This is a genomic window from Paenibacillus sp. MABNR03 (genome assembly GCF_050455445.1).
GTDB lineage: Bacteria > Bacillota > Bacilli > Paenibacillales > Paenibacillaceae > Paenibacillus > Paenibacillus xylanilyticus.
The window spans coordinates 980,412-1,095,754 of the sequence record NZ_JBCIYR010000001.1 but is presented as its reverse complement, the minus strand read 5'-3'; the positions used below and the strand labels follow the sequence as shown (position 1 = coordinate 1,095,754).

Annotated in this window: 100 protein-coding genes, 1 pseudogene and 2 riboswitches (2 of these 103 cut by a window edge); of the genes and pseudogenes, 24 read left to right on the top strand and 77 right to left on the bottom strand. The window is 45.7% G+C overall.

Going from position 1 to position 115,343, the window contains the following annotated elements:
* From AAIH57_RS04710 to AAIH57_RS04645, 14 genes are all read right to left on the bottom strand, one after another.
* Window positions 1-953: the 5' portion of an XdhC family protein gene (locus AAIH57_RS04710; protein WP_175398492.1), read on the bottom strand. The gene continues 289 nt to the left of window position 1, outside the view; only the first 953 of its 1,242 coding nucleotides appear in the window; it begins with the start codon at window positions 951-953; the stop codon falls past the left edge of the window.
* Between the two features lie 71 nt (window positions 954-1,024).
* A complete protein-coding gene (locus AAIH57_RS04705) occupies window positions 1,025-2,347 on the bottom strand; it encodes a 5'-deoxyadenosine deaminase (protein WP_430020723.1) in 1,323 nt (440 codons plus the stop codon).
* An 83-nt stretch (window positions 2,348-2,430) separates the two neighbouring features.
* A complete protein-coding gene (ggt, locus tag AAIH57_RS04700; protein WP_175398490.1) occupies window positions 2,431-4,026 on the bottom strand; it encodes a gamma-glutamyltransferase in 1,596 nt (531 codons plus the stop codon).
* The gene (locus AAIH57_RS04695; protein ID WP_430020722.1) at window positions 4,020-5,261 is read right to left on the bottom strand and encodes a pyridoxal-phosphate-dependent aminotransferase family protein; all 1,242 of its coding nucleotides are present in this window, start codon (window positions 5,259-5,261) and stop codon (window positions 4,020-4,022) included. Before AAIH57_RS04695 ends, ggt begins: the two co-directional genes overlap by 7 nt.
* Window positions 5,262-5,267: 6 nt before the next feature.
* A complete protein-coding gene (locus AAIH57_RS04690) occupies window positions 5,268-6,569 on the bottom strand; it encodes a Zn-dependent hydrolase (RefSeq protein ID WP_430020721.1) in 1,302 nt (433 codons plus the stop codon).
* Window positions 6,566-7,972, bottom strand: coding sequence for an allantoinase AllB (allB, locus tag AAIH57_RS04685; protein ID WP_430020720.1), 1,407 nt, complete (start codon window positions 7,970-7,972; stop codon window positions 6,566-6,568). Before allB ends, AAIH57_RS04690 begins: the two co-directional genes overlap by 4 nt.
* A gap of 42 nt (window positions 7,973-8,014) precedes the next feature.
* Entirely contained in the window at window positions 8,015-8,392 is a 378-nt protein-coding gene (uraH, locus tag AAIH57_RS04680) for a hydroxyisourate hydrolase (protein WP_175398486.1), read from the bottom strand.
* The gene (gene pucL / locus AAIH57_RS04675) at window positions 8,392-9,897 is read right to left on the bottom strand and encodes a factor-independent urate hydroxylase (RefSeq protein ID WP_430020719.1); all 1,506 of its coding nucleotides are present in this window, start codon (window positions 9,895-9,897) and stop codon (window positions 8,392-8,394) included. The genes uraH and pucL overlap by 1 nt, the downstream gene beginning before the upstream one ends.
* Before the next feature lie 313 nt (window positions 9,898-10,210).
* Window positions 10,211-11,818: a PucR family transcriptional regulator gene (locus AAIH57_RS04670; RefSeq protein ID WP_175398484.1), complete on the bottom strand. Its 1,608-nt coding sequence runs from the start codon at window positions 11,816-11,818 to the stop codon at window positions 10,211-10,213.
* A gap of 257 nt (window positions 11,819-12,075) precedes the next feature.
* Entirely contained in the window at window positions 12,076-14,820 is a 2,745-nt protein-coding gene (locus tag AAIH57_RS04665) for a CHASE3 domain-containing protein (RefSeq protein ID WP_430020718.1), read from the bottom strand.
* A gap of 334 nt (window positions 14,821-15,154) precedes the next feature.
* Window positions 15,155-16,543 carry a class II fumarate hydratase gene (gene fumC, locus AAIH57_RS04660; protein ID WP_413033311.1) on the bottom strand — a complete coding sequence of 463 codons (1,389 nt, stop codon included), beginning with the start codon at window positions 16,541-16,543 and terminating at the stop codon, window positions 15,155-15,157.
* Window positions 16,544-16,684: 141 nt separating this feature from the next.
* Window positions 16,685-17,689, bottom strand: coding sequence for an aldose 1-epimerase (locus AAIH57_RS04655; protein WP_430020717.1), 1,005 nt, complete (start codon window positions 17,687-17,689; stop codon window positions 16,685-16,687).
* A 162-nt stretch (window positions 17,690-17,851) separates the two neighbouring features.
* A complete protein-coding gene (locus AAIH57_RS04650) occupies window positions 17,852-18,661 on the bottom strand; it encodes an MBL fold metallo-hydrolase (RefSeq protein ID WP_430020716.1) in 810 nt (269 codons plus the stop codon).
* Window positions 18,662-18,836: 175 nt separating this feature from the next.
* Window positions 18,837-19,106 carry a hypothetical protein gene (locus AAIH57_RS04645; RefSeq protein ID WP_175399126.1) on the bottom strand — a complete coding sequence of 90 codons (270 nt, stop codon included), beginning with the start codon at window positions 19,104-19,106 and terminating at the stop codon, window positions 18,837-18,839.
* Between the two features lie 217 nt (window positions 19,107-19,323).
* Between AAIH57_RS04645 and AAIH57_RS04640 the strand changes: the two genes are divergently transcribed.
* The 4 genes from AAIH57_RS04640 to AAIH57_RS04625 all read left to right on the top strand — a co-directional run bounded on the left by AAIH57_RS04640 (window position 19,324) and on the right by AAIH57_RS04625 (window position 23,609).
* Window positions 19,324-20,556 (top strand): aminopeptidase, encoded by a 1,233-nt coding sequence (locus AAIH57_RS04640; protein ID WP_430020715.1) that lies wholly within the window; start codon window positions 19,324-19,326, stop codon window positions 20,554-20,556.
* 84 nt (window positions 20,557-20,640) lie between these two features.
* Window positions 20,641-21,873: an aminopeptidase gene (locus AAIH57_RS04635; protein WP_430020714.1), complete on the top strand. Its 1,233-nt coding sequence runs from the start codon at window positions 20,641-20,643 to the stop codon at window positions 21,871-21,873.
* Window positions 21,874-22,084: 211 nt separating this feature from the next.
* Window positions 22,085-22,675: an RNA polymerase sigma factor gene (locus AAIH57_RS04630; RefSeq protein ID WP_430020713.1), complete on the top strand. Its 591-nt coding sequence runs from the start codon at window positions 22,085-22,087 to the stop codon at window positions 22,673-22,675.
* Window positions 22,653-23,609 carry a hypothetical protein gene (locus AAIH57_RS04625; protein ID WP_430020712.1) on the top strand — a complete coding sequence of 319 codons (957 nt, stop codon included), beginning with the start codon at window positions 22,653-22,655 and terminating at the stop codon, window positions 23,607-23,609. Before AAIH57_RS04630 ends, AAIH57_RS04625 begins: the two co-directional genes overlap by 23 nt.
* A 4-nt stretch (window positions 23,610-23,613) precedes the next feature.
* On the opposite strand, the gene AAIH57_RS04620 is transcribed toward AAIH57_RS04625, so the two are convergent.
* From AAIH57_RS04620 to AAIH57_RS04555, 14 genes are all read right to left on the bottom strand, one after another.
* Entirely contained in the window at window positions 23,614-24,105 is a 492-nt protein-coding gene (locus tag AAIH57_RS04620) for a hypothetical protein (RefSeq protein WP_430020711.1), read from the bottom strand.
* A gap of 218 nt (window positions 24,106-24,323) precedes the next feature.
* Window positions 24,324-25,802, bottom strand: a complete 1,479-nt coding sequence (locus AAIH57_RS04615) for an Lsa family ABC-F type ribosomal protection protein (RefSeq protein WP_430020710.1) — start codon at window positions 25,800-25,802, stop codon at window positions 24,324-24,326.
* Window positions 25,803-25,910: 108 nt separating this feature from the next.
* The gene (locus tag AAIH57_RS04610; RefSeq protein ID WP_430020709.1) at window positions 25,911-26,039 is read right to left on the bottom strand and encodes a hypothetical protein; all 129 of its coding nucleotides are present in this window, start codon (window positions 26,037-26,039) and stop codon (window positions 25,911-25,913) included.
* A 230-nt stretch (window positions 26,040-26,269) separates the two neighbouring features.
* Window positions 26,270-27,469, bottom strand: coding sequence for an MFS transporter (locus tag AAIH57_RS04605; protein WP_430020708.1), 1,200 nt, complete (start codon window positions 27,467-27,469; stop codon window positions 26,270-26,272).
* 229 nt (window positions 27,470-27,698) lie between these two features.
* Entirely contained in the window at window positions 27,699-29,015 is a 1,317-nt protein-coding gene (locus AAIH57_RS04600; protein ID WP_430020707.1) for a hemolysin family protein, read from the bottom strand.
* Window positions 29,016-29,360: 345 nt separating this feature from the next.
* Window positions 29,361-30,938, bottom strand: coding sequence for a sigma-70 family RNA polymerase sigma factor (locus AAIH57_RS04595; RefSeq protein ID WP_430020706.1), 1,578 nt, complete (start codon window positions 30,936-30,938; stop codon window positions 29,361-29,363).
* A gap of 184 nt (window positions 30,939-31,122) precedes the next feature.
* Window positions 31,123-31,617: a spore coat protein GerQ gene (gene gerQ, locus AAIH57_RS04590; RefSeq protein WP_175398465.1), complete on the bottom strand. Its 495-nt coding sequence runs from the start codon at window positions 31,615-31,617 to the stop codon at window positions 31,123-31,125.
* Between the two features lie 18 nt (window positions 31,618-31,635).
* Window positions 31,636-32,058, bottom strand: coding sequence for a cell wall hydrolase (locus tag AAIH57_RS04585; protein WP_430020705.1), 423 nt, complete (start codon window positions 32,056-32,058; stop codon window positions 31,636-31,638).
* Between the two features lie 158 nt (window positions 32,059-32,216).
* Complete coding sequence (locus tag AAIH57_RS04580) at window positions 32,217-33,965, bottom strand: hypothetical protein (protein ID WP_430020704.1); 1,749 nt, start codon at window positions 33,963-33,965, stop codon at window positions 32,217-32,219.
* A 144-nt stretch (window positions 33,966-34,109) separates the two neighbouring features.
* A complete protein-coding gene (locus AAIH57_RS04575; RefSeq protein ID WP_430021331.1) occupies window positions 34,110-34,859 on the bottom strand; it encodes an SDR family NAD(P)-dependent oxidoreductase in 750 nt (249 codons plus the stop codon).
* A gap of 179 nt (window positions 34,860-35,038) precedes the next feature.
* A complete protein-coding gene (locus AAIH57_RS04570) occupies window positions 35,039-35,431 on the bottom strand; it encodes a DUF2500 domain-containing protein (RefSeq protein WP_175398462.1) in 393 nt (130 codons plus the stop codon).
* Window positions 35,432-36,004: 573 nt separating this feature from the next.
* A complete protein-coding gene (locus tag AAIH57_RS04565) occupies window positions 36,005-37,312 on the bottom strand; it encodes a collagen-like protein (protein WP_430020703.1) in 1,308 nt (435 codons plus the stop codon).
* Between the two features lie 319 nt (window positions 37,313-37,631).
* A complete protein-coding gene (locus tag AAIH57_RS04560; protein ID WP_430020702.1) occupies window positions 37,632-37,844 on the bottom strand; it encodes a hypothetical protein in 213 nt (70 codons plus the stop codon).
* A gap of 135 nt (window positions 37,845-37,979) precedes the next feature.
* Window positions 37,980-39,257, bottom strand: coding sequence for a WD40/YVTN/BNR-like repeat-containing protein (locus tag AAIH57_RS04555; protein ID WP_430020701.1), 1,278 nt, complete (start codon window positions 39,255-39,257; stop codon window positions 37,980-37,982).
* Window positions 39,258-39,571: 314 nt separating this feature from the next.
* Between AAIH57_RS04555 and AAIH57_RS04550 the strand changes: the two genes are divergently transcribed.
* Window positions 39,572-40,501, top strand: a complete 930-nt coding sequence (locus AAIH57_RS04550) for an L-lactate dehydrogenase (RefSeq protein ID WP_175398459.1) — start codon at window positions 39,572-39,574, stop codon at window positions 40,499-40,501.
* 258 nt (window positions 40,502-40,759) lie between these two features.
* Here the strand turns inward: AAIH57_RS04550 and AAIH57_RS04545 are convergent, their stop codons facing one another.
* From AAIH57_RS04545 to AAIH57_RS04535, 3 genes are all read right to left on the bottom strand, one after another.
* On the bottom strand, window positions 40,760-41,692 hold the full coding sequence (locus AAIH57_RS04545) for a tyrosine-type recombinase/integrase (RefSeq protein ID WP_175398458.1): 933 nt from the start codon (window positions 41,690-41,692) through the stop codon (window positions 40,760-40,762).
* A gap of 92 nt (window positions 41,693-41,784) precedes the next feature.
* Complete coding sequence (locus tag AAIH57_RS04540) at window positions 41,785-42,858, bottom strand: hypothetical protein (RefSeq protein WP_430020700.1); 1,074 nt, start codon at window positions 42,856-42,858, stop codon at window positions 41,785-41,787.
* A 607-nt stretch (window positions 42,859-43,465) separates the two neighbouring features.
* Window positions 43,466-44,035, bottom strand: a complete 570-nt coding sequence (locus AAIH57_RS04535) for a CGNR zinc finger domain-containing protein (RefSeq protein WP_430020699.1) — start codon at window positions 44,033-44,035, stop codon at window positions 43,466-43,468.
* Window positions 44,036-44,166: 131 nt separating this feature from the next.
* Here AAIH57_RS04535 and AAIH57_RS04530 point away from each other — a divergent pair, with 131 nt between their 5' ends.
* The 3 genes from AAIH57_RS04530 to AAIH57_RS04520 all read left to right on the top strand — a co-directional run bounded on the left by AAIH57_RS04530 (window position 44,167) and on the right by AAIH57_RS04520 (window position 47,660).
* Window positions 44,167-44,664, top strand: a complete 498-nt coding sequence (locus AAIH57_RS04530; RefSeq protein WP_430020698.1) for a DinB family protein — start codon at window positions 44,167-44,169, stop codon at window positions 44,662-44,664.
* Between the two features lie 81 nt (window positions 44,665-44,745).
* A riboswitch (FMN riboswitch) is annotated at window positions 44,746-44,894 on the top strand.
* A 145-nt stretch (window positions 44,895-45,039) separates the two neighbouring features.
* On the top strand, window positions 45,040-46,020 hold the full coding sequence (locus AAIH57_RS04525; RefSeq protein ID WP_430020697.1) for a DMT family transporter: 981 nt from the start codon (window positions 45,040-45,042) through the stop codon (window positions 46,018-46,020).
* A gap of 143 nt (window positions 46,021-46,163) precedes the next feature.
* Window positions 46,164-47,660 (top strand): amidase, encoded by a 1,497-nt coding sequence (locus AAIH57_RS04520; protein WP_430020696.1) that lies wholly within the window; start codon window positions 46,164-46,166, stop codon window positions 47,658-47,660.
* A 255-nt stretch (window positions 47,661-47,915) separates the two neighbouring features.
* On the opposite strand, the gene AAIH57_RS04515 is transcribed toward AAIH57_RS04520, so the two are convergent.
* The 10 genes from AAIH57_RS04515 to AAIH57_RS04470 form a co-directional block, all read right to left on the bottom strand.
* The gene (locus tag AAIH57_RS04515; protein ID WP_430020695.1) at window positions 47,916-48,509 is read right to left on the bottom strand and encodes a GNAT family N-acetyltransferase; all 594 of its coding nucleotides are present in this window, start codon (window positions 48,507-48,509) and stop codon (window positions 47,916-47,918) included.
* Between the two features lie 7 nt (window positions 48,510-48,516).
* Window positions 48,517-49,131, bottom strand: coding sequence for a TetR/AcrR family transcriptional regulator (locus tag AAIH57_RS04510; RefSeq protein WP_430020694.1), 615 nt, complete (start codon window positions 49,129-49,131; stop codon window positions 48,517-48,519).
* A gap of 475 nt (window positions 49,132-49,606) precedes the next feature.
* Window positions 49,607-50,899, bottom strand: coding sequence for a DUF4179 domain-containing protein (locus AAIH57_RS04505; RefSeq protein ID WP_430020693.1), 1,293 nt, complete (start codon window positions 50,897-50,899; stop codon window positions 49,607-49,609).
* Window positions 50,875-51,411, bottom strand: a complete 537-nt coding sequence (locus AAIH57_RS04500; protein WP_430020692.1) for a sigma-70 family RNA polymerase sigma factor — start codon at window positions 51,409-51,411, stop codon at window positions 50,875-50,877. Before AAIH57_RS04500 ends, AAIH57_RS04505 begins: the two co-directional genes overlap by 25 nt.
* 362 nt (window positions 51,412-51,773) lie before the next feature.
* On the bottom strand, window positions 51,774-53,306 hold the full coding sequence (locus AAIH57_RS04495; RefSeq protein WP_430020691.1) for a methyl-accepting chemotaxis protein: 1,533 nt from the start codon (window positions 53,304-53,306) through the stop codon (window positions 51,774-51,776).
* Window positions 53,300-53,806 (bottom strand): PDC sensor domain-containing protein, encoded by a 507-nt coding sequence (locus AAIH57_RS04490; RefSeq protein WP_430020690.1) that lies wholly within the window; start codon window positions 53,804-53,806, stop codon window positions 53,300-53,302. The genes AAIH57_RS04495 and AAIH57_RS04490 overlap by 7 nt, the downstream gene beginning before the upstream one ends.
* Before the next feature lie 340 nt (window positions 53,807-54,146).
* A complete protein-coding gene (locus AAIH57_RS04485; RefSeq protein ID WP_430020689.1) occupies window positions 54,147-55,280 on the bottom strand; it encodes a serine hydrolase domain-containing protein in 1,134 nt (377 codons plus the stop codon).
* Between the two features lie 235 nt (window positions 55,281-55,515).
* Window positions 55,516-58,122: a phosphoenolpyruvate synthase gene (gene ppsA / locus AAIH57_RS04480; RefSeq protein WP_430020688.1), complete on the bottom strand. Its 2,607-nt coding sequence runs from the start codon at window positions 58,120-58,122 to the stop codon at window positions 55,516-55,518.
* Between the two features lie 261 nt (window positions 58,123-58,383).
* Window positions 58,384-59,115, bottom strand: a complete 732-nt coding sequence (locus AAIH57_RS04475) for a CPBP family intramembrane glutamic endopeptidase (protein ID WP_430020687.1) — start codon at window positions 59,113-59,115, stop codon at window positions 58,384-58,386.
* Between the two features lie 250 nt (window positions 59,116-59,365).
* The gene (locus AAIH57_RS04470) at window positions 59,366-60,304 is read right to left on the bottom strand and encodes an alpha/beta fold hydrolase (RefSeq protein ID WP_430020686.1); all 939 of its coding nucleotides are present in this window, start codon (window positions 60,302-60,304) and stop codon (window positions 59,366-59,368) included.
* Window positions 60,305-60,550: 246 nt separating this feature from the next.
* On the opposite strand from AAIH57_RS04470, the gene AAIH57_RS04465 reads away from it, so the two are divergent.
* Complete coding sequence (locus AAIH57_RS04465; protein WP_430020685.1) at window positions 60,551-61,861, top strand: erythromycin esterase family protein; 1,311 nt, start codon at window positions 60,551-60,553, stop codon at window positions 61,859-61,861.
* Between the two features lie 170 nt (window positions 61,862-62,031).
* Here AAIH57_RS04465 and AAIH57_RS04460 read toward each other — a convergent pair whose 3' ends face one another.
* On the bottom strand, window positions 62,032-63,075 hold the full coding sequence (locus AAIH57_RS04460; RefSeq protein ID WP_430020684.1) for an NAD(P)-dependent alcohol dehydrogenase: 1,044 nt from the start codon (window positions 63,073-63,075) through the stop codon (window positions 62,032-62,034).
* A gap of 305 nt (window positions 63,076-63,380) precedes the next feature.
* Here AAIH57_RS04460 and AAIH57_RS04455 point away from each other — a divergent pair, with 305 nt between their 5' ends.
* Complete coding sequence (locus tag AAIH57_RS04455; protein ID WP_430020683.1) at window positions 63,381-63,908, top strand: GNAT family N-acetyltransferase; 528 nt, start codon at window positions 63,381-63,383, stop codon at window positions 63,906-63,908.
* Between the two features lie 27 nt (window positions 63,909-63,935).
* Window positions 63,936-64,754: a MerR family transcriptional regulator gene (locus AAIH57_RS04450; RefSeq protein ID WP_430020682.1), complete on the top strand. Its 819-nt coding sequence runs from the start codon at window positions 63,936-63,938 to the stop codon at window positions 64,752-64,754.
* Between the two features lie 135 nt (window positions 64,755-64,889).
* Here AAIH57_RS04450 and AAIH57_RS04445 read toward each other — a convergent pair whose 3' ends face one another.
* The 3 genes from AAIH57_RS04445 to AAIH57_RS04435 all read right to left on the bottom strand — a co-directional run bounded on the left by AAIH57_RS04445 (window position 64,890) and on the right by AAIH57_RS04435 (window position 66,269).
* Window positions 64,890-65,078, bottom strand: a complete 189-nt coding sequence (locus AAIH57_RS04445) for a hypothetical protein (RefSeq protein WP_347380904.1) — start codon at window positions 65,076-65,078, stop codon at window positions 64,890-64,892.
* A 39-nt stretch (window positions 65,079-65,117) separates the two neighbouring features.
* The gene (gene tlp / locus AAIH57_RS04440; protein WP_175394855.1) at window positions 65,118-65,345 is read right to left on the bottom strand and encodes a small acid-soluble spore protein Tlp; all 228 of its coding nucleotides are present in this window, start codon (window positions 65,343-65,345) and stop codon (window positions 65,118-65,120) included.
* A gap of 87 nt (window positions 65,346-65,432) precedes the next feature.
* Entirely contained in the window at window positions 65,433-66,269 is an 837-nt protein-coding gene (locus tag AAIH57_RS04435; RefSeq protein WP_430020681.1) for a helix-turn-helix domain-containing protein, read from the bottom strand.
* Window positions 66,270-66,406: 137 nt separating this feature from the next.
* Between AAIH57_RS04435 and AAIH57_RS04430 the strand changes: the two genes are divergently transcribed.
* Window positions 66,407-67,504: a glycoside hydrolase family 88/105 protein gene (locus AAIH57_RS04430; protein WP_430020680.1), complete on the top strand. Its 1,098-nt coding sequence runs from the start codon at window positions 66,407-66,409 to the stop codon at window positions 67,502-67,504.
* 87 nt (window positions 67,505-67,591) lie between these two features.
* On the opposite strand, the gene AAIH57_RS04425 is transcribed toward AAIH57_RS04430, so the two are convergent.
* A complete protein-coding gene (locus AAIH57_RS04425; RefSeq protein WP_430020679.1) occupies window positions 67,592-68,512 on the bottom strand; it encodes a DMT family transporter in 921 nt (306 codons plus the stop codon).
* A 172-nt stretch (window positions 68,513-68,684) separates the two neighbouring features.
* On the opposite strand from AAIH57_RS04425, the gene AAIH57_RS04420 reads away from it, so the two are divergent.
* Window positions 68,685-69,584: a LysR family transcriptional regulator gene (locus AAIH57_RS04420; protein ID WP_430020678.1), complete on the top strand. Its 900-nt coding sequence runs from the start codon at window positions 68,685-68,687 to the stop codon at window positions 69,582-69,584.
* A 72-nt stretch (window positions 69,585-69,656) separates the two neighbouring features.
* Here the strand turns inward: AAIH57_RS04420 and AAIH57_RS04415 are convergent, their stop codons facing one another.
* The 7 genes and pseudogenes from AAIH57_RS04415 to AAIH57_RS04385 all read right to left on the bottom strand — a co-directional run bounded on the left by AAIH57_RS04415 (window position 69,657) and on the right by AAIH57_RS04385 (window position 74,499).
* Window positions 69,657-70,529 carry a YitT family protein gene (locus AAIH57_RS04415; protein ID WP_175394851.1) on the bottom strand — a complete coding sequence of 291 codons (873 nt, stop codon included), beginning with the start codon at window positions 70,527-70,529 and terminating at the stop codon, window positions 69,657-69,659.
* A gap of 262 nt (window positions 70,530-70,791) precedes the next feature.
* Window positions 70,792-71,211 (bottom strand): arsenate reductase (thioredoxin), encoded by a 420-nt coding sequence (gene arsC / locus AAIH57_RS04410; protein ID WP_175394850.1) that lies wholly within the window; start codon window positions 71,209-71,211, stop codon window positions 70,792-70,794.
* Window positions 71,212-71,236: 25 nt separating this feature from the next.
* Entirely contained in the window at window positions 71,237-72,532 is a 1,296-nt protein-coding gene (locus AAIH57_RS04405) for an arsenic transporter (protein ID WP_281366013.1), read from the bottom strand.
* Between the two features lie 75 nt (window positions 72,533-72,607).
* Window positions 72,608-72,934, bottom strand: coding sequence for an ArsR/SmtB family transcription factor (locus tag AAIH57_RS04400; protein WP_175394848.1), 327 nt, complete (start codon window positions 72,932-72,934; stop codon window positions 72,608-72,610).
* A 135-nt stretch (window positions 72,935-73,069) separates the two neighbouring features.
* On the bottom strand, window positions 73,070-73,663 hold the full coding sequence (locus AAIH57_RS04395; RefSeq protein ID WP_175394847.1) for a YdeI/OmpD-associated family protein: 594 nt from the start codon (window positions 73,661-73,663) through the stop codon (window positions 73,070-73,072).
* Between the two features lie 93 nt (window positions 73,664-73,756).
* Window positions 73,757-74,173 (bottom strand): annotated as a pseudogene (locus AAIH57_RS04390) (SRPBCC family protein).
* Window positions 74,170-74,499: an ArsR/SmtB family transcription factor gene (locus AAIH57_RS04385; RefSeq protein ID WP_430020677.1), complete on the bottom strand. Its 330-nt coding sequence runs from the start codon at window positions 74,497-74,499 to the stop codon at window positions 74,170-74,172. The pseudogene AAIH57_RS04390 and the gene AAIH57_RS04385 overlap by 4 nt, the downstream one beginning before the upstream one ends.
* A 440-nt stretch (window positions 74,500-74,939) precedes the next feature.
* Here AAIH57_RS04385 and AAIH57_RS04380 point away from each other — a divergent pair, with 440 nt between their 5' ends.
* Window positions 74,940-75,350 carry a collagen-like protein gene (locus AAIH57_RS04380; protein WP_430020676.1) on the top strand — a complete coding sequence of 137 codons (411 nt, stop codon included), beginning with the start codon at window positions 74,940-74,942 and terminating at the stop codon, window positions 75,348-75,350.
* A gap of 53 nt (window positions 75,351-75,403) precedes the next feature.
* Here the strand turns inward: AAIH57_RS04380 and AAIH57_RS04375 are convergent, their stop codons facing one another.
* The 10 genes from AAIH57_RS04375 to AAIH57_RS04330 all read right to left on the bottom strand — a co-directional run bounded on the left by AAIH57_RS04375 (window position 75,404) and on the right by AAIH57_RS04330 (window position 89,268).
* Window positions 75,404-76,498 (bottom strand): GerAB/ArcD/ProY family transporter, encoded by a 1,095-nt coding sequence (locus AAIH57_RS04375; RefSeq protein WP_430020675.1) that lies wholly within the window; start codon window positions 76,496-76,498, stop codon window positions 75,404-75,406.
* 11 nt (window positions 76,499-76,509) lie between these two features.
* Window positions 76,510-76,737, bottom strand: coding sequence for a hypothetical protein (locus AAIH57_RS04370; RefSeq protein ID WP_175394843.1), 228 nt, complete (start codon window positions 76,735-76,737; stop codon window positions 76,510-76,512).
* A gap of 12 nt (window positions 76,738-76,749) precedes the next feature.
* Complete coding sequence (locus tag AAIH57_RS04365) at window positions 76,750-77,952, bottom strand: Ger(x)C family spore germination protein (protein WP_430020674.1); 1,203 nt, start codon at window positions 77,950-77,952, stop codon at window positions 76,750-76,752.
* Window positions 77,953-77,957: 5 nt separating this feature from the next.
* Window positions 77,958-79,391, bottom strand: coding sequence for a spore germination protein (locus tag AAIH57_RS04360; RefSeq protein ID WP_430020673.1), 1,434 nt, complete (start codon window positions 79,389-79,391; stop codon window positions 77,958-77,960).
* A 161-nt stretch (window positions 79,392-79,552) separates the two neighbouring features.
* Window positions 79,553-80,410, bottom strand: a complete 858-nt coding sequence (locus AAIH57_RS04355; protein ID WP_430020672.1) for an aldo/keto reductase — start codon at window positions 80,408-80,410, stop codon at window positions 79,553-79,555.
* A 347-nt stretch (window positions 80,411-80,757) separates the two neighbouring features.
* Window positions 80,758-82,227 (bottom strand): S8 family serine peptidase, encoded by a 1,470-nt coding sequence (locus AAIH57_RS04350; RefSeq protein WP_430020671.1) that lies wholly within the window; start codon window positions 82,225-82,227, stop codon window positions 80,758-80,760.
* Window positions 82,228-82,502: 275 nt separating this feature from the next.
* Window positions 82,503-84,266: an allophanate hydrolase gene (locus tag AAIH57_RS04345; protein WP_430020670.1), complete on the bottom strand. Its 1,764-nt coding sequence runs from the start codon at window positions 84,264-84,266 to the stop codon at window positions 82,503-82,505.
* Complete coding sequence (gene uca, locus AAIH57_RS04340; RefSeq protein WP_430020669.1) at window positions 84,263-87,883, bottom strand: urea carboxylase; 3,621 nt, start codon at window positions 87,881-87,883, stop codon at window positions 84,263-84,265. The genes AAIH57_RS04345 and uca overlap by 4 nt, the downstream gene beginning before the upstream one ends.
* Window positions 87,876-88,544, bottom strand: coding sequence for an urea amidolyase associated protein UAAP2 (locus tag AAIH57_RS04335; protein WP_430020668.1), 669 nt, complete (start codon window positions 88,542-88,544; stop codon window positions 87,876-87,878). The genes uca and AAIH57_RS04335 overlap by 8 nt, the downstream gene beginning before the upstream one ends.
* Window position 88,545: 1 nt before the next feature.
* Complete coding sequence (locus tag AAIH57_RS04330; protein ID WP_430020667.1) at window positions 88,546-89,268, bottom strand: urea amidolyase associated protein UAAP1; 723 nt, start codon at window positions 89,266-89,268, stop codon at window positions 88,546-88,548.
* A gap of 70 nt (window positions 89,269-89,338) precedes the next feature.
* Window positions 89,339-89,443, bottom strand: a riboswitch (guanidine-I (ykkC/yxkD leader).
* Between the two features lie 260 nt (window positions 89,444-89,703).
* Here AAIH57_RS04330 and AAIH57_RS04325 point away from each other — a divergent pair.
* Window positions 89,704-91,035, top strand: a complete 1,332-nt coding sequence (locus tag AAIH57_RS04325; protein ID WP_430020666.1) for an APC family permease — start codon at window positions 89,704-89,706, stop codon at window positions 91,033-91,035.
* 138 nt (window positions 91,036-91,173) lie between these two features.
* On the opposite strand, the gene AAIH57_RS04320 is transcribed toward AAIH57_RS04325, so the two are convergent.
* Entirely contained in the window at window positions 91,174-91,698 is a 525-nt protein-coding gene (locus tag AAIH57_RS04320) for a GNAT family N-acetyltransferase (protein ID WP_430020665.1), read from the bottom strand.
* Between the two features lie 167 nt (window positions 91,699-91,865).
* Between AAIH57_RS04320 and AAIH57_RS04315 the strand changes: the two genes are divergently transcribed.
* The 4 genes from AAIH57_RS04315 (at window position 91,866) to AAIH57_RS04300 (ending at window position 95,641) form a co-directional block, all read left to right on the top strand.
* Window positions 91,866-92,510 (top strand): YczE/YyaS/YitT family protein, encoded by a 645-nt coding sequence (locus tag AAIH57_RS04315; protein WP_430020664.1) that lies wholly within the window; start codon window positions 91,866-91,868, stop codon window positions 92,508-92,510.
* 99 nt (window positions 92,511-92,609) lie between these two features.
* Window positions 92,610-93,491: a helix-turn-helix domain-containing protein gene (locus tag AAIH57_RS04310; RefSeq protein WP_430020663.1), complete on the top strand. Its 882-nt coding sequence runs from the start codon at window positions 92,610-92,612 to the stop codon at window positions 93,489-93,491.
* Window positions 93,492-93,599: 108 nt separating this feature from the next.
* Window positions 93,600-94,880, top strand: coding sequence for a glycoside hydrolase family 27 protein (locus tag AAIH57_RS04305; RefSeq protein WP_430020662.1), 1,281 nt, complete (start codon window positions 93,600-93,602; stop codon window positions 94,878-94,880).
* A gap of 305 nt (window positions 94,881-95,185) precedes the next feature.
* Window positions 95,186-95,641, top strand: a complete 456-nt coding sequence (locus AAIH57_RS04300) for a CBO0543 family protein (RefSeq protein ID WP_430020661.1) — start codon at window positions 95,186-95,188, stop codon at window positions 95,639-95,641.
* Window positions 95,642-95,940: 299 nt separating this feature from the next.
* Here AAIH57_RS04300 and AAIH57_RS04295 read toward each other — a convergent pair whose 3' ends face one another.
* The 3 genes from AAIH57_RS04295 to AAIH57_RS04285 all read right to left on the bottom strand — a co-directional run bounded on the left by AAIH57_RS04295 (window position 95,941) and on the right by AAIH57_RS04285 (window position 99,135).
* Window positions 95,941-96,411 carry a GNAT family N-acetyltransferase gene (locus AAIH57_RS04295; RefSeq protein WP_430020660.1) on the bottom strand — a complete coding sequence of 157 codons (471 nt, stop codon included), beginning with the start codon at window positions 96,409-96,411 and terminating at the stop codon, window positions 95,941-95,943.
* 47 nt (window positions 96,412-96,458) lie between these two features.
* Window positions 96,459-98,726 carry an ATP-binding cassette domain-containing protein gene (locus tag AAIH57_RS04290; RefSeq protein ID WP_430020659.1) on the bottom strand — a complete coding sequence of 756 codons (2,268 nt, stop codon included), beginning with the start codon at window positions 98,724-98,726 and terminating at the stop codon, window positions 96,459-96,461.
* A gap of 67 nt (window positions 98,727-98,793) precedes the next feature.
* Window positions 98,794-99,135 (bottom strand): ArsR/SmtB family transcription factor, encoded by a 342-nt coding sequence (locus AAIH57_RS04285; protein WP_413033383.1) that lies wholly within the window; start codon window positions 99,133-99,135, stop codon window positions 98,794-98,796.
* A 254-nt stretch (window positions 99,136-99,389) separates the two neighbouring features.
* On the opposite strand from AAIH57_RS04285, the gene AAIH57_RS04280 reads away from it, so the two are divergent.
* On the top strand, window positions 99,390-100,760 hold the full coding sequence (locus AAIH57_RS04280; protein WP_430020658.1) for an amino acid permease: 1,371 nt from the start codon (window positions 99,390-99,392) through the stop codon (window positions 100,758-100,760).
* 51 nt (window positions 100,761-100,811) lie between these two features.
* Here AAIH57_RS04280 and asnA read toward each other — a convergent pair whose 3' ends face one another.
* From asnA to csaA, 3 genes are all read right to left on the bottom strand, one after another.
* A complete protein-coding gene (asnA, locus tag AAIH57_RS04275; protein WP_413033385.1) occupies window positions 100,812-101,825 on the bottom strand; it encodes an aspartate--ammonia ligase in 1,014 nt (337 codons plus the stop codon).
* A 134-nt stretch (window positions 101,826-101,959) separates the two neighbouring features.
* Entirely contained in the window at window positions 101,960-102,595 is a 636-nt protein-coding gene (locus AAIH57_RS04270; protein ID WP_413033386.1) for a LysE family transporter, read from the bottom strand.
* Window positions 102,596-102,823: 228 nt separating this feature from the next.
* Entirely contained in the window at window positions 102,824-103,156 is a 333-nt protein-coding gene (csaA, locus tag AAIH57_RS04265) for a chaperone CsaA (RefSeq protein WP_413033387.1), read from the bottom strand.
* A 287-nt stretch (window positions 103,157-103,443) separates the two neighbouring features.
* Between csaA and AAIH57_RS04260 the strand changes: the two genes are divergently transcribed.
* Window positions 103,444-104,322 carry an aminoglycoside phosphotransferase family protein gene (locus AAIH57_RS04260; RefSeq protein WP_430020657.1) on the top strand — a complete coding sequence of 293 codons (879 nt, stop codon included), beginning with the start codon at window positions 103,444-103,446 and terminating at the stop codon, window positions 104,320-104,322.
* 90 nt (window positions 104,323-104,412) lie between these two features.
* Here AAIH57_RS04260 and nspC read toward each other — a convergent pair whose 3' ends face one another.
* From nspC to AAIH57_RS04240, 4 genes are all read right to left on the bottom strand, one after another.
* Window positions 104,413-105,540: a carboxynorspermidine decarboxylase gene (gene nspC, locus AAIH57_RS04255; RefSeq protein WP_430020656.1), complete on the bottom strand. Its 1,128-nt coding sequence runs from the start codon at window positions 105,538-105,540 to the stop codon at window positions 104,413-104,415.
* 1 nt (window position 105,541) lies between these two features.
* Window positions 105,542-106,780: a saccharopine dehydrogenase family protein gene (locus AAIH57_RS04250; protein WP_430020655.1), complete on the bottom strand. Its 1,239-nt coding sequence runs from the start codon at window positions 106,778-106,780 to the stop codon at window positions 105,542-105,544.
* Window positions 106,781-107,713: 933 nt separating this feature from the next.
* The gene (locus AAIH57_RS04245; protein ID WP_430020654.1) at window positions 107,714-108,064 is read right to left on the bottom strand and encodes a DUF3221 domain-containing protein; all 351 of its coding nucleotides are present in this window, start codon (window positions 108,062-108,064) and stop codon (window positions 107,714-107,716) included.
* 283 nt (window positions 108,065-108,347) lie between these two features.
* Complete coding sequence (locus AAIH57_RS04240) at window positions 108,348-108,926, bottom strand: TetR/AcrR family transcriptional regulator (RefSeq protein WP_413033392.1); 579 nt, start codon at window positions 108,924-108,926, stop codon at window positions 108,348-108,350.
* 371 nt (window positions 108,927-109,297) lie between these two features.
* Between AAIH57_RS04240 and AAIH57_RS04235 the strand changes: the two genes are divergently transcribed.
* Together AAIH57_RS04235 and AAIH57_RS04230 are read left to right on the top strand one after the other, a co-directional pair.
* Window positions 109,298-110,158, top strand: coding sequence for an alpha/beta fold hydrolase (locus AAIH57_RS04235; protein ID WP_413033393.1), 861 nt, complete (start codon window positions 109,298-109,300; stop codon window positions 110,156-110,158).
* Window positions 110,159-110,689: 531 nt separating this feature from the next.
* On the top strand, window positions 110,690-111,283 hold the full coding sequence (locus AAIH57_RS04230) for a hypothetical protein (RefSeq protein WP_430020653.1): 594 nt from the start codon (window positions 110,690-110,692) through the stop codon (window positions 111,281-111,283).
* 131 nt (window positions 111,284-111,414) lie between these two features.
* Here AAIH57_RS04230 and AAIH57_RS04225 read toward each other — a convergent pair whose 3' ends face one another.
* The 3 genes from AAIH57_RS04225 to AAIH57_RS04215 form a co-directional block, all read right to left on the bottom strand.
* Complete coding sequence (locus AAIH57_RS04225) at window positions 111,415-112,029, bottom strand: hypothetical protein (protein ID WP_430020652.1); 615 nt, start codon at window positions 112,027-112,029, stop codon at window positions 111,415-111,417.
* Window positions 112,030-112,567: 538 nt separating this feature from the next.
* Window positions 112,568-113,317, bottom strand: coding sequence for a gamma-glutamyl-gamma-aminobutyrate hydrolase family protein (locus AAIH57_RS04220; protein WP_430020651.1), 750 nt, complete (start codon window positions 113,315-113,317; stop codon window positions 112,568-112,570).
* 228 nt (window positions 113,318-113,545) lie between these two features.
* Window positions 113,546-114,745, bottom strand: a complete 1,200-nt coding sequence (locus tag AAIH57_RS04215) for an MFS transporter (protein WP_430020650.1) — start codon at window positions 114,743-114,745, stop codon at window positions 113,546-113,548.
* A gap of 233 nt (window positions 114,746-114,978) precedes the next feature.
* On the opposite strand from AAIH57_RS04215, the gene AAIH57_RS04210 reads away from it, so the two are divergent.
* A protein-coding gene (locus AAIH57_RS04210; protein ID WP_430020649.1) for an AraC family transcriptional regulator crosses the window boundary here: on the top strand, window positions 114,979-115,343 show its 5' portion. Its footprint extends 505 nt past the window's final position; 365 of the gene's 870 nt are visible here — the first part of the coding sequence; it begins with the start codon at window positions 114,979-114,981; its stop codon lies off the right edge, out of view.

Below are 115,343 nucleotides of genomic sequence, written 5' to 3'. Positions count from 1 at the left end.
TGATGGCTCATCAGAATAACATAATCCCCGCTTTTTATATCCAGCACAGGTATGATCTCACGGGGAAAACCAAGAACGAACTCAACATTCGGGAATCGTTCAGCAGTACACAAGCCCTCTCTCCAATCGGCTACAATCACGCGAAATCCTGCTGCTCTGGCAAGCCTGGCTACAGGAATCGCGTCATTGCCCGCTCCGATCATAATCAGACGAGGTTTGGGCGTGTATAGCGTAGTCATCTGCGACGGCAGGTTCCAATCATCAGCTTCCGTTGATCCCCCGGTTTTCTCACGTTCTGCCGGTGCTGAACTGGAAGACACATTGGTTGCATCGATCAAGGGGACTGGGACAAGGGCAAGATGTGGGATATCAACTCGATCCGGATTCGAATCCATCGTGCTATCTATATCATCTGGAAAGGCATCCTGTTCATTGGTCAGCGGCCGGCCGGACTTTTCTGTACCGCCCCCGTTGGTCACCAGCAATGGACGTAAGGTTAAATCATGTTTTCCACCTGTTGATATAACCCGTTTCCACCTATACTGAATGCAGGAATACTGATTCAGAAAGGTTCGGGTCAATTCCACAGCAGAGCCAGATTGGAAACACGCGTTCATTTCTGTTATTACGGTCCTTAGCTCCCTGCAGACAGGTTCAAGCATAATGATGATCAAGCCTCCGCAGCCAATCGTTTCGCCCCAGGAGAGATCATCCTCAGGTCGCATGTCGTATTCGGCAAATTCCATCTGTTCAGTATCCAGCACACGCTCCACACGTGCCTGAAGATCACTCTCCAGACACCCGGGACTGATACTGCCATACATTCTGCCATCTTCGGTCAAGAGCATAGAGACTCCCTGCTTACGGTAAGCATGACCTTCCACCTTGACCGCCGTCGCAAGTACACAGCGTGCTTCACGGGTCGCAATTGCACACAGATCATGCATATCCATATTCGTCTCCACCTTTCCGAATAGTCTTTATATCCACTCAAACTCACAGATTTTCTGAAACGCTGCATAGGTCAGATTCTTTTCATCAAACGTGCAATGCTCTTATCCGATTCACGAAGTACGATGCCACGGTCGATTGTCTGGATTTTGCGGTTTTTAAGCACAATGCTTCCATCAATGATGACTGTGTCCACACAGCTTCGAGTTGCGGAGTAAACTACACGGGAATAGACATCCGTCTCATAGGAAGGGTACGTATGGAAATCATCCAGATCCAATAGCACCATATCTGCCTTTTTGCCAACTTCCAAACTGCCAATTTCCTTCGACAAGCCAAGCACTTCGGCACCCCCCATGGTTGCCATGCGCAGCACTGTACGTGCATCCATAATTGTTGGTCCATGGGGAACCTTTTGAATCAGTGCAGTCAGGCGCATCTCCTGAAACATATCCAGATTATTGTTGCATGGTGCACCGTCTGCACCGATACCTACAGCGATCTGGCGGTTGAGCAGGTCAGGAATTTCAGCTATGCCAGAGGATAATTTCATATTCGACCCGGGACAGTGGGTGACTTTTACACCACGCTTGCGAATAATTTCCTTCTCCTCTTCACTCAGCCACACACAGTGCGCAAGCACCAGACGCGGAGTTGCCAGACCGATATGATCAAGGTAGACAATATTACGCATGCCGCGTTCGTGTTCGACCAATTCAATCTCGCCGCGATTTTCCGAAGCATGCGTATGCACCTTCACATGGTACTTGCTCGACAGATCACGTACTTCTACCAACAATTCTTCTGTACAAGAAACGACGAAACGTGGACAAAAGGCATATTGAATACGTCCGCCTCCAAAGCCGTTCCATTTTTCCAGCAAGTCGACACTTTGCTGCAGCGAAGTGGCTGTATTTTCACGCAGTGGCTCAGGGACTTCATCGCCATGGTCCATCATGACCTTGCCTGAAATAACCCGAATACCGCTCTGTGCCATCGCCTGAAAAGCCGAATCCGTATGATGCACGGTTTCCATGTCCAATATGGTCGTTGTTCCACTCGAAATCAATTCGCCGAGTCCAAGCATCGCCGAATAATAGACGGATTCCTCATCATGTGCTGCCTCAAGCGGCCAGATCCGCTGCCTCAGCCAATCCATTAGTTCGAGATCATCCGCACGGCCGCGGAAGAGCGTCTGGCACAAATGAATATGCGTTTGAATAAAGCCTGGAAGCAGCACCTTGCCACGAGCGTCAATGACCTGATCTGCCTGAAAGTCGATATGCTCGGCGATTTCTTTGATTTTGTTATCCTCAATCAGCAGATCGCCTGTAAATACGTCTTCTTCTGCATTCATCGTGACGAGCTGCGCGCCTTTCAGCAGGATTGTTCCCATGATAATCTCCCCTATCCGTATCTGTCTCTGTTCTGTTACTCTGCACCAATGCGAGGTCGGAACAACCTACCATCTAACCGCTGTTACCACCCAATAGCCATGCCGTCTCCTCGGGGATCAGCAGCCCCGCTGATCATGCCATCTTCACGGATAACGATGCCCTGCGATTGCCCCATAATATCATCCCAAGGCGCTCTGACTTCCACGTTATGCCCCCACTGGGCGAGCATCTCGCATACGTCATCATGATAACGGTTTTCCACTCGCATGGTGTCACCTTCTTCGCCCCATGTGCGTCCGTACACCCAGCGCGGCAGACCGATGGCTTCCTGAATGTTAAGACCATAGTCGAGTACACCCGTGAGCACGGATAACTGCGTTTGAGGCTGTCCTTCTCCGCCTTGTGTGCCTACGAGCATATAAGGTTTTCCGTTACGGGTGACAAGACCCGGCATAAGGGTGTGGAAAGAGCGTTTATTCGGTTCAAGCACATTGGCATCCATCGGATCAAGGGAGAAAAAGGACCCCCGATTCTGCATGATCACACCGCTGTCTCCGGGAACGTAGGCTGCACCAAAATCAAAATACAGACTTTGAATAAACGAAACGGCGTTGCCATCCTGATCAACAACAGCCGCGTAGGCTGTATCCTGCCCAATCGTCTTAGACAAAAAAGGCTGTGCTACCGGAGGAGCAGATTGGATCTCATTCCATAACTCATCCCCGTAAGTCTTGGATAACAGATGATTCAGCGGGATTTCCCGAAAGTCCGGGTCGGTCAGATATCGATCACGATCACGAAATGCCTTTTTCACCACTTCGGCCATCAGATGATAGAACTCCGGTGAAGTGCGTGCTACGGATGACAGATCGATATGTTCGAGCATGTTTAACATCATCAGCATGGAGAAGCCCTGCGAGTTGGGCGGCATCTGGTGCACCTCATACCCACGGTACCCGGTGCTGACAGGCTTCACCCACTCCCCTTTGTGAGCTGCAAAATCCTGTGGTGCAAGCATGCCGCCATCCTCGCGAATGGCCGAAGTTAAGCGGTCTGCCAGTTCTCCTGTATAAAAAGTATCCCGTCCCCCCACCTGAATCAGGCGAATGGAGGCGGCGAGTTCAGTCTGGACGAGCAGCTCACCTTCCTGCAAAAGTGTACCAAAAGGGGCAAATACCGCTCGCAGCGGTGTGTGCCCCATAATGAAGTCTTCATCTCGTTCCAACCAGAGGCGCAGATTGCGGGATACAGGGCATCCCTGCTCTGCATACCGCGCTGCCGGTTCAAGCAGCTGCTCCCACGGCAGTTTGCCGTAGCGGGACCAGACTTCCCACCAAGCATCCACCATTCCTGGAACCGTAATTGCACTGAGCACTCCGCGCTGAGGAATTACATTCATGCCCATCGCCTTGAACGTGTCGGCATGGATGCCTGCCGCTGAACGACCACTCCCGTTGTAGGCGGTAATCTCACCGCTGGCCCCATCGTGGATGAGGAAGAAGGCATCGCCTCCAAGTCCGGTCATGTGTGGATAAACTACGCCAAGAGCAGCGCTCACGGCAATGGCTGCATCATAAGCGTTACCGCCTTTCTGAAGAATCGAGCTTCCAACCGCGCTCGCCAGGTAGTGCGGAGAGGTGACCATCACCTCTCTGGAAACGGGCATGTGGTTTAGCATAAGGCTCCCTCCTTCCCCGCGTAAACGTCCAGTGCTGCCTGCACCGCCTCACCCGCAGGTAATCCATGCCGGTGACGCAGCAGCACGGCTTCCAGAGCACCAAGCACATGCAGTACATTTTTGCGCTGACAGCTGAAACCCATCGTGCCGATCCGCCAGATTTTCCCCTTCAATGGTCCGAACGAGCTGGCGATCTCAATCCCGAAATCCTCCAGAAGCATACTCCGGACCGATTCTCCGTCGATGCCGTCCGGAATGTTAATACACGTAACTACCGGTAGTTTGCTGCTCAGGTCTCCATACAGCTGAAGTCCCATACCCTGAATTCCGGCTACCAGCGCGCGTTCATTGATCCGATGCCGCTGGAAACGGGCATCCAGTCCTTCCTGAAGCAGAATGCGCAGCCCCTCATGAAGACCGTAGAGCATCGAAGTTGCTTCCGTGTGATGATTCAAACGTGCAGAGCTCCAATAATCCTGCAGCTGACTCAGGTCGAAATAGTTGCTTGCAATGGTTCGCCCTTCTGCCCTCGCGCTTGTTGCGTCACGGAGTCCGCGTTCGACGGTTTTGCGGCTCATCAGTTTTTTCTCAACGCGGCTGTTGTACGTTAATGGTGCCATTCCGGAAGGAACGGACAAACACTTTTGCGTTCCACCCATCACTGCATCCAGGTGCCAGGCATCCGTCTCAACGGGTGTACCGCCTATTGTAGCGACCGCATCAACGACAAGGAGAATATCCAATTCACGGCACACTTTGCCGATCTCCGCAAGTGGCTGCATCTGTCCAGTGGATGTCTCCCCATGAACCATTGCGACCAGGCTTGGCTTGTGGACATGAATAGCCTTGATTACCTCTTCGGGATCAAATACCGAGCCCCACGTTGTTTCAATAAATACAACATCAGCACCGCAGCGCTCTGATATTTCCACAAGCAGATGTCCAAATCGCCCGTAAATGGGAACCAGTACTTTATCCCCTGGCTGAATCAGACTGACCAGCACAGCTTCAATGCCGGAGCGGGACGTCCCGTCCACCGGATAGCACCATTCATTATTGGTCATATATAACTCACGCAGCATGGCCATCGTTTCATTCATCAGGGAAGTGAACTCCGGATCGAACTGTCCCAGGATCGGGAAGGACAATGCCCTTAGAACTCTTGGATCGACTTCAACTGGCCCCGGCGTCATGATCGTTCGCAAGGACGGGGACAATTCTCTATAGTTGGACATGTTCACTCAACTCCCGTAACCGTATTTATAGAGTAGCTGAACCAGGACCCGAAAACCTCGCATCAAGTCCTCCTCAGCTGTATATTCAAGTGGATTATGACTAATTCCGGCCTGACTTGGTACAAAGATCATGGCTGTCGGGCAAGCTGGCTGGAAAATTTGCGAATCGTGCCCTGCCCCGCTTGGCATATGGATATAAGACAATTGTTCCTGCTCGCAGATCTTCTGAATGTCCGATGTGATCTGTTCGTTCATTGGAATCGGTGTAACCGACAAATGCTCTTCCCAGTTCAGCTCCAGCTGCAGTTCTGATGCTATCCGGCTAAACTCCTGGAGCATATCGTGCCAGCAGCGGTCTATGCTCCCCTGCCGAATATGACGAATATCGAGAGAAAATACGGCCCGCGCCGCAACCACATTTCCTACACCAGGTTCAGCGGTGATTCGCCCAACGGTTGCCACGAGCGGTTCTCCTGCTGCCATAGCAATCCTTCTAACCGCCGTGATCATCTCCGCTGCACCTGCAAGTGCATCCTTCCGCCAGGACATGGGTGTAGTTCCTGCATGATTCGCTTCACCGCAGACTGTAATGCTAAATCGCTTTTGTCCTACAATATCGGAAACAATGCCAATGGAATGACCCAGCCGTTCAAGAACCTGGCCTTGTTCGATGTGAAGTTCGATAAATGCGCCGTATTTTTGAGATGCCGGTCTATAGCTGCTGTCCGGTCCGAACCCAGCATCACGAATCGCTTGTGAAAATGAAACCCCGTTTATGTCCCTCAATTGTTGAACCTCTTCAAGAGAGGTGACACCCGTTATACTCCGTGATCCCCAATAGGCAAATGGAAACCGGCTTCCTTCCTCTTCGCAAAGCGATACAACTTGAAGCGTTCGTTTCGGTGCGCCGAATTGCTGCTGCAAGTACTCCAGGGCGAGTACCCCTGCCGCTACCCCCAAGGCTCCATCATACTTGCCGCCGTACACGACAGAATCGATATGTGACCCGGTCACTATGGGGAGGTGTTCACCACCATCTTCAGAATCTGTACCTTTTAGCGTGCCATATAGATTGCCTGATTGGTCGAACTCGGGAATCAATCCCTTCTCCTGCATCCGTGCAGCCAATGCTTGCTGCACCTCACACCAGGCTTCGTCGTACAGCAGGCGAGTAACCCCGCCCTTGGCATCAGCACCAAACGTCGACAGCCAATCCAGCATGGTTTGCAGTTTCACTTCTGCCAATTGAGGCAAAGGAACAATCGGCTCTTGCGTACCGGATGCCAGGTACATTCCAAACTCTGTCATGACGCTCCCTCCGTTCCGCGCATGCCAATCGTTCCATATGACCCAGGAGCAATAAACTGTCCTGCAGGTTCATGGGACAACCCTGCTTCTGCACCGTAAACTCGGAAGCCCCTGCAGTACACTTCCTCAATGGTGCAGGCAAACGTACGTCCAACATAAGGACTCTGTTTGTGGGTATACAGCAGGTCTTCCGTTTTCAATGTGGTGCTTTTATTCCAATCAATCAACACCAGATCCGCATCCTTGCCAATGGCAATTTCCCCTTTGCTCTCAAGCCCAAGCCTCCTGGCAGGCTGCAAAGCGAGAACCCTTCCGAGTAAAGGCAAGTTTATATGTCGGCGAAGATATCCTTCATCCAGCATGATCAGCAATGTGCTCTGCGCGCCGGAAATGCCGCCCCATATTTCGAAAAAGTTACTGGACTGTTTCATGGAGGGCGGGCACGGAGAATGATCCGATGCAATGACATCAATGAGTCCCAATGCCAGTGCATCCCATAACTTCTCTTGTTCAGCTCGGCTCCGGAGTGGTGGGGCACACTTCGCTACAGCGCCCATTTGAACAACATCCTGGTCCGTGAGTGTCAGATAATGCGGGCAAGTTTCCGAGGTAACATCCTGCCCACGTCGCTTGGCCTCTGCAATCAATTCCAATGCTTCTCTCGTGCTGATATGCACAAAATGCAATGGGCATCCGGTCTGTTCTCCGTATTGAAGCGCCCTGCTCACTGCCAAGACCTCAGCTTTTGCCGGACGGGACTGTACATAATCCATTGGCCCGGTCTTTCCCTCGGCAATACTTCTTGCGCCAAGCTCTGCAACCATTCCTTCGTCTTCTGCATGAAGAGCGAGTACATGATTTAGCCTGGCAATTTCGTGCATTCCGTCCAAAAGGGTATGGTCATCGGCTCTCGCAAAAATGTCTTCCCCTTCTCCGCCCGGCTCGGACATAAAAGCCTTGAATCCAGCTGCACCAGACTGGGCTAAATGGGTCAGCTGCTGTCGATTACCGGGAACAAGTCCTCCCCAAAATGCATAATCAACATAGGACTGTCCTTTGGCTGCTTTCATTTTCTTATCCCACGCTTCCGGACTTGTCGTTGGAGGCACTCCATTTAATGGCATATCGACATAGGTTGTAATCCCACCTGCAGCAAGAGAAGCCGATCCGGCGCGGAATCCCTCCCAGTTTGCCAGTCCCGGTTCATTGAAATGAACATGAATATCCACGACGCCAGGCATGGCCGTCAAACCAGCTGCTTCTATGATTTCAGTTCCATCATCCGCCTTCAGATCCGCTGACAGAGCCGTTATTTTCCCATTTGTAATACCGATATCCAGTTCATCAACATGATCTCTTAACACAACCCGGGCCCCCCGGATGATTGAATCATACTTTGTCATTTGGATGCCCTCCCCTGTGTCAGAACCAGCTTTCGAATTTCTTCAGCTTCCCCGATATGTACTGTAACCTCCTGGAGCGATCAATAAAGGAATATGATAATGGCTCGCTGCGTCGGATACGGCAAAACGAATCGGTACCACCGTCCATAGTGCCTGCCCTAACTCTTCGAATGAACGCTGTGCATAATAATCCTCTACATCGAAATGAAGCTCATACACGGCCTGCTCCAGCTTGCCTGCATCCAGCAACGGTACGTCCAGACGTCCATCGCCGTTGGTCACCGATTCAGCCACTTTCACCTTGAACTCCTTCTCTTCATCCTTGTGCAAAACATACAGCTCAACTCGAACCCCTGCAGCCGGAACTCCCTTGGATGTGTCCAGCACATGCGTTGTTATCCGTCCTCCTGCTGTCGGCATTATAATCCACCCTCTCTCTTGGAGCCATCGCCCGCTGATTCGAGATCATTCCTTGTCATTGAGAAACCCTGGAAGCCATAAGGCGGTCTGGGCTCGGTATACACCTTGCCGTCTCCTTCCTTCACTTCGTCAAGCACCGTATCCCAAGTTCGATTATTGGATTCAAAGGAGACTTCACTCAGTTGCCCGAACCGCTTCAACAGACGAAGTCCAATATGATACAGCAGGTGTTGAATGGATGCAGAACGGCATTCATGGAAAACAGCAGCAGCTACATCACTTACCTGCTCAGCAGCCACGTAACGTCCACGGGAATCATCCATTCCATCTTTGGGATCGTCGTATCGCCAGTTGATATCCAGGAAAATGAACAGCGGACGATCCATCGCCTCAGGCAACGTTGTATATTCGTCCCGGATAAATCCCGAAAATTCACTGCCCTTGACCTTGATCAATCGAAGATCGGCCACACCACTGAAATGATTACTCCATTCAATTTGTTGACCATTTCGTTCTGCCTCTATTGCGGCTGTGGCCCGATCATTCTGGGAATACCGGAATACCAGCGCACTCGATCGATAACTTCCATCAACCCCGATGGGAACATCTGCAAAAGGAATCTGATCTGCCGTCATCTGTACCTTCGTCATTTGAGAATACGTCTCGAGCAACCGCTGACTGACGTAAGCTAGAAAACCCTCAACTGTAGCCCCCGTGTAGCTCGCAGCGTGTTTGAGAATAAAGTTCTTCATGGAGTCCGTGGCAACGATAAGAGAATTATCTCCTTCCGTAAAAGAAGGCAAAAATTCATCTCCCTGCACAGCTACCTTTATGTTCATGCCAAACAGAATGTTGCTTCGCCCGGTAAAAGGGGATTCCGGAATCGGACTGATGCCGGTCAGGGGTTTGGCGTAGGATCGGTACAACCATACATCCCCTTTGCCGTAATACATGGTTCGTTTCGGCATTGCAGCAGTCTTCGCCACCAATTCATGTTCATGGCCAATTTGTGCAAGCCACTGTTCCAGACGAATGGATGCAATCTTGAATACTTCCTTCAGAGCCGTCTGAAATTCTTCTTCCCTGCCTCGCCCGTTACGCTGACGCATGGACTCGAGTATGGAATGAGCGGTATGACCTTTCACCGCTAATATAAACGGAAAGCCGAATCGGCTTGTATATTCCTTGTTTAATTGGCTTAGTTCGCTATACATCTCCGGGGAGAGCGAATCAAGTCCAGCGCCGGCTTGTTCCTGTACGGAATTGCTGCTCATGCTAATCCTTGCTCCAAGATCGGGATGGTTGCGAAGCAGCTGCAGTATGACCTTGTCTTCGGATGTTTCGACTACATTTTTCATTACATTTATCATGTGTTCCATTGAATCAAAGGGTCGCAAAGTCCAGGAACGTTCCGCCACCCACGGTGATTCCTCAAATAATCCACCAAAGGTATGCACGAACTGCGTGACAGACCAGCTGTTAACGAGTTTAATGAGATCGCTCATGTTAGAACCTCCGGTCTTCTGTAGATTGATGTTTTTCATTTTAAGGTTCAAGATAGGATGCAGCAACAATATTTACGCAATTTTGTAATATAACATAACATCACAATAGGGATTTGTTATCTGTGCACGGGATTTAGGGTTTCTATGTCATAAAACCTAAAAAAAGACCGTACATCCTGTAAGGGAAGCACAGTCTTTTGCTCCTATATTGGTGTTATTGTAATGATGTACAAAACCATTATTCTTGCATGGCTTCCGCCTTGAAACACTTCATCTGGACCTAGCCATCATTTAGTTATTGCATAGCAGCTGCTTATGCTCGTGCTGTTGTTTTATCACGACCAAACTTGCGGAACGTAAATACCAGTTTTAATTTTAGCAGGTCATTCGTTTTCTTGAAGTCCATCTGAAGCAAGCTTCCGATTTTCTCCATCCGGTAGGTAATGGTATTTCGGTGTACGAACAGCTGCTTGGCAGCTTCATTGATAAGTCCGTCATTCTCAATAAATGATTCCAGCGTGTTCATCAATACCTGGTTCGGGTCACCGTCTCTGGCCAGTAAGGGCTCCAGTACCTTATTGCAGTAGTTCTCCATAATGTTATCCGGGACATGTTGGAACACATAGGCGAACTCCAGCATTTCGAACTGCAGTGCACGGTCTTTCATCCCGAAGCGACGAGCCAATTGCCGGGTATCCAGACACTCTTGATAAGCTTCGCGCAATGATTTGGGCTCATGCTTCATCTTACTGATCCAGAACCGTGGAGCAGATGCCCCTCTTGCCTCCTGGGCAGATAACACATCCGCGAAGCGGCTCAATAGAAAACTTGATAATTCTTCACCATAGTCTCGGCCGGTCGGACATGTATATATGGAAAGGATCCCATCTTCCATCTGAAAATGCTGTGAAGCCGTAAACTGCATGAGTGGATTATATTGCAGTTCCCGATGAATTTGTTTCAACAATTTTCCCTCGGCAAAAACAGAAGGTTCCAGTGTAATGAGTACGCATTGATACGTACCCTGGAACAGGTGAACGCCTTTGTTCTCACTAAGTCTGGTCAATTCCTCTACAGTCATTTTGTTATCGAGGTACTGGGTTAACAGGGTACGCATCTCATCCTGTACGGTCGGATTAATGTGTTCGCGATACGTCATATCCATATAAAAAGCCAGTACGTCCGCAGCCTGTTGGAATAATTCTTCCTCCGCCCGAAGAGAGAGCGCCGAGTCTGTGAACACAAGCAGAAACCCGTATTCTTCATCATTTTGCTTGATCGGAACACGATGACAACTGCCCTGATTCCATTTCACGCGATGCATGACGGATTTCCATGGCCAGCCCTGTGCCAACGCATCACCAGCAATGCCTTCGCTGCCATAGAGCACATGCCCCCGAGAGCCAATGACCGCCAGCGGGTAATTTAAAACGGTCGCAAGCTCTGCAAATACATTACGATGCTGCTGCTGTTGCAATGCAAACTGCATCAGTTTCTTCTGTTTTTGCACGACTTCATGGAGCAACCTGTGGCTGCGTTCGTGTTCCGCTTTGAACAAGGCATTCATCTGATCGGAAAAGGTGAATTGAAACGGGAGTTCCAATAGTGGCAGGCGCAGACGATCCGCTTCCTCAATAATCCCTTGCGGAATGGACTGCCAGAAACGCCCAAGCTTAATACCGAGTCCAGCACAGCCGCGGTCATTCAGGCGGCGCATTAAACGCAGCGCATCTGTCTCATTGTCTTTCATGATAAAAGCGGTTGTGAATAACAATTCTCCGGATTTGATCCAATCCGCTATATCTGGAGCGTCCATGACATTAACGGATTTCATCATCCGTGAAGTCCCTTCCCCGCCGGCAACCAGTCTGGCCTCGGACAACGGGTATACCTGTAAAGCCTCTTTAACCGTAAGTTGCATGGACACTACCTCCCATATATATAACTAATGATGTTATATTATACTCTCATCATGGAAAAACAAGCTCAAATTTGCGGTTTCATGCTTTCCATTTTGAGAAAACCGCATGATTTGTTAAGTATTATAACATCATTTTTAATTTTATAGCTTACATGAGAAAAAAATAAAACCCATGACAACATCGCAGCCTTGGCTCTGCAACCTGTCATTAGGTTTTAAATTTTCATTTTGGAATGCTCTATTTACGAATATCTAGTTCATATTTCAAGTGTTTCCGGACTTAGCCATAACTTCATCCGGGATAATACCTCTTTGATATTTAGCGGCTTGCTAATATAGTCCGAGGCTCCTGCCGCGATACATTTATCACGATCTTCTTTCATGGCTTTGGCCGTTAATGCGATGATCGGCAGCTGTGTAAGATTCAATCGTTGCCGAATCTGACGCGTGGTTTCGTAACCATCCAATTCAGGCATCATAATATCCATCAAAATGATATGGGGATTGGCTTCCCCGCGTTCCAGCATCTCCAGACATTCATACCCATTCTGTGCAGTAATGACCTGCATGCCATACTGTTCAAGTGCATTGGCGAGTGCATACACATTGCGGATATCATCGTCCACGACGAGAACTTGACGGCCATTCAACAACGATTCTTCCAGAGGGGTAAGTAAAATGTCATCTTGCGATGAGTTTGAAAAAGAGTCCATCATTGCTGCAGGCGTTGTTGTAGCTACCTCGTTCAAAAACAGTCTTGAAGCGCTCGCCGTTTCGGGCTCCTCCCGTTTCAATGGCAAGAACAGGGTAAATACGCTTCCCTGCCCTTCACGGCTAGTCGCAGATATGGAACCTCCCAGTAGCGCCGCAAGCGATTGTGAGATGGAAAGTCCCAGCCCCGTTCCGCCGTATTTGCGTGCAGTAGCTCCATCAGCCTGCTTGAATGCATCAAAGATCTGTAACAGCTTATCGTCCGGGATACCGATCCCTGTATCACTAACCGAGAATGCAATCACATCCGTTTCCGCCGCCCCTGCTTCAGAGCCTGCCAGATTCATTCTGGAGATGGTCAAGGCTACTTCACCCTCATGCGTGAATTTGAATGCATTCGAGAGCAGATTTCTTAAAATCTGATGCAAGCGCATCTCATCCGTCACAATAGATTCCGGCAAATCGCCTTGCATCTGGATACGGAAGTCGATTCCTTTCTGCTCGGCAGTTTTCAGAAAATACTGATTCATCATTTCTGGCAGCACGTTGAGATAAACATCGTCCAGATCAATGTCCATCTCTCCGGCTTCCACTTTGGACAAATCGAGAATATCATTGATGAGATTAAGCAGATCTTTACCGGATGTATGAATAACAGATGCATATTTTTGCTCTTCACTACTCAAGTGCTGATGTTTGTTCTCGGCCAGAATCTCCGACAGGATTAACATACTATTAAGCGGAGTACGAAGTTCATGAGACATGTTAGCCAAAAATTCGGATTTGTACCCCGAACTGGTTCGAAGCTGATCTGCCACATTGGCAAGCTCGCTGGCAGTCGTTTCAGCTGCTTTTTTTTGCACTTCCAGACGCTCGTTTAACATATGCAGTTCTTCCGTCTGCATTTGCAGTTCCTCTGTCTGTGACAGCATCTCTTCAGTCTGTGCTTGAAGTTTCTCGGACTGAGCCTGCAGCTCTTCGTTCAGGACCTGGGATTCATCGTATAACTGCTGTAATTCCATACGTGTTGCCGTCGAATGAAGGGAAACACCGAATATCTCGATTAGTTCCTTAAGCTGTTCCAGTTCATTCTCCTGTAAAGGTTTTAATGAAGCGAGCTCAACCACCGCTATGGTTCGGCCCTCAAAGATAACAGGTACCACTGTCAACGATGTTGCAGACGCATGGCCCAACCCGGAAGAGATTCGGATATAGTTCTGCGGCAAATCGTTCATGCGCATTATCCGTTTTTCTACAGCGCTTTGACCAACGAGTCCCTCGCCTGGAGCGAGGGAAACTTTGCCAAGAGATCGCTCTTTTTCTCCGTCTGCCGCATACGCAGCTACACGCAGCAGCCGATTATCTTTCCAATAGTAGAGAACACCATACGGAACTTCCAGCAGGATGGCAAGCTGATTCAGGAACAGGCGTGACAGTCCCTCAAGATTGTTGGGATTCTGCAAGAGAGTGGCGATACTAGTAATCTGATCCTTCACCCGATTCTGTTCCTGCACCTTATCCAGCAATAGGTTGGTCTCACGACCAAGGTCACCCACTTCATCCTGTGTTCGCACATGAATCCGCTCTGTCAGGTTGCCACCCTTGGAAATATCGCTGATCGTTTGTTTGACTTCACGTAGTGTTTTGACAATATTACCGGAAACCATAATAGCTGCTCCAATGGAGAATGCGGCAATCGCAGTCCATAAGGTGTACATGATCGTAAGCAGCGTGGAGCTGCGTTCAGCAAGACTATTTACACGGGCTTCCGTTAAGGCAATCTCTGTATTGCGGAAACTTGAAAGTTGAGCCCGAAGTAGATCGATTTCATTTTTACCGGGATCGGATTGAAAAAACGCAACCACCTTTTCCTTATCACCTTGTCTCTTCAATTCAATAGAAGGTTCGCCTGCAATTTCAATCCAGCGTGTAATATGGGTATTAATCGTTTGCAAACTCTGTTGCTGGGAGGGATTATCACTAATCAACCCGTACAGCTGATCATAATTCGAATTCCACTCCGAAAGTGCTTGATTATAGGGATCGAGGTAACTGTCTTTTCCTGTAAGCATGAATCCTCGCTGTCCGGTTTCCATGTCGAGAACATCTTTCTCAATGGCGTTGGTCAGATTATGCACTTCCAGGTCGTGGTGGCTTATAAAATCATTTTCTTTTTGCAATTCATTAATTTGAGCCGATAAAACGAGCAAGGCAGCACCGAATAACAGTACAACCACAAGATAGCCCAACAGAATTTTGGAGCGTATCGTAAATCTTCTCTTCTTCGACAACTCGGAAACCTCCAATGAAATAAACAATTCACCGAACAATAAATTAGATCTGCATATTGTAGTTTATCTGGATACGTGAAGTCTGACAAGCATTATATCCGCATATTACCTATTCTGAATCCGTATATTCCGAGTATATGAATTAGAGGGTTAAACGCATTTTGATCTAATTTTCCGTAGTCTGAATGTTATGGGGCTTAGAGGTGAGATCAGATGTGGCTTTAAGGGAAAATTGTTTCTATTCAAACTCCCCCAATAAAAAAAGCGACCTGCTTAAGCAGGTCGCTTTTTTCTTTCATCTTGCTCTCATATCTATTTTCCTAGGATGTTTAAATTATGCTTTCGGTGCAATCATCTTAGCCGGATCAACATACTGATCGAACTGTTCTTCAGTCAGCAAGCCTGTTTGCAGAGCAGCCTCTTTCAGTGATAATCCTTCCTTATGAGCCAGCTTCGCAATCTTGGCTGCATTCTCGTAACCAATGTGCGGATTAAGGGCAGTGACCAGCATCAGCGAGTTGTTAAGGTTATGTTCAATTTGACCCAAATTAGGCTCGATGCCGACAGCACACTTATCATTAAAGGCAATGATAGAGTCCGCTAGCAGTTGTACGGATTGCAGGAAATTATAAATGATGACCGGTTTGAATACATTCAGCTCAAAGTTACCCTGGCTTGCCGCAAATCCGATCGCAGCATCGTTCCCCATCACTTGCGTCACGACCATGGTCAGTGCCTCGCTCTGGGTCGGATTCACTTTTCCTGGCATGATGGAACTGCCCGGTTCGTTCTCCGGAATACGGATCTCCCCGAGACCACTGCGTGGACCACTTGCAAGCCAGCGAACATCATTAGCAATCTTCATCAGGTCAGCTGCAAGCGCTTTAACTGCACCATGGGCGTAAACCACTTCGTCATGACTTGTCAGTGCGTGAAATTTGTTGGGTGCTGATACAAAATCCTTGCCTGTATGTTTGCCAATTTCCTTGGCAGTATAATCACCAAAATCAGGATGGGCGTTAATTCCCGTTCCTACAGCTGTACCTCCAATCGCAAGTTCCTTCATATAATGAACACTGTCGCGAATCATGCGCTCACTCTTGTCCAGCATGGCTTCCCAGCCACTGATTTCCTGACCAAGGGTAATGGGTGTAGCGTCCTGCAGGTGGGTACGTCCAATTTTGATAATATCCTTAAACGCTTCGGCTTTGTCTGCAAAGGTCGATTTCAGTACAGCAATCGCTGGCAGAAGCTGATCTTCAACTGCAAGCACACCTGCAACATGCAGAGCAGTCGGGAACGTATCGTTAGAGCTCTGGGACATGTTCACATCATCATTCGGGTGCAATCGTTCTTCCTTGCCCTTCTGTTCGAGCAGCTGGTTGCCCAGATTAGCGATGACTTCATTCACATTCATGTTGGATTGCGTACCACTTCCGGTCTGCCATACTACTAGAGGGAAATGATCGTCAATTCGGCCAGCAATAATCTCGTCCGCTGCATACGCAATGGCATCCGACTTGGCAGCAGACAGCTTGCCGAGCTTATGGTTGCTCGCTGCAGCACTCTTTTTCAAAATGGCAAGCGCACGAATGACTTCCATCGGCATATGTTCGCGCCCAATCGGGAAGTTTTCCTTGCTGCGCTGTGTCTGAGCGCCCCATAATCTGTCGGCTGGTACTTTCATTTCTCCGAGTGTATCTCTCTCAATGCGGTATTCCACTTGATTTTCCTCCTCCAAATAGTTGGTCTGGGTCTCTCGTAAGCGTGTATCTCTTTGTCATATTATACATGATTGCCCTTCAGATTTTCACCTTTTCGACAAAATTGTAAGCGCAACTCAAAATGCACAAATCATATTATTTTACGAGTAAATCGGATAAAGGCGGCTGGTTTGTTCAAATATTTCACCAGGCTCAAGCGCGATCAATCCCATCTCTTCGGCTGGTATACCTTGTACATTCGGGGCATTGACCAAGTTCATCTGGGGTTCGGGACAGAAAAATCCGCCTTCCGTATTGTTGTTCCAGATCATCCAGTGTTTATATGAAGCGCCTACATCATAAACGAACTTGTCCCCTGTACGCTGATTTGTAAGCTCCATGTAGTTTCGACCATTCTGTGGTTCGGCTGTATAGTGATTGTCCATGGCCTCAAAGAACGGGCTGACACCCTCAGCCTTTAACTTTTCCTCATTCGGTGAAAGCGGTTGAAATTGGCCGGTAGGCAAAGAACGCTCATTCAGTTCGCGACGCTGACCAATGGTGATTTTTGTGGTGTAGTCCGACACTTGGCTGTCCGGTACAAACGCGACATTAATGGCAGTATGGAAAGCAAACAAATTCGGCATGCGTTCTTTGCCGTTATTGCGAACATTCAGCTGCTGTTGAAGCCCGGTGCTGCCAAGGGAATATCGAAGGGTTACCGTAAACGTGAACGGCAGATATTTGTGGAAAAGATGCCCCTCTTTAACTTCCTGGCTGAGCAGAATATAACTCTCCAATTCATTGGTTCCGTACCCTTCAACCTTCCATTCCGCCTCATGCAAAAAGCCGTGCAGATGATTGCCCGTAGCCGGCTCGTTCACTGGCAATTGATAGACTTCGCCATTCCATGGGAAGCGGCCATCTTCATAACGGTTCGGTGGAGACAAAATTGGAATACCGTATACCGCTGGCGCAGCTTTGAATGCATCCATATTATTTAGATCCGGCTCACGTAGATAGCGATGACCACGCTCTGTATCACGAAACGCAACCAGGTTGGCACCCACGCTTGGAATTACAGCCGCCTCAAATTGATTAAAACGAAGCCAGACCGCTGGAATTCCGCCAAATTTCTCTTCATACGCTGTATTCTGCTGTGTCATTGTTATATGTACCTCCTGCATTCTAAGGTTATATTATACGGCTCGAATATATCACGACTGGGCACAAAATACCAATCTATGATATAGAACATTTTCATCATCAGACGACAAAAAAGACAGCTGCGCTGCTCCGCGGCTGTCCTAATGGCAATCCTTACCCGATTAATCAACATATTTGCCGTGATCCGGCACAGCATTCTGCTCAAAGTCCAGATCAAGCTGCTCGAGCGAATCACGCAAGAAATCTCCAGTCAGTGAATGGCCATGGCCGGTAACCGCCACTCTGGGTTCCAATCGGCGGATCGCATGAACCGAACGGTGGGCTTCATCCCAATCTGTTGTAAAGTATGCTGGTGGACCATGCATCTGTTGGTCCTGCAGCAGCACACTCCATAGTGACTCCTGCTTCACCGAGATAATGGCGTCTCCTGCAATGAGGATGCGGTCTTCCTCGCGGAAAAGCGACACATGTCCAGGCGTGTGGCCTGGCGTATGCACCCACTGCCAACCGGGCATTCCAGGTATTGTGTGATCTTCCGGCAGGCTGAATATTCGATCATCCAGGTTGATTGCTTCATTTGGATATGCGAATGACAATCTAGCCATCAAGCCACCACCTACGGAAGGGTCCGCTGGAGGATAATCTTTTAACCCTGTTAAATAAGGTAATTCTAGCGGATGAGCGAAGACGGGTACTCCCCAGAACTGCTCAAGCTCAATTACAGTACCCACATGGTCAAAGTGGCCGTGTGTCAATATAATGGCGGACGGCGGTCCCTGAAACCGTTCTGCTGCAATGCGCACAATATGATCCGTGAATCTCGCCATTCCGGTATCCACGAGTACCCAATTCCTGCTTCCCTTTTCACCGATGAACACAACATTAACAAATAATGTACGCAGACTGAGGATATCGTGCGCGACTTCTTCAAGTCCTGTCATTCCTGCTGTGATCAGATTGTCAGATGTCATCCACGGTTACCTCCCATTCAGGCGATTGTCCCTCTGTTTGCCATCCATAGACTGCCCCTTTTTGGCATATCTATTCCCTTTTCTCATAAAAATAGACGATGCATACCCTGTTTGAGCACACACCGTCTAGTATAGTCCGTTAATTCACATAATAGAACATCTTCCTCTGTTCTGATTATGCCGGATAGGCATCCAGAGCCGCGTCAAGCAGCTTGTCGTACAGATCATCATCGTTTTCCAGCAGCTCGTCCATACGCAGGAGTTCTTCTTCATCGCCGGATTGCTCCGTGAAATGAAGACTGTAATCCCAGTCCTTCCCGTTCTTGCTCATAAACGTCACCTCGTAAATGGACTTTTCCCCTTCTGCACGAAAAACGGTTGTTCCAATATAGGATTTCTCGTCTTCCCGACGCATCTCAGCACGAATAATTTCGATATTCACCATCATACACTCCTTTAATCTCTCATCTCTAACAGGTCTACATCATATATGGTAAACCTAGTTTGGTAATTATTATTGGTTAATTGTACAATATATATCGTAGCAACGTATACCTTATTCAATGAAGGAACCTCAATGTACCCTTACATACACGAAATGAGGGGCTTAATGTTCCAGCTAGAGAGCTACAATACGTTATATAACAGGAGGAGAATATAGCATGAATAATTTCGAGCTTAATCTACAGCAATACGCAGAACTGGCCGTCAAAGTGGGAGTAAACGTTCATCCTGGACAAACACTCGTTGTCAATGCACCAATCACTGCAGCACACTTTGTGCGTCTGATCGTGAAGGCAGCTTATGAAACAGGTGCCAAGCTGGTCAAAGTAAACTGGAGTGATGAAACCGTAACACGTCTCCACTATGATCTTGCACCGGATGAAGCCTTCTCCATTGAACCGAAATGGTTTGCAGGCGAAATGACTGAACTTGTTGAAGAAGGTGCAGCCATTCTGCATGTCATCGCGGAAAATCCCGATCTCTTGAATGGTGTAGCTCAGGATCGTATTGTGACTAGTCAAAAAGTGCGCGGAAAAGCACTGGAGAAATATCGTGCATATCAGATGGCTGATAAATTCAGTTGGTCCATCGTTGCAGTTCCTTCCCCGGAATGGGCTGCAAAAGTATTCCCGGATCTGCCTGCAGAGCAGCAAATCGATAAGCTGTGGGATGTGATTTTCAAAACGGTTCGCATTGGAGAACAGGATGCTGTTTCCGAATGGAAAACACATTTACAAAACCTTGATTCCCGTGCCGATCTGCTCAACAAGAAAAAATACAAAAAATTGCATTACACTGCCCCTGGCACAGATTTAACCATTGAGCTTCCTGAAGGACATATCTGGGTATCCGGTGGCAGCATTAATGAGCAAGGTCATGTCTTCGTTGCCAATATGCCGACGGAGGAAGTGTTTACTGCACCACTGAAAACAGGAGTTAACGGTACCGTACGGAGCACCAAACCACTGAGCTATGGCGGTAACCTTATCGACGGTTTCTCTCTTACATTCGAGAAGGGCCGAATTGTTGACTTTACGGCTGAACAGGGACATGATGCACTCAAAAACCTGATCGAAATGGATGAAGGTGCACATTATCTGGGTGAGGTAGCCCTCGTTCCCCATCAATCACCGATTTCCGATACGAACATTTTGTTCTATAACACCCTGTTTGATGAAAATGCATCTAACCACTTGGCGATTGGTAACGCCTATGCGTTCTGTCTGGAAGGCGGCAAAGCCATGTCGAAGCAGGAGTTAATCGATGGTGGATTGAACTCAAGCCTTACCCATGTGGATTTCATGGTAGGATCGGCAGAAATGAACATTCACGGTGTTACTTCCGAAGGGAAAGAAGAACCCATCTTCCTGCAAGGGAACTGGGCATTTTAATAATAACGGTTCATGGAGAGAGGAGATCACTCCTCTCTTTTCCTGCGTCAGCGGGTAAATTCACAGAACATGGAGGTCACTACAATGTTAAGTTTTGAACAAAAACTGGATCGTTACGCAGAGCTGGCTGTCAAAGTGGGTGCCAACGTTCAACCCGGGCAAATCCTGGTGATCAGCGCGATGATTGATACAGCTGAGTTTGTGCGTCTTCTTGTTCGTAAAGCCTACGAAGTCGGTGCCAAACAAGTCATCGTAAAATATGGAGATGAGACCGTAAATCGGCTGCGGTTCGAGATGGCTCCGCAAGAGTCATTTCAGGAGCCGCCAAAGTGGCATGCGGCTGAGCTTGAAGAGTTGGCAGCGAACAACGCTGCCTTTTTGACCGTCCTCTCTTCAAGTCCGGATCTGCTCAAAGGGATTGATCCAGAACGAATCTCTACTCATCAGCGTACATACGGGCAGGCGATGGCCAAATACCGGCAGTATCAGCAGGCCGACAAAATGAGCTGGACCGGAGTAGCCTGTCCTTCACCGGATTGGGCAGCAAAGGTATTCCCGAACCTGCCTGCCTCGGAACAGATGAAGCAGCTGTGGGAGGCCATTTTCGCCGCTGTCAGAGCCGATCTGGATGACCCTGTTCAAGCCTGGGAACAGCATATAGACCGGTTGGAACATAAAGCGGTTGCCCTAAACACCAAAAAGTATAAAGCATTACATTTTGTCTCACCTGGAACCGATCTGACGGTTGAACTCCCTGAAGGGCACATATGGGCGCAAGCGGGCAGTGTTAATGAACAGGGAACCCGTTTCGTTGCCAATATTCCGACGGAGGAAGTGTTCACGGCTCCGAGCAAGCATGGCGTCAATGGCAAGGTTTCAAGCACCAAACCACTTAGTTATGGCGGCAGCATTATCGATCGCTTCTCGCTCACATTCGAGAATGGCCGTATTGTCGATTTTCATGCAGAAGAGGGTCAGGATACACTGGAACGACTCATTAACATGGATGAGGGCTCTCATTATCTTGGCGAGGTGGCATTGGTGCCCTTCCATTCACCGATCTCCGAGAGCGGCATTCTATATTACACCACGTTATATGATGAGAATGCTTCATGTCATCTGGCCATCGGCAGTTCCTATGCTTTTAATATGGAAGGCGGCAAAGCCATGTCTCCCGATGAACTTGCTGCCCGTGGCATGAACTCCAGCATTACGCATGTAGACTTCATGATGGGTTCCCCGGAAACCAATATCTATGGCATTACGGCAAGCGGAGAACGGGAAGCAGTCTTCCTGAATGGGGATTGGGCATTCTAAGCATTTTCCATTCCCTAATAATCTCATATTGATGTTGATTAGGCTGCCTTGCTGACCACAATTCATGGTTGGTGAGGCAGTCTCCTTGTGGTATGTGAGTTCACGCTTTCTCCTATTGTCGGAGCAACCTCCCATTGTGTCATTTCCATATAATGTTGTAAAATGTAATGATACCAATGTTTGTGGATTGTTCACCAGAAAGGAGAACATCATGGCCAATCGGCTCCAGTTACTCTTGGCCTCAGATTTCCATAATTTGAGCCCCACACTTCAGGAAGAAGTGTATTACGAATACTATAATATGGTTCATGGTCTCATCGTTTATATCATCAAGGAACGTACTGCAGCAGAAGATATTATCCAGGAAGCATTTATCAAAATTATTAAAAACAAACCTATTTTCGAGAACGAAGTCAAACTGAAAGCATGGCTCAAGGTCGTCACCCGAAACACGGCTATTAATTATCTGAGAAAAAATAAAAATAACCGTAACCAACTGGATACGGATAGTGTTTTTATAGATATGGAGACAATCAATCAGACAACAGCATCCGTAGAGAGCACTGTGGAGACGCAAATGATGCAGGAATCCATTGAGTTCTATCTGGAACAACTAAAACCCGAATATCGAGTGCTGGTAGAACTGCGCTGGAAAGAAGGATTGTCCTATCGGGAAATGGCTGAGCTGCTGGACACTTCGGAAGAAATCGTGAAACAACGTTTGTTCAGGGCCCGAGGCAGTATCAAGAAGCAATTACATAAGGAATGGGGTGGGACCATTGAGCAAAGGCAAGTCAGATAGGCTTTTTGAACATTTGCATTCAGAGCTGGAGGAAGAATATTTCGATGCCGCGTTTGATCTGGCGTTTGATGAAGCCTTCCATCAGGCTGTCTCTGCTCCCCCTACCTCCAATACGGAACCTATGCGTCAATCCTGGCTGCAAGTTCAAAGGGAAATTATGCGAATTGGCGTAAGAAAAAAAAGAATGCGTACTTTGCGCTTATCTATTGTGGTGGCTGCATCGTTAACGATCGGTGGTGTCATCTTCAGTTTGCCATCCGGGACACAAGCCGTTTCACCTTTTGTCCAGTCGATCAAGGATTGGGGCAACGGTGTAAAATCAATCGTGATTGAGGATCGTACCACTCAGCTCGGAGCGGATCCTTCAACCGCCAAAACAGCGCCTCCACCTGAACGTGGAATTAATGAGGCTCCCCAAATTTTTACTGGCGATGAGGCTGAGGAATTTGTGCAACAATTTGAGGACAAATCCATCGTCCTTGAAGAGGTAGTCGTAACGGAAGAAATAGCTCGCTCGGGATTCAAGGGTGACTTTTTGTTGTCAAGAGCTATACCCGAGCGTTTTAAAAAGGTTAAATATGAGCTGATTCTGAATCCTGATATCCCGGTTAATTCTGACGATTATTATAAAACCGATCGGATGAGGGTCCGCTATATGGGTGAAGGCAAGAATGGTGAAGAAGAGATTATCCAATTTGACTATGTCAATGTCATGCCTGGACAGGTCATTGAAGGTCCAATGCTCCGTGAAACCAATGTTGTCAAATTAGCTGACGGTAGCGATGCTTTTGTATACATCGGCCCACCCTATAACACATTTCAATGGATGATGGGTTCGGTAAACATGAGTTTATTTGGGACCGTTACACAAGATGAAATGATTGCAATAGCCAATGATCTGCAGGAACAGAAGTTTCCTGGCAGTACCCAATAATCAATCAAAATAATACGTTACTTGAAATATCTGTTGTAGTCTCGGGTTTGGTTCCGTCATCAGCTGTATGTTTACTGACAACCCGATAGTAATAACCTGTGATGACTGTCCAACTGGACTGAGCATAAAGGGATTGCGTTTGTGTCTTCTTTTTGGAACTGGTCCGATAGGTCACCCATTCCGAGCCGGTCCAACGTTCCAGTCGATACTCGACTTGAAGGGATTTCATTTCCTTGAAGGTTGATGTCGTTGTAGTTACGTTTGCTGTCAGGCCGCCTCCGGGTGCAACGTTACCATCGGCCTGATAGATATATTTTAGAGCTGCCAGGGAGTGAACACTTGGTTCCAGTGGCGGTGGTGGTGCAGTAAGTGCTCTAGACGCCAGATTTGGACTAGCCACGACGATACTTCCGGCTGGGATGGATAGGACTGCAGGGATCGATAATGCAGCAGCAAGTGTAACTTTTAGGATGGACGACAACCTCATTTTCCACATATTCATTCCTCCTCAAATGCCAAATTTGATTTTGTGTAAGGTATAAACGGATGGAGTGGCTTGCAGGTTTCAAAAAAAAGACGCTCCGACTTTTGATGTCGGCAGCGTCTTTCTTTCTTGCGTTGAATCTGTGGGCAGGTTAAAACCCAAATTGAAACGTAAACAATTCAGCTTTCGTATAGGCATATTAAGGAGTTAAGGAGTTTCCACTCCCCCGTTCATAACTCAATGATCTTCGTTGCGATATTTGCACAAAATTCACTGTCATGTTCCACAAAAAGAAGCGTTGGAGAGTGCTCTAGAAGCAGGTCTTCAATTTGCATGCGAGAGATGACATCAACAAAATTGAGCGGTTCATCCCACACGTGCAAGTGTGCCTCCTCGCTGAGGCTTTTGGCAATCAGTACTTTCTTTTTCTGGCCAGCACTATAGGTTGAGATATCCTTATCCAATTGCAGTCTCGAGAAATCCAACTTTCGTAATATAGATTTAAAGAGGCTCTCGTCAATACCCGCAATAGACGCGTACTCTGATAAGCTTCCAGCGAGACCAGATGTATCCTGTGACACATACGAAAACCTAACCTGAGGATCTTTGCGAAGATGACCTGTATATGAAATATCCTCTCCGCAAATCAATTTAAGGATACTTGATTTACCAGATCCATTTTTACCATAAAGAGCAATACGGTCCCCTTTTTCAACCGTAAAACTTATGTCCTTACACACTGTATTGGAACCATATGCAATCGACACATTTTCCAGTTGAATAATTTCATTTTTGTGAAAGTCCAATTGATGAATCTGCAGCCTTTCTGCACTTTCAATATTTTTGAGGAGTTTGGACTTTTCTTGAATGGCAGACAGCTGCCGCTGCTCAATGTTTTTGGAACGTTTCATCATTTTTGCAGCCTTGTGCCCAATATAGCCTTTATCCACCTTAGAGCCGGAGTTTCTTGTACCATTTTTGGATTTTTCGACTTCATGGGACCAGCCCCCGGTCCGTTTGGCTGAGTCAGATAAACGTTTAATGTCTTTTTTCAGCTTTTCGTTGCTTGCCAGTTCATATTCATCTTGTCTCTTTTTATTTTCCCACCAAGCGGAGAAATTCCCTTTTTGAATCTCGATGTTTGTTTTATTGATCGAAAGAATGTGATCTACACTGTTATCCAGAAAGGAACGATCGTGGGATACCAGGATAAAACCACTTTTCCTGCTCAGATAATCACTGACGAGCTTTCTAGCATGCAGATCGAGATGATTGGTAGGTTCGTCAATAAGCAAAAATTGATTTTCCTTCATGAACAACGCAGCCAGCATGACTTTCGTTTGTTCCCCATTGGATAAGGAATCAAATGGCCGATACAAAACATCCTCGGATACCTTCAAAAGGTTGAGCTCTCGCACGAGTTCCCAATGCTGATAGTCTGGATGAACATCGCTAATCACATCGAGAGTCATTGAGTCTTTATGTTCAACATGGAAAGGAAAATACTCAAAATGAACATTTGAAGAAATCGTACCACTGTATTCATATTTACCGAGCAGCAGGTTAAGGAACGTTGTTTTCCCTCTCCCGTTTCTCCCGGTAAAGCCCAATTTCCAATCGGAGTCCAGCTGAAAACTCACATTTTCAAATATGTTATCGTAACTGCCGTCATAGGCAAAAGTCAGGTTTGAGACGTTTATTATTGACATAAGGGATCATCCTTTTCATTTATGTTAAGTTGCTAAATGAATGAGGTTATGACCAAGACATGGTTCCCTTATTTTATCCGATCTTTTATAAATCCAAGCAATTCAAACTTAACGCCAGGTATATCTATTCATAGACGGATAAAGCTCCGAATTCCGATTCGTGATTTGGTGAACCGTGCCAATGTTCATATCCAGTGACAGGTTCACATAAACATCTACAACCTCTAATTCAGCCATAACTCTATCCCCCTTTAAAATCATATGACTTCAGATACCAAAAACTTAACATGGATATGAATCAGGGGTCAAGGATGATGAGATTTTTATGGGGAAATCACAACATCCATTAATCAAACAAATCATCGATCGAGCGGATTGGCTTCACTTCCATAGACTGCTTCGACGAGGCTAAACTTGCATAGGCGCCAGCCCAGATGACCACAGCTAAAATAATATACACCATCTTCTCACCTCCCCACTATTTCAGGTTTGATGAGTAAACGATTTACCACCTCTGCACTGAGCAGCAAAAGGACAAGTAGGATAATTACTATAATTGGAAAAGAGTCCGTACTGGTTTTCGTTGCAAGGAGTCCAAAGAGTGGTGGAATCAGTGTGGTACCGCTATAGGCGACAGCCATCTGGTACCCCATTAACTTTGCTGAATTTTCTTTACCAAACCGAGTAGGCGTTTCATGCAATAGTCCTGGATAGATCGGAGCAAGACCGAGTCCAATGAGTATAAAGCCCGCTACGGAGAACGATGAGGGTAAAGGAAGCAACAATAGGAATCCACCGCCAATCGTCACCCATTGACCGTAACGGATCAAGAGGCGATTATGGACTTTTAAAGTGATAAAACCCGTGATAAACCTGCCGAAAGTAATTCCTCCATAATAAAGAGAGATCCATCCAGCAGCCATGTCTGCTGAAAATTCTTTTGTACCTACCAAGTAGCTGGCTCCCCAAAGTCCAACGGTTGTTTCTACCCCGCAATATAACAGAAAAGCGATCAGCGACGGCGTAACTCCCCTTATTTTCAGTACGTTCACCGGAATAACCATCTCTTGCTGTGTCTTTATGTCTTTTTTCACTGGTTGTGCTGTTTCACGCCTCGCTGCGACACGTTTCCATAAAGGAAGCGTTATAAAAAGCACAATAACAAGTATGAGCTGGATGACAGCGACTGCTGTATACCCGCTTCTCCATGAATTCTGACCTGCTATATAGCCAGCCATGATAATGGGGCCCATGGTAGCGCCAACTCCCCAGAAGCAGTGCAGCCAGTTCATGTGATGTACTTTGTAATTTTCGGCGACATAATGATTTAATGCCGCATCTACTGCTCCAGCTCCAAGCCCCAGTGGAATGGCCAAAAACATAAAACACAACATGGATGGAGCAAAGGAAAATCCAATCAATGAAACTGCAGTTAGCAAGCAGCTGAACAAGGTGATTTTACCCGTACCTATTTTCTGAATCATTCTCCCGCTTGCCAGACTGGAAACAATGGTGCCTCCAGCAATAATCATAGAAATGATACCAGCTGAACCTACGGAAGAACCGATTTCTGGCCAAATGACCGGCCAAGCTGACCCAAGCAGTGAATCCGGAAGCCCTAAACTAATAAATGTTAGATAGATCACAATTAGAAACCAGGTTGCCATCAGTGTAACTCCTTTCTGGTGTAATCATTCTGCATGTTATAATAAACAAACTTTATAAAGTATATGAATTAAATATGCAGCAAGTCGTTAACTTTTGTCAAGACTCGTCGTGTGACCTTGTGAATAACAAACTTAAGCAAACAAAAAAAACAGCCTAGGGATGAATAACATCTCTAGACTGCTTTTTTATCTGTTTTCATTTAAAATCATTTGGATCCAGATGAAGGGTTTAAGCTCCTTCTTCCTCAACCAACATCTCCAGTTTGATCACATTTACCCGTGAAATTCGCTTATGCTCCGTCTCCTGAATGACGAAAACATATCCTCCATATTCCACGGATTGACCAACCTCGGGCGGGATAGCGTCCACTCTGGAGTAGAGCCATCCACCAATCGTATCGTAGTCGCTCCGATCCATGTCCAGTTCGAACCGCTCACTGACTTCTTCAATCAGCATCATGCCGTCAATGGAGTATTCCATCTCATCCACTTTCTCAATGGCAGGTCGCTCCTGATCAAATTCATCCTGGATCTCGCCCACGATCTCTTCCATAATGTCCTCCAGCGTCACCATACCGGAAGTTCCTCCGTACTCATCAATCAAAATCGCAATCTGTGTCTTGCTGCGCTGCATACGCTTGAGCAGATCACTGATGGGTGTCGAATCCGGTACGGCGAGGATCGGACGAATCACGGAAATCGTGTCTGTGAGCTGAGACCGCATCAGATCTTTGATGTGAATAAAGCCAATAATGTGGTCCTTGTCACCGTTATAGACCGGATAGCGGGTCCGCATGCTTTCACTGGCAATTTCCAGGTTTTCAAGCATGGACTGATTGGCGTTCAGACAGATCATTTCCGTCCGCGGAATCATAATTTCACGGGCGGTTGTTGCCGTAAAATCAAATATATTATCAACAAGCGCCAATTCAGTATTGTCAATTAAACCGCTCTTATTGCTTTCTTTCATGAGAATGCGTATTTCATCTTCGCTATGCGCCGAGTCATGTTCCGAAGCAGGTGCCATTCGAAACAATCTCAGCAGGCTGTTCGCCATTCCATTTAGAGCCCAGATAAAGGGATACATTAATTTGTAAAAGAACGTAAGCAGTGCCGCAGACCATAACGTCACCGTCTCGGATTTGCGGATTGCCATCGTCTTGGGAGCAAGTTCCCCGAGTACAATATGCAAAATCGTAATAATAACAAAAGCAATTACAATTGATATTCCGTGTACGTATACCGGACCGAGTCCAAACGCGGTAAACATGGGCTCAAGCAAGTGAGCAATAGCAGGCTCTCCAAGCCAACCCAGTCCTAGCGAAGCCAGCGTTATGCCCAATTGGCACGCAGACAGGTAACCATCCAGGTTACGTACAATATTGGAAGCATAGATCGCTCTTTTGTTGCCTGCTTCCACCAAAGCTTCAATTCGGCTGCCGCGCACTTTCACCATCGCGAATTCTGCCGAGACAAAAAAACCATTCATTAATACAAGCAAAGCAATTAAAAATAAATTTAATATACTCGGTAAGGGGTCACTCAAATTGTCATCCTATTCGCCGTCATTCTTCGGCAAATAGGTCCACCTCCTTCGAAAATGTAGGATATTAGCCATTCTGCCGCTCATATGCAGTTTCAACTTCCCAACGCTTCCACCTCCATCTTTGTTCTGTCGAATAAAAGGATATGCTTCTTTTATTATATAACTCTAGACTACACAGTCAATCCGTGTCCTATGACAACGAAATGGTGATAATCAGCTATTTACTTAACAAAAGTAGCGAATACGCCATTTTGTATACGTTTTGCTAACTAAATAAAAGAGTATTCCCACTCGTGTTCAGACTCAGGGAATACTCTTTATTGTACGTATCTGCTGCGGAAGAAACTATGGTTCCATTTTCACAGGAAAACCGGTAGACGTGTCCCAACGCCAAAGAGGTTTTTTTCCTGTTTCGTTCCACAGTCCTCCAACCCAGGATTCCTCTCTTGTTAATTCTGCCCAATCCACTTCTCCAGCCAATACCTGGTTGCCGAGTTCTGTTAGAGATAACACGCTGTAACGGAATTTTTCATCATGCTGTGTAAAATCAGGAAAAGTATCCACTCCACTGATGTGTAGTAAGGCATGTGGTTCCTTGGTCATTCTTCTCAGATGTGCCCAATATTCCAAATCCCCCATGCCCAAGACATGCAGCCGATCACCCACATGTTTAAATAATGGATAAGGATTCTCCACACCCTGCCTCACAGCTTCCAACGTCGTTTGTTCAATGACACCCAGACCATTCGATAGCGATGGCATACGGGACAAATGAGCCTCGAAAGCAGCATGGGCAAACGGGTAAATTGAAGTATCCTGTTTCAAGTAATCCATATGATCTTGAATATCGGGAGAGGTGTACGCTTCCCAGAACTTGCTGCCTGCCTGAATTTCCTTCGCTCCCATCACATGCCAGGTGCCTGACAAACGTCCAATCTGTCCAGGTGTAAGCTGACCGAGTCCCCGAAAGTGCTCTATCTCCGGATAAGCATCAATACACAACAGATTCAGTTTGGTATCCCCCAGTGACTGACCTTTAAAATAGTGCAGCAGGTAAGATAACATCGCCTGATCATAGAGATCATATTCAAACCATAGTACAATTTCCTTATATTCATAGAATGCATGAAGCTTGCGTTCCAGCTCCACAATTTGCAGGTATTCCGTCTGCGGTATCCCCAATTGATGTTCGAGATAGGCTGCACGCTTGCTTCTCTCCATCTCGTTCCCCATATCTCTGGCTACAGGTCCAAACGTGTATAGTTCGCGCCAGACCAGTACCTCTCCTTCAATTCCACTTTGTAGCAAACGATCAGCCGCATGGTCTCCATTCGTGATATGTAACATGCCTTTTCCCCCTTCATGCAGTTCTCTGAATACGGAAATAACGTCCGCAACAGGTATTGTCTGCCTAAGCTTCGCCCGGGCATCATACAGCCTTTTCTTCAGTGCCGGGACAGACACGCTGAGGAAATCGGATATTTCCTTAAGTGAATAGCCCTGAAAATAGAACATGTCCACCACATGCCTCATGGATGACGGCAAACTGGTAATGGAATCGCGCAGAATGCGGTGCACTTCCTTTTGTAAGACCAGTTGTTCCGGATTATGTGCCTCATCGCTTGCCTCAGCCGTGTCCTGTATTTCCTGTACTGGGTAAGTGGCGTGCTGTCTGCGCCTTAACCAGCGATAGCACTGCCTTTCAACGATCACTTTGAACCATCCGGGGAAAGCTTCCGGTTTCTCCAGCTTCGACAAATTGGCAAAAGCTTCGGTGAACGCCTCCTGTACCACATCTTCAGCCCAGAAAGCATCCTCCAGTTTGTGATAGGCCACAGCGAGCGCCATCCCGCGGAACTGTTTCATTAATTGCTCATACGCCTCAGCTTCACCCCGGATGGCTCCCTCGATCCACGTTTTCATGATGTAAACTCCTTTCTGTGAGCGTTGTGCTTGGCCCGTATATGTATAAGTGCCATGATTGCAGGTAATGGTTACTTTGATCTTAATTATATCTAAAAAAACTGTCCCGCCTGTGGATGAAATTCCACAAGCGGGACAGCCTGATTTTTTTTTATGTGTATGCACAACCCCGTTTAGTACCGGATTAGCGTCTGCTTGGAGCTTGAGGATAGTTTCCAATTACACCTGGATATTGGTACAACAAAGGCTCATCAAACGTAGCATAATCAAAGTTAACCATTAACAGCATAATCCGTCTTCCCGTCTTTGGATCACTGATGATGATATGATCACGTCCTGCCGCTTCGATAATTCCTTGGAAAATGCGTGCATTCCACTCTTTGTTGCCTTCATATGTCATGTAGAACGTACCGAATTTGCCGAGATTCAGACGCAAAATGTTTTCAATGTAGGATTGTTCAAACTGCGGTGCAGTTGTTGTGACGACCCCACCCGCTGGCGTCATTGGACTGCCACTGGATACGAGTGGAGGTACACTTGTGGAGCTTGGCGATACCATACCTGGTGTCGGCGACATCGTAGGCATGCCGTTACCGATTTTGTAAGATGTTCCTTGGACTTGCGAGTTGGCCTGTTGGCCCAGTGCCTGCGTTGTTGGTTGATATGGTTGGTTAATCATTGTAATTCCTCCCCAATTTTAATAAACTTCCGGACAGTCTTCACCTGTCGGACTGAAGAAACAATGCGCCTTGAAACGGCCTGTATTTTGCTGGTTATACCACGTTGGTGGACAGTCGCCCACAGGTCGGAAGAACCAAAGGGAATTGCTGGCCGGCCAGATCCGTTCTCCATTGATCACTCGTTGGGCCAGACGAATCTCGGCTTGCCTTGCCCGCTGATAAAAATAGCCTTTTTGGGTCGACTCAAAGCCCCCTGGGTTCTGGAATACCATACGGTTAATATCACGAATGTCCCCAAAATCCAGGCAATCCACCAGTACCCGGTTCACACCCACATTCCCTACAAGCAGCATACCCTGTTCGCCGTCACCCTCAGCCTCTGCCCTCATCAGTCGAGCCAGCAGCCTGACGTCTTCTGAGTTGGCTTTAATAACAGCCATAATCTGTTTCCTCCCTTGCTTCAGCTCTTCATCACCGTACATCGTATTGTGCAGGAGCCTATTCGGTGACACGAATTTATCTTTTTTCCACAAAAAAATCCCGGAACCTCACTACCTGTGAAGTCCCGGGACAAAATATTTCCTATAAAAGCCGCCTATTAAGGCTTGGCATTAATCCAATAATCATACGCATGGACCATGTTACCTTGATAGGCTTCATATTCCGTTAGCAGATCAGGCAGCTTCGCAAGTTCACGTTCCATCTCGGCCGCACCGGTATCGTAAAATGAAATATGGGTGCCTTCGTAATTTTCTTTCATCTCCACCGAAATCAGCAGCGGCTTGCCCAGACGATCGGCTATCTCCATTTCCTGGCTGACCACCGCCGCAATCCCATTGGACCCTTCAGCCTTGTTGCGGAAAGCCATGAGAGAGACATGATCCAATGTACGAATCATAAACTCACTAACAGACATGTCCTCTCCTGGCAAAGGAAAGGTATCCAACCATACAGCCAAATCGGCACTGGTTTCCAGACTGCTATCCTTTTTCGTTTCTTCCTGGAAAAATGCGATATTGGCGGACCACTCTGCCAGGAGAGCATCCCGATCAGAATTCCACTCCGGCAGGGTGTATGGCTCAATATCCAGGTGAATACCCTGAAACCGCTCATCCGGTTCGACTTCAGCATTATAATTTTTTACATAATTAATAAGGCGTTCAATACGCGGCCGGTTCTCTGTTCTTCCCCAGATGGGATGACCGCCCATGGCGTGAATCTCAATGCCTTGTGCCCGGGCCCGTCTAACAAAACTCCGATAACTTGAATAAGGCTGATCCAGATCAAGCCGGACATATAAGAAATTGATATGCTGCTCTGCTGCAAATTCAAGGATATGCTGGCCGCCATCATCCATTACCTGAGAAGCCTCCCAGATGTAGGTTCCGCGAATCTCCGGCTGAAGCGTAGGCTTTTCCGGTGCCGGCTGTTCTTCCGGTTCAAGCTGTCCCCAGTACACGATATCATGCACGGCAGAGCCGGCATATGAAGTATGATCACGTAACGTTTCTGCTACTTCTGCCATCACACTTTCCAATTGGGCTGCGCCCTTTCCGGCGAATGAAGTAAACTCTTCCCCAGGCATCGGCTTCGTATTCACGCCAACCGTCACAGAGGCACCGCTGGCATCAGCCCAATTCATTTCCTGCTCAATCAGTTGTATAATTCCGTTGCTTCCTTGTGCATTATCGCGGTAAGCTAATAAAGTAACATGGTTAAACTTTTCCATAAACCAACGTGATAACGGCACGTTATCTGCATCATCTGTCGTTCTTGTACCAGCGACCGTGTAAGAATCCAGCCAAAATGGCAAATCGACATTCACGGCGATTGCCTCATACTGCTTCATGTGATCAAGCAATAGCTCCATATTGGCGACCCAGGATTGAACCAGTGGCTCGGCCTCCTCTTTCCATGTAGGCAGAACATAAGGTTTGATATCCAGATGAATTGCATCGAATCGCTCATCTACACTGGCTCCCTGATTATATTCACTAACCCACGAGGCCAACCTTAACATGGGTGCTTCACGACCAGTCACTGCCCACGACGGATCGCCTCCGAGCGCTTCAACATCGATTCCAGCAGCACTGGCTTTGGCGATAAACGTACGGTAAATCTCATTGGTCAAATTCATATCCACATTTACATAGAGTCTGTTAATCTTATGTTTAGCTGCGTTAGCCAGCAGCTCGTCTCCTCCATCGACTTGGACAGACTTGGCCTGCCATACCCAGGCTGCCCGTATGTCAGTGCCAGCCTCTACTGGCGAAGCAAACCCTGTCATTATAATCCCTCCAATCAGCAGTAATAGTCCGATGATCTTCCGGGATGGATTCCCGAACATATACTCCCTCCATTCCTGTACTGTTGTAAAATCACATTCATTATAGCAATCGACTTCTGAAATTCAAATAAGCCCAAGTGCTTAACTTGGGCTTATGGCTGCTATAAGGTTCAATTTGTACAATAGACCGAGTGAATCCCGGTTCTAGTCCTCATATATCATTTTTCGAGTCATGCCCCCATCAATCATCAGATTGGTCCCTGTGACAAAGGTATTGCCTGGATCCGACAAATATAAACATGCGCGGGAGATATCCGAAGGAACGCCTACTCGGCCAGCCGGATGCTGTTCATGGTCTTCGGGTTTCAATTCGTCTACGCTGCCTGTCTCGATCCATCCCGGACTGATACAATTGACCCGAATGCCGTCCTTGCCAAGTGAGACTGCCATCGCATGTGTCAGAGCAACAATGGCCCCTTTTGATGCTGCATAAGCCTCCGTTTCAGGTTCAGACATAAACGCCCGCGTCGATGCCATGTTTATGATAGAGCCTCCATGTTCATTTTGTTTCATATGTTTGGCCGCTTCACGGCTCGCCAGAAAGCAGCTCCTTACATTCGTATTGAGCACATCGTCCCATTCCTCCAAGGTCAGCTCATAGGGAGACTTCCATCTCGCCACTCCGGCATTGTTCACCAGTATATTGATTTGTTTGTATTCTTCCATGGTTGTATGGATCAGATTCGCAATATCCTTCTCCTTGCGAACATCGCACTGAACAAAGATCGCTTCTCCGCCTTCATTGCGTATGGAAGCTGCAGCTGCTGCTCCTTCCGCTTCCTTGAAGTCGGCCAGTACAACTTTGGCTCCTGCAACCGCGTACGCTTCAGCCACGCTGCGTCCAATACCCTGGGCTGCTCCTGTAACTACAACGACTTGATCTGTAAATGACATCATTAACTCCTCCTCTATTGAGAGGTTTCTGTCATCGCATATGAATATGTCGAATCAAGAAACCTTATTTTAAAAGTCTTTCTCCTTATATAGAAACACGATACCACCTTTAAGAAACGCTTGTCCAAGAAAAAGAGGATTAAAAAAAGCTTACGCCACTATGGCGCAAGCCAGCCGGATTACCCGCGTACACGTTCTGAATACAGGCGGTTGTAGCGCTCAAAGCCAATATACCGCGTTCCTTTGAAGGAAAGACGACCTTCATCTCCCTCGGAGCATAATCCGTACTCTTCTCCGTTCACCTTGAATTCGAGCCGATCTCCACTCTCTACTTCAAAGGTAATGTAATACAGCGTACGGGCTGAACTGCCTTGTTCAGCTTGCGACTGACTGATCTGCATTCTTCTGCCCGTTATTTTGGAAGGTACGGTCAGCAGAGGTTCTGCGTTGTTGCGTCCCCATCTCCATACTTCTTTCCCAACGGACAAAAGCACAATCCCTATAATCAGAACAAACACGACCGGAAAGACGGTTCCGAAAAAATCAAACATCCAGGATGATTCAATGCCCATGTCTCTCCCCTCCGTTCTTACACCTAGGACAGCCAGAGTCTTGACCCGTCTCCTGTAAATATATATGCGCGGGTAATAAGGAACTTGTTATCCGGATTCAAAACCAAAAGCAATGAGTGGGAAAACCCTAGATTAGAAGCTAAAAGATTGATATTGTGCTGAGACACATGCATCTTTAAAGCAATAAAATACTAAAAAGGCTTCCCGATTTGTGTCGGTCGAGCCTGTACATCACCATATTTAAGGTGAACTTACTTAAACGATGTCGCAAATCAGTGATTAAGTAGTAGAATCTGATGTCCGTCTTTGAATAACTCAGATGATGCTCGTATGTAACTTCATCCCTTTTTACGCTTGCAGCATTTTCTCATACAGGAATGTTTCCTTCTCAATATTTACAGGTTTTGCCCATATTCTGTTTATACTACTGCAAGCTGCAGCTATGGTTCTCTCTAAGCAGCATCAATCTAAATTCGATTGTAAATTTACGGTCCCCCTAAATATGGATGCGCGGCTCTAACTGAGATAGCACTTTAAAACAAAAGTGGCTATCTCAGTTAAAGGTACCCTGCGTTAAGCTAATTGTGTGATTACAAGATGTGCCGAAACAGGTCTTGTTCCACCCGCAAGAGGTGTGATCGTTAATGCAGTGGCATTACCAGCTGGATTCCGTACGGTTAGGATTGAATTTATAACAGTCGTTTGTACTAAGGCTACCCCTACAATCTGAGACGTTCCTGTTGCCCTCCCAACTACGGTCGGAGCCAAATCAGCACCATTGAGGGTCAAAATAAGTTGACCTGCTTCATTGATACTCACTTGAAACAGCACTTGATACGTGCCTATTGCTGCTAGATTGAATGAACTGGGTCCCGTTCGACTTATAGTTGTTCCGCTAGTAGGCCCATTTTGAGGGAAACTCACATCAGTGCCCGGAGCAACAGTAGCTGCATTATCAGGAGGCATCAGAGCAAAAAAATCGGCGAATCCCAGGACCCCTCCGGCAGCTCCTGTAGCACCCGTCGGGCCTACCGCACCAGCTGGACCTGCTGCTCCAGTGGCACCTGCCGGGCCTGCCACACCCGCTGGACCTGCTGCTCCAGTGGCACCTGCCGGGCCTGCCACACCCGCTGGACCTGCTGCTCCAGTGGCACCTGTCGGGCCTGCCACACCAGCTGGACCTGCTGCACCAGTAGCTCCTGCGGGGCCCGCCACACCCGCTGGACCTGCTGCTCCAGTAGCTCCAGCGGGGCCCGCTACACCGGCTGGACCTGCTGCTCCAGTAGCTCCAGCGGGGCCCGCTACACCGGCTGGACCTGCTGCTCCAGTTGGCCCAGGAAAACCTTGTGGTCCAATGGCTCCGGCTGGGCCAGGCTCGCCTTGTGGTCCTTGAGGTCCTATTAAGCCTTGTGCTCCGGGGATACCCTGTGCTCCCACCGGACCTGCAGGACCTGCCTCACCCTGAAGGCCTTGTGCTCCGGCTGGGCCAGGCTCGCCTTGAAGTCCTTGAGGTCCAATAAGGCCTTGTGCTCCAGGGATCCCCTGTGGCCCCATCGGTCCAGCCGGGCCAGCTTCACCTTGAGGGCCTCGTGCTCCGGCTGGGCCGGGTTGCCCTTGAGGTCCCTGTGGACCTGGAGGCCCTCCGGCTGGGCCAGCAGGTCCGGGGGGACCTTCTTTCCCTTGGATTCCCTGCACGCCCTGAGGACCTTGTTGTCCCTTAGGACCAACGACAGTTGGTGTAGAAACATTCACTTCAGGTGGAGGACAAGTTACCCGTACTACTTTTTTAACAACTTTTACTCGCTGTTCTTTTCTTTTTCCTTTTGGATGACATACGGATTTGATTTTTTTTCGCCGCTTTTTCTCTTCTGGACTACCCAAATGTGGACACCTCCCTATAACATGGTTTAGTGTACGTATGTAATTGGCTTGACGTATGGACGAACATCTATGTTTAACTACACCAAAACCTATCTTTAAGGAAAAGGGCTACTTCACATGGCAGTTTAGCCCGTAAGGTGTGGTAAAGGCAAAAGAGGCTCTGACAGCATTATACCGTAAGAGTCCTTTATTATTTTCGGCTTCAAAGTGACCCTTCTAACCTGATTTCGTATGTGCGTCTAAATAGATGTGTTTCAAATAAAAAACGCCCCCGACTGGGGGCGAAAAGTTTGATATAACTGCTTTTTTAACTTGATTGTTAGTAAGCGTACATTAAGTTCATAAATCCGCGGGTTGCTTCTGCACCTTCCGTTTGCTCGGGTTCTTCAGTCTTTGCGTATTGCGCCATGCAGGCCTTCACTTCTTCCTCTGTCGTGCAGCGGTTGGCATAATCGCATGTGTAGCATAATTGAAGCATATATCTTGTTAATTCGTCCGCCTGCGTGAATTGAGTTTGTTCATTGGTTCTCATCTTCATCACTCCCATCTCTTCTTGAATTCAATATAACATCATTTGAAGGTTATCATTGTGATTTATTTCACAAAGTATAAAAAAAGAAAAGAAACCCTTCGGTTTCCTTCTTCAAACGTATATTCCCCCTTGAAACTACAGCACTTTCCAGTGTATGCCGCCATCCACGGTTTGCAGCAGCAGGGACCTCTTGGTATCCGTATTCTCGACCAGAATCCAGCCCAGTTTCGAGGACACCATCTGCAGTTTCACGATCTCCGGATAGTCCTCCAGAATCCCGACCAATACTTTACTGCCCGGAAGTGCCTTCCAGCTCTTCCCCGCATCCTTCGTCTGATACGTTGTCCCAGACTGGACTGCCCATCCTTCTGATGTATTCAGGAAAGCTGGAGTCAGGTTGCGATTGACTCCCTTTTGTTTATTCAGACCGAATGATGAAAGAGTCCAACTCTTTCCGCCATCAGCCGTGAAAAATCCGTGCTGCTTGGTATAATCCCCACTGGAACAGGATAGGGGCATCCAGGCTCCCTTCGCTTCTCGACCAAAAAACTGAGGGGACCCAATGTTGAAATTTCCACATCCATTGAAATCGTTTCGGTCAAAAAATGTCGGCCCTGTCTTCCAGTTCTCACCGCCATCTGTCGTAACATAAAGCTTCGGAGTTCCGAATTCCAAGGCTGTCAGGAAACCGTGTTTCGGGTCAGAGAAAGTCAGGCCGGTGGTGTATCCGCGTGTCGGAATCTCCGCTGTAGTTGGCCCATCATCCTCATCACTGGATGACATCTCCTTCCAGGTGATACCGCCATCTTCGGTAACAAACAGCTTTTTGTCCTGCTTGCCAATGGAAGTATCCACTGTAGTCAGAATCCAGCCTTTCTCCGGGGATACGAATGAAATGGCCGTGACTTTGTCCGTCTTGGACAAGGAAGACAAGCTCCAGCTTGCTCCGCCATTATTCGTGCGAAGCACCATTGTATCGGTTCCGCCCATTCCTTCACGTACAATCCACCCATGGGTGCGATCCACAAAATAAATGCTCTGTCCATACTGCGGATTCGCCGGAAACTGCACATTCTCTGAAGGTGAAATGTTCGACCAGGTCACCCCCTGATCCTGGGTGTAATACAAACGCAGCTCGTTCCTTGTCACCCCCCATGCCAACCCTCCGTTGTCATTAAGCAGCTGGAAGTCGGTCAAACGCGTTTGGATCTGATATTTTGTCATATCTGTTGTTTGCGTAGTGTTTTCAGGGGGCACAACCGTTAATGTCTGACCTGTATTTCCGATCTCTTCCTGCTCTTGGGGCGGTTCAGCCACCGGTGTCTGACCTGAGTCGGTGCAGGCAGCCAGTACGGCAGCTAATCCTATAGACAGCAATGCTGTCTGCGCGATTTTGGTCCATTGCAAACGCAAGTGGGGTTCACCTCTCTCATCCAATAGCAGGCGCGCATGCCTGTCCAATCGGTGTTCATTTTACGATTCATTCGAATCCACTTCTCCCATTCTACCACAAACCGTGTCGAAAAGGCTCATCTTGGCTTATAGGGCGTCCGAAGGTAACCGCAACCTCATACTCGTTCCTTGGTTGCATAAACATGACGTACTTTCGACGCAATCTTCCTCAAACAGACAACAAAAGCGAAAAAGTTTATAGACATCGCTTTCTTTTCGAACATTTATACCTTAATATGGATGGAAGTCTACCCCAAAAAGGAGAGGATATGAACATGGTAAACAGTGCAATGCTCAAACCAAGCCGTGTCGTTATTATTGGCATGGGTGCGGTGGGAACAACAACGGGATACACGCTAATGTTAAGACAGCGCTCATCCGAGTTGGTATTTGTGGATGTGAATCATGATAAGGCTACAGGCGAAATGCTGGATATGAACCACGGGCTTCCGTTCACCGGAGGCGTGAAAGTATGGGCTGGTGACTATTCGGACTGTAAGGATGCAGACATCATTATCATTACGGCTGGGGCTTCCCAGAAGCCTGGCGAAACCCGTATTGATCTGCTGAAGAAAAATGCAAGCATTTTCAAAGAAATTATTAAACGTATTACCGAGGTGAATTCTCACGGTATTTTGCTAATTGCCACCAATCCTGTAGACATATTGTCCTACACTTCCTGGAAACAGAGCGGCTGGCCTGCTTCAAGGGTGATTGGCTCCGGCACACTGTTGGACAGCGCCCGTTTCCGCTACCTGATTGGCAAGAATAAAGGGATCGATCCACGCAGCATCCATGCCCACATTATCGGGGAACACGGGGATTCCGAAGTACCTGTATGGAGTCTTGCCAATGTTGCAGGAACGGATCTCGAACTGGATGAGGAAACGCAGCAGGATATTTTCGATCGTACCAAAAATGCCGCTTATGAGATTATTAATGCCAAAGGAGCCACTTCCTATGCAATTGCACTCGCATTGGATCGCATTGTGGCAGCTATTCTGGGCAATGAGGGTTCGGTGCTGAATGTATCCACATTGCTTAACGATTACAATGGCGTGTCCGATGTCTATCTCGGAGTTCCATGTGTGGTAGATCGCAACGGAGTGCGTGAAATTTTGCCACTTCCATTGAATGAGACAGAGAAAATTGCATTTCAGGCTTCAGCGAACAAATTGAAGGAACAGATTGACGGATTGGAATAATGTCATTATTTTAATATAACCAAAGGACCATCTGAATCTGCCGTTGTTGGAGATTTAAATGGTCCTTTGGTATGTATTCATCCATTGGTAATATTGTCCTGATAACGAGAACATCATTTTGGTTGTATTTGGTTTACATAATATTTATTCTGTTCAGTTCAATGTATCTGATTTCTATCCTCCTATTCCGGACTTTGAAGTGATAAAAGTAAAACGGTAAAAAGACCTATCCTCTAGGACAGGTCTTCGTCATTCAGATTATCTTTCACCCACAAATTCAGGGAGTTTGACGTCCAGTAATGCCATCGCTTCTTCCTTCTCGCGACTGGTGACGTGGGTATAAACGGTCGTAGTTTGAATCGATGCGTGACCGAGCAGCTCCTGAACGGTACGCAAGTCGGCGCCGCGCCTAAGCATCATGGTGGCGAACGAGTGGCGCAGTTTGTGGCTGGAATAGTGCAGACGCTGATGGGTCGGAGACTCTTGCTGGAAGCGTTCAAACGTTTCTGTTGATATGAGCTGAATACTGCGAATCGATAATCGCTTCCCTTTTTGAGACACAAAAAGTGCCTCTTCCTTCGCCCGCCAAGGAGACAATCGCTCTTCCACAGCCAGGGATAACAGATCTGCAACCATTTCCGGAACAGGCAGTGTGCGCCACTTACGGCCCTTACCGAACACGTCCAGCGTGCGGCGTTCCGCATTATAATCTTTGCAGTTAAGCGCGTGCACCTCACCAACCCGTAATCCCATATAACCCATCAATAGAAAGATAGCGAGATTACGTGTACGATACTTTCCTTGCACGGATTGGAGAAATCGTTCCAGACCGCTTTCGTCCAGAAAGACAGGTGCACGATTTTTCTCGGTTTTGGACTTTTTGATCCCCGAAGCCGGATTATTCGTCAACACTTCCAGTTCAATTAGCGACTTGAAGAAGCAGTTTATCGCTGCATGTTTGCGATTTCTCGTAGCGTCACTAACTCCACGTTCGCGTGCACGTGACAGAAAAGACAATACATGCAGCTTTTTCACCTGTTCCAGTGACTTTCCCTGAATAGATGCGAGAAACTCGGCAACGTCGCCTGTATATGATTTTACCGTGTATCCCGTGTATCCGGCGTCCTTCATCCATATGTGAAAAGCTTCAAGTTCGTCCGCATACTGCTCCCGAATCTCGTCAGTCATCATCCGTATTCGTCACCACAATTCAATTATTATTGTATAAGTCGAAGAAAAGTTTCTCACATCAGAACACTACGAAAACAGAAGAACGTTCTATCTTAATCTACAATTACGACGTCGATCAATGGACTGATTTCTTCCGGTCGCCCTTGACTGCGTGTAAGCACAAATGACGGCAGCGGACTTTCGTGCAAACCGTTAACCGACTCACAGATCTGTACATGCAGGTCCATGTACAATGTCTCACCTTCCCCTGATACATCGATCACGGGCCAATCCTTCTCGGCACATGCCGGCCAGTTGGCCAGTTCATGAACAGGTACGACGCTCAACTGCTGTACAGCTGGGGCGACCCGGTAAACTCCTCTTAATTCAGGATCCTCACCAAGCTTGTCCACTGCAAGTGTGGAAGCCGCTTGCTTGTCGGGTGTGGAGTAGAGTGAATAACACCATGGAGACACACCCCACGCGATAGCCATAAGCCCTTCCGCTAGTAAATTGTCCGAAAGGTCACCTTCTCCGAATTGTTCAATCAAGTTATGGTCTCCAGTACCAATAAGTTGTTCCACTCGTTTCGACATACGTGGCAGGTCCGCTAAAATAAATCCACCCCGGCCATAACCGTCAAAAACATGATGATCCCTGCTCCATTTGGATGAAACGGCAGATTGATGCTGAATTGCTTCTGATGGAAACAATGTTATGAATACCGTTACAACCTGTGCATATTTTACCATAGCCTCTTGTTCAGGCTCCAGGGGGCCTTCGGCAATCCGAGGTGTTTTTCGGTGCAGCGAAATCCGCAGTTCATATTCTCCTTCTGCAAAATCAGTCCATCCCCATTGTACAGGCTGCTCGATACCTTCTATGGAATTTAATGAAATCGTGCTTTCAGGTTTCAAAAAAACAGAATATTGAACCGAGCCAAGCTCCTGACCATATATGATCACAGCGTCATCCCGGTGGATCGGTGCATCAAGCTGCTGTGCAATGACGGATACCTTGCGTCCATCTTTCAACCTGCGCCCCGGGTCGACTTCCAATTGAAAGGCATCTTTCTCCTCAGGATGTGAGATATTCACCTTTGCCTCTGCAAGTACGATAGAGTCTGCCAGTGCAAATCCGAAATTCGGATTCATGTGAAGCTGATTGGTATGTATTGGTGTGTTCATAGTACATCCCCTCTCCTATGTCTGATGGCATGTCACATCCCCCAATATATTTCATATTTTATCTGACCGCAACCCTAGCTGGCTGTGCAAGTACGAACTTGCGTCTTATGACCTACTAGATATAGCTCCAAAACCAATAGCCTTTTCTCGTATTCCTTTCCAGCTCTTTATAATAGAAAAAGACCCCGTACTGCTTCGCAATAACGAATCAGTACGAAAGAAAGAATTTAACCTGTTTTTATATAGTGCACCAGCATGAATCCAGCGCTCAGGTTTTAGATGACTGTAACGACTATATGTGAAATAAATGGCCAAACCGATATTTGCCGTATTATTTTGTGCTATTAGGGCGAATAATATCGTGATCTGATGGAGGGGATAGAATATGAAAATCGTTTTAAAATAAAACTGCGTATAATTTATATTATGCGCAGTTTTTTAACGTCTTATTTTCGATAAAAATGATTTATTATTCGTTGTTAGTTGCAGTTATGAGAATGGAGGCTATTTTCGTCCGTTTTCACTGTCCTCAGCATGCGAATCGTGTCTTCATATGAGATGGGCAGGCACCAAAAACATGTCAAAGAGCCACATTGATCAATGCGGCTTATCTTTCTAAATTATTCTGTTGCTCCCCTTTTCGTTTGGCGCGAAATCTTCTAACCTTCATTAGATTGCCACACATCTTGTCATCACAGTATTTCTGCGTGCGGCTCCGGGTATCATCGTAGAAGACCCAGCGGCAGTCTGCATTGTCACAAATTCGAATCCTCGCTCCTTCACCTTGTGTGAGTGTTATGGCAAAATCAGCGGCGACCTCTGCCATCACCTGCTGCCAATGAGCTCCCACAGGAATCCACTCCACTCTCAACTGCTGTTTGTCAACGCTGAGCTTTCGATGTCCACGTCCTTTCTCCATAATAGCGTTCAACCACTCCCGTTCCTCATCCGTTAATGATGCTCCTTCAGAGAGACGGGTTGCCACAGCCTGTAATTCAATTCTGAACTTTCTCATGGATGTCTCTTCTTCAATAGAAGCAGGTATCGATGCCTGCAAGCGCCACTGTTCTAGAAACCGTTGCTGCCATTCGGGCTTGGCCAATCTATCTTCCGATCGATCTCCGCCACGCCAGTCGTGATAATCACTGTTTACAAAGTCTGTCCAAAGTCTGTCCATACGTACCTCCGCGAAGATGTAACTATCTTAATCAATAATTGGTGGTTACATTCAACTTATTTTGTGTTACATTAATTGTAACGACATTTAAGTACTTTAGCTAGTTACCACGAATTCAGGGAGGAATATGAATGAATACCATGGCAACAGATCTATTGCTGATTCAAAAAGATGACACATGGGATCAATGTAATTGGATTGTACCGTTGGCTAAGGCGCTGGAAGGACTCACAGCCGAGCAGGCTGCCTGGATTCCTCCTTCCGGTGGACTAAGCATCTGGCAGTTGGTTAACCATATGTATTATTACAATAACCGCTTGTTGTATCGTATTCAGGGAACCACACCTTCTCAGCCCGCAGCTGACGACAACGTTTCCACTTTTGGGGATTCAGGGGATCCCTTAAATACCGATGGCTGGAACCAAGTCATACAAGACACTCATAGCGTATCTGCCGAGCTTCGAGCACAGATAGCCTCTCTACAGCAATCCGATCTCGAAGCTCCTAATATGAATACAGAGGAAAAGCTGGGACATGAACTCGCCCGCTGGGTTTTACACGATGCATATCATGCGGGACAGATCGTACTGCTCCGCAGGCAGCAAGGGAGCTGGAATATCGTCTTCTAAAAAAACACTTGAACTGCTAGCGCTTACAGGAATAAGATGAACTTATTAATGTTACAACTTGTACACACACTATAAATTGAATAGGATCTTCGGGGTAGGGTGCAATTCCCAACCGGCGGTGATGTTCTTCGGAACCAGCCCGCGACTCGCTGTTGACTGCTATGGACGACGGCGACTGACTTGGTGTGACTCCAAGGCCGACGGTACAGTCCGGATGAGAGAAGATCAACACATGACATATCCCTTCAGGGGAAGGTTTCTTTCCTGATGATATGTCCATGGATGAGCCCCCGTTTATTTGGTGTATGCCAAAACGGGGGCTTTTGTCGATTTTGCCAACTGAAGATTCCGTGTTCTGACGAAGGAGTCCTGAATATGGAAAAGACCCAACATGCATCAACTGTTTATCGCAAGGAACGAAGCAACACCGGATTTTGGCTCGTTGTTCTCGGTGCAGCCCTTTGGGGTGTGGATCCGTTGTTCCGCATTATTTTATTACAAACGATGACCTCTACCCAAATTGTACTGGTGGAACATATCATTGTGAGTCTAATCGCTATTCCGGTCCTCTGGAAATTCCGCGCCGATCTGAAAAATCTTCGAGCCCACCACTGGATTGCCGTCATCTTTATTTCATGGGGTGGCTCAGCACTGGCAACGGTTTTATTCACGCTGGCACTTACACACAATGATCCGAACACGGTACTGTTACTGCAAAAGATGCAGCCTATCTTCGCGATTGTTTTGGCCAAGATACTGCTCAAGGAAACATTACCGCGCCGTTTCGGCTGGTTATTCATTGTTGCTCTTATAGGAACTTATCTGCTTACGTTCGGATTTACACTTCCGCTTGGAAACTGGAACAACTGGATTCACGCAGGCAGCCTGTTGTCCCTTGGGGCAGCGGCCTTATGGGGTGGCTCTACGGTAATGGGACGACTGATGCTGGGGCAAACCCGTTATGAAACGGTCACCTCCCTTCGCTTCGTCGTAGCTCTCCCGCTGTTGATCTTTATGACCTGGAACGAAGGTGCTGCCTGGACATTACCTTCGGGTACAGGCGAACAAGCGGCTGTTGCGCTTAACATTTTGGGTCAGGCCCTATTGCCTGGATTACTGAGTCTGCTGTTGTATTATAAAGGTCTCTCATCCACCAAAGCCTCGGTGGCCACACTCGCGGAGCTTAGCTTCCCGATGGCGGGTGTGCTTGTAAACTGGATTGCTTTCCGGACGCTTATCACCTGGGAACAATTACTTGGATTCATTTTGATCTGGGTTGCCCTGTTCGCCATATCCAAACAGCAGGAACGATCCTCCACGGCTGCAGACGCAGCTCCAAAGCTTCGGACAGACTAATTAAGATGATATAAATAAATGAAAAGGCACTGACGCATCTCCATAGATGTGCAGTGCCTTTTGTCTTTTAACAATTCCAGTGGTACGATGACATATGGAGTGAATGTTGTAGTCATTAATATATTTGGAGAGGAACGATCATCATGTCTTCATTTTCATATACTTCTTACGATGCCATTGGTTTGGCTGAATTGATTCGAGCACGGGAGGTTACCCCGGTTGAATTGTTGGAAGCGGCCTACGCACGTTTGGAAGAAGTTAATCCGCAGCTTAATGCGGTCATTCGTACATATGAAACACGCGCCCGTACGGAAGCGGGGTACGTTCGCCCGGGCGAACAGCCTTTTGCTGGCGTGCCATTGCTCCTTAAAGACATTTCCCAATCGCTGGAGGGTGAGATTCTGACTTCAGGTTCTCGTCTGCTGAAGGATCATCGGGCATTACGCAATTCAAATTTTGTAACCCGTCTCCGTGATGCGGGCTTTGTAATTATTGGACATACGAATACACCGGAATTTGGCCTGAAAAACATTACCGAGCCGCGTCTTCACGGGCCTAGTCGCAATCCATGGAACACGAATCACTCTCCTGGAGGTTCAAGCGGCGGTGCCGCAGCAGCTGTTGCTTCAGGAATTGTCCCGCTGGCCGGAGCCAGTGATGGTGGTGGGTCGATCCGAATTCCTGCCTCCTTCAGCGGGCTATTCGGACTCAAACCCACTCGTGGACGGACACCTGTAGGACCAGGAGTTGGTCGCCAATGGCAAGGTGCATCCATTGATTTTGCGCTATCCCGTACCGTGCGAGACAGTGCAGCGCTGCTGGATACGCTCCAGGTGATTCAGCCTGAGGCTGCGTTTCATGCTCCTCTCTTTCCGGGCAGTTATTTGGCCGATATGAACTATCCTCATCAACGCAAACTGAAGATTGCATATACCACGGATTCACCAGTAGGCACCCCGGTAAGTGATGATGCCAAGGAAGCCGTATTCAAACTCGTCCGCTGGTTGGAAGAACAAGGTCATCACGTTGAGGAAAAACTGAGTCCGGTCAACGGCGTTCGATTGATGGAGAACTACTATATGATGAACAGCGGTGAAATGGCGGCAATGATCTCTTCCATGGAACATGCTATGGGCAGACCCTTGACCTCGGGCGATATGGAGATTGAATCCTGGGTACTGGCTGAAGCGGGCAAAAAGGTATCGGCCGCAGAGTTCGTTCATAGTCTTGCTGAATGGGACGTGGCTGCTGCGCAAATGTCTGCGCTATTTGAACGGTATGATTTTTATGTAACACCCGTTAATGCTTTTCCAGCACCTAAAGTTGGAGAATTAACACCTAATGAAGAGCAAATTCAACATCTGATGCAGATTAGCGAATTGGACAAGCTGCATCAGCAGCAATTGATCTATGAGATGTTTGAGCCTAGTCTCACCTATACCCCATTCACCCAGCTCGCCAATCTGACAGGTCAGCCAGCGATGAGTGTTCCATTACATCTTACGCCTGATGGCTTGCCCATGGGTGTGCAGATTATGGCAACCAAAGGGCGTGAAGACTGGCTGCTCCATCTGGCTGGTCAGTTGGAAACATCCGGACTCTGGATTGGCATGAACGGGAATCCGCTTTTCCCTGCTTAAAGTAAAGAACAGGATAGCTGCTTAATTCCGCTACCACTTATATAACGTAAGGAGTAACGGAGTTAAGCATGCATTTGAGTCTCTACTAGTTGATTTAGGGTAATGAGATGATTCGATTGTCTTTTTCACTAACATTAAAGCACTATGTGTAATGAGCTTTTGTTTTAAATAATTTAGTTTACATAATAATTATTACGTTTTTATTTTTTTTCCATCATTATGATATAAAGTATTCTTACCAGAAGGGTTCATCGACTACTTCTTGTATTTCCACGAAACAATGTAATTAATGCCGATTTTTTGAGCTCGTTTCTTGGGGATTGGTCTGCGTTTGTATTTTTCAAAACCTAATTTTGAATACATTTTCATGGCAGGAATATTGGTATCGGCCACTTCCTCAATCAAGTAAACCTCATAAGGGGTATGCTTGATGATGTGCAGAATTAATTGTGATGCAACGCCTTGCCCTCTGAATTCGTTCATCGTCCCTACAAATTCGATAGAACCTACCTCGTTTGAAGGCTGAACAAAGGGTGCTTCAAATTCTTTCTTTAGAAAAATCCCAGCCAATGTACCCTTGTAAAAGCCTAAATGTTTACGGAGTTCCTTTATATCCAGTTTTACCGAGTGTGAAGTCCCATCCGTGCAGGCAGCCATTCCCACGACTTCTTTGTCATTTAGCGCTACATAAAATTGATCCATTACAAACATATGGGCAAACGTATCGGCAATCTTTAGCGGATCTTTTGAGAAAAAGCCAAGCCATTGCGTGAATCCATCAGCAAATATTTTACTTATCCCTTGTCTCACATCAAACTCGGCTTGATCTGCTCTAACCACTCGAAACATAACAGGATCACTCCTTTTCCTTCATTAGAAATGCAGTGATGATGGTCGGTGAAGGCACGGTGAAGCCACTCTTAAGCAAAACTTTCATTTCAGCCAAACCCTGAATCGAAGCATACAAAAATACAGCCATTTCTTGCGCATCACCGGAACGAAAATCTCCACGCTGCTGACCTTTGCGAATGAGCTGTACCGTAGAATCCATAAACTGGCTATTTACGTGAAGGATTTCTTCATATTGCTTCGAATTTGTGTCGGCTCCAGCCAAAAGAGATTGATTGATTAGAATTAGCAGATTAGCCAGATCTTCCCCATGACTTAAATCGCAGTATACTTCGTCTACAAACTGTGCAATTAACTCTTTAGGAGAATAATCGGCTTGGTTGAAAAAAATAATATTGCGTTTTAAACCTTCAACTGCGTAGGTAACCAATTCATGAAATAACTCTTCCTTTGTTTTGTAGTGTCGATACAATAGTCCGATACTGATACCTGCTGAGTCTGCGATATCTTGAACATTCGTTGAACCGTACCCTTGATGGACAAATAATCGCATCGCAGACGCATGAATTTTCCTCTTGGTTGCTTTGCGCATTTCTTCGAACTGTTCCTTGCTACGCGGCAAACGACCTCTCTCCTTTTTTTGAGTGAGTTTTTACTCATTATAAATTGATTGTATTCACCATCACAACGCTTAATTACAAGTACAGATTGTTATTTGCGCTCGAGCATAGAAAAAGGACAGTTGACCGCTACAGATCAACTGTTCTATCTATTTTCTGACTTACCCCACTCTTTTGATGAAAAGGGAGATTATCGGCTTGGCTTGTCATTTTTGTTTGCCAATAGCTTATCACACTGATCTCAACGGCTGTACCGATTGCACCAAAAAACTGATTGAATCCAAAAGGCAGAGAAATCGTTGCATCTTTCAAATTAATTTTGATGGACTAAGTAGATAGAACTATGAAATATTGTATATAACACTGCTTCGGGATTTATTGCCACAAACGAAAAAAGACGCTTTAATCAACCGCCCTTTCGAAGGGCGGTTTTCTTTTAGGTCAAACAACTTTAACAACTTTAAGATTTAACATAACCTACTCTTCAAATGGATTTTGCTGAAACAATGATCTCAAATGGACGGTGACTTCGAGATCCCTGAGATAATTCGTTGGATTAAACATTGGTGTGGTGATCTGGATTGAGTCGGCACTAATAACGTCAGAGAACGTAATTTCATATTTATCACTTCCTTGGATACGAATCGGCGGGCTGACTCTCGGGAAGGGATTACCCGTACGATCATTAAGCCCAATATCTCTCACTTGTTCATAAATACGTTCCCCTGTAACTTCGAAAGTAAGCGTTAGTTTGTTATCCTCCAATTTCTGATCTAAGATAATAAGAGATCCAACTTCTCCTTGTGGGACAGTGAGTGGCTTCCCCTTCCATTCCACATTTATTTCTGCCGTTGTATAGGCGGTACTTGTATAAGGTGTGATTGTGACTTTGTCCGGCAGGGACTCAAAGGGTTCAAAATTGTACTTGTATTCTCCACTGCTCGGTGTTCTCCAGCCTTGATTACTCGTAGTCCTTAAAACATGTCCGTGTTCATCTTTCATCTGAAACTTCAATGTCCCGATTGAGCTATCTGTATCTTCCATATGAAAGCTTAGCTCAGTTGTTGTTGGATACAGCGAAAGTTCATCATAAATCATTTCTGTCCCGTTCCATGTTCCCGATTTTGCAATCGGAATCGTTTGATAGCTTCCTTGAAGCTCGATTGGAATCTCAGCATAGATTGCTGTCTCATCTAGGGATAATATACCTAGGGTAAACTTGTCTGGCAATTTTTCATTTGGATCTATCTGTAATCTTCCAGCATACGTCCCATTTTCCAAGTATAGAGCAGGGCCATCCGCAGCGTAGTTTGAAATGCGCTTGCCATTCACTGTAAAACTGATGTTATTTTGAAATCCAAAAATATTTTTGTCATGATCTGTGGCAACCCAGCCAAGATGGATATTCGAACCATCATATAAACTCTCTGTAAACGTAACTTCCTGATCGCCGATTCGAACCTGCTGATTGAATTTTTGCGATAAACCTAGCTGGCTTCCCCTCTTCACTCCATCCTCCCCCCCCAGCTCGAATACAGACCCAATGAGAGGGATCGATTTCATGGCATCGGCAAAAGCTGGAGACAAGGATGTCATACCGACTGTAATCGCTAAGGAAGCCACGACTGCTATTAAAGTATAAATTAGTGGTCTATGGTTTTTTTTATGTTTTTTTGTCAATTTATTAAGCGTTTGGTCAATGAGCTCATCCATCTCTTCAGGAAATGGATGATTTACTTTACTTTTTAATTGCCGCTCCCATTTTTCCATGCGTAGCCCCCCTCATTCCCTAGAATAAGCCGTGCATTTTCACGAGCGCGGCGTAACCTCGTTTTAATTGTGTTCTCCGGCTTTTGATAAATTTCAGCCAAATCCTTGATGGAGATATCATTAATGTGATAGAGCTCAAGGAGTTGTCTGTCTTCCTTAGGCAAACTTGCCAGTAGCTGTTCCAGTTCAATCTGTTCATATCCGACCTCATGTGTAGAAGGAAAGACAAAATCACCTAAGTCAGTAACTTTTTTATTTTGCCGATGGATTAGATTACATTCGTTAATTACAATGCGCAGCAGCCAAGTTTTGAAAAATACGGGTTTACGTAATGTTTTGATCTTTTCGAATGCTTTCAGGATCGCCTCTTGCATCGCATCTCTGCAATCCGCATCCCTTGTAAGTATCGTTCTTGCCACTTGGTACATGACGACTTTATGTGATTGTATTAGATTCTCGAAGGCCTGAACGTTGCCTCTTTGAGCTTTCCTCACTTCCTGGGGTACGTCCAATAAGTATCCCTCCTTCTCTATAGACGAATGTTAGATGCACAACATCGCGGTAAGGTTTCAAAAAAATTGAAAATTCCCGAGAAGAGTGAACCGACCGTTAGTTAATTAAGATGACAATAAAGAAGACATATAGAGCCTTATAACTCACGATTGATACATACTCAAAAACGCTGCATCAATTATATCAGTTCAATAAACAGGATGAATTCAAGAAAAAGTAAAACAACCGCAACCCTATATAAAACCGGGAAACGGTTGATGAGAGTAGGCTCTAGATAGATTTAATCTTGCAACCTACTTAATACGGAAAAAGAAGCATGTACTGATTTTCAAAATCAAATTGTAACTTATAATGTTGTATATTAGATTTTGAACTTCTCCGTCAATTCCTGAAGGCTTGAAGCCATGCGTGCCAGATAGGTAGAGGATGAGCTGATTTCCTGCATCGAGGCGAGCTGCTGCTCTGTTGCTGCCGATACAGTCTGGGCACCTGCCGCTGTTTCCTGGGACAGATGGGAGATGTCCTCAATGGCTGCGACAACATGGGAAGTCTCCTTCACGATATGATCTGCCATAGAAGATACTTCGCCGGCTTTTCCATTTACCGTATCTACGGAGAGGTTGATCTCTTCAAACAGACGTCCGGCATTGTTGATGACTACCATCCCGGTTAAAACCTCCCCCATCGCCGCACTCATGGAGCCTTCTGCCTCTTTGATTCCATGATGAATGGAACCAATCAATCCGTTTACCTGTTCGGCAGAATGTTCAGCCTGTTCCGCCAGTGACCCCACTTCCCTGGCAACGACTGCGAACCCTTTGCCGTGTTCGCCTGCTCGAGCGGCTTCAATGGAAGCATTTAACGCGAGCAAATTCGTTTGGCGAGAAATATCGGAGATTACCCGGATAATTTGTTCAATCTCCTTCGAGATCAGAACAAGGTGGTTGATACCATCTGACACGTGGTTGACAGACTGATGGATGCTGCTCATTTGGGACACGGCCCCCTGGATCGCTTTCCCACCTTCCTTCGATTTATACGCCGCCTGCTCTGTGGCCAAGGCCGTAGCAGAAGCATTATCTGCGATATGACCAATGTTTGCAGCAACGTCATGAATGGTTCGCAGGCTTTGTTCAACCAGCACAACCTGTCTCTCGGCACCTTCCGCCATCCGTTCGATAATTTGAGTGATATGCCCCGTTGAAGCAGCACCTTGTTCGGCATTCGCCGATAACTGTTCACTAGCGGCTGCAAGCTGACTGGATGAATTCGCTACCTCAGATACGATGCCATTCAGAGATCCAACCATGTGGTTAAAGGCCGTGCCCAACTCACCGAATTCGTCCCGTGAAGCAATGCTTGTATTACGGCTCAAATCTCCTTTACTTACTTCATCCGAAAATTCGCTTAACGTTTTTAGCGGCTTGGTGATGGAACGCACGATGACAACGGTTAGTCCCATGCCAAGGAGAACAAACGTGAAGATAACCAGTAGTGTATTGTTCCAAATCGGTTCTGCCGCCTGTACGACCTCGATCGGCGAGCGATCGCAGGCAATCTTCCATCCAGTCAACGAGTTGGTGATGTATACAAGTTCTCGGATTTCACCTTCTGGAGATGTTTGTTCGATCTGTCCGGATTCTCCGTCCAGCATGGCTGTTGGACTTCTTTCTCCCCCTTGCAAATCTCCCTGTTCGGTACCCGAGGAAGCGTTCGGCGGCACGACTCCAGATTCCGGTGCTTCACCTCCCGTGGCAGAATCTTCTGCTCCCCATGAAGGAGACACAATCATGGAACCATTGGCACTAAAAATGACAACAAAGCCATTATCGCCAATTTTAATATTTCCCACGGTTTCCTGGAGCGTGCTCAAGTCCAGCATGATGGCTACCACGGATTTTCCGTCATTGGACGCTTGGCCACGTCTACAACCGTTTCACCCGACTGTTCAGAGGTATAAGGCTCCGTCAGCACGACTTTGCCACGATCGGCAATTGCTTTTGTATAGAACGCGCTTTCCTTCGGATTGTAGCTGCTTGGTTCACTCCAGGTGCTTGATACGTAATCGTACTGGCCGTCACTGCTAACAAACACTGCAGCTTGTGCTTCCGAATGATTGCTAGCGTAGGCGTTCAAAAGTTCCTCAGGTTCTTCTGCAGACGCAATGGACACGGATAATTGCCCAACATCCGAAATTTTGCTTTGTATGTATTGATCGACCATACTGCTCACGAGTGAAGTGTCCGTATCAGCCATATTGGCGAGTTGTGTGTCTACTTGATTTTTGGCTGTAAAATAAGAGAAACCTCCAATTGCCAGGCTGGGTAGCAGCAGCATGGCCAGCAATGAAGCAGCCAATCGTGATCGGACCGATCTCATTTTTTTGATTTTCATATGCATTTCTCCTTGTCTACGATGTCGCTTATTATGTATTCTGCTTGATTTAGCAGGGTGAAGCTGTTGGCTCAAAGAATTCACTCAGAATTGAAAAAGTTCTCCTCAGGCTCAAATCAAATATAAAACAGCTAGCTTAAATGAAACTGAAAGCACAAGCCTTGACCATGTCATCTGTTGGAAGCCTTTGAGAATTACAATCGGAAGTATGAAGTTACAGTTACTTTTCTAATATAAAAAAAGGAACGCGGCATAGTCCGCGTCCCTGTTCTTCTTCATTTGATGAATCACACTAATGGCATCCGAGTCAAACAACATTAAGTATCAAACTTATTTTGCCTTACAGGCAGGAATACACGACATTTCGCAAACGTCTCTGAATGTAAGGCTCCTGGCTGTTCAGCAGGTGCTGCGCATACATGACAGTAAGCCCGGAGTCCGGATCGATGATGGCCATGCATCCTGCAGCACCACTCCAGCCAAATTCGCCAAGTGGACTGAGAGAGCCGCTTCCGGACTTGGAGACGTGAGTGCGTACACCCAATCCGTAACCGTACCCACCCATGTGATCCCAGGAGTAGTCCGGGCGGGTCATGTCATTCAGATGATCTGTTCGCATGAGATCCACTGAAGCCTGTGACAGGATTCGAACGCCTTCCGGACTGGTTCCGCGCCCAGTAAGCGCGTTCAGGAACAACGCGTAATCGCTAACCGTAGATAAAAGCCCGGCGCCGCCGCTCTCCAGTTCGGTGCCTACCCGGAATCCATTTCCGTCCAGACGTACGGCTTTTTCAAGTTCATCATTATACGCGTACTGCGGAATCAGTCGGGCCTTCTGATCTTCGTTCAGATCGAAAGCTGTATCGTTCATGCCAAGCGGACCAGTGATTTCTTCACGCAGATACGTCCCAAAGCGTCTTCCGCTTACAACCTCCACCAGAGCTCCTAGGACATCATGGCACATGCTATAGTTCCAATGCGTGCCTGGTTCGAACAGAAGCGGCTCTTTCGCGAGCGCTTTCGCAAATTCGCGGGTCGGCAATGTTCCGTTTGTATTCTGCACCGCTTCCTGGATGGAGGGTGCACCAACGTCATAGGAGAACCCAGCGGTCATCGTAAACAAATCGCGTACCGTAATCGGCCTTGTTGCTTTTTCCAGCCTGACCTCTCCATTTGGCAATACATTCTTCACCTTCATATCTGCAAACTCCGGCAGATAGTCGGACACCGGATCACTGAGCAACATATGCCCTCTTTCTACAAGCTGAAGCGCTGCGACGCAAGTCATAATTTTGGTCATGGAGTATAGGTTGAAGATGGCCCCATCACCGATGGGCGTTTTCTCCTCCAGGTTGGCGTAACCGTTCCGATAGTGGAAAACGGTATCATTTTGATGCATAACCAACACTTCTGCCCATGGAATCCTCCAGGATGTAATGCGGTCAATGAATGAAGCAAGCGGTTTAAAGTCCATGTTTCCCCGTCCTTTTATGTAAAGTCGTTATCCTTGCGCAATGTGGTCCATGTTCAATACCACGATGCACATACTATAAATATACGACCATTCGCCAGCGTTGACCACTACCCGATCAAACTTATACTCCTGAAACAAAGAAAGCCGCTAAAATAGCGACTTTATGACCAGTATTACGGTTCCTCAACCACTGTCTGTTCTATATTTCTTAAGCTTTTGAGCTTTCAACTGACAGTTACAATACTTCGATATACCCTTCTGTTCCATGTACCCTAATGCGCTGCCCATCTTTGATCCGCTTGGTCGCATTCTCCACTCCGACAACTGCTGGCAGCCCATATTCCCTTGCAATAACCGCTCCATGTGTCATCAGTCCACCCACTTCGGTGACTAGGCCTTTGATAGATACAAACAATGGTGTCCAGCCAGGGTCAGTAAAGGAGGTGACTAATATATCTCCATCTTCCAGATCAGCACTTTCCATGTTTAAAATGACACGCGCTCTTCCTTCTATTACTCCGGAAGAAACAGGCAGACCTACAATCGCATTAGCTGGCAAATTTTCTCGTTTGTACTCACCTGTAATGATTTCACCATCAGACGTGATTACACGAGGTGGAGTGAGTCTTTCATAACGTTTGTATTCTTCTTTGCGTTCGTTGATGAAAGGGTAATCCAGTTTATTCGTACGTGTAACTTCATGAAGTTCTTCAATAGTAAGATAGTATATATCTTCTTTTTCATGAATAACGCCCGCTTGAACGAGTTGCTTGGCTTCTTTCAATAGAGCCTGCTTATAAACGAAGTAGCGATTAACCATGCCGTATTTGGGATATTCCCGATAACCGATGAAATTCCGGACAATGTCAATCATGCGTTTGGTTTCTTTGGCTTTTTGTTCACCATCCGGCAATTGCTTCAATCGGCCTATCAACTCTTGTTCCTTTTCCAAAGCTTCCTGGCGCCCTTGCTCAAATTTCCGTTTGCCTGCATTAGGCTCAAAGTTCTTGATGTTACCCAGAATCGTGGGGACAAGTGCAATTGGTTTTTCACTCCAGCGAGTTTTTGTAATATCGATTTCTCCGGAACATCGCATTCCGTATTTGCTGAGATAATCATAAATCGCGTTTTGGCTTTCCTTTCCTCCTTCAAACTTAAGCAGTTCATCCAGAAAGTGATCTTCTTTTGTATGCTGCAAATAATTAATGACTTCCGGATAAGGGCGAATCACATCCGCGACATCCAATAGTGCCAAACCCATTTCCGAAGTAATATTATTCGGTACAGATTGAGAAAGGGTATCTGCCGCGTTCTTTTCACCTAACCACTGGTTCATGTTTTCATTGATCCATGCTGTAGCATTTATAGCCGCCATAAACACTGCCGTACTTTGCGGGTCAAATAAGATTTTTTTTAATTGCTGGATATCTTCCAGAATAAAATCAATTAAATCAGATCCCGATTTTGTTTGGATATTTTGTTTTAACTCTTCTATCGATGTTTGACTATTATTAATGAGGTTAGGAACAATTGCCGGATCAATTTCGGGTTGTGGTTGAATACCAGCAGACATACCTTTAGGGCTTTTATTGGCGAACTGTTCCTTGTTGTCTGTTGGTAACAATTTTACAAAGTCTCGCTCTATGATCGTCATAAGTGCACCTTTTATGAGCGGATCGGATCCCAGATTATTTAATAAAACTTCTCTCCTTTCAGGCGAAGACAGTTGCTGTGTGATATCAACAAATAACCTTCCACCCGCTTTAAACCTGGGTCCAAAAGAGGTTAACTCGAATAAAGACATTCCAAGTGGTTTCATGGGATCCGTCATCATTTGTTGATGAGCGACAGATACGTAAACGTGATTTTCTTGATCATTCGCTTCAGGGATGGGATACAATGTCGTGATGGGCCGACTCTGCACAATATAAAACGTGTCATGGGCCAAACACCATTCGATATCCTGTGGGGAATCAAAATAAGCTTCAATCTGTCTTCCTATGCGTGCCAGTTCTAAAATTTGTTGATCCGTTAGCGATTGAGTCTTTTGCTGTTCAGGATCGATCAGCTGCGTCTCTGTTCCGCCCTCTTTTCGTCCATAGACAGCCAATTTTTTGGCTGCGATCGTCTTATCGACGATTTCCTTATCCCGCACTTTATAACCATCAGCAGATACCAAGCCGGAAACCAATGCTTCTCCAAGCCCATAACTGGCGTCAATGGATAACAGTTTTCGGTTGGACGTAATCGGATCAGCTGTAAACATAATTCCTGAAGCTTGCGGGAAGATCATCCTTTGAACAATAACAGACAAATAAACCTGGCTGTGGCCAAATCCATGTTGTATACGGTAGGTTACCGCACGATCCGTAAACAGGGATGCCCAACATTTGCTGATATGCTGCAAAATGGCTTCTTTGCCGATGATATTCAAGTAGGTGTCTTGTTGACCAGCAAAAGAGGCATGTGGTAAATCTTCAGCAGTTGCACTGGAACGCACGGCATAAGCATGCTCACCTCCAAATCGAGAGAGATAGTGACTAACTGCTTGCACAACGTCGGAAGGAATTTCCGAGTTCAAAATGATTTTCCGAATCTGCCTGCTGATTTGTCCAATTTGTTCTCGGTCTTCTGCTTTTAACAAGGTTAATTGACCCAGCAGAGCATGGTACATCGCGTTTTGTTTAATGGCTTTTTGATATGCCAATGTCGTTACACAAAATCCTTCAGGTACTTCGATCCCTTCCAATTTTGAGAGTTTCCCTAAATTTAACCCCTTCCCTCCAACGAGCCCAAGCTGTGTCTTTTCGATCTCCTGGAAACTGAGAACCAGAGAACTCATTCAACATCTCTCCTAGTATCAAATTTTTTAAAAAAATTCCTTTGACAAGATTTCACCGGCATGTTAAAATTAAATTATAAGATAGATTATCTATGTCTTCATACATATAGAAAGTCGTGAATTGATCATATCATCGTGCCTGTTTATATGCAATACAAAAGAACCTGAGCAATGTTGTCAGGTTCTTTTTTTATTGATATTCGTGATTATTAGGTCCAATAATGATTTCATTATCAATCTCAATTAACTTTTATTACATTGTTAATTTGAGCTAATCCCCTTCCAATCAGGCTTTGGATACAAATAGCTTAAGAAAATTCCGCCTAATGCAGATGGTAACAACACAAAGGCCGTGAATTGCATTGCTTTCATTCCTACTACCAATGCATAACCATGAATTGGTAGTAGGAGTTGGGTAAACGTCATGATAGCTGTGTGAAAACCGATCGTCACCCATACTGTTCCTGACACTGCTCGCAGATAGCCTAGGATTAGAGCAAATCCAGGTAAAAATTGAATTTGTTCTGAAGAATACATTGCCCCGATTCCCCAAGCAAACAATGAAAAGAGTACCGTTTGAATCATTACAACAGACCACTGTGGTAGGATCGTTTGCAGAAGTTTAAATATTATACCTCTAAATATAAGTTCCTCAGGTAGTGCCTCAATGAGAAAAACGGTAATCATGAGAAGCCCAGCACCTATTAGCATATTGCTAATGGAGGTGTTTAAAATGATGACATTGCTCCAGCCTAGAGTGATACAAAGAGTCACCCCCAACGTTGCGGGAATGAGCCAGATCAGAAAACCAGAAATAAATGAACTCAGTTTTGTTTTAAATGAACGATGTTCCCTCCATCCTAGGTTCTCCTTATTGCAATCCCCAACAATATACAGAGTCATCAATACCAGGAGAGTTATAGTTACACCCATGAGAAGGTGAAGTAATTGGCTATAGCCAGACTCCATATAACTTTGTTGGATTCTGTCCATTAGCCGCCAGAATAGCGAGGTTGACACAAGAATAATCATTATACTTATGATCACTCTCCGAAACCTACCTAGATGATCAATCACTGTTCGCTCCTCTCCCTACTTAAGAAGTTAGTGATTATATCTACGTTCATTATTAGGTGAACAATCAGGGATGAGTCAAATTGATTGTTGGCCAATATTTCTATCCAAACAAAAGGTTTAGAAATACGTGAATACTACATTTCACTCTAATCTCGAATCTTCATTCTCACTTGATGGAATCGTTAGAGTGCTGTTCTACAAAAACAGCAATCTTGGCGTTAACTTGATCCGGGTACTCCCCGTTAATTGCGTGTGAGGCATTGGGCCAGTTGATGATCTCGAGACCGGGAACATATGTAGTGCCGTTCCTCACCGCTTTTGCCGAATCATGCATGGTGCTGTTCTGTGCCATGAATGCCAGTACGGGTACTTCAATCTTCTGTAAATCGGAGGAGCTGAACAGATCCGGCGCCGGCAACTTGACCTTGAAGGTGCGCATTGCTGATTCAATTAATCTGGCAATCGGTTCACTGTCATCCGCTTTCGCCCCGCCGGAGATGTAGCTGAGCATTTTTTCGCGGATCCATTTGGGCATAAACGGAACAGATGCCGGGATGGAGGCAGCTATCATTTTTAAGGAAATAGGTGCAAAAACAAACACCGGGTCCAACAAACTGACCGAGGCCACCTTTTCCGGATAAAAGCGCACTACATTCATAGCCGTCCACCCGCCAATGGAGACGCCGACCAGATGCACTTTTTCCAGCTTTAAACGGGTAATTACTTCGTGCAGCCAGCGCGCTTGCTCCTTTTGATTTGCTATTATCTTCGTTTGCCGACTCATTCCCGCTTCTCCCAGCAAATCAAGTGCATACACCGGTCTTTCGCTCATTAATCCCCGTAGATTGGGTTCCCACATGGGCGTTGAAGAAGAACGTCCTGGTAATAATAACAACGGTTCTTTCTCCTGGTTAGCTTTATAGGTGAAGGTATAAACACGCACCGTACCAAACTCCGTTTCAACATCCTGGGTCAAAGCTGGCGTTGGGAGAAGGGCCATTGCCTCGTTATAAGCGGATTCGAATTCCACCTGATGTGTTGCGGAAATAAAACAACCCATCTTTGCTGCAGCGGTTCTGTTAGCTTCCGTGGTTGACTTTTTCATCTCTTCCCCCTCCCTGATCTAGAAAGAATGATCAGATTATTCGATAAGTTAAACCGCGTTTTTCCATATAACAAATTATGTTATCGAATTGGCCCTTAGTCTTTTTCCTTTTTTTCATTACCATCAAATCGGCAATAGGACGATGTCCTGTTCCTTCAATAAGATTCTAACTAAGAAAGCTTGAATTGGTTATTAAATGGACAAACCGGAAATAATTCATTCATATTGCCTTAGGAGGTTTATTTCATGGGTACCGATAATATTCAATCAGAGCAGAGCGCTTATTTGAAAGAACTGAATGCCTTATTTATCCCTTTGGATGGCATGGAGAATCTGGACCGCATGGTTAACGCGATCGGGGATGCAGATATTGTACTGCTCGGTGAAGCAAGCCATGGGACAGCTGACTTCTATCGATATCGCGCCGAGCTATCGAAGAAGCTAATTGCAAGCAAGGGATTCAACATCATCGGCGTGGAGGGTGATTGGCCCGCTGCTTATCGGTTGAACAGGTATGTGAAAGGAATGGCGGGATCCGATTCTTCGGCATCCGATGCACTGGGCGATTTTACCCGCTGGCCAACCTGGATGTGGGCGAATACGGATATTTGTGATTTTGCCGAGTGGCTGAAAGAGCATAATGCAGCCAATCATACTGAAAGCAGTGAACGTCCGAAGGTTGGATTTTATGGAATAGACATGTATTCGTTGTGGGAATCCATGGAGGCCATTATCGGTTATTTGGAGGAAACAAAGTCCCCCCAACTGGAACAGGCACGCCGTACATACGCCTGCTTCGATCCTTACAGCAAGGATCATCAGAGTTATGGCATCGCGGCAGGATTGCTTTCGGAGAGCTGTGAGAATGAAGTGGTTGAACTGCTGAAACAGATGCAGAACCGCCGCATGGCGCATCCAGGCAGTGAGGAAGAGCTGAATGCTGAGGTCAATATGTTGGTTACTTCCAGCTCCGAGGCCTACTACCGTACGATGGTCCGAGGCGGTCCGGAATCCTGGAATGTTCGGGACAAACATATGGTTGAATCGCTAAAGAGAATCATGGCCTATTATGGAAGATCTGCCAAAGCCATTGTCTGGGAGCACAATACGCATATTGGTGACGCCCGGGCAACCGATATGATACAGGATGGCATGGTGAATGTCGGTCAGCTGCTGCGAGAGGACCCGGAGCATCGGGTGTTTGCCGTTGGCTTCGGAACCTATCAGGGTGAGGTACTCGCGGGAAGAGCTTGGGGAGATCCTGTGGAGAAAATGATTGTTCCACCTGGACAGCCAGGAAGCTGGGAGGATTACATGCACCGGGCAGGTGAAGGACGGGACGGCATGGTTATGCTCTCCGATACATCCTCCGTCTTGCATAAGTCCATTGGCCACCGTGCGATCGGTGTGGTATATAATCCTGATCATGAGCGATATGGCAATTATGTACCTTCCAACATGGCGGATCGTTATGATGCGTTTATTCATATCGATCGGACCACCGCTCTTCAGCCACTGCCAGTGCATCAACCGGTTGCAACCGAAGCTTTATTTTAAACATAACGGATCTTGCTGAACATCTGTGGGTATCGCAGGCGGATTCCAACATAAAAGCAGCAGTCTCTGCATCGTTCAATCAAAACGGGAGACTGCTGCTTTTTATTGGACTATCGTTTTCCGGCAGTAAATGAGTAAAACATGGTCAGCTCCCTTTGTCGATCTCATATTCATTTTATAGGTTGGTCGAGTTCCTTCAGGCAAACGACGACTTTTCCTTTCACACGACCTTCACCAATATCACGAAGTGCCTGAGCTGCTTCACTTAAAGGGTACTGCCGATCAATGATCGGTGTGACCTGGCCTGATTCGACAAGTTCCTTCCAAACCATTTGATCTCCCTGATTCGGTTTATGGATAAGTAATGTAAATTTCTTTTTTTCAAGCCAAGATAAAAACGGGCTCCACAACAGATTCAGGAGAATGTGTGACATGGTGCCTCCAATCATCACATAGGTACCTCCCTTCGCCAATACGCGCCTCAAAGCAAAAGCAGAACGGTTTCCGACAACATCAACAATCAAATCATATCTTGATCCCGATGCAGTGAAGTCCTCTTTCGTATAATCCAGCACTCGGTCGGCCCCTATACCAAGCAGCATATCCAGCTTCGCGTCGCGATCCACCGCAGTTACTTCTGCTCCGTGTAATTTCGCATATTGAATTGCAAACGTTCCGACTCCCCCACCGGCTCCATTGATCAGAACTTGTTGTCCCCCTTGCAATTTCCCTTGATTACGCAGTCCCTGCAAAGCTAGAACCGCAGCTTGTGGGATGGCAGCTGCTTGCACAAAGCTGATTCCTGCTGGTTTGGTTGTCAACGCATCCTCTCTGGCACATACATATTCCGCAAACCCGCCCCAGCCGGAGCCGGATAGATCCCCGAACACCTCGTCTCCGGGCTTAAATTGTTTGGCAGCTGCTCCAACCGCGATTACCCGTCCTGCAATGTCTGCACCGAGAATACGATAACGTGGTTTCCGCATTGCACCGAGCCGGTTGACGAACGGTTTTCCGCGAAGGAGATCCCAATCCCAGGAGTTAACCGATGCGGCATGGACTTCAATTAACACTTCATCGTCCTTTGGTGCAGGAATGTCCACCTCTTCTATTCGTAGGACATCGGGTGTTCCGTATGTGTCATAGACCATTGCTCGCATTGCTTTTGTATTCCGTTCACCGGGTGTTTCCGTGTTATCCATTCGTTCTCTCACGGGCATTCTCCATTCGATAGACTTATGTGTATCGATATCCTGTAACCCTGACGCAAGAAAGTCGTATCGTTCAGAATTTCTCGTGCAGTTTATGACCAAGCTGCAGCAGATTGTTCAGACCTTCAAACAACTGATACGTTGAGCATTTTTTGTAGTTTCATTTTAAAGTTGAAAATACCGAATTAATGTATAGATTCAAATTATTCCTTTTAGAACTCTTATTTCACCCCACTTGACTCTGGTATCATACCAGGGTTTATCGTGATCCATATCGAAATATGGTTTTTCACGAATCAGGGGGAACAATGATGATTAATAATCGGTTTGATCAAGTATTTGAAATTTTGAAGCAATCTTTTCCCGAATCAGAATATCGGGAATACGCCGAACAGAAGAAGCTGTTATCCAATCCGCTTTATCGACTTCTTACTGAGGAGAACGGGCAAAATGAAGTGATTGGTTTTCTCGCAGGTTGGGAGTTCGAGACCTTCAGGTACGTTGAAAATGTAGCAGTCTCTCCATCCATTCGTGGAAGTGGCATCGGAAAGCAGATCATGGAGCGTTTCATGAAAGAGTCCGACATGCCAGTTATTCTGGAAGTCGAATTGCCCGATGATGACCTGAGACGAAGAAGAATCGGTTTCTACGAGCGTTTGGGATTCCGCCTGGAAGATTATACTTATGTTCAGCCGGCACTCCGTGCAGGACAGCCCGCCATGCCACTGCAGATCATGAGTTATCCAAAAGGTTTGACCTCAAGTGAATTTGAAATGGTGAGAAAGGTATTGTATAAGGAAGTGTACGGCATACCAACCTCTTACGCATACGCATAAAATAGATATATGCAGGAAAGGAAACTAATGAAGAACGATTACAAAATTAATGAAATTTCCAAGCTCTATGGAATAGGTGTCGACTCGCTGCGTTATTATGAAAAACTGGGATTGCTGGTCCCTCGTCGAGATTGCAACGGATACCGTCTGTATAGTCTTCATGATATGTACAAATTAAATATCATCCGTGACCTGCGTCAGCTGGATTTTACGATGCAGCAGATCAAAGCATACCTCGATCAACAAAGTGTTGAAAACACACTCGAATTGTTATACAAGGAACAAGAACTGATTCAGGAACAGGTTGCAAAGCTTGAAACTACGCAACGTATCATTCAAGGCAGAATCAAGGTACTGACCGAAGCAATGCTTATCAAGACGGGTGTTTTCTCCATCAAAACATACTCTGAACGACCTTGTTTGCAATTAAATACACGCATAACGAGGGATGAGGAGATGGATTATGCCATTAAGAAGCTGCATCAGAAGCATAAAGGCCACATCCTGGATTTTGGCAATCAATTGTATGGGGCATCCGTCTCGCTTGAGGAGCTGAATCATGGCTTAAGGGATGTTTTTAACTCCGTCTTCTTTATTTTTGATTCTGATGGAGCCGGACTGATCGACCCCGATTACAGCCTGCCGGCTGGGGATTATCTATCGCTCTACTATCGTGGAGATTATCGTCAAAGTCATGAGAAAATGCTGGATGTCGTCGCGTATGCAGGTGAACATGGATTTCGGCTGTTGGGAGACCCGTTCGAAATTTATGAAATAGATAATCGAGATACCATCATTACCGATCAATTTCTGACCGAAATCCAGGTGAGGGTTGCCATGGAATAAGAAATCGTCGGATAATTTTCAAAAGAAACGAATAAACTGACGTTTTAATAAACAATAGTATTTGTGGGTGAAAATAAAACGAATAAGCCGATCCATAGAAAGGATCAGCTTATTCGTGAATTGGGTTGGTTAGGATCAGGCGCGCTTATTCTCAACCGATTTCATGCGGTTTTGATCGTCGTCCTGTCGGTCATGGCTGAATTCTTGGCCAGCTTCCACTTCACCCTGTCCAGATACACTACGGGCAAAATTGGTGAACTGCCTTTTGTGCTCATCCTGCTCGTGTTTTTGCTTCAGAAGCTCCTGTGGATCCTGATTCGTCATATGGTTGATCCTCCTACAAAATCAAAATAAGTCTCCACATTATGAGTTTTGCTGATGTCTGGATTCATCTTGGATTTCTTCACGGAATCCGGAAATGCTATGTTTACGGCGTTCGTTTTTCTCTTCGATTTGACCTTTTTCCCGTGCTGGAATCTCATCTCCAAATTCCTCGAGATAGTCTTCCGCTTCCCGGTAATTTTCTATCGTGTTCTGAACCGCGTTTTGCAAATGTTCAACGTTGTCCTCACGGTTATCCGGTTTGCTCATACATGTCACCTCCCCAAATATGGAATCAGTGCTGTTTATTCGCACTACAGAAGTGTTCCAAAAGAGAGCAGTGCTTATGCATGAAAATCATTCTCCTTTCCTTCTATAATGTAATGGAGAATGACCCGTAACGACTTTGAACACTCGGCCAAAATGCGTTACGCTTCCGAATCCCACCTTTCTCGCAATCAAATTCACTTTCAGGCTGGAACTCTCGAGCTGTTTTTTGGCTTCCTTGATCCGAACACTATTCACGTACTCCACAAAGGCAAATCCCGTCGCCTCTTTGAAGGATCGACTCAAATAATATGGACTAATAAAGAACCTGTCCGCAAGCAAATGAAGGGATAGTTCCTCCATGTAATGTTCGTTAATATAACGGACAATCTCTGATATTCGTTCATGCATGGGACTTGGTGATGCCAGCGGTTCCGCATCATGCTGCCTGAATTGTCTGCAGCACTTGATAAGCAGCTGCACGGCGAGCGTCTGGGCAAACAACTCAAAGCCGCTACCGCGCTCCTGCATTTCCTGAATAATCGCCCTGGATTGCGTTTCAATCAGCTGCCGATTGCGCAAGGAATCCTTTAATATCAGATAATCTCGCTCCAGCATAGGCTGAAGTGCTCCCCGATGAGAACCATCCAGCGAAAAATACTGTTCATGCATGTTAATAATGAGCCGCTCATGCTTTGGGCGTTCCGCATTGGTTGTACGGTGCAGAATATTAGGGGCGATGATGACGACATCGCCTTCGTTAATGGTAATCGTCCGGTCTTGAATGAAAAATTCCCGCTTGCCCGACATCAGAATATAAATTTCGTAAGTGCTGTGAAAATGGCTAACCGGCATGTGATGGCTTAATGCTTTCCGGTGGGATACCAAAAAAGTGCCCGCATGATTCTCGTAATATAGATTCCCCATTTTACTGAATGCCCCTTCCATCTCGTCCCTGTTGTTTATTATATCGCAAGAAATAAGAAGAAATGGATAGATTCCGCAAAGAATGTACATATCCCGATGGTAAAATGGAGATACAACCAACCAAGGAGGAAGGATACATGCAAACCACCTCATCAATCACGACCCCGATTCAATGGGCATTAAAAGCCTGCGAAGCGTTAATGGACAAATTTGAGCCGGAGAATCTTCCACCGGATCGATTTCATTACCATCAGGGTGTCTTTCTGTCCGGCATGGAAAAATGCTGGCGGCAGACCGGAGAACAAAAGCTGTACGACTACATCAAAGGATGGGTTGATAGTCAAATTCTCGAGGATGGCAGCATCAAAAAGTTTAAATCCGATGAGTTAGACGACATACAACCTGGTGTGCTTCTCTTCACGCTCTACGAGCAGACGGGAGATGAACGGTACAAAAAAGCTCTGCACACCCTGGTACCTCTGCTGAAATCTTGGCCGACGAATTCCTCCGGCGGATTCTGGCACAAGGGACACTATCCGAATCAAATGTGGCTGGACGGTTTATATATGGCTGGACCCATTGCCGTACAATTTGCCAAAACATTTGGTGAGAGCGATTACATCGACATGATGGTCTTTCAGGCACTGCTTATGGAAAAACATACAAAAGACCCTGCCACTGGCTTGCTGTACCACGGTTGGGACGAAACCAAGGAAGCCAAATGGGCTGACCCTGTAACGGGTCTCGCTCCGGAATTCTGGGGCCGCGCCATCGGCTGGTATCCTGTCGCTTTGCTTGAAATGTTTGAATACATGCCAGAGGATCATCCCGATAAAGCCAAACTCGTGACCATTGTACAGGATCTGCTGATCGCACTGACGAACTACCAGGATCCCACCACCGGATTATGGTATCAAGTCGTCGACAAAGGAGATCACCCGGATAACTGGCACGAAAACTCCTGCACGGCATTGTTTGCTCACTCCATTGCCAAGGCGGTTCGGTTCGGCTATCTGGACGCTCAATATTTGAAGTATGCCTGGAAAGGTTACCACGGAGTTATTGATACACTGAAGTTCGATGAGAATGGTAACGTTGTGATCGGCAACATTTGTATCGGAACGGGAATTGGCGATTATGACCACTATATCGCACGCCCAACCAGCGAGAATGACCTGCATGGAGCAGGAGCCTTTATTCTCATGTGTGTGGAGATGAATCTGGCAGCAAAATAGGTTAGTACCAAAAAAGACAGGGATACTCGTCCCTGTCTTTTTGATTTTCCCTGCTTTTCGTCCGAGGAATATGGGAAGTGTTCCTTATTAAACGGTTCGGCCCGTTCGCTTCCAAAACGTTTTGGTTCTCCCTTTCTTGGCCATGAGGTTTGCCGACAACAGCATCCCCATAATGACGATTACACCGCCGACGATCTGGGAGATCAGCAATTCCTGACCAGACATTACAGAGAGAATCGCGGTGAAAATGGGCATCAAATTCATCGTGATACTGGCTTTGCCTGGCCCGAGTTCCTTGACTCCCTGGTTCCAGAATAGAAATGACCCGATGGAAGGAAATAATCCTAAATAAAGGATACCTGTAATACCAAAAGAAGTGACGTGCTCGATATGCAGCGGCTGCAGGAACAACAGTGGAGTCATGCAAACGACGCCTATAAAAGCAGTAAAGGCTACAAATGTAATCGGCGGAAGATGCTGCGCTCTTTTGCCGACAATGGAATAGATAGCCCACAGAAATACTGCGAGCAGCATGATGCCGTCTCCCTGATTGTAGTGTGTGCTGAATATCCCGAGCAAATGTCCTTTCGTTAATACCGTCAGTACGCCCAGGAAGGACAATACCAACCCCGCACCCTGCCATCTAGTAATTTTATCTTTGAGAAATAATAGGGACAATACAATCATCACGGCTGGAGTTAAACTGTTAATCAAGCTGCCATTCGTAGACGACGTGTGTTGGAGAGCCGTGTATGTGAGAAGTGTGTAGGCCACAACGCCCACCAGTGACAAGAATAGCAGAACGCCCCAATTGTTTTTCCATACCTTCAGCCATTTTGGCTTCTCTACCAACTGCGCAAGTGGAATCAACACAATAGCCGCAATCAGCCATCGCAAGAAGGATGCCCAGATCGGCGGAAAGTCAGACGTCACCGCTTTGCCAAACATCAGGTTTCCCGCCCAAAACAAATTTGCCAATATTAAAAATAGCCAGGCTTTTGCTTTCATCACAATCAAACTCCTATCCACTTTGATTCCAGATCCCTTTACCCTATGGGCATGTTTGAGATTCCGGTAAGTTTCACTTCTGGTTTCTTTTCTGTTTTCTTATAAACATGATACAATACGCTTATCTATAAATAAAATGAATATAATTCATGAAGGAGATACCAAATTTGATATGAACAAATCACTTCTGCAGTTGATCGTCACGATATCGGAGACCCGCAGCTTTACGATGGCCAGCGAGAAAATGAATATGACGCAGCCGGCTGTCAGCCGTGCCGTTACTACTCTGGAACGTGAACTCGGGGTTACGCTGCTTATTCGGGACCGACGGCGTGGTGTTGAGCTAACACCAATCGGAGAACGGATCGTCCGAATTTTCCGGGAAATCCTTCAAGGTTATGAGAAAATCGATCAGGAAATCGCGAGCGAAAAGGGATTGGAGACTGGTTGCGTCCGTATTGGCGCTTTCCCGGTAGCCTCGTCCTACTTTGTCCCAAAACTGATCCGTCACATTAAGCGACAATATCCCAATCTGGAATTCAGCATTGTGGAAGGTACCATTGCAGAGGTACAGGAATGGTTGGATAATCGGCAGATCGATGTGGGTCTGCTCATCCCGTCGGATGAAACGACCGATTCATTCCCTATTTACCGGGAAGGCATATATGCGGTCATGAGAGATGATCATCCATTAGTCGAGAAGACCATTATTAGTCCTGAAGATTTGCGTGAGGAACCCATGCTGCTCTGGAAAGCTGGATATGAGCCCCCCGTTCTGAAGTGGTTCGAAAGTGCGGGAGTGACGCCAAAAGTGGAATACATCCTCTATAATTACAGAACATCGCTTCAAATGATTCTTGCCGGTGAAGGGTCGGCGGTAATGTCGGAGTTGTCTCTCCTGGACCTTCCACAGGGTATTTCGCTGAAACGCCTGTCACCGGAAGCCTACCGGGACATTCATATTGCAACCGGTCCCGAGAAAGATTGTACGATAGCGGTAAAAACCTTTGTTGAGGCTGCTCGAACTCTGTTTCCTTTTCAAACGGATCGTGAACCTTTGATTGACGTTTAAGAACATAAAAAAAGCCGCTGCAATAGCGACTTGTTGAACCTATGTTCTTGTCTGTCCATCATTTTTAAGTAATTAGTGAATGTCTTTCTTTTTGAAGCTACCACCCTTAACTTCTGCTACATCGTAAACGACAACAAAAGCATTCGGGTCTATTTCGTGAATAATTTCTTTTATTTTGCTCTCTTCCATACGGTTAATTACACAAGTGATTTCTTTGAACTGTTCATTGGAGTAACCGCCATAAGCATCGGTATAGGTTGCTCCACGGCCTAATCGGTCACGAATGGTTTCGACCATGATTTCGGGTTGATTCGTGATGATTTTAAACGTTTTGGAGCCGCTCAAGCCTTCTTCAACGATATGAATGACTTTGGAAGCAATAAAATAAGCAAGTGCAGACAGGATCGCCCCTTGCAGACCAAATACGGTCGAAACGACAATAAAGACAAACATATTTAAGAATAAGATTAGATCACTTGTTCCAAACGGAACTTTACGTGAAAGCAGTACAGCTAACATATCTATCCCATCCAATGCCCCGCCGTTACGCAATGCCAAACCCATACCAAAACCGATGATAATCCCGCCGACGACCGTAACCAGCAATGTGTCCCCTTCAATAATTGTAGGCACATGGTGCATAAGACTGGTGCTTACCGCCAGTGAGGCAATACCGATAATCGAGTAGAAAGCAAAGCTTTTACCTATTTGCTTATATCCCAGCCAAACAAAGGGAATGTTAATTACACCAATCAGTATCCCTAATGGCAATCCGAACAGTTGTGAACCAACGATACTCAGACCTGTCACACCGCCGTCTGAGACGTTATTCGGGATCAATACGGCTTCTAGACCATAGGCAGTAATACATGCCCCGATGATAATCAATAATACTTTTGAGAAAATCCGCGCTTTATTCGATTTTTGTTTTTTCCTTTGATGCATTCATTTTCCCCCTTGGACAAGAACTCATAAAATACAGTCTATAATAATTATCACCGTTTTGACAAATTTTTCGCCGCATGAAGAACATTTTCCTTTGCCTTGATCCTTCTGTACTGTTTCGTCAAACGAAAAGAATTTTATACTATAAGACTTCCAAATCCTGCATTCATAACAGAAAAAAAGCCGCTAAAATAGCGGCTTATCATTGCTTTCAAATCTGATGCTTCATTTGAAAAATCCAACACATAAACAAGCCGTCACCTTATTTGCCGGTTTCAGCAAAGGTTTTAATCCGTTCTCCAATCTGGTCACGTACCCTTTGGAAAACGGTCCATTTCTGTTCATCAGTGCCTTGTGCTTTTGCAGGGTCATCGAATCCCCAGTGTTCCCGCTTCACTTGTGGAGGAGTCATTGGACATTTATCTGCTGCGTCCCCACATAGGGTAACGACGAAATCTGCGTTGTTCAGCAATTCGGAGTCAATCATGTCTGAAGTTTGACTGGAAATATCCAGGCCAACTTCCTTCATGGCTGCTACCGCTTTGGGATTTAGACCATGTGCCTCGATACCTGCACTATAAATGTTCCATTCGTCACTAAGGTATTTCTTGGCCCAGCCTTCGGCCATTTGGCTCCGGCAAGAGTTACCTGTACATAGAAAGTAAAGTGTTTTTTTGGTCATATTCATCGTCTCCTCGTAGTTTGAATTAGATAATACTTAACCACAGATACAGTCCCACTAGCGTAATAAACAGAGTTGGTACCGTTATAATGATGCCTGTCTTAAAGTAAGTGCCCCACGAGATTTTGACACCTTTGGTGCTAAGCACATGAAGCCAGAGCAGGGTCGCAAGTGAACCAATCGGGGTAATCTTTGGACCTAAGTCCGATCCAATGATATTGGCATAGATGAGCGCCTCCCGAACAGTCCCCGTAGCCGTTGTTGCATCAATGGCTAGAGCATCAATCAACACGGTAGGCATATTGTTCATCAGGGATGAAATAATTGCAGCAATAAAACCCATCCCAAGGGTTGCAGCAAACAATCCCTGATCGGCCACAGCCTGGATCGCTACGGCCAGCAGATCCGTCAGACCAACATTACGCAGGCCATAGATGACAACATACATACCGATTGAAAAGAATACGATGGCCCAAGGTGCTTCCTTCACGACCGATGTGGTCGGTACAGCAGAACTTCGGGAAGCCATGAACAGGAAGAACATTGCAACAACACCCGCAATAAGGGATACAGGAAGTCCTATAAATTCACTCGCGAAGTATCCTATAAGCAGAACGCTCAAGACCACCCACGACAACCGAAACATCTTCATATCCTTGATGGCCGTTACGGGAGCTTTCAATTCGCTGGCATCAAAGCGTTTCGGAATACTTTTTCTGAAAAAGAGATACAGCACGCCTATACTTGCAACCAGTGAGAACAGATTCGGAATGAACATTTTCCCTGCGTACTCCATAAAGGTAATACCAAAGAAATCAGCAGAGACAATGTTGACCAGGTTACTTACAACAAGTGGCAAGGATGTCGAATCTGCAATAAATCCGCTGGCGATGATAAATGGGAATACTTTTTTCTCATCAAAGTGAAGTGCTCTAACCATAGCCAGAACTATCGGCGTCAGAATCAACGCTCCTCCGTCGTTGGCAAAGAAAGCGGAAACGATCGCTCCCAGAATCGATACGTATACAAACATTCGGACACCGTTGCCATGTGACGCCTTCGCCATATGTAAAGCAGCCCACTCAAAAAATCCAATCCGATCCAGAATCAACGAAATCAGAATGATTGCAACAAAAGCAAGTGTGGCGTTCCAGACGATTTGTGTAACATCCCATACATCCTTGAAAGTGACTACACCCACAAGTAAAGCGAGAATCGCTCCACCGCAAGCAGACCAACCAATGGACAGGTTTCTAGGTTGCCAAATGACAAGAACTAGGGTTATCAAAAATATAGTGCTCGCAAGAAGCGTAGCAAACAAACACATACACCCCCTATCCGTTTATTATCTTTTATATTTGTATATAATAATATACTTATATATTGTGCAGAAAAATTATTTACACCCTGATGAAATGCCCTCTTTATTTAAAGACTTAAGAATGGCTGCCGAGTCTGGCATAAATTCCAAAACGGACTTAATGTAAGGAGTTTCCTCTACATTCAAAGCGTAATATACCCATTGTCCCCGTTTGCTCTCTTTAACCAGGCCTTGATCCTTTAACTTACGCAAATGTTGACTGATTCCAGGTTGAGACATGCCCAGAATGTCAACAAATTCACATACGCACCATTCACGTTCTTGGAGGAGTGATAATATCGTTAGACGTGTTTTATCGCCCAGCAATTTTAGCTTATCAGATGCTTCTTGAATAGAATTCATCACATGTTCTCCTCTCTGCATATAAGTGCATGCTTATATTATAATACCAAAATGACAAAGTCAATGTTGTGCACAAGAAAGTAAAAATAGAGCGAGGGCTCAAGGCTGAACCATCGCTTCTCTGCTGTTTCACATCTAGTCATTTAATCCTTTCCCATCAAGGATATGAGGGATATATTTTTCGACTCTTGACTCACGAGTTTTGGATTGTTTGGGTGAAGAAAAATGCATGATATAGGCTCGTTGCCGCCCCGGCGTCAATCCCTCAAAAGCCGTTTTCAAGTCAGGGATTTCTACGAATTTATTAGCCAGCTCTTCAGGAATGGTGAATTCCGAGTGCTTTTTAAATTCCACTTCCAGACCGGATTTCTCAACTTCAACGGCTTCATCAATATAAGCCTTGATCATCAGCTGCATTTCATCTATCGTTTGAACATTGGTGAACCGAATCTGCCTGGCTGCCTGAACATTCTCCGTTTGTTGAATCAGGATTCCGTGCGGATCCTTCAACAAGGCTCCTTTATGAAACAGCAGTGCACAGTAATCCTTGAAACCATGAATTAAAACGATGTTTTTGTTGTCATATGTATAACAGGGATGCATCCACTTGAACTCCTCCGTCAGTCCGCAGTCAAGTACGATCTCACGCAACAGCTCGAATTCTTCTTTCCAGTTCTTAAGCTTGTTAAAATAAGGATCAATCTTCGTATTTCTTTCACCTTTCAACATAAAATTACCCCCTGATACTTTTGGTTATAATCCATGGTTCAGAATAAAGGACAAGCATAAGCTTAAAAATATATGCTTATCCTCCATTTTCAATTAGGCCAAGATCTTTTCAAGCTCGTCGCACCATTTACTCCAGCCATACTTAGCTCCACCCAGTGCCTGAGCGTTAGAGATTCCAGTTTGTTCGAGGTGAAGGTTAACCTTTCCATCTCCTAGGTCCTGTAGTGTGCAGGTAATCGTATGCTTCTCACCGCTCTCCCAAGTATAGGATAACCGGTGAGGTTCGTCCACGATCAGTACTTCACCTTCAATAATTCCACTTCCAGTACTCCGTAGCCTGCGTGCGGAATTGAAAACGATGTCCAACGACCGGTTTAAAATCATTAACCATTCCTTGACCGGTATGGATGTTGGCCACCCATTTGGCAAGCTTGTTTGAATCAGTTAAGGCTGACCACAGCTTCTCGACCGATGTCTTATATGATAATCCAATTCCAATGTTAAACTCATTCTTCTTCCTCCTCTAATAGTTGGTCCAAGCGCATCATATTTATACTCCAGAACTTGCTGTAAAAAGCCAACCAATTTTCAACTTCTCTAAGTGGAGAGGCGTTTAGCCTAAACCGCGTTTCTCTGCCGACCTTTCGATCAACAACCAGACCAGCCTCTTTCAGGATGTTCAAATGCTTGGATACCGCTGTCCGGCCCATGGACAACCGTGCCGTTAATTCATGAAGCGGTACTTCGTCTGCTTGAGCTAACAGCTGCATAAGTTGGCGCCTGGTTGGATCGGCTATGGCGACAAAAACATCTCGTGATTGCTTGTTCTCGCTCATACCACTCTTCCAATCTTCACTATGGATAACTATGGATGGTGATCCGGAGGGACAATTGTTGATCTCCTGCCTCTCTATAGCTTGCGGCTTTTTGGTCGCAGCGCCCAAGATGCAATATTTAGAGCAGCATAGCCGCTGCTACCTTTTCTCAATTGGACACCATTTAGTGTCGATTTGATTATATGAAACCTATCGGTGTCATGTCAATAAAGTTTTAAGTACACTTTTCCAAAATTTTCTGCACTTCGAAATAATGAGAATAAAAAACACCTCTTATGAGGTGTAATGTTACTTACCAGATGGAAAAGTATTCACTTAGTGAATCCGGACCCTATTTCCAAAAAGCCACTAATTTATGGCCATCAATGGGCTCTCACCCATTCCCCCTGCTCAAATGCCTACATACTATACACCAGACTAATGAACAGGAGTGATGTTGTATGACATTTTTACCCCCTTTTGGACCCGGCGGAGGATTTGGTGGACCTGGTGGACCTGGAGGTCCTGGAGGGATTTTCGGACCAGGTGGTCCTGGCGGTCCCGGTGGAACACCTGGTCCTCCATCGTTCCCTGGAGGCGGAGGCGGCGGACCCCAAGGTGTGCAGCCCCCTCCTGGGCCACCGCCTTCATTCATTCCACAGCAATCCCCTTCGTTGTTTGCAGTAGATCCGAGAGCAATATCCGGTTGTCTGTTCCGCTACACGTATATATGGCCGAATCAGGGGCCCGGCTTCTGGATGTATCCGGTATTTGTCGGCAGAAATTCGGTGGCTGGCTTCCGTTGGAATGGTTTCTTCTGGCTGTACAGCGGCATTGATCTGCAGCGGATCAGTTCGTTTAGCTGTTTTTAGTACTTCATTACCCTGCTTGCGGATCACTCCGCATACAGGGTATTTTACTTGCTCTACTTTTTGATCGAGTCTAATGGTCCTCTCATCTTGCCAGTCAACCATAGCACAATAGGGAACACAATGCCGAAGATCATGGCGTAGTAGGGCCATATTTGATTGAACTCAATGATAAATGAAATGTTTGGCCAAATGAAATCAGCCATAGCTAATACAATCAGCACCAGCGGAACTAGCAGAGCATTAGCACTTCGAAGTCGAAAAGCCTCTGCAAGTCCTTGCGAAGAAATATACAGCAGCAGCGCAAGTCGAAAGAAAATGGTAACGAACCAGACCACTGCAAGGATGATTTCAAATCGTTGAAGAAACTCGCCGATACTGATGGTTCGATCAATAAAAAATGTGGGAAACGTCAAATCCGCCACTACACCCGCGCTGATCACTGTGATGATTTGCAGAACCATGAAAAAATACATCACTCCGCTAATCAAAGCACTTGCTATCACCGACTTTCTCCACTGTTTTGGATCCGAAAAGTGATGTGCAAAGAAAAGATACAGGATCGCTTCCAAATAGGGAAACGCCAATAAATTAATGGATGCGAGAACGACAGGTTTCAACCCATTTTCCAAAATAGGAAGCAGATTGTTAGGCTCTGACCCAGGAAGAAGAGTAATCCTGACCAATAGAAACAAGGCTAGAAGGAAAAAGAACAGAATCTCCGCACAACGGCCAATAACAACTGGACCCGACTTAACGGCGAAATAAACGGCTATAAGCATAATGAAATATACGGCATCATAGGGAGTTTCCGGCATAATGGATGTCGTGACAAAGTCGCCTAGGTTTCGAAGCGTCATGACACACTCAAGAAAGGGGTAACAAACAATGAAAACGGTGGCTATCGTTCCGCCCAAAGGACCGAAGAGACAGCGGAGATACTCCACGAAGGACCTTCCCTGCATTTTTCTGACGATGGAGGTATATAACGGGATCAATAACAGATGGAACAGCAGGGAAAGAGGAATGGAAAGCCAAGCATCCTGTTTAGCGACAGAACTAAGGGCAGCCGGGAGCACTAGATAGGCGCTTCCGATTTGATACAGTGCAAACCATGTAATAGCCTGTCGAACGGTCAACTTGGTATTCACTCCATTACCCCCTAAGATAATATGTTTACAAAGAACTGGCTTACCGGTTGAAATAGGATTCGAATACCCATCAGTGGACTCGGCAGTTTCATGTTGGCAATTTCCAGGACGATCAATATAACGCCTATAGTCAACAGTACCGAACTATATACGATCTCACGTATGTAATGCTTCTCCTTCAAATTTCGAAACTCATATGACATGGTAAGGATGACAACTACAAGAATCACATACTGCATATACGTTCACTCCTAATTGTGCGAATCCGAATCCATAGGATTTGTAATTTTTCCAAGACGGTTTAAATGATAGCGGAGATCAAGATTCACCTCGAGTGTTTGAAACTTTTGCTTCCAGTCCGCTTTCCATTCATGCCATTCATGTGGAAACTTTTGATGAAATACTTCTCCAAACCCGAATATATCCGAACCGATCTGCTGCGCATTCCGAATGCCTTCCTTCAAGATTTTTTCTTGTTCCTTTCTGGCTGCTTCTTGAAAATTATTGAACGTCGTCTCATCCATAAAGTCTGCTTTGCATTCGACCTCCCCAATGTTGGCTTCTGTATCCACAACAAGAGTAATGTGCGGTTCGTGATTCTGTATATGTGGAACAATTTTAACTTTGTTACGTATGACTTCAAATGCAAACGTCCCTTTTTGATTCGGACAACTAATGGAAGCGACTGTACTGGAAACACGGTTGGATATGTAGGTAAAGGCTTTGCTTTTGGATTCGTCCATCCAGCCGATCAGCCGGTCACCCTGAAACACGCCAATCCCGGTAAATGAATAATTCACATGTTGAGGTGACTTGGTCACATTATCAGTGCTCAGGCCTTTTTCTAAATTGTGCAATCGAATACCCGTAAGAACCGGTTCTATGCCTTCTTTCGTTAAACGCTGCAAAATATCTTTAACATTGACTGCGGAAGTGGGCGCCCATGTTTTCTCGGACACATTCAAAGCTTTATACATATCCATAGCAGGCAAAACCTCGGTAGGAGCAACAAAAGTAACGGCTTCCTTAGCCGAACTCCCTCTGACAACGGCCAGATGAAAATCAGGCCGCACTTCATGATCGCGGAACAGAAAATCCAGCGGCTCCTTAATGCCTTTTTTTGCCGTTTCCTCGCCAAAGATTACAAACTTCAAGTGAGACAAATACATTTTCCGGGATGATTCCGTTGTGAGTTTTCGAAGGGCTTCAAATAGTGTATTGGCGCGGCTTGAGAAAACGATTGTCGGCGTTCGTTCCATAGCTCGATTACGAGACATTTGTGAGGGGTCAACTACTTGCAGACTGATTTCATATTGGTCATCTACAGTATCAATGCCCATAGCCATCACAACGGATATTTCGTTTAATTCCTTACTATTCCAACAACCCGTAACAACGATCATCATCAAGGTGTACATCATCAGTGTGAATATGGCAGATCGGTACGAGTTCATTGGGCTTACTCCTTTTGTTTTTTGTGTTGATTTGTTTTATTGCTAAATGGAAAACGCAATATGGCATCCCTCTGCTTAGACGAATTATAATTGGCGAATGGACTCATATACGGTACACCGAAGGAATGAAGGCTATTCAAGTGTACCAAGAGAATGAGAAGGCCAATAGTCAATCCGTACACCCCAAACATCGCGGCTAGTCCGATAAAAGCGAACCGTAATATCCGGATTGGAATGGCCATCGTATATGAGGGAATAACAAAGCTGGAAATCGCAGTAATGGCTACAACGATGACCATAACAGCCGAAACGATGTTTGCTTCTACGGCTGCCTGGCCGATCACAATGGATCCGACGATGGAAACTGCCTGACCGACCGTCCGTGGCATACGAAGACCAGCCTCTCTCAGGATCTCAAAAATCACCTCCATGATCATCGCTTCGACAAATGCCGGAAATGGTACTCCTTCACGTTGCGCAGATAAACTTAACAATAGAACCGTTGGGATCATGTCCTGATGAAACGTCGTTAACGCTACATATATGGCAGGGGCCAACATGCATATGGCCAGGCAGATGTACCTTAATATTCGAATAATACTGCTGTAAATATAGGACTGATAATAATCCTCCGCGGATTGAATGAAATCAACAAATACCGCAGGTGCAAGGATGACGAAGGGAGTTCCATCCACAAATATCGCAATTTTCCCCTCCATCACTCCAGCTGCAATAGAATCAGGACGATCCGAATTATAAAATATCGGGAAAATCGTCAACTGTTTATTCTCAACAAGACATTCTTCGAGGTACTCACCTTCAAGTACGCGATCTACACGCATGTTCTTTAATCTGGATATCATGCTCTGCACCATGTCCAGATCAGCAATTCCATGCATATACATGACCGATATGTCCGTCTTTGTTTTCTGACCAACTTTGACGTTTGTCAGCCTAACTCTTGTATCCTTCACTCTGCGGCGAACCATTGTCGTATTCGTGCGTAACGTTTCCGTAAACGATTCTTGCGGACCTCTGATAACAGGCTGCGCCTTCGATTCCGTAATGCTGCGTTCTTCCCATCCAGGCAAAGCAATGATCAAACCCTCATTCATACCGTCCAATAACAGAAGAACTCCACCCGAAAGGATTTGGTCCAACGCATCTTCAATGCTCTGAATCAGACTTGCTTCACCGACATCTAAAATGCCATCCTTTATGAACGTTAACGTGATCTCATCAGAAGAGGAGCACTCATGCAGCGGACGAATTACGTTGTCCTGTACCTTCTGCATGTCGGTCATCCCATCCAAATAAAAAAGTGCGGCGTGGTTGCTGCCGATCGCGATTTCACGAACCACAACATCGGAACTGTTTCCCATGAAGTCACAAATGAGATCGATATTTTGGCAAATTTGGTTGGAAAAATCGGGCTTCATTTAGTACCAATCCCCCTCAGTTATGTAGTATTGGTACTAAATGAAATAATAAACAAAACGTTCTTATCTTCGTGCTTGCAGCATTAGCCGTAAGATTATACCCTTATATGGCAAAAAGACCGTCCAGCAGGACGGTCTTCAAAGTAGTATTGAGTTTAACCTTATTCCAAACCTTTTTTACCGTAATCCGTTAAGAATTCAACGGTTTGTGGATCATAGTGGGAGAAAAAGGCGCTTTGTTCTGTATCAAGCGCGGCTATCTTTTCCATGTCCATCGAGGTTAATTGAAAATCAAAAACATTAAAGTTTTGTTCCATTCTGTCTTTATTGACTGTTTTCGGAATGACCACTACACCTCGCTGAATCAGGAAGCGTAAAGCAACTTGAGCTGTCGACTTATTGTATTGATCACCAATCTCCTGCAGCGTAGCATTGGTGAACAGATCGTTTTTCCCTTCTGCAAAAGGACCCCAGGATTCAATCTGCGTATTGTATTTTTTCATAATTTCATGAGCTTTGACCTGCTGGTTGAACACATGGGTTTCTACCTGATTAACAGCCGGCACTACCTCGCTGAACTGAACCAGGTCGATGTATCTGTCCGGATAGAAGTTGCTTACACCGATCGCTTTGATTTTACCAGCCTTATAGTATTCTTCCATTGCACGGTATGTCCCATAATAATCATTGAATGGCTGATGGATCAGGAGCAAATCCAGATAGTCGAGCTGGAGTTTTCTCAGGGATTCGTCAATGGATGCTTTTGCTTTTTCATAGCCTGCATTGGAAATCCAGACTTTGGTCGTGATGAAAAACTCTTCTCTCGACACTCCACTTTTCTTGATGGCTCGTCCCACTGCTTCTTCATTTCGGTAAGCCTGTGCAGTATCAATGGAACGGTAGCCTACACTTATCGCATCAAGCACACATTTTTCGCATTCAGCCTGATCTGGAATTTGATACACTCCATATCCTAGAATCGGCATCTTTACCCCATTATTTAAAGTTACATATTCCATTTCAATTCCTCCTCATGATTAGTTGAAAGCATGTTTCATGAATGATCGGAAAGTCTTCCGTTCTTCAAATGCCTTCATCGGCCCTTTCTCTTATATTATTGGGATAATGTCATTTCATATTTTCTACAGCAACAATCCCTCGAATAATCAATCCATGCTCTGCTTATTCCTATTATGCAACAATTGAAAGAGCAACCGTTATCTCATTTGTCTCAAATGATTGCCTATTCCTCTCAACACCTCTCAGTCGATGTTAATGCATATCGAAAAGGCAAGCCAATTTGAGTTCGGCTTGCCTTCCATATGATGCTGAGCAATCTGTTCTTTCTTGTAATGCGACTAACTAATTACTCTAATGATCTGTAGCTGCTTAACCATTGAAGTACAGCTAACGCCTTATCTTGGATTAAATCCGGATCATGAGTTTTTTCCAGTTGGGGTAAGAAATCCGTATATTGGGATAAGTATTCACTCACACACCAACGCACTGCCCAGTTCGTATCTGTAGACCATGGAATCCATTTGGGAGCTTCCACTTCGTCTGCATCTTGCAACAACCCATACGCATACCAGCCACGGACCCCACCCTCACTTTCTGCGCTTAATCTCTCCCAGAACGTTGCTCTCTCCTGTTCATTTTCCGGTTTAATTAAGGCGAATACGGCAATTTTTCTAACGACGGAGGAATCATCTTCAGTGAACTTCCATAAATCTTGACGAGTACATTGTTGACGTTGAACAAGACTGGTTAGAGCTAACCCTCTCTCGATCTCATCCGAAGAATGAATAGATGCTTGGGCAATCGTTTTAACGCTTGGTAAGCAATTTACATTTTTACTTTTTGGGAGCTTATCCCCCATCTCCAAGCTATTAGTAACTCTACCGACATTTATTCTTGGGGCATTATTCTCATACTCGATTAATGGATCTCCGAACTCAACCAGTAACCTACGCAGGTCTTTTGAGCTTATTTCAGGGTATTTAGAAAACAAATATGCAGCAACACCCGTTACAAGCGTTGCTGCACCAGAAGTTCCCCAATAATACGATATTTTCTCAGGTTTCTCTTTGGATTCACAGAATGGAATCGTTAAATATACTCTTGGAGCTAAAATATCAGGTCTATAGTGTCCGTCACCATTTCTGCCAAAAGGTTCATCAGGGTAGGGGACATGCAAATGACGATTTGCTTTTCCACGATCATTGTAGCCACCCACGGTAAAGTAATCAATAGGTGGCATGATGTTGCCTAATCTTGTATTGCCGTTGGAGCAAATCACAAGTATGCCATGCTGGAGCGCAGAATCCAAAGCTTGAACTGTAGAGTTCTCCTGGGTATGGTTTAGGTGAACAATATGATCTGAAGCCTGCCAACCCATACATAAAATGATTTTAATATTCCATTCGGTTTGTTCCGTTAATATCCAATCCATTCCTCTTTTTAAACGCTCTCCTTCACCCTCCGTGAATGCTCCATGATCGAGCACAATATAGTTCGCTGCAGGTGCTAGTCCTACATGCGTTTGTCCCCCGATCACAAATGGCATATGTGATAGAGCAAGTACAGTTTGTAAGCCATGTACACCCATTTCCACATCTTTCTCCGGGGGAGGTTCTAGCGCAACATTGCTGCATTCTATAGACAAGTCATCATGGACGGTGACCTGCTTGATCCGATGACCTAAATGTCGAATCGTATGATGGGGCTTAATTTTATCAATAATTACAATTCCAATATTTTGTCCTGAGTGATTAAAATCAGGCGGTTCCCTAAAACCTAGTCTTGCCCATGTCGGATCAGGAATGTTACCTTCCATAATCGTTATCTCCTTATTAAACCGTATGAATTTAGTTTACATAATAAATACTGTGGTAACTTATGAAACCTAGTAATTCATATTTTAAAACTGGAAAAAACAACGTTCAACTTTCCATTCGCAAAAATCCGAATCCTATGCTATGTATATATTCACCATGTTCCATCTTCACCCTGCTTTTTCTGTAAAACAACCGCTCCCCGGTGAAATACCAGGAAACGGTTAACGGTGGAAACAGACAGCATCTCTAGCAGTAGTAAACCTTACAACCCGCTTTAAACATTAGACGCCTGCTTGGTTCCTTCTAAATCACCTAAAACGATGTTTCTCCATCCACCTAGATGTGTCATGTCCACCCCATCCTGAGCAGCCGACGCCTCGCCAATGAAGCCCGACACCACCCTGCCGTCATACAGCTGGATTTTGCCCATGCCCAATGGAGCCGGGATGGCTGCAGTAAACGCACCAAAGGAGGAAAGTGGCATGCTCCAGAGCTCCAGTTCAATGGCTTCACCATTTTCATGTGTATGCACCAGGCCCGGCTTTGGAGGATTCGTATCCAGTTTGTACAACCGATATGCCGGTGCCGTTTGTGCTTCCTCCACAAAGAAAGCGCCGAAACCAGTCATCTGGGGTTCCAGTGACATGCCCCTCATATGCAGGCCACATACAGCAACCAGGATACGTTCCTGGTATTGCTCAACCATTTTTGCCGCTTCAACCATGGCAGCTTCATGCTCAGGCAGTGTAAACAGCGTTATTCCAAAAGGCATATCCTCTGCCACTTTGCCTGCCGGAATAGCGATGGCGCTTAGATCGAGCAAATTGCAGTGGTTCGTGTACAGCCCCATTTGGCTGTTGGTTTGGACCGGGTCTTGACACACCTGTTCTCTTGTCCACGTTCCTCCGCAGGTTGGCAGTATAAGGACGGCATTCTGCAGCAGCTCTTCCGTGCTGCGCCGAATTTCAGCCAGTCGGTGCTGTGCACGAAATAGTGCAGCAGCTGTAAACGTCTCCTTGCTGCCTGTTCGAAGGATATTCTCCGTCACGGGAAACAGCGTCCCAGGATGCTGCTCGACGAACATCTCCAGATCTGCCCAGCGTTCAGCAACAAGCGGTCCTTCATACAGAAGTGCTGCTGCTTCTTGCAGCAAAGAGATATCGACCTCTTCCACGTTTAACCCCGACTGCAGCATGGTTTGTTTGGCTGTTAGCCAGGCAGTTTCGTATGCCTCAGCGAATGGACCAAAAAAGTTCAGCTTTCCCTGGGGGAGCAACCACTTGGCAGGTGCCCGAGTCGGACCCAAAGGACGATCTTTCGAAAAGGGATCTTCACTGTGCGGGCCACGTACCGTCCGGTCAACTGCAACGGCATCTTCCAAATCATGCGCAAACACGGTAATGCAATCAATGCTGCGGCATGCAGGCACCAAACCGGTGGATGGCCAAGCACCTACAGCAGGCTTGTAACCAATCAGACCATGCAGTGCGGCCGGAATCCTGCCCGAACCGGCAGTATCCGTGCCCAGCGAGAAAGCTGCTTGCCCAAGCGCCACCGCTACCGCTGAACCTGAACTTGATCCTCCGCTGATAAGTTCAGGCCGTAATGCGTTATGCGTCTCACCGTAAGGACTTCTCGTACCAACCAGCCCTGTGGCGAATTGATCCAGGTTGGCTTTACCGACAGGAATGGCCCCTGCGGCGATCAATCTTTCCACCACAATCGCATGTTGTTCGGAGATTGATGAGAACTCGGGACATCCAGCCGTTACAGGCCAGCCCCGAACCTCGATGTTATCTTTGATTGCAAATGGAATGCCCCACAGTGGATATTCGGAAACGGACATATGTTGAATATTGACTAAATATGGAGCTATAAGCTCCAGTGACGGGGGTGTGATCCAGACATGATAGTCTTCTGAATCCCGTGCTCGCTGGACAATGCTCTCTATGACTTCCAAAGGTGTGAAGCTTCCTCGAAGATAACCTGTGCGGAGTGCTTCAATTGTCATGATTTTCGGGATCGCATGTACCGTCATGATGCAACCTCCTCCTTGCTCGTTGGGATGATGGCAGCAATCCAGTCCCCCGACTTAATCTGATCTCCCGGCGATACATAAATGGAAGCGATGATTCCATCCGTTGGAGCGAGCTGCGGGAACTCCATTTTCATACTTTCTTCTATTATAATGGTGTCGCCCTTTCGAACTTCCTGTCCTTGCTCAACCAGCACCTTCCATACACTTCCCGACATGGAACTGCTCATGCCCAGACTTCCTTCTGGCATCTCCACTTCCTCCATTGCAGCCGCTGCTTCAGGCTCGGATACATACTCGGCAATACCAAGCTCCTTCCAGTAATTTCGTTCAGCCTGAAACGCGCTCTGCTGCTGCTGACGGAAATGGCCCGACTCGTTTTCAATGGTTCCCAGCCAATCCAGATACGCTCCCAAATGAAATGTGGTTTCTTCCACCTCCAGAGCGAAGCCTCCACGCGGAAACTCCTCACGCATGTTCAGCAGCTCTGTTTCCGAAACTGGATAGAACTGAAGCTGATCAAAGAACTGCAGCAGCCATGGTTTCCCTGCCTCAAAATTGCTTGTTTCCCTAAACGAGTTCCACATTTGTACCGTACGACCAACAAACTGATATCCGCCAGGGCCTTCCATTCCGTATACACAGAGATATGCGCCGCCAATGCCAACGGCATTTTCCGGAGTCCACGTCCGCGCCGGATTATATTTGGTTGTTACGAGCCGATGGCGTGGGTCCAGCGGTACGGCTACCGGAGCACCAAGATACACGTCTCCAAGTCCCATAACGAGATAGGAAGCATTAAACACGATCTCCGCTACCTCTTCCAGTGATCCAAGTCCATTCATCCGCCGGATAAACTCCAGGTTGCTAGGGCACCACGGTGCATCCGGTCTAACATTTTGCTGGTACCGTTCGATAGCAAGTTGGGTGGCCGGATCATCCCAGGACAACGGTAATTTGACGATTCGCGAAGGCACTTCAATCGTTTCCAGTTCCGGAAGCTGCAGATCCAGATCCATAATGAGGGCAGCCGCTTCTTTTACTGTCATGCGGGCAGCATCCAGATGGACTTGCAGAGAGCGAATACCTGGAGTCAACTCGATATATGGGATGTTACCATCCTGTTTGATCGCTTCCATTAGCACATAAGCCTGGAAACGGTATAACAGGTTCAATTCGCGTTCGCCATACTCGACCAAAATATTTTCATCACCAGAGCAGCGTACGGTAATAGAGAAGCGTCGGCCTTCTACCGCTTGGGCTAATATCGGCATATACTCACCAGTAGAGGTTTCCGGTAAAACGGGAAACGGCAGCTGACCACCCAGTTCTCTTAAATATAGCTCTTGTTCCGCTCTCAACTGTTCAGCTTCTTCAACGGTTATAAGTCTGAAGCGGACTTTGTCACCCGGGCTTAATTGGCCGAGCTTCCACAATTCTGCGGTCGCCGTTGTGACCGGGCAGACGAAACCACCAAGGCTGGGACCATCCGGACCAAGCAGAATCGGCATATCACCCGTCAAATCCAATGCACCCCCAGCATAAGCATTGTCGTGTATATTGGAAGGATGCAGTCCTGCATCTCCACCGTCGGTTCTTGCCCACAGCGGAGCCGGACCAACTAATCTGACGCCTGTTCTGGAACTGTTGAAATGCACTTCCCATGTGGTCTCGGTCAACTGATCCAGATAAGCCGGGAGCACGTATTCGTCCGTACAATGTGGTCCTGGTATTACGCCAATCGTCCATTCGTTATTGTATTCGGGCCTCCGATCAGCCGCTAGAGGTGCAAGTGCGCCAAGAGTTCCTTTTTCTTCGCGCACCCGAAGCACAGCGCCTGTTCGCAGCGCACTTCCGCGATGTCCACCGAATCCGCCCAAAGTAAATGTAGCTGCACTCCCCAGAGTGAGCGGCATATCGAAACCGCCGGATACGAGCAAATATGTCCGCATGCCTTGTTTGGCTTCGCCCAAGGTCAGCACCGAACCAAGGGATGCTATTGTCGGCGTGTACGGTTCAACGATAACACCATCCAGTTCGGCATGCATGTCAGCCCCGGTTAAGCAAAAGGTGATTTCATCCCTGAAGCGGTACGATCCCCCGCGAAGTGTCATTTCCAGTCCGGCCGCTTGTGCGTCATTGCCTAACAGCCTGTTGCCTATGCGAAAAGCAAGCTGATCCATCGGACCGGATGGCGGTACACCGATATCCCAATAGCCAATTCTTCCAGGACTGTCCTGTACGGTTGTCTGAACACCGCCATCCAATACTTCGATCGCATACTCCATTGGTTTAAAGCCAGAAAGCATTCGGGTATGCACTTCTCCACTTTTGAATGAATCGCTGTGCAGAAATGCTTCAATATAAGACTGATTGGTCGTTACACCATACACCCTGAGCTGACGCAGTGCATCCTTCATTTTGTCTATTGCTTCGCTGCGTGTGTTAGCATGTACGATCAATTTGGCAAGCATCGGATCATACAGCGTAGTCACGTTTAACCCAGGCTGAATCCAGCTCTCGATTCGCACGTTCTCTGGCCAGTTAATAGCGTCGATACGTCCGTCGCTTGGCCGAAAATCATTCATGCAATCCTCTGCATACAAGCGCACTTGCAGACTGTGCCCTGTTGGCGCGGGGACCGAAACGTTCAAAGAACCAGATTCATTCGCAGCTTCCTTGACCATCCATTCCACCAAATCAATGCCAAGTACCTCTTCCGTCACCCCATGCTCTACTTGAAGCCTTGTGTTCACTTCCAGGAAGTAAAATTTCTGCTCTTCGGGATCGTACAAAAACTCCACCGTGCCCGCATTACGATAACCTGCGGAAATCGCCAGTCTTCGGGCACATTCATGCATCTCTTGCCGAATGACATCTGGCAAGTTAGGTGCTGGGGTTTCCTCGATAATTTTCTGATTGCGCCGCTGTACCGAGCAGTCCCGCTCCCCCAAAGCCAACGCTTCGCCGTTACCTGTGCCGAAAATTTGAACCTCGACGTGACGCGCACGCGCAATATATTTTTCGAGAAACACACCGCCGTCATTAAAATTGGCGGATGCCAGGCGAGATACCGATTCGAACGCTTCCTTCAATACCTCTTCGCTTTCGCAGACCCGCATGCCAATCCCACCACCACCAGCCGTTGATTTCAGCATGACGGGATAACCGATTTCTTCAGCCTGTTGAACGGCTTCCTCCAGAGAATGCATTAGACCCGTGCCTGGCAGCAAAGGTACGTCCGCTTCCGCCGCCATCGCTCGTGCGGTATGCTTTAAGCCAAATAGCTCAATATGCTCGGGAGAGGGACCGATAAAAGCAATGCCCTGTTCTGCACATGCTTTGGCAAAGCCTGCGTTCTCGCTCAAAAATCCGTAGCCAGGATGAATGGCGTCTGCCCCTGCTTCCAGAGCGGTCTGGAGGACCAAGTCAGCGTTAACGTAACTCTCTCTCGCAGGACCTTCACCGATCAGCACTGCTTCGTCTGCAAGCTCAACATGAACACTGTCGCGGTCTGCCTTGGTGTAGATGGTTACACTGGAAATGCCCATCTGACGCAAAGTTCGGATAATGCGTACCGCAATGGCACCACGATTGGCGATCAATACTTTTTTAAACATTGGCGTTCGCTCCTTCTGCGTCCCAGATAAGCACTTTGGCCGGAGTGGGGTTATAGGCATTGCATGGATTGTTCAACTGTGGGCAGTTGCTGATTAGAACCGTTACCGGAGCCAGGGCAAGCAGCTCAACGTAATGACCCGGTGCGGAAATGCCGTCCGCAAATGTTAGTTCCCCTTCGGGCGTAACCGGCACATTCATGAAAAAGTTAACGTTAGGGGCGAGATCCCGTTTGGTGTATTCATCTCGCTGAGAGAGCATCAGCATGAAAGTGTCGCGGCAATTGTGCATCGGAAGTGTATCGTGTGCATAGCGAACCGTATTGCTCTGTGCTGAGCACGCGCCGCCAATCGTATCATGCCTGCCGCAAGTATCAGCCGTAATCCGCAACAACTCTTTGCCTGATTCGGTGAGCAATGTAGAACCTGTCGTCAAGTACAGATTCCCCTGGTGGGTAATCGTGCGTACGGCGCTGTAATGGTCGGTCGGATCTTCCGTGGAATAGAATAGTGTATCAACGGCCTGATTGCCTTCCATATCGACAATGCGCAGGATTTGCCCTGGCAGCAGATCATGTAACCAGCCGTCACCGGCAGGAATCACGTGTTCATACATAGCTTTCTCCGTCTGCATTTGACTCTGTACTGGTTGAATGGTACTCATATTAGTTGGCCCCCTTCAGCAAAGCATAGGCATTCCATGTATTTTCAAAGGCTCTCCGATTCTCATCACAGTGCATGACGCATGAGTCCAGTTCAGATACCGGTTCGGCATCGGACACCGAAACGATAATGCTTGCATCAGGATATTGCCCTGAAGGATCCAGCGGATGCGGCGTATTCGATAGCACAAGCAGAATATCCATTTCCGTGCGGATCGTAACCGAGCGTTCTGTCGTTTCCTGTGACGTGTACTTCATCGTTCCATCCAGCTCGCATACGACCTTGGAGAAAAAGTTGATCGGAACCGCGATGTCTCGCGGCGACAGATGATGCCGGAATAGTTCCACCTTGAAGTTCTCTTCCCCGCTTCTCAACCAGTCGTTGCGCTGAGTCTGATAAGTTGTTTTCCCGTATTTCTCATCGGTAGCCTCACGTGTCGTATATCCCGATAATGGATCATGCCAGCCGACCGTATCCTCCGTAATGGAAGCAAGCACCTTCCCTTGATCGCTCATCAGTACATTGCCTGTCGTCAAATAAGCGGTATGTTGGGCTTTCAGCGTATCAGGCATGTTATAGCGTTCCGCCGCATCAAGAGTATGGAATAACAATGCTGATACGTTGGCCCGATCACCTGTTGCCGTTAATGTGATCGCTTTTCCTCTTCCTACATGGGCAGACCATTTGCTGCCAGGCTGCATTGTCATCGTAAATATGGGTTTCATTGTTCATTCCTCCTGTAGAAAAGTATAGAAAAAAGCCCGGGAGAAACATCAAAGATTGCTCTTTGATCGATTCTCCCGGGCTTTTATCCCGCCGTGTACATCAGGTTATATACCCCATGCGTTTTCTCTCGGACCAGTCAGCCGTGTACGGCTCGGAACCCTAGAAAACATTGTATGCAATTCATGTTATGAATACTAACATCAAATATCATATTTCACAATAGTTTTTTTGAAAAAAACTAAAAAATAGTCCATTTCGTTTGTGTTTATTTCTTAATCCGCTCAAAATGACGAAAATACTACTATAGAAAATGAACGAACGTTCGTATATCTTCGAAAAAATAACTTGATTTTTAATAAAACCCCTGCAAGAATGTGAAGTGTCATGACATAGCTAAACGTTGTATCATTTTCGATATTGAAGGAGGTTCTGTAATGTCACAAAATATAACACTCAAAAGAAATCTCTCCTTGAGCCATGTGGTGACCATGGGGCTGGCCTGGATGTCTCCCATGATTTTTTTTACAAGTTTTGGCGTCCTACATGAAGGATCTCAAGGCATGCTGCTCGCTGCCTACGTCCTTGCTTTTGTAGCCATTTTGTTTACGGCAGCCAGCTACGGGCAAATGGCCAAAGCTTTTCCGGTGTCCGGTTCGGCATACACTTATGTTAGCCAGGCAATGAACCCCTTTATCGGCTTTTTGGTCGGCTGGGTGATTCTACTCGATTATCTGTTTTCCTGCATTGTGGCTGTACTCATGTTTGGCATTAATCTTCATGCCCAGTTTCCCTCCATCCCTTCAGCAGTCTGGATTGTGCTGCTCACCCTTATTGTGATGACCATCAATGTGATCGGCATCAAAACGTCCGCAAACGTCAACAAAATATTCGTGCTGATGCAGATCATTTTTATAGCAGCTTTTTGCGCCTTTCTTGTATACAAAGCCATGACCCAAGGGGTGTCAGCAGGATTCAATCCCCTTCATTCGGTAGAAGGCGTTCCTTTCTCCGCCGTAATGGCTGGTGCTTCTCTCGTCTGTTTTTCATTCCTTGGCTTTGATTCCATTACAACGATGGCAGAAGAAACACGTAAACCCGAAAAAACGATACCTCGGGCCATTCTCATTATCGTCAGTGTTGCAGGCATTATGTACTTCGCAACGGCTTATTTGATTCAACAAATGTACCCTTCCTTCACGTTTACTCATATGGACTCCGCAGGATTCGAATTAATGCAGGTCATTGGTGGAGGAGCACTTGCATCCATCTTCACCTTTGTCGTCATTTTCTCCGTACTCGCGCAGGGCATGTCCTCCATGACAACTGTTTCAAGACTGCTGTTTGTCATGGGAAGATCTTCCTTGCTGCCTCGAAAATTCAGTTCAATCCATCCCAAATTCCGTACACCAGTATTTAATATCGTTCTGGTCAGTGCCATTTCGCTGGCTGCATTGTTCATTAGTCTTGAGACGGCTATCATGTTTGTCAGTTTTGGTGCACTAACCGCCTTTCTGTTCGTCAATCTTTCCGTCATCTGTCATTACATCATTCGCGAGAAAAAGCGCAGTGTGCAGGACTGGATTGTAAGAATGGTTTTCCCCTTGTTAGGAGCCATGTTCATTTTATATCTCATCACTCAACTTGAAGCTTCCTCATTGCTGCTCGGCACAGGATGGATCGTTGTGGGCCTGGTTCTGTATGTGAATCAGCGCATCAGAAACACATCAGCACAAAATGCACTGCCTGAAATTGAAGAAGCGATGTAACCCAAAACATCCATTCGGAGGATTTCACCCGCTCTGTGCAGCAAAAAGAACCTGAATGTCAAATTTCAGGTTCTTTTTTGGGTTGCGTACTATTATTTTAATCTCTGCAAAGACGAATCCGGCAATGACTTTGCTGAATTATACGAGAGTCTTGGTCATTATAAAATCGGTTTGTTCTTCATCCCCCATATAGAATGAGTGTGCTCCTGTTTGAATAAATCCCATTTTGTTATAAAATGCAATCGCATTATCATTTTTTTCCCACACGCCAAGCCATATTTTGTTTTTGTTCTTTTCGATCGCAATGTCTATAGCTTTATTCAGCAAATGCTTACCGAGCCCGTACTTTTGAAAATGGTTTTTGATATAGATCCTCTCAATTTCAAGAAACTCTTCCCCCATGCTTTCGGATTGGGCATCACTGATATTTACCTTTAAATAGCCAGCAAGTTCTTCATTAAAATAGATGAAAAAAATGTCGGAAGAATGATTGGATAACTCCTTCTCCAACTGTTCCGAGTTAAATGCCCTTTCCAAATATGCCTTCATATTTTCAGGTGAATTCTGATCTTTAAATGTATCATTAAATGTTTCAATACTGATTTCCTGGAGTGTATGCACATCTTCACGGCTGCATTTTGTGATTTTTACGGACTCTGTCATATTAAGTTTCGCTCCTTGATAGAATGAACAAATTCTCTCTGTTCCCTTTTATTTGTTTCCTGCCCGCCATTTATTTTGTTGCAAATGCAATAAAAACAGGATATATTAAATCTACTTTAATTTTGTTGTATTTGCAACATAAAACATACATAACGAGGGTGATTAAATTGAAATATATATTTTTCATCTTAGGAATATTAATATTGACTCTTGGAATTTCTTTTACGATTCAATCGGACCTTGGGACCTCACCCTTTGATGCACTATTGGTAGGGCTATCCTTGAATGTGGGGCTTTCTGTAGGAAGCTGGGAGATCATTATTGCGCTGCTCCTGATATGCTGCAATTCTATTCTATCAAGACAAAAACCAGAATTTCTAGGGTTGTTAACCGCATTTATAACAGGGATTGGCATTGATATGTGGCTTTTCTTCCTGCACAGTTGGGTAACTCCTGAATTATTGATCGGTAAAATTGTATATATGGTCATTGGTTTAGTACTTATTGGATTAGGAACTGCAACATACCTACTGACCAACTTCGCACCGATTCCCCTGGATCGATTAACATTGATTATTCAAAAACGTACCCGATCGAATCTCTTGGTTGCGAGAAAGCTCCTTTACCTTGTGTTCCTGTTACTGGCATTGATTTTAAAGGGCCCTATTGGTATGGGAACGATACTGACCGTTTGTTTAGGAGGAGTTATACTAAATACTTTTATGCCTTTGATGAAAAAGGTATTGGATCGTTTCTCCAGCCATTCCAGTTCATCAACGGTTCTCGTGAAAGACAAAAGCCATTCAATATAGTAAACAAGGCAATTGCCTCCTCATTCTAATCGTAATAGCATATAATCAGACTTAATCGGTTGTTCGCAAAAACAATTTCATAACCATAAGGAGACATTCATGGACATGCCCAGAGGTACATACGGCTTTCGATTCGCGGAAGATAAGGAGCTGCAGCTATGCGTATTATTTGCGGCTGGCTGTGATTCCATCACCAATCCTTCCTATCATTGGGACGGGCTGGAGCGCACCGACGGGCCTCTCCTTCTTTTCCAGTACACCCTTTCAGGCGAAGGTATATATGAATCCGGGAAACAGCGGCACCGTGTCACTGCCGGACAGGCTTTTCTTGCTGAAATTCCAGGACCCCATCGCTATTATTACCATGCTGATTCCAAAGAGCCATGGGAATTTCTATTTTTGCTGTTCCGGCCGAATCTGATTCTGCCTCTTTGGCGCAAATTCTTGCGTGAAGCAGGAGAAGTCCCATACCTGCCCGCAGATTGTGCACCAGTTAAGCTATTGCGAATGATTGTGAACGATGCGGCAGCAGGCCGAATCTCAGATCCTTTCATCGCTTCTTCTTCTGTATACCAGTTCATCACAGAACTGGCCAGACTGCAGGTAACAACTCTGCGAAACAGGAGCAACTGGTCAGAAAACGTCCAACGCGCAGCTGAATTTATAGAAAATAACTACGCACAGATGATTAGTATTGATCAGCTGTCTGAGCATGTCTCTTTGTCCAAGTATCATTTGATTCGCCGGTTCTCAGCCAGTACGGGCCTGACACCAGGCGCTTATTTAACTCGCATCCGCACGGAAAAGGCCATGGAACTGCTTCGGGGAACCGGACTCAGCATTGAGGCCATTGCAGAACGGATTGGCTACTCCAGCGGAAGTTACTTTATTAAAGCTTTTCGCACCATGACCGGGCTTACACCAGGTGAGTTCCGCAGCGGAGGAGATAGCTTGGCATACCGTAAACTGTTCTTCGATTAACCGCAATATTGTGCTACTTGGCGTTTAAAATTACTGTAGATATTACTAAACTCCTTTATTATGATGAACACAACAAAAGCAATAATTAATCAGTAAAGGAGCTATTCCATGAATCATAAGCTTGCAGCACCTACACCACCGCTAGGCTGGAACAGCTGGGACTGCTACGGCGCGGCCGTTACAGAAGAAGAAATCCGGGGCAATGCGGAATACATGGCTGAACATCTCAAAACATTTGGGTGGAATTACATTACCGTCGATATTCAATGGTACGAGCCTTATGCAAACTCCTCTCAGTACCGACCGTTTGTCCCGCTCATCATGGATGAATATTCCCGGCTAATGCCTGCCGAGAACCGTTTTCCGTCCGCAAAAGGCGGACAAGGCTTCAAGCCATTAGCCGATTATGTACATAGCCTTGGACTGAAGTTTGGCATTCATATCATGCGCGGCATTCCAAGACAGGCTGCTCACGCTGCTACTCCCATTATGAACACCACGGCAACAGCGCGTGATATTGCACACACAAATTCCATCTGTCCGTGGAATACGGATATGTACGGCGTGGATGCGTCGAAAGAAGGCGCACAGGCTTACTATGATTCTCTCTTTGAACTATATGCTGAGTGGGGTGTCGACTTGGTAAAAGTAGACGACATTGCTGCCTCCAGACTGTACGACACCCATCAGCCAGAGATCGCGTTAATCTCCAAAGCCATCGAACGCTGCGGCAGGCCAATGGTGCTGAGCCTCTCCCCTGGTCCGGCTCCGGTGGAATACTCCTCATTTTTTACCGAACATGCTAACATGTGGCGGGTCACGGATGACTTCTGGGATCAATGGCCGCTGCTGCTGGATATGTTTGACCGCTGCCGGACATGGCAAGGAATTCCGCAGGCAGGCTGCTGGCCAGACTGCGACATGCTCCCGCTCGGCCACATCGGAATCCGGTCTGTGGATGGCGGTGGCGCAGACCGATGGACGCGTTTCACAAGAGACGAGCAGTTGACGATGATGTCACTCTGGAGCATCTTCCGCTCCCCTCTTATCTTTGGCGGCGAGCTTCGCGACTGTGACGAATGGACGCTGTCCCTGCTTACCAACCGAGAGGTATTGCGCATGCAGCAGGAGAGCCGTGGAGCGAAGGAAACACTGCGCGAAGGTAATCTCATTGTCTGGACAGCTGATGACACCGATGATTCCCGTTACGCTGCAATATTTAACGTTGGCGACTCTGAGTTGCCGCTGAGCTTGGCTTTGGAGCAAATCGGGCTCACCGGCTTTACCTCCGGCACCGATTTGTGGAACGGAACCGCAGCCGAACTTAAGGCAGGTGTAGTACAAACAACTGTCCCTCCGCACGGTGTACGCCTTTATCGGTTCATCTGATTCCTGATTTAGTCTGTTCACACCAACTTAAACTAGCAATGAGCCAGTCGTCGATATTACTTCGACACTGGCTCATTTGTTTTAGTGGACTTCAAATATTAAAGTACCATGTCAATACTCCTTCAGCGCTTAATATTAATGGAGGTCTAGGTCTATGCTGCTAGGCGTCTTTTGGCTCCACTCACAAATGAGTTAATACCTGATTTTTTGGGGTTCCATCTTCAATTCTAACCCTTAAACATCTTCTCTGGATCAAATTAGAACTTATCGCTAAGAATATAAGTGACAGAAATTTTGGGAGGATCATGATGACTCTTAATATCCTTGTTGGTTTTGTTGTACCTTGGGTGTTGTTCATATATCTGTTTATCAAACACAGGAGATTACTATTTCCTTTCTTCCCTGTTGCAGTTGCTCTGGCTTCCGTTGTTAATAACATTGGATTCAATTACTTTTGGCTGCTCTCGCCTGTTTTTAAAAATATAGCTTTTTCTGCAATTCCGTTTGATCTAGGCATGTTCCCCATCGTTGCTTTATTTATGCTGTATCTGGTCTATGAAAAAAAAATTAAACCTGTACCTGTAATCTTCATAAGTGCCCTTATACTGACGTGCCTGGAATGGCTGTTGAAGCACCAAGGAAGAGTAACGTACTTTAATAACTGGAATGTTTTTTGGACGTTTTTCTCTTATTTGATTCCCATCATAGCCATGTATGTGTACTCCGTGTTATTCTTCAAAATTTATAAAAAAATAAACTAGTCCCCGGTGCTATTATTTCGATCCAATGCATCAGCTATTTTTTCAAGTTTTGATGTAGATCGCACGCAAATAAGCTGCAAAATAGATCAAACCCAAAATCAAGATTAAAGCTAACATACATCTCCTCCTTAGTGACTTCATGGATAATCCAATGCCTAACTTTATTATACATAAAAAGGAAAAGATGTAATAGTGAGTGAGCACATGGGCTTACTTCATACCTATTGATAAAAATAATAAAACCGATATTCCCTGCTTTAGGAAGTATCGGCTAGTGTTTTCCATAAAACTCATTCTGTTTATAAGGTTTTCATATACCATGTATCGCATGCAAAATGTTCCGATTCATTCAGTGGTTTTTCTAATGCAGTGAACCCGTTTTTTGCATAGAACTTGTTGGCTGCGACCATATTGCTGAGGGTTTCAAGATAACATTGTTCATAATGCTTTTTCGCAAATTCAAGGACAACGTGAAGTAATTCGCTTGAAATACCTGTGCCTCGTGTCTCTTTTAATGCATACATCTTTTGCAATTCACAAATGTTCGGAAAGCCCTCAATCGGTCCAATCCCACAACCCGCTACTATTTTAGCGTTTTCCTCAACCACCCAGTATTTAGAGCCCTCATTTTGGTACAGATTATAGAAATCACCTAAATGCGGATCAGTCCAAGCTGTCCCTGGTTTATTAGCGCCAAATTCGATCAAACAGGTTCTAATAAGCGATTCGACCTGTTTATTATCTCTCTCTTCTATCTCTCTTATGAACATATAGTAAGCCTTCGCATTCCCCTTGAACCTCATAAGTCGTTCTTTTCTTATTTCTCATTACTATCTAAATACTGACCTGTAATTGACTTTTCCTCATGGACAATCTGCGAAGGTAATCCCTCGAAAACCACCTGTCCACCCTTGCTGCCTCCGTCGGGTCCCATATCAATAATCCAATCCGCTTGGCTAATCACATCGAGATTATGCTCGATGACAATCACAGTATTGCCGGCATCCACGAGGCGGTTCATGATCTCCAGAAGATGGCCGATATCCGACATATGAAGACCGGTCGTGGGCTCGTCCATTACGTAGATACTGCCCTTCTTGTGCAGTTCGCTTGCCAGCTTGATTCGTTGGCATTCCCCACCGGAGAGCGTGCTAAGCGGTTGTCCAAGCGTAATGTAATTCAGTCCGACATCACTCATGGCTTGAAGTTTGCGCCTAACTTCTTTGAGTTGGAAAAACTCCAACGCTTGCTCCACGGTCATCTCCAGTACTTCAGCAATTGACTTGCCGTTCAGCTTATACTCGAGTACCTCATCTTTGAACCGTCTGCCTTCACATACATCACATGGCAGCTTCACGCTGTCCAGGAAGGAAAGGTCTGTATAAATGACCCCAAGCCCCTGACAATGCTCGCATGCTCCCTTGGAATTGAAGCTGAACAAGCCTTGATTCACCTTATTCTCTTTGGAAAACGCTTTACGAACATCGTCCATAATGCCCGTGTATGTCGCAGGATTGGAACGTGTTGATACACCTACCGCAGATTGGTCGATCACGATTGCATCGGAATGCTGGCTGAGAAATACTTCGTTGATTAGCGTACTTTTGCCGGAACCGGCGACACCTGTAACGACAGTAAGCACACCCGTTGGTATGTCTACACTTACATTCTGCAGGTTATGCAAGGTTGCATCCTTAATGGGCAGCTTGCCAGATGGCTGCCTGCAATCGTGCTTCAATTGCAGAGGCCGTTTCATGTGGGAGCCAGTCAGGGTACCTGATTCCAGCAGACCGTGGAAACTTCCTTCATATACTATTGTTCCGCCACGGCTGCCAGCGTGAGGTCCAACGTCTACGATATGGTCCGCAACCTTGATCACATCCGGATCGTGCTCCACGACAATCACGGTGTTGCCCTTATCGCGCAGCTTCTGAAGTATTTCATTTAACCGGTGGACGTCACGAGGGTGCAGGCCAACGCTAGGTTCATCAAAGATGTAAGTGACATCCACAAGGCTGCCACTAAGGTGTTTCACCATCTTGACCCGCTGCGACTCGCCGCCGGATAATGTATCTGTCTCACGGTCCAATGTCAGGTAGTCCAGTCCGATATCCACCAGATGCTGCAGCCGTTCCGTCAATGACTTGATAACTGGCGCTGCAACTGCGTCATCAATCTCCCGAATGACTCGAATAAGCTGACCCACCTCCATGGCAGACATCTCCGCAATATTGAGTCCATTGATTCTGCAGCTGAGCGCTGCCTGACTAAGTCTTGCACCCTGACAACTGGAACAAGGACCTTCTGAGATAAATGGCATAACTGCTTTTTGTGTGCGTTCAGATTTCGTCTTAACATCCTGCTTGATGTATTTGTTGGTAAACTTCTCAATGACACCTTCTACTGTAATATTAGTTGCCTTACCCGCGAAATCCATTTTCACTTTTCTAGCCTTGCCATACAAAAGCAGTTCCAACTCCTCATCGGAGTATTCGTTAAGCTTCTTGTCCGGATCGAAGTCCCCGGACTGCAGGACCATGTTCCAATCCCAGCCATTCACGCCATAGTCCGGAAGCAGAATAGCCCCTTCGTTTAGAGATTGAGACATGTCTACGGCCTTGCTCATATCAACACCGAGCTTTCGTCCGATTCCGTTACACTCGGGGCACATGCCTTGTGGATCATTAAAAGAGAACATGTTAACCGGTCCAACATAAGGCTTACCCACTCTCGAAAAGAGCAGCCGCAGAATGGGTGAAATATCAGTAATCGTACCCATTGTGGAATGAGAACCACCGCCTAATCGCTTCTGGTCCACAATGACTGCCATGCTTAGATTTTCGATCGCATCCGTATCCGGTTGTGGTACGCGGGGCAGGAACGTACGCACGAACATGCTGAAGTTCTCATTCAGCAAACGCGTGGATTCTGCAGCGATTGTATCAAAAACGATTGATGATTTGCCGGATCCGGATACCCCGGTGAAGATTGTAATTTTCCGCTTGGGGATGCGCAAGGATACGTTCTTGAGATTGTTTTCCCTCGCACCAGAGAGTACAATGTACTCCTGATTAGTTTCGCTCATGCATGGAAACCCTCCGATTTTTTAATTTGTCATTCGTGATACCTCGATTTACATTAGTGAATCCAGTTCAGTTGGACTCATTTTCCTCTTCTAGCAGTTGGTCCAAGCGCATCATATTGTTACTCCAGAATTTACTGTAAAAAGCGACCCAATCTTGAATTTCTTGGAGTGGAGCGGCATTTAACCTGAATCTCGTTTCTCTTCCAACCTTTCGGTCATGTACCAAATCCGCCTCTTTAAGGACGGTTAGATGCTTGGATACCGCCGTCCGACCCATTTCAAACTGTGCTGTTAATTCATATAGCGGTACTTCTTCTGGCTCTGCTTCTGCTAATAACTCAATCAGTCGTCGTCTGGTTGGATCTGCAATCGCGTCAAATACATCACGCGATTGGATGTTCTCACTCACAACACTCTCTCCTAAATATCATTTCCATGAATACGAAATTGCAGTGAACACATGCATTTTCACGTTGCGTTGTCGCCGGGTGATTCCTTTTCCAAAAATTAGACACCTTTTAGTGACGTATTGATTGTAAGATACCGTTTGGAGTCATGTCAACGAATCATTGACCTTTTAACGCGAAAAACTGAAGTTACGGAAGACGGCATATTTTATCCTTTATTGGATCACCTTATCTGAGAAGGAGAGGTGTATCTACATTGACCGATTTAAGTTGCACTGCACAAGACGCTTCCTCATCGTCTGAAGGAAAGGGGAAGGGAGAGTTAAAATGGTGGCAGCTTTCCCTGCTTGGCATCGGATGTACGATTGGAACCGGGTACTTTCTAGGTTCGGGAATCGGTATTAAACAGACTGGACCTTCCATGGTGCTGTCCTTTTTGATAGCGGCATTGGGTACCTATATTGTGTTTCATTTTCTGGCGAAAATGACTACGGCAGATCCTCAAGAAGGCTCGTTCTGTTATTATGCTGGCAAAGCATTTGGACGCTGGGCACGTTTCGGATGCTGCTGGAATTACTGGAGCACCAAAATTTTGATCATGGGAAGCCAATTGACTGCCTTGTCCATTCTCTCCCGATTCTGGTTTCCGAATGTTCCCCTTTGGGTTTTTGCAGCAGGATATGCGGTACTGTCCATTTTTGTTGTATTGCTCGGCACACAGTGGTTTGACAAAATCGAGAATGTTCTAGCCGTAGTCAAAACGGCTGCTATCGTTATGTTTATTCTGCTAGCCGCAGCTGCACTCTTTGGCTGGATTCATGGGGGCAGCAATGAAAGACCGGGCTTTCCTGGTTCAGCTTCTGAAGTGTTCCCTGGAAAATTCCCGGCCTTCTGGTCCTCGCTCCTCTATGCGTTTTATGCCTATGGCGGCGTGGAGACCATCGGTCTCATGTCCATTCAGTTACAAGATAAAAAGGATGCCCCCAAAGCGGGAAAGGTCATGCTGACTGGACTGTCAATCCTGTACATGTTATCGATCGGACTGGCCGTATTCATGGTGCAATATACGAAGATGAATGAAAAGGAAAGTCCATTTGTAACCGCCTTGTCTTCGTATCATTTGGCCTTTTTCCCACATGTATTCAATGGGGCCATCATCTTGGCCGGTTTTTCAGCCATGAGCGCCTCATTGTTTGCAGTCGTTAACTTATTGGTTACCATGTCCAAGGACGGGGACGCGCCCAAGTTATTCAAGATCAAGTTGAAATTTAAACAGCTCCCCCTGCCATCCCTTGCTCTAGCCGCGGTTGGATTATGTGCATCCATCGTAACAGCCCTTCTACTGCCAGGAAAAATCTACGAGTACATCACCACCGCAGCTGGTATTCTGCAGATGTATAACTGGTCCTTTATCATTATTGCAGCGTTCAAGATCCTCCGGATCCGCTTGCGAGATGTAATCTTTGGCATATCGGGTTTGATTCTGTTATTGGGTGCCGTTAGTGGTACACTAGTGAAGCCAGACATCCGGGTGGGCTTTTTCGTAAGTCTAATCATGATTGTTGTTATTGGTCTGGTCACCTGGATCATGACGAGATGGTGGAAAAAACATAAGGTCTCCACTTAATCAAACAAAAAAAAGGATATCCTCATTGGATATCCTCTTCTCGATTTTGTTCTATAGCAAAGGGATATTTCCCTCTTGGCACTCCTGCCAGGTTCTCTGATTCCACACCGAAGCCTGCACCTCGCCAATATGGGCTTTTCTTAACAAGAACATATAAAGCCGGGATTGACCAATGCCGCCTCCCATAGTAAATGGCAATTCCCCATTCAAAACAGACTGATGAAAATCAAGTGCAGCCCGTTCTTTCGTTTGGCTCAGAGCAAGCTGCTTTTCGAGAGAAACGGCATCCACGCGGATCCCCATGGATGATACTTCCAGTGCCTGCTCCAGTACAGGATACCACAACAATATATCTCCGTTTAGTGTCCAATCATCGTAGTCAGGGGACCGACCATCATGAATTCTTCCGGAATCCAGTAATCCACCTACCTGCATAATGAAGACAGCACCGTATTGGCGCGCTATCTCGTTTTCTCGTTGTTTTGGCGTGAGTTCAGGGTATTGATTTTCTAATTCTTGTGTTGTAATGAAGAATATCTGAGCTGGAAGAATGGGTTTAAGGCATGAATATTGTTTGCACAGTTCCTGTTCCGTAGCCTGAATGGAACGATAGATCTTATGAACTTCTTCCTTTAAAGTGGTCAGGTTACGCTGTTCTACAGCGATCACTTTTTCCCAATCCCATTGATCCACATAGATGGAATGCAGATTATCCATCCACTCATCACGTCTAATCGCATTCATAACAGTATACAATCCTTCTCCCACCTGGAACCCATATGTCTTCAGAGCAATACGTTTCCACTTGGCTAGCGATTGGACGACTTCAATCTGCCCCTCTTCCATATCCAGTGCGTCGAAAGAAACCATACGCTCTACACCATTCAAGTTATCATTGATTCCTGTACCTTCCTGCAAAAGAACCGGTGAAGGTATCTGCATGAGGTTTAAGTTCAGCTCCAACTGCTCCTGAAATGTTTTTCTTGAAAAATGTATCGCCTCGGCAGTTTCTCTGAGATTCAGCAGCGGTTTATACTCGCTTGGTACAACAATCGTTCGCAGCATTTAGGTACATCGTCCCTTCAGTTTAATTTTCATGCAGCGTTCTGCATAACTGATGAGAGCAGTCTATGTGCCTAATGTGCATGTGTCGCGTTGTCCCAGTACAGAAGCGTTGCATTTGGGTGTATGCCCAACCTCTACGAAAATAAGGCTCGCAGCCCCTGCAGAGCAAAATATACCCCGAATCCAACGAGGGACAACCCGGATACAACGGAAATTATGGCGAGGCTCTTTTGATTGAGATAACGCCTCATACCTGTGGTCAAACCCGCCACCAACACATCCCAGAGCGTAAGTCCGATAAAGATCATGCTGCTGTAGATCAGCAAATGACTCGTCCCAAAAGATACTGCCGTTTTGGCCAAAATGGAGCCGTAAATCCCCAGCCAGAAAATGATGGACATCGGACTCGTAATGGACATGAAAAAGCCAAGCATGAAACAGTGGATAAGGGAATCTTTACGGTTTTTGGACGAATGAAGTTTCAGTTTATTAATCTGCAAGATGCTTTCAATCCCGGTATAGGTCAGTGTGAACCCGCCAACAAGCCAGAGGAGAATTTGAACCATGGGGATATTGAGGAATTGAACCAAACCCAAATAAATCAAGAGCATAAATGCGGCATCCGCAATCATTGAACCCGCACCGACCATCCAGGCATGCCAAAATCCATTCTTGATGCCCTTGTCCAATCGTGCTGAATTCACGGGCCCAATGGGAGCAGCAAGCGTCAAACCAAGGAAAATATAACTGATCAGAAGTTGAACACTCAACTCTTCTTCACTCCTACTCGCTTGTCCGGTTTATTTCCACATCTTATGATCCTGACCCTTCTAAAATGACACAATGTTAAATATCTTCCTTCAACATATATGAACACAAGATACAAACAAAAGGCCATTTCACAAGACAGATGAACATGTCCGGAAATAGCCTTTGATTATTTTAGCAGTCTATGAAATTGCATTTTTGAGATCTTAAATGTCACGAAGTCGCAATCTCTACGCTATAGGTGTCCCTGCAGGTAGTTCAATATCCGGTTGTAACAGAACGACATCTCCCTTTTCGGGCACCCCTCCTAAAACGAGTACCTCAGACTTAAATCCGGCAATCCGCCGTGGAGGAAAGTTAACTACCCCGATAACCTGTTTCCCTATGATATCCTCAGCTGCATATCTTTTGGTAATTTGCGCACTCGATTTTTTGATTCCAATCTCTTGTCCAAAATCAATCTCAAGCTTGATTGCAGGCACTTTGGCTTCCGCAAAGAACTCAGCGTGAATAATGGTTCCTATTCGGATGTCCAGTTTTAAAAAATCATCAATCGTTGCCATGTATACAAACTCCTCCCAATAATAGATGAAATTATTGCATATAAAAAGAAGTACGCCTAAACCGTAAATTTACATTATATCATTGTTTTATTGGTGTAACTAAATCTTTAATAGATATAGAACTATCGTCATTAGAGATAAGTAATTTATTTTTCGAGGCCAGTTTATATTCCGATGTTTTATTTCATATCATCCTGTACAATTACACTATTCATAAAAAATTCCTTTACTTAGAAACGGCAGTAAAATAAAGTGGAAATCAACTTCAAAAGAATGAGGCGAATGATATGATTGAAATTACTCCTGAACTGGTACGTCAATTAATCCATAGCCAATTTCCCAAGTGGAAAGAGTTAACAATTGCACCCGTAGAAAAAAGCGGACATGATAACCGCACCTATCGACTGGGAAACGATATGACTATTCGCTTGCCGAGTCATGAACGTTACGCCTCTGCTGTGAAGAAAGAGATGGCATGGCTTCCTGTTTTCAAGCCTTTACTATCCTTGCCAATCCCGGCCCCTGTTGCAGAAGGTGAACCTACGGAGGAATATCCCCTTCCCTGGTCCATCAACCGCTGGATTGAAGGTGAAACTGTCTCACATGACAATATCGTTGATCTGAACACATTTGCTGAGGATCTTGCAAATTTCCTGAAAGAATTAGAAGCAATCGATGCAAGCGAAGGGATACCAGCAGGCATTCAAAACTTTCATCGCGGAGGAAACTTGGCCGTTTACGATTCGGATACCCGATCCGTCATTGACGGTTTATCCGGCCAATACGATCAAAAGCTGTTATTGGAAATATGGGATCTTGCCCTTGCCACAAGGTATGAATCGACACCGTTATGGCTGCATGGTGACGTTGCAGTAGGCAATCTGCTCGTGCAAGATGGGCGATTATGCGGCGTGATTGATTTTGGAACGATGGGCGTCGGCGATCCTTCAAGTGATTTGGTAATGGCTTGGAATTTTTTTGATGATACAAGTAGAGACATTTTCCTCGGGCGGATGAACGCTGACCCAGATATGATAAACCGTGCACGTGGTTGGGCTTTATGGAAAGCGCTTATCACCTATGCTTGGAATGAACCGGATACGGAGTCATCGAACTGGGGAAAACGTGTTATCGATGTTATTATTCGGGACTATAACTCACTTTAAAATTCAGAAAAGCACCTGAAGATGCATATAAAAACCGGATTCCTATTAGCGGAATCCGGCTTACTATTAATTCGTATATATTATGACCAACTATGCCAGTCTCATTTTGAAATCCTGATATCCGAATTCCCGAACGACTTCGCAATCGCCGTCTTTTCTTTTTACCGCAATAGCTGGCAGCGGCATGCCGTTGAACGTATTCGTTTTGACCATGGAATAGATCGCCATGTCTTCAAAGACCAGACGGTCGCCCTCTTTCAAAGGCTGATCGAATGAATAATCTCCAATGACATCACCGGACAGACACGTTTGCCCGCCAAGACGGTACAGATGCGGTTTCTCTCCTACTTCTCCTGAGCCTACCAGCGGCGGACGATACGGCATTTCCAGCACGTCTGGCATGTGGCAAGTGGCTGAGGTATCCAAAATGGCAATGTCCATGCCGTTTTTGTGGAAATCCAGCACGGAGGTCACCAGATAACCTGCATTCAGCGCAACTGCTTCTCCCGGTTCCAGATATACTTCAAGGCCATATTTGTCCTGCATGCGTTTAATGCATGCTTCCAGTCTTGGAATATCATAATCTTCCCGCGTAATGTGGTGACCACCGCCAAAATTGATCCATTCCATTTGCGGCAGCCATTGTCCGAACTTCTCTTCTACCGCGTTTAGTGTTGTTTCCAGATCGTCGGAATTTTGCTGGCACAACGTATGGAAATGCAGTCCGGAGACGCCCTCCAGCAGCTCTGCTTGGAAATCCTCTTGCTTCGCTCCAAAGCGGGAACCCGGAGAGCACGGATCATAAATCTCGTGCCCCTCCTGGGTAGAGCATTCAGGGTTGATGCGCAAGCCGACCTTACGGCCAGCCTGAAGCGCCTTATCCTTGAATTTTGCCAGTTGGGAGAATGAATTAAAAATAATATGGTCGCAGATGGAGAGAATCTCGTCGATCTCTTCTGCGCGGTATGCCGGAGCAAAGACATGATTCTCTTTACCCATTTCCTCGTGGCCCAGGCGTGCTTCATACAAGCCACTCGCCGTTGCACCGCTCAGATATTCTCCGATCAATGGATACATCGCAGTCATGGAGAATGCTTTTTGAGCGAGCACGATTTTGGCACCTGTACGCTGCATAACACCGTTCAGGATTTTCAGGTTTTTCTCGATAAGCCCCTCGTCAACAACAAAACATGGCGTCGGTAATTGCTCAAACCGCATTTTAACGAACAAGCTCCGATTCTTTAACTTCTTCTGGCAGCTCATCAACGAGTACCGGGTTGAAGTCTTCTACCCATGGAAGACCCCATTTGTTCAACTCTTCCATGAATGGATCCGGGTTGAACTCTTCAACATTGTATACGCCCGGTTTGTTCCATTTTCCAGTCATCACCATTGCTGCACCGATCATTGCTGGCACACCTGTCGTATACGAAATGGCTTGGGAGCCAACCTCTTTGAAGCACTCTTGGTGATCACAGATGTTGTAAACGTAGTATGTTTTGTCTTTGCCGTCTTTTTTCCCTTTGAAAATACAACCGATGTTCGTTTTACCGACAGTACGTGGTCCAAGGGACGCCGGATCAGGCAATACAGCCTTCAGGAATTGCAGCGGAATGATTTGTTTACCTTCGAACTCGATCGGTTCGATCGAAGTCATGCCCACATTTTCAAGAGCTTTCAAGTGAGTAAGGTAGCTTTGGCCAAATGTCATGAAGAAACGGATGCGTTTCAGACCAGGAATGTTTTTCGCCAGAGATTCCAACTCTTCGTGGTACAGCAGGTACATGTCTTTTTCGCCAACTTCCTTGAAGTTGTAGACACGTTTGATTTCCATCGGTTTTGTTTCGATCCATTCGCCATTTTCCCAGTATCTTCCGTTAGCCGAAACTTCGCGGATGTTGATTTCCGGGTTGAAGTTGGTTGCGAACGGATAGCCATGGTCGCCGCCATTGCAGTCCAGGATATCGATGTATTCGATTTCGTCGAAATAGTGCTTCAGGGCGTATGCAGAGAATACGCCAGTTACGCCTGGGTCAAAACCGCTGCCGAGCAGTGCAGTAATTCCTGCTTTTTCAAAACGCTCTTTGTAATCCCATTGCCAGCTGTATTCGAATTTTGCTGTATCTTCCGGCTCATAGTTTGCTGTATCCATGTAATGCGTTTTGGTTGCAAGGCACGCATCCATGATTGTCAGATCTTGATATGGCAGAGCCAGATTCATTACGATATCCGGTTTCACTTCGTTGATCAGGGCAATCAGTTCATCTACATTGTCCGCATCCACTTGTGCTGTCGTAATTTTCGTTTTGCCACCGTCCAGCTTGGCTTTGAGTTCATCACATTTGGATTTTGTACGACTCGCGATACAAATTTCCTCAAAAACTTCGCTATTTTGAACGCATTTGTGTACTGCCACAGAAGCCACGCCGCCGGCGCCGATGATTAGTGCTTTTCCCATTTTCCATTCTCCTATCCCAATATGTAGATTTTTTTTGTTTTTTTGATTAAAACGTCCGTTTCAAGGTCTTCTCATTTTCCAACTTCCGTCTGTTCCTGATACAACAAAAAAAGCAAGGTGAAAAATGCCGCAATCGCGCATCATCACACTTGCTTGTCGATATACATCGTGAAAAAACGTAAAGTCTCCATGACCAAAAAAGTTCCCAAGAACTCTTCTAGCGGAAAGCTCCCTCATGTATATCAATATTAGATCAGAGTCTATATAGCAAATAATTCGCCTTTACCACTCTTATTGACCGTTTCACAAGTTGATGTGCAATTGCACTGGTTGTAAAGTAACCAACTTATAAAATTTGAGCTTTTAACTCAATCAATAAGGCAACATGAAGTTGCCAATCGGCGTTTGACCCGGCTGTCCGTATGGCCTTGACTCCCTAGAGGAAGTGGTCAAAATTATCTGCTGGAAAGTTCTCAATCCAATTGATACATTGGCTTTCCAAAATCACAGGTTAAACAATATCAAACACTCCAAGAAAAATCAAGGCATAATTCTAAAAATATTTTTTCCTCATTTTGGACTGACCTCATCCTGGGTTGGCAGCTCCCTTTTTCGCTCAACTTTCCAGATCTCTTTTAGTATTTCGAATTGATTACTCAGCTGGTTAAATGCATGTTTGTCGTTTGTACAATGTAGCACTAACGTATGACTGGAAATCATCATCACTGAAGAAAGCTCGTTCATAATTGATATAAAGACATTTCTCAAAGAAATGCACGTTTTCCCTGCTGTTTCAAACACGATAAGTTATCAATGAATTTATATTTATCAATAGGCATTTGTATAGTTACTAAAGATAGCGTAAGTTTACACCATTAACCATTTATATTCTTCGACTATTATTTGTACTTATTTACTTGTAGATTGACTATCTCATTCTTCTATTTCGATCTTTCCCGCTACGATTTGAGGTGGATCAGATTGTCCGACAACATAAAACCCTTCTTCATTTACTTTTGGTGAAACTTTAACTTTGTCCCCCACTTCGAGCTGCTCATAGAGCTCGGAATCTTCCACAATATAGGAGATGACCTTAATCTTCTTTTCTCTGAGAGCAGCAAGATTACTGCCAGCTTCTTCGGGAGGTATATTTTCCGCTACCAGGATTCGTTCTGCTTCCTTCAGTATGATATAATCCCCTGTTTCGTTTGCTGAGAAGAAATAGCATCCACTAAGTGAACATAGGAGAGTTAATACAATCGCACCTATGACCGGTTTTCTCAATCGTACTCCTCCTCACAATACAGCTACCTTCTATATAAGACGTTGAAAGTGGAACGTTTGTTGCTTTTTCACCAAACAGCTGCTAACAAATAAAGCCGCAAATATGCGGCTTCGATGCATTCGCTTGAAAATGCTCAAGTACAACTTTACCTACTGTCCGGACATCTCCAAAAGATGGTGAGCTATGCGCAGATTGTCGGCGGTGATCGGCTTCAATTTCTGTGCCATGGTCGTCCGTATGATACCTTGATCCACGAGCCGTGCAATTTCATTCAACAGGTTTCTATTTTTCTAAAATCTGCATGGTCATCGTGGTAATGCGACTTAGCTTTTCCTTTGACACCGATGTCCGTGCCATCACTCTTAATCCTGTTAGAGCATTGTGCAAATACTCAGCTAATTCCTGTGCCTCATATCGATCTGTGAACTCCCCATTTTGTTGTCCCCACGTAACAATCTCCACAAGCAGATGCTCAACTCTTTCGAAGCCTCCAACTGCCTTGGCATCGACGTCTTCATCCCGACAAGCCATTTCCACAGCAGAATTGACGAACATGCACCCAGGTGGAGCATCCTCTTCACCGTTACTCATATAATCAAAAATGAACTGAAGTGCTTCCTTCGCTGTCTTCGATTGCTTGACGCCCGCCCCCAATTTGGCATCGGTTCGGTTCTCGAAGCGCTCCATTGTTTTAAAGAATAAGGTTCGTTTATCTGTAAAAGTATCGTAGATACTTCTGCGATGGATGCCCATGTGCTCGACAAGATCACTCATCGATGTCTTCTCATATCCCTGTTCCCAGAAAAGCTTCATGGCTTTTTCCAGCACTTCGTTTTCTTCAAATTCCTTGCTTCTGGCCATTTAAAGTCCCTCCAATCATCAACCATCACAAGTATATCATTTTGAGAATGATCGATGAAGAATATTGATGGAGTTTTAATTCTGGCTTGGTATCAGGTTAAGAAGATCGTTTAGAATACAACTCCTATTCACGAACCCTGATTTTTTAAAAACAGTCGTTCTATAAACACTAGATTGGTTTGTTTTTCCTGTGAATTCACCCTAACATTATGAGAACGATCAGTAAGTGTTTTTTACCGATTGTTCTCATAATCATTCGGATTGTTTGTGTCCATAGGTATGAGTTTAATATTGTGTGAGCAGAACGGTTTTATTCGTGTTCTTAACCGAAGTAACTCTACTGTAATAGTAAATTGCTAGGAGGAATCAAGATGGGACAATATGTACAGGTAGAAGACAAAGTTAAAATCTATGTTGAAGATATCGGTGAAGGCGTTCCGGTCATCTTCCTTCACGGCTGGCCAGCCAACCATCTCATGTTCGAATATCAATATACATTGCTGGCTTCTCATGGTTACCGGTGTATTGGGATCGATATCCGTGGATTTGGCAAATCCGATGCGCCATGGGAAAGTTATTCTTATGACCGGATGGCAGATGATCTTCGTACTATTATTGATGAACTTCGCCTGGAGCATGCAGCTCTAGTTGGTTTCTCCATGGGTGGCGCTATAGCTTCACGCTATATGGCACGTCATCAGGGCTACGGTATTAAAAGATTATTGCTGGCCGGTGCTGCCACACCTGTATTTACCCGCCGCCCAGGTATAGAGTATGGTATGGATCCGGATGAGGTAACCTCGCAGCTCATCAACGCTACTTACGAGAACAGACCTGCAATGCTCAATAAATTCGGTCTGAAATTCACGAAAACAAAATCTAATCCGGGTATGCTGGTGTGGCTGGAATCTCTTTGTTATCAGGCATCTCACCATGGTACCATCAAAGCCGCAGCCTCATTAAGAGACGAAGATCTTCGAAATGATCTGGCTTCCATTAACATACCGACAGTTGTGTTCCATGGACAAAAAGATAAAATTGTTGAGCCTGAGCTAGGAGAATTAACGGCACAAAGCATCGCAAATGCTCGCTTGGTGAAGTTCGAGGATAGCGGTCATGCCATGCTCTTCGACGAGCCGGAAAAGTTCAACCAGGAATTGTTAACCTTCCTTGATGGAATGAGTTCAGAGTATGTGCAGCTCAAAACGATTGAATCGCCCCGCAGTCTGTAGTAGCGGGCTTTAATATGATGAAGTAGCCAATTAAGATGGCCTCCTGTTTGTATCTGACAAACAAGGGGTCTTCTTTTTTAGTTATAGTTAAGGCTAACTATTATTTTGAAACCATTCACAAAAGATAGACAATGCAAAAAAAGAGCTTGAATTTTATTTCTTAGTCATGTAGTTCTTTTTGTAACAATGAGGGTGTGTAAACGTAACGGATTATGGTGGTAGATACTAAGTACGAGATATGTTTTTCTGTTGTGAATTTTTCATATGATGAAATGTCATAAAATTAGTCTTGGTATCAGAATCAAAGGCTGGATTTCGCCACGTTCTTTTTACTTTTTCAAAAACACTCCTGTTGCTGGCGGAAATTATCTAGCAGTTTTTGGCAGCGAGCGAGTCAGAATGAACGTTTCCGATCTAAACAAGTGAATGGCGATTTCAAACCTTTGTCCGTATGTTTTGTTTGTAATAGTGAAAGATAGAATTCGATGTGTTTAGTTGATTAGAATTTTTTAATATCGGAGGGTTTCCTTAATGAAGAAACTGTCTCGTGGCTTATTAACTGTAGTTATTAGTGGAATCTTACTGCTATCTGCATGTGAAAAATCAAGTGAAGCTTACGTTCCTACCAGTAATGAAGAATCGATCAGTGACGCCAGTCAAACACCTTCAACCAGCAATACACCAGCTTCAAGTACTTCCCCCACAGAATCAGAAATGTTAATTAATCCAGAAGATTTGGAACTCAAAGAGATTTCAGCGGCGAACTTTGAAAAAGGTATATTCATTGATTTTGACCGATATAAAAAAAGCTTTTTTAACGATGATATTATCTCAAAATTCAAAAGCAACATTGAAGCCGTTGTGGAGAATGACAAAGAAAAATTCGGAAAATATCTCTATGAAGGTTCTCGGAAAGAATCAATCTTTTTCAGTGAAGAAGACGTGCAGTATATGTTCTATGATCTGGATCTCCTGGAGAAAATAAAAATTGATGGACGTGAACAAATTCGAGTGGGCATTCAATATGCCAAAAAATATGCTGATGAGCGTATTGAGAACACAGCTATTACTTACTTCTTTACAAAAAACAAAGAAGGCAAATGGCGTATTGAAAATATCGATTAGAGTTTGATGTAAGAGCACTATAAATGTAAACAAAAAAGGGAGCAGTTGCTTTTGCAGCATGCTCCACTTTCCGAATTAGTTTTAATGTAGATAAGGAATGAGATACTTCAACGTCTTCTTTTTTAACCAGTCTACTCATCAAAACGCAAGGTGAACACAAGCGCCCATTCCGTTTTGCTTAGTGAATCCTCTGAAAGATCTGGGGCATTTATTTGGTTTGCACTTGTAGCGTGCATACCAAGCACATGAACAGGCTGTTCGCCTGTGAACGTCTGTGTTCCCGTATTCTGAACCAAAGCGCTTGCTTTCAACTCTGAATTCCAGGGAAGAGTATAAGTAGCTAAGCCTGACCCCGTTTTGATTTTGATTATACTCAATTTTTTTTGTTCCTCTATAGAGACTGAATCAATCGATATGATTAAATCAATTTCATTACTTTTCTCTTGCCCCTCCAAACTGAAAAACACATCTCCAATCGATCCTGCAGAATCAACTTTCTTCCCATTCTCCCAAATGTCCATATCCAGCCTGGCATAAGGTTTACTTCCCTCATACGCTAATATAAATGCACCCGACATCATGCCAAGAAAAGGTTTAAACCTCGCTGCTTCCCCTTGGGACAGATCAATAGGAGTTAGTGTTATACGGTTAGGTTTCGAATGATCTGGTGTGATTGTCTCAGTCTTTTCTTTAGTGCAGCCCGTCAATACGAGCAAGAAAATACAAACAAAAGAAATTATCCGCAATTCACCACTTCCTTCATTTTTATTATTTTTGCAAAAGCTGAATCGCTATATTTACTTGCACAAACCTTTAACCAAATAATAAAATTATAGCATACATTTTTTACAATTTAACCAATTAATATCAAGGAAGGAGTTGGTTATAATCCAAGAAATAATAACGTCGGTAATAAGTTTACTTTTATTCGTACTATTAATGTGGAAGCATAGAAATGTATTGAAAAAGCTATCACCTAAACAGTTAATCGGGGTTACTATTACTTATGTATTTGCAATTTTAATTGCGTTTATTTGTATTTACATAGGCGGAAATTGGCTAGCAGACTTCATTCCATTCCAATTTATAAGCGTTGGCATATTCATTCTGATCATATTAGTGACATTATCCCTAATACATTTCTGTTTAAGTAGGATTTTATCTAAAATAACAAATGGGATATTTGGTTCTTAATAGTACTCTAATTAAAGTTTTGAATCTTGATTATCGGGTCCAATCTGAAATAAAAAAGCAGCCGATCATAAACGAACCAGCTGCTTACATTTAAGCGGTGATTTCTTCGACATTGTTATAAGCACTTAGAGGATTACAAGCGCTGACAAAAGCTGAAAATAGTCTATGGCTATGATCATCTACTTTATAACTGTACTCTGGATGCCATTGCACAGCCAACACAAATTTTTGGTTGGGCATAACCACAGATTCGACCAGACCATCTTCAGCAACTGCCGCTGCAGTTAACTTGTCAGATAACGTCTTGATCCCTTGGTGATGATAACTGTTCACTTGGATCATATCTGTTTGTACAATATCATGCAGCAAATTATCTTGTTCAATATGTACCTGATGCACAATATTGGTATATGGCGGGCTTTGTTTATGGTTAACTGGATCGCTCACATGAACCTGTGCAGGGATGTCCTGATACAATGACCCACCCAACATCACGTTAAATAATTGTAGTCCGCGACATATGCCCAAGGCAGGTTTATCGAGCTCTATTACTTTTTGAAAAAGAAGTGACTCCATCCTATCGCGTTCAATACATAACTCCCCACAGGTCTCCTCTACCCTTTCATGATAAAGCTCCGGATGGAGATCATGTCCGCCTGTAAACAGAAATCCATCAAATGCATTAGCCAGTGCTGCAATAATCTCGAGGTTTTGGGTCAACGGGAGCATGACCGGAATTCCACCCGTCTCTTCAATGGCGTTCATATAATCTGGAAGCATCCAATAGCTTTCTTTGTTTGAATCATATAATGGCAGGACACCGATCATGGGCTTTTTCATTGGTTTACCTCCTCATTGGTTGAATGCATGAAGATCACATTTGTGGATTGAGAAATCTTTTCATTTATTTTATCAGAACTCCTCATATACAAGCTCACTAAATTGTTGCACTTTCTTACTATTAAAGTTCTACTCTCCGAGCACAATTAAATCTAGATTTGTTTAAAAATAAAAAGACCCAATGTATGCTGAAGTACCATACACTAGGTCTAATCCAAATCTTCAAATCTAAGCCGCGTTTGAAGTGGCTGCTTCTTCCGAATTCAATTGAATGGAACGCTGGCATATTCTCGTAATGGCAAAAGCCAGCAAAGCTAGCACCACAGCAACCGGAGGTACCCAGTTCACACCACCCAAATTGACGGCAATCCCCCCGACTCCTGAGCCGAGTGCAATCCCCACGTTAGCCGCCACAGGCAGCAGTGTAGACGCGAACGCTTTTGAATTCGGTGCGATCGCTGCAGATACGTCGAACAAATAGAGTTGGGATGCAGCGCTCATGGAAGATGACAGGCATCCAATCAGGAACAGGAACGCCAAGCCGAGCCACAGATTGGACAAGGCAAAGCTCAGTCCCAAGAAGATAACGGCTTGAATCACAAAAAGCCACTTGAGCTTGGGCAAGAAATCGCCCTTGGCTATTTTGGCACCGATCCAGTTGCTCAGGATGCTGCAGGCTCCATAGATGAGGAGTACGCCGCTGACCCAACGTGCAGGCACACCCATGGACTCACTCAGAATCGGGGTGATATACGTGAACGTTACGAAGATACAGCTGTTTCCCAATACCGGGATCAGACAGGCTAGCAAGATCCGCGGCTTCAAAAAGAGAGCCATCTGATCGCTGAACGAACCAGTAACGGTTGTCGTGCGGCGCGGAAGTATCCGGAACATGAACACAAACGGCACGACACCGATACATGCGGTAACGACAAATGTCATGGACCAGCTCAGATGCTGTCCGATGAACGTACCAAGCGGAACACCTAGCACATTCGCGATGGAGAAGCCGCCCAAAATCCACGCGATAGCTTCTCCTCTCCGCTCCCGGTTCACTGCGTCGCTTGCGATCGAGATCGAAAGCGATATCGTAAGTCCACAAGCAACGGCTGATATGATGCGAATCGCCATCAAGGAAGTGAACGTTGTTGAAAACACAGTCAACACATTCAGAGCAAGCACAATGGCAAATCCAATTAAAATCGAGCTTCTTCTGGATATTTTCGCCAAGGAAGCCACAGCGAATGGTGTACCGACTGCATAGGCAATGGCAAAACCGGAAACAAGAGCACCCGCAGCAGCGAGGGACACTTTCATGTAACTTTCAATTTCCTTCAATACACCCACGATCACATACTCGGTTGTTCCCAGTACAAAGCTGACCAGCGTAAGTGTTAAAATAAGTAAATTCTCTCTTGTTCTAGTCATAAATCAGTTCTCACTAATCCTTTCTAATGTTGCAAGCGCTTCAATTTCTAAAACGTTTTCTAACGAGTGTAATTTCTGCATTCCCATCCCTTCAGTTTCGATATATAGTACATATTGGATAGTGAAATTGTACTGTCAGATATGCCAGGGCGACAATCAAGGTTGTTGTGGTTTTATTTCAAAACATTATGAATGTTGTCATTTCATCATAGAACCTCGAAGGGAAGACACAGATGAATACACGTCACGAACCCGGCCAATTGAGTGAGGACCAGGATTGCATCATTATTTACGTAGGGAAGCTGGCCGATAACCCCGATTGGAGTTTTCCAACACATAAACACGACGACCTACATGAAATCATTTACGTAAATGAAGGCAAAGGATCCTTCACCATTGATGGTGTGAAGCATTGGGCTCAAAAGGGGGATCTGCTCATTTACAATAAAGGAACACTTCATGAGGAGAAATCCGACCCTGAGTTTCCGTTATCCACCTTTTATTGTGGCTTTCGTTTCAAAGAAGGTGCCCGTGATCATAACGATTGGGTCATTCCTCCAGGGAGCGAACCGATCATTCGAGCAAACCGCTATTCGGA

What these genes read in the sequence shown, in the direction of transcription:
- AAIH57_RS04705 (WP_430020723.1), bottom strand. Translation starts at nt 2,347, where the DNA reads ATGGGAACAATCCTGCTGAAAGGCGCGCAGCTCGTCACGATGAATGCA.
- ggt (WP_175398490.1), bottom strand. Translation starts at nt 4,026, where the DNA reads ATGCTAAACCACATGCCCGTTTCCAGAGAGGTGATGGTCACCTCTCCG.
- AAIH57_RS04695 (WP_430020722.1), bottom strand. Translation starts at nt 5,261, where the DNA reads ATGTCCAACTATAGAGAATTGTCCCCGTCCTTGCGAACGATCATGACG.
- AAIH57_RS04690 (WP_430020721.1), bottom strand. Translation starts at nt 6,569, where the DNA reads ATGACAGAGTTTGGAATGTACCTGGCATCCGGTACGCAAGAGCCGATT.
- allB (WP_430020720.1), bottom strand. Translation starts at nt 7,972, where the DNA reads ATGACAAAGTATGATTCAATCATCCGGGGGGCCCGGGTTGTGTTAAGA.
- uraH (WP_175398486.1), bottom strand. Translation starts at nt 8,392, where the DNA reads ATGCCGACAGCAGGAGGACGGATAACAACGCATGTGCTGGACACATCC.
- pucL (WP_430020719.1), bottom strand. Translation starts at nt 9,897, where the DNA reads ATGAGCGATCTCATTAAACTCGTTAACAGCTGGTCTGTCACGCAGTTC.
- AAIH57_RS04670 (WP_175398484.1), bottom strand. Translation starts at nt 11,818, where the DNA reads ATGCAACTTACGGTTAAAGAGGCTTTACAGGTATACCCGTTGTCCGAG.
- AAIH57_RS04655 (WP_430020717.1), bottom strand. Translation starts at nt 17,689, where the DNA reads ATGACACAGCAGAATACAGCGTATGAAGAGAAATTTGGCGGAATTCCA.
- AAIH57_RS04650 (WP_430020716.1), bottom strand. Translation starts at nt 18,661, where the DNA reads ATGACATCTGACAATCTGATCACAGCAGGAATGACAGGACTTGAAGAA.
- AAIH57_RS04645 (WP_175399126.1), bottom strand. Translation starts at nt 19,106, where the DNA reads ATGGTGAATATCGAAATTATTCGTGCTGAGATGCGTCGGGAAGACGAG.
- AAIH57_RS04640 (WP_430020715.1), top strand. Translation starts at nt 19,324, where the DNA reads ATGAATAATTTCGAGCTTAATCTACAGCAATACGCAGAACTGGCCGTC.
- AAIH57_RS04635 (WP_430020714.1), top strand. Translation starts at nt 20,641, where the DNA reads ATGTTAAGTTTTGAACAAAAACTGGATCGTTACGCAGAGCTGGCTGTC.
- AAIH57_RS04630 (WP_430020713.1), top strand. Translation starts at nt 22,085, where the DNA reads ATGGCCAATCGGCTCCAGTTACTCTTGGCCTCAGATTTCCATAATTTG.
- AAIH57_RS04620 (WP_430020711.1), bottom strand. Translation starts at nt 24,105, where the DNA reads ATGTGGAAAATGAGGTTGTCGTCCATCCTAAAAGTTACACTTGCTGCT.
- AAIH57_RS04615 (WP_430020710.1), bottom strand. Translation starts at nt 25,802, where the DNA reads ATGTCAATAATAAACGTCTCAAACCTGACTTTTGCCTATGACGGCAGT.
- AAIH57_RS04610 (WP_430020709.1), bottom strand. Translation starts at nt 26,039, where the DNA reads ATGGCTGAATTAGAGGTTGTAGATGTTTATGTGAACCTGTCACTGGAT.
- AAIH57_RS04605 (WP_430020708.1), bottom strand. Translation starts at nt 27,469, where the DNA reads ATGGCAACCTGGTTTCTAATTGTGATCTATCTAACATTTATTAGTTTA.
- AAIH57_RS04595 (WP_430020706.1), bottom strand. Translation starts at nt 30,938, where the DNA reads ATGAAAACGTGGATCGAGGGAGCCATCCGGGGTGAAGCTGAGGCGTAT.
- gerQ (WP_175398465.1), bottom strand. Translation starts at nt 31,617, where the DNA reads ATGATTAACCAACCATATCAACCAACAACGCAGGCACTGGGCCAACAG.
- AAIH57_RS04585 (WP_430020705.1), bottom strand. Translation starts at nt 32,058, where the DNA reads ATGGCTGTTATTAAAGCCAACTCAGAAGACGTCAGGCTGCTGGCTCGA.
- AAIH57_RS04580 (WP_430020704.1), bottom strand. Translation starts at nt 33,965, where the DNA reads ATGTTCGGGAATCCATCCCGGAAGATCATCGGACTATTACTGCTGATT.
- AAIH57_RS04575 (WP_430021331.1), bottom strand. Translation starts at nt 34,859, where the DNA reads ATGTCATTTACAGATCAAGTCGTTGTAGTTACAGGAGCAGCCCAGGGT.
- AAIH57_RS04570 (WP_175398462.1), bottom strand. Translation starts at nt 35,431, where the DNA reads ATGGGCATTGAATCATCCTGGATGTTTGATTTTTTCGGAACCGTCTTT.
- AAIH57_RS04560 (WP_430020702.1), bottom strand. Translation starts at nt 37,844, where the DNA reads ATGAGAACCAATGAACAAACTCAATTCACGCAGGCGGACGAATTAACA.
- AAIH57_RS04550 (WP_175398459.1), top strand. Translation starts at nt 39,572, where the DNA reads ATGGTAAACAGTGCAATGCTCAAACCAAGCCGTGTCGTTATTATTGGC.
- AAIH57_RS04545 (WP_175398458.1), bottom strand. Translation starts at nt 41,692, where the DNA reads ATGATGACTGACGAGATTCGGGAGCAGTATGCGGACGAACTTGAAGCT.
- AAIH57_RS04540 (WP_430020700.1), bottom strand. Translation starts at nt 42,858, where the DNA reads ATGAACACACCAATACATACCAATCAGCTTCACATGAATCCGAATTTC.
- AAIH57_RS04535 (WP_430020699.1), bottom strand. Translation starts at nt 44,035, where the DNA reads ATGGACAGACTTTGGACAGACTTTGTAAACAGTGATTATCACGACTGG.
- AAIH57_RS04530 (WP_430020698.1), top strand. Translation starts at nt 44,167, where the DNA reads ATGAATACCATGGCAACAGATCTATTGCTGATTCAAAAAGATGACACA.
- AAIH57_RS04525 (WP_430020697.1), top strand. Translation starts at nt 45,040, where the DNA reads ATGGAAAAGACCCAACATGCATCAACTGTTTATCGCAAGGAACGAAGC.
- AAIH57_RS04520 (WP_430020696.1), top strand. Translation starts at nt 46,164, where the DNA reads ATGTCTTCATTTTCATATACTTCTTACGATGCCATTGGTTTGGCTGAA.
- AAIH57_RS04515 (WP_430020695.1), bottom strand. Translation starts at nt 48,509, where the DNA reads ATGTTTCGAGTGGTTAGAGCAGATCAAGCCGAGTTTGATGTGAGACAA.
- AAIH57_RS04505 (WP_430020693.1), bottom strand. Translation starts at nt 50,899, where the DNA reads ATGGAAAAATGGGAGCGGCAATTAAAAAGTAAAGTAAATCATCCATTT.
- AAIH57_RS04490 (WP_430020690.1), bottom strand. Translation starts at nt 53,806, where the DNA reads ATGAAAATCAAAAAAATGAGATCGGTCCGATCACGATTGGCTGCTTCA.
- AAIH57_RS04485 (WP_430020689.1), bottom strand. Translation starts at nt 55,280, where the DNA reads ATGGACTTTAAACCGCTTGCTTCATTCATTGACCGCATTACATCCTGG.
- ppsA (WP_430020688.1), bottom strand. Translation starts at nt 58,122, where the DNA reads ATGAGTTCTCTGGTTCTCAGTTTCCAGGAGATCGAAAAGACACAGCTT.
- AAIH57_RS04475 (WP_430020687.1), bottom strand. Translation starts at nt 59,115, where the DNA reads ATGGACAGAATCCAACAAAGTTATATGGAGTCTGGCTATAGCCAATTA.
- AAIH57_RS04470 (WP_430020686.1), bottom strand. Translation starts at nt 60,304, where the DNA reads ATGAAAAAGTCAACCACGGAAGCTAACAGAACCGCTGCAGCAAAGATG.
- AAIH57_RS04465 (WP_430020685.1), top strand. Translation starts at nt 60,551, where the DNA reads ATGGGTACCGATAATATTCAATCAGAGCAGAGCGCTTATTTGAAAGAA.
- AAIH57_RS04455 (WP_430020683.1), top strand. Translation starts at nt 63,381, where the DNA reads ATGATGATTAATAATCGGTTTGATCAAGTATTTGAAATTTTGAAGCAA.
- AAIH57_RS04450 (WP_430020682.1), top strand. Translation starts at nt 63,936, where the DNA reads ATGAAGAACGATTACAAAATTAATGAAATTTCCAAGCTCTATGGAATA.
- AAIH57_RS04445 (WP_347380904.1), bottom strand. Translation starts at nt 65,078, where the DNA reads ATGACGAATCAGGATCCACAGGAGCTTCTGAAGCAAAAACACGAGCAG.
- tlp (WP_175394855.1), bottom strand. Translation starts at nt 65,345, where the DNA reads ATGAGCAAACCGGATAACCGTGAGGACAACGTTGAACATTTGCAAAAC.
- AAIH57_RS04435 (WP_430020681.1), bottom strand. Translation starts at nt 66,269, where the DNA reads ATGGGGAATCTATATTACGAGAATCATGCGGGCACTTTTTTGGTATCC.
- AAIH57_RS04430 (WP_430020680.1), top strand. Translation starts at nt 66,407, where the DNA reads ATGCAAACCACCTCATCAATCACGACCCCGATTCAATGGGCATTAAAA.
- AAIH57_RS04425 (WP_430020679.1), bottom strand. Translation starts at nt 68,512, where the DNA reads ATGAAAGCAAAAGCCTGGCTATTTTTAATATTGGCAAATTTGTTTTGG.
- AAIH57_RS04420 (WP_430020678.1), top strand. Translation starts at nt 68,685, where the DNA reads ATGAACAAATCACTTCTGCAGTTGATCGTCACGATATCGGAGACCCGC.
- AAIH57_RS04415 (WP_175394851.1), bottom strand. Translation starts at nt 70,529, where the DNA reads ATGCATCAAAGGAAAAAACAAAAATCGAATAAAGCGCGGATTTTCTCA.
- arsC (WP_175394850.1), bottom strand. Translation starts at nt 71,211, where the DNA reads ATGACCAAAAAAACACTTTACTTTCTATGTACAGGTAACTCTTGCCGG.
- AAIH57_RS04400 (WP_175394848.1), bottom strand. Translation starts at nt 72,934, where the DNA reads ATGAATTCTATTCAAGAAGCATCTGATAAGCTAAAATTGCTGGGCGAT.
- AAIH57_RS04395 (WP_175394847.1), bottom strand. Translation starts at nt 73,663, where the DNA reads ATGTTGAAAGGTGAAAGAAATACGAAGATTGATCCTTATTTTAACAAG.
- AAIH57_RS04385 (WP_430020677.1), bottom strand. Translation starts at nt 74,499, where the DNA reads ATGAGCGAGAACAAGCAATCACGAGATGTTTTTGTCGCCATAGCCGAT.
- AAIH57_RS04380 (WP_430020676.1), top strand. Translation starts at nt 74,940, where the DNA reads ATGACATTTTTACCCCCTTTTGGACCCGGCGGAGGATTTGGTGGACCT.
- AAIH57_RS04370 (WP_175394843.1), bottom strand. Translation starts at nt 76,737, where the DNA reads ATGCAGTATGTGATTCTTGTAGTTGTCATCCTTACCATGTCATATGAG.
- AAIH57_RS04365 (WP_430020674.1), bottom strand. Translation starts at nt 77,952, where the DNA reads ATGAACTCGTACCGATCTGCCATATTCACACTGATGATGTACACCTTG.
- AAIH57_RS04360 (WP_430020673.1), bottom strand. Translation starts at nt 79,391, where the DNA reads ATGAAGCCCGATTTTTCCAACCAAATTTGCCAAAATATCGATCTCATT.
- AAIH57_RS04355 (WP_430020672.1), bottom strand. Translation starts at nt 80,410, where the DNA reads ATGGAATATGTAACTTTAAATAATGGGGTAAAGATGCCGATTCTAGGA.
- AAIH57_RS04350 (WP_430020671.1), bottom strand. Translation starts at nt 82,227, where the DNA reads ATGGAAGGTAACATTCCTGATCCGACATGGGCAAGACTAGGTTTTAGG.
- AAIH57_RS04345 (WP_430020670.1), bottom strand. Translation starts at nt 84,266, where the DNA reads ATGACGGTACATGCGATCCCGAAAATCATGACAATTGAAGCACTCCGC.
- uca (WP_430020669.1), bottom strand. Translation starts at nt 87,883, where the DNA reads ATGTTTAAAAAAGTATTGATCGCCAATCGTGGTGCCATTGCGGTACGC.
- AAIH57_RS04335 (WP_430020668.1), bottom strand. Translation starts at nt 88,544, where the DNA reads ATGAGTACCATTCAACCAGTACAGAGTCAAATGCAGACGGAGAAAGCT.
- AAIH57_RS04330 (WP_430020667.1), bottom strand. Translation starts at nt 89,268, where the DNA reads ATGAAACCCATATTTACGATGACAATGCAGCCTGGCAGCAAATGGTCT.
- AAIH57_RS04325 (WP_430020666.1), top strand. Translation starts at nt 89,704, where the DNA reads ATGTCACAAAATATAACACTCAAAAGAAATCTCTCCTTGAGCCATGTG.
- AAIH57_RS04320 (WP_430020665.1), bottom strand. Translation starts at nt 91,698, where the DNA reads ATGACAGAGTCCGTAAAAATCACAAAATGCAGCCGTGAAGATGTGCAT.
- AAIH57_RS04310 (WP_430020663.1), top strand. Translation starts at nt 92,610, where the DNA reads ATGGACATGCCCAGAGGTACATACGGCTTTCGATTCGCGGAAGATAAG.
- AAIH57_RS04305 (WP_430020662.1), top strand. Translation starts at nt 93,600, where the DNA reads ATGAATCATAAGCTTGCAGCACCTACACCACCGCTAGGCTGGAACAGC.
- AAIH57_RS04300 (WP_430020661.1), top strand. Translation starts at nt 95,186, where the DNA reads ATGATGACTCTTAATATCCTTGTTGGTTTTGTTGTACCTTGGGTGTTG.
- AAIH57_RS04295 (WP_430020660.1), bottom strand. Translation starts at nt 96,411, where the DNA reads ATGTTCATAAGAGAGATAGAAGAGAGAGATAATAAACAGGTCGAATCG.
- AAIH57_RS04290 (WP_430020659.1), bottom strand. Translation starts at nt 98,726, where the DNA reads ATGAGCGAAACTAATCAGGAGTACATTGTACTCTCTGGTGCGAGGGAA.
- asnA (WP_413033385.1), bottom strand. Translation starts at nt 101,825, where the DNA reads ATGCTGCGAACGATTGTTGTACCAAGCGAGTATAAACCGCTGCTGAAT.
- csaA (WP_413033387.1), bottom strand. Translation starts at nt 103,156, where the DNA reads ATGGCAACGATTGATGATTTTTTAAAACTGGACATCCGAATAGGAACC.
- AAIH57_RS04260 (WP_430020657.1), top strand. Translation starts at nt 103,444, where the DNA reads ATGATTGAAATTACTCCTGAACTGGTACGTCAATTAATCCATAGCCAA.
- nspC (WP_430020656.1), bottom strand. Translation starts at nt 105,540, where the DNA reads ATGCGGTTTGAGCAATTACCGACGCCATGTTTTGTTGTTGACGAGGGG.
- AAIH57_RS04250 (WP_430020655.1), bottom strand. Translation starts at nt 106,780, where the DNA reads ATGGGAAAAGCACTAATCATCGGCGCCGGCGGCGTGGCTTCTGTGGCA.
- AAIH57_RS04240 (WP_413033392.1), bottom strand. Translation starts at nt 108,926, where the DNA reads ATGGCCAGAAGCAAGGAATTTGAAGAAAACGAAGTGCTGGAAAAAGCC.
- AAIH57_RS04235 (WP_413033393.1), top strand. Translation starts at nt 109,298, where the DNA reads ATGGGACAATATGTACAGGTAGAAGACAAAGTTAAAATCTATGTTGAA.
- AAIH57_RS04230 (WP_430020653.1), top strand. Translation starts at nt 110,690, where the DNA reads ATGAAGAAACTGTCTCGTGGCTTATTAACTGTAGTTATTAGTGGAATC.
- AAIH57_RS04220 (WP_430020651.1), bottom strand. Translation starts at nt 113,317, where the DNA reads ATGAAAAAGCCCATGATCGGTGTCCTGCCATTATATGATTCAAACAAA.
- AAIH57_RS04215 (WP_430020650.1), bottom strand. Translation starts at nt 114,745, where the DNA reads ATGACTAGAACAAGAGAGAATTTACTTATTTTAACACTTACGCTGGTC.